We start from the raw sequence: 93,099 nt of genomic DNA, 5'->3' as shown, positions 1-93,099 counted from the left end.
GTCCGCTGGGAAGCACGCGACGACATGCACAACGCCTTCCTCCAACTCGCTCACTGCATGATCCTCGCCCGCAAGGTCCCAGCTTTCTGAAAGGACCCTTAAGGGCGGTGACAGCGGAAGCTGGAGCCCGCGCCCGGATGCCACCCGTCGTGCTCACGGCTTGACAAAGCCATTAGGAATCCACGGAATGGTGACCGTTGCATCGCTTCGGCCATGGCTCCGCTCGTGACCCGTCAGCAGCCTTGTCGGGGGGCATCCTGGCCGATCGCCCGGATCACGTCGGCAAGCCACACCAAGTGGTGACTCACAGCCTGGTCCTGGCGAGCAAGCAGATCCTCAAGATGCTGCCATGACTCCGAAAGCTGTCCGATCGTGAGGACCTGGGGCTCGCTGCAGACCTCGTAGAGCTCGTCGACCGGGACAGACCAGAAGAGGTCTTCCTTGAGCGTCACGGTGGGCCCGGCTGACGCTTCAATGTGCCGTAGCGCCACGTCCAAAACGCGACGGAGTTGATCGATCGGGATCTGCACGGGTTCGCTGGCCATGGGCACCATCTTTGCTCAGTCACGGCCCCGACCCATCGGACAGGCCCTGGGCCCGGCTCGCCGAACCCGGCGTCGCGGCCGTCCGCGTCCGCGCCCACCGCCCGGCGGCCGCCACCGTCACGCGTACCTCGCCGGGCCGCGGCAGGATGTGCCGCTGGCTGTGGCGGTCGGATGCGCCGGCAGCCGCCCACCGCTCAGTCACCGTGGTGTCCGTCCAGTTCCGGTCGGCGACGTGCTTGCTGCGGGCGAAACGGCCGAGGCCGCCGTCGGCACGACGAGGCGTCCGGACAGGGCGGCCGGCGCTGCCCCCCTGCGTTCGGTCGCTCGGCCTTCCTGTCCGCATGGTGCCGTGCCAGCTATACGAGAACAGCGTCCCGACGAGGCCACTCTCGGCTTCCTGCGATCCGCGTTTTCGCTGGAAGGGCGCGAACCGGCACTCGGTCATGACGCGGCCGTGGCGTGGGAGGCGGAGAACCGGACGGTCCTGCCGGAGCCGTACAGGACCTTCATCGCCGAGATCAGCGACGGGTCGAGCCTCGGCCCCCCTGGCGACGGCGGTCTCCAGCCGCTGGATCATCTGCCCTTCGCCTGGCCCGGCTTCGTCCCGCGGCAGCCAGCGGAGCCGTTCCCCGTACAGGAAGCCCGGTACTGGCAAGAGGATGAGGATGTCGACGACGAGGACCCGCGGATCGATACCGCGTTCAACCAGGGCTCTGTCGTGCTCGGGTCCGAGGAGCGGTTTATGCGTCTCGCCAGGCCGGGGTGGATTCGCCGGTTGCCCGCTTCGCGAGGTGGGAGATCGCGATGCGGATCATGCTTGCGGAGTGTCCGGGTTTGCTCTCGTAGTCGCGGGATGCGGCGGTGCATCTTGATCCCCGAAGCTGCGCTCTACCACCCAGCGCCGCGGGAGACGGGAGACGGGTGCGGCGTCCTGGGTGTCGGTGAGCTGCTCGCGCAGGGTGCTACGAGGCCATCTGGGACCCCGAGGCTCTCGCCCAGGCCTAGCGGTCCGCCCAGGATGACCCCGCCGACGTGCGGCAGGTCTTCACCGCCGTCGGCCGCCTCGCCGCCGAGCCGAGGCCCGAAGGCGCGTTCGGCAGCACCGACGTACTGCGCATCCACGTCGGCCGCTACCGGGCTGTACGAGATCAGTGACCGGCAGGTTCAAGCGCCCCTTCCTCGTTCTGCACGACTACGGCATGGGCGGTTCATGGTGGTGGGTCCGAGCGCGTTCCGAGCGGGAGGTCCTCGAAACGTTTGCCTGGGTTGAGGTGGTCACCGACCCGGACACTGTGGCCCGGTCTCAGGATGAGGGCTCGGAGCAAGTCGATATCGACGGTCCTCGAATGCCTCCAGGGCTGGATGATCTGCGCGCCGAGCGTGACGCCCAGCGTGAGTGTGAGGGCTTCGGTGCGCTCGCGGAAAGGGACGTCGTGTTCCTGCAGCGTCGCTGGGATGAGGAGGGCGATGAACCGGTCGTATACCTGATGGAAGTGGGGTCCGACGGGCGTCGGATTCGCCAAGTGGAGCTGGCCGAGGACGGAACCGCCGTACGCAGTGGCCCTGAGGACTGGCCGTTCAACCCGCCGGTCGTGGACCTCTTCGCCCCCCTGCTTTCGAGGCAAGAGATCAGCCGGAGCAGGTTCGAGGAACACTGGGCGACGGCTCGCCACGATGCTGGATCGTAGGGCAGATCCGATCGGCCCACCTGGTTCGGGAGCGTCGTCTTCGGTGGTGTCAGGATTCCCGTGAAGAGCCGGCTCATCTGAAGGAAAGTACGGCACTTCGTCCGCCCACCTCGTCGGCTCGCTTGGCCGACGCGCGCCGTACGTACGCCGTCGGCTGGGTCTCCACCAAGCTCCGCTGGCCGCTCACCGTCGACCGCGCCGAGCGGGATGCCCTGCGCCGGCTGACCACGGGATGCGGCCACACCCACGTCGGATACCAGCCGGTGTAAGGGCGGCACCGGGTGTCCCTGGCCGGTCCACCGTGCCGCCGCAGCCAGGAACCCCGTCCGGGTGCGTTCGGAGTCGCCGCCTACGGTTCTCGCGCGTTCTGCCGTACCGGGGGTGTGGTGGCCGGCCATCTCTGTCCACGCGCTGACCAGCAGCTCGGCGACGGCGTCCTCGCCCGGGCCCTGTCCGACGAGGGAGCGGACCAGGTGGGCGGGCGGGCCGCGCCGGGCTCCAGGCCTCCGTTCGTTCACCCGGGGCGGGCGGGGGCCGGCCGGGCTGCTGGTGCGGTGCGCCGGGCGGAGTCAGGGGGGTGCGAGGGTGTCGAGCCGGGCGGTCAGGTCGGGGTGGGCGGCGGCGAGGTGAGGGCGGGCGGCGGCCAGGGGGGCGATGAGGCCGGCGGGGTCGTCGTGGGCGAGGGCCGCGTGGAGCTGGCCGAGCGGGCGGCGGGCGGCGGGCGGAAGATCCGTGAGAGCGGTGATCTGCCCGGCGAGGCGGCGCAGGTCGGCTGCGTTGCGACGGGCCCAGGCGGCGGTGGTGCGGTCGGCGGCCCGGGCCTGGCGGGTGGCCTGGACGCGCTGCTCGCCGGTGGTCCCGGCGGGGCCGGGGCGGCCGCGCAGGTAGCGGCGCTCGGCGGCCTGGCGGCTGGCGACACCGAGAGGGTGGGCGAGGTCTGCCCAGCTAGCGCCCGCGTCCCGGGCCGTTTCGATCAGGCCGGTCTCCCATCCGGCGAGCTGCTCGCGGACCTGCCGCAGCAGTGACAAGGAGGCCAGGGCCTGTTCCGGGCCGGGAGCGTCGGCGGCGTCGGGGGGCTCGTGCTGGGCTTCGCGCAGGGCCTCGTCTATGGCGCTGAGGGCCGCCGCGGCGGCAAGGAACGAGGCCGGGCTGCGGGCGTCGGTGCTGGGCGAGGTCGACTGGTGGGCCGGGGTCACGGACACCTCCCTCGGGTCGTCATCAGGTGGACGACATCGTGATTGTCATCCATTGGATGACATGTTACAACGGTGCCAGTGAGGCGCATTGGCAGCAACTGCCTGAACCCGCTGGAGGTGTTTTCACGATGTTGATGCGCACCGATCCCTTTCGTGAGCTCGACCGGCTGACACAGCATCTGATGGGCCCGGGCACCTGGACGAGGCCGTCGACCATGCCGATGGACGCCTCCCGCGAGGGCGACGAGTACGTCGTGGCCTTCGACCTGCCCGGCGTCACCACGGACGCGATCGACATCGACGTCGAGCGGAACATCCTGACGGTCAGGGCCGAACGCCGGCCGGCGACGAAGGCCGACGACGTGCAGATGGAACTGTCCGAGCGGCCGCTGGGCGTCTTCTCCCGGCAGCTCGTGCTCGCCGACACCCTCGACACCGAGCACATCAAGGCCGACTACGACGCGGGCGTGCTCACCCTGCGCATCCCGATCGCCGAGCGCGCCAAGCCCCGCAAGATCTCGGTCAGCGCCGGGTCCGGCCGCGAGAAGATTTCCGGCTGACACCGGCCGGACCGGTGCGGAGGACGGGTGCCCGGTCTCCCCTCGCCCCGCCCTCCGCACCCCGTGGGCAGTCCGAATGACGAGAAGGGGGCCAGCCGAGATGACTCTGCGACGCGCAGCGTTCCTTGAGCACGTGCAAGAACGCGGTGAGTACGGCACTACGCAGGAAGCCGAGCGCGCGGCCCGTGTGGTGCTCGCCCTGCTGGGCGCGCATCTGGTCGGCGAGGTCCGTGCCCAACTCGCCGCACGCCTGCCGGAGGACTTCGCCCTGATCCTCCTCAATCCGCTCCAGAGCGCCGAACCGCTGTCCGCGGAGCGGTTCGTCCGGGCGACCGCTGCCTGGATCGAGGGCGCCACCGAGCAGACCGCGACCTGGGACGTCAGCGCCGTGCTGTCCACAGTCGCCGACACGGCCGGCGACGACCTGCTGGAACAGATCCTGCTTCAGCTCCCCGCCGGCTACGACCTCCTCTTCGGCCGTCCTCGGCCCATTTGACCCACCCCTCGGTGCCACACACCGGCACCACCCCTCCTGGCTCCACGAAAGGCATGCACCGCAGTGATCACCGACGTGCGCGTACCGCATGAGCACCAGCAGCCGCACGGGGCGGCGTACGAGCAGATGCTGGAGAAGGTCCGCTACGAAGGCGCCTACCCCACCCGCGAGAGAGCCGAGGAAGCTGTCCGCCTGGTCCTTGCGGGGCTGGGACGCCAGTTGACCGGCGACGAACGCGTCAGCCTGGCCGCCCGACTGCCCCTGGAGGCCGCACAAGTCCTGACAGCGCAGATCCCCGACACCCAGCCGCTGACCGGATGGGCCTTCGTCAAGGACCTCGCCGTCCGCTCCGGCGCCTCCCTGGCCACCACCCGCTGGGACACCGGATCCGTCTTCGCGGCCGTCGCCGCCCACGCCGGCCCCGACCTCATCACCCGCATCCTCCACCAGCTCCCCACCGGCTACGCGCTGCTGTTCGGCCGCGCCGAACTCACCCCGGCCGCGTAAACAGGCGCCCGCCCCGGGGCCGTCCACTGGAACACCCGCTGTCTCGCACCGCCCCCGGCCGCCCGGCGCCAGGAACTGCATCAGCCGCCCGCCGCCTGCAGGCCAGGGGCGGGAACAACACCTGGAACTTCGCCGCAAGTTGACCACGGGCCTCGTCAGAAATGCTCATACCGCACCAATGAGCCGAACCATGGGAAGCAACACCTTGATTCACTGCGAGCCCCAAGCCGTCGCCCGCCGGACTTGGTAGTTCCAGCGGGTGAGCGACCGCACGACGATCTCGGCGCCAATGGGGTTGGCGCTATGGACGAAGACCGTTCCGATTCGGAAAGGCCGCCCGTTGAAGGCGGCTCCTTCCATGAGCGTCACCACAGGCAGGATGCTGTCAGCGCCGCCGAGGTCATGGTCGAGCCAGAGTTCGTCGATGAAGCCGTCACGGTGCTCCAGCAGGAGCTGGATACCTTCGCCGCCGGTGCGGGCGATCCGTGTGGCCCAGGGCAGCGGCCGGAGATCGTCCATGTCGAGGATGACGGACCTCGGTACGGGCGGGACTTCTTTTACCTGACCATCATCGCAGTGCCTCCCGGCGCGGCGCGGCCGGCTTTCTCCGAGGAACTCGCGCACCGCGAGCAGCCGGCCTCGCCTTCCTGGTCCTTCCTGCCGATCGGCCGCCGACGAACGGTTGTGACGGAGGCCGCTTGTTTGCGAGTGGCTTTCGAGAGAGCGCTGGTCGGGGCCTGGGGAGAGCGCCGCATTTTGCGAGCTTGGTGTCCGATAGCTTGCGGCTACGGCACTGTCGGCATCACAGGGCGTGTTGGAGCGTGACCCAGAGCGCCAGAAACCCGCCACGGGATGATCTTGAAGGGGGGAGCGCATCGGGCCGGCCCGTCACCCGTTCGTTTCAGTGAGTGTTTTGAACGCTAGCGGTGGCACCTGGCCGGTTGGACGATCGGTGGTGTGGCGTCTGGGGGGGGTGAGCTGCCACCTCGGTCGACAGGACCGCGCCGCGCGGGCTTCCCAGGGGGTAGCACGGACAGTCAGCGGAACAGGCGGATGAACCCGCGCACCTGCTCGACCAGCGACTCAGGCTGCTCCAGTGCGGCGAAGTGGCCACCATGCGGCAGCTCCTCGAACCAGCGCAGGTCGGTGAATCGCAGCTCGGCCTCCCGCCTCGACGGGCGGGTTATGTCGCACGGGTAGACCGACAGCGCGGATGGCGCGGTCACCTTGTCCGGAAGTTGACGAAGCTCTCCCAGTACAGGCGCGCCGACGACGTGGCCGACGCGGTGAACCAATAGACCGAGATCTCGTCGAGGATCGTCTGCCGCGACAACGCGTCCTCGGGATGGCCGTCGTTGTCCGTCCACGCCCAGAACTTCTCGGCGATCCAGGCGGCCTGCCCCGCCGGGGAGTCGGTGAGGCCGTAGCCGAGCGTCTGCGGCCGGGTCGCCTGGATCGCCGAGCGGCGAGCTGGCGCAGCGCCGCCTGCTCGTCGGCGTCGGTCCGTGGCCGAGTGCGGCATGGCGTCGCGGGGCTCGTTGTACCGCGGAGCGTGGGTTGGGTCAGCGCCGGTGGCACACGGGGCCAGGCGTACGCCACCGGCGAACCCGGCCGGGATCAGGGAGTCCGGGGCCAGGCGTGGGTGCCGGTGGCGATGTTGCCCTTGCCGTCACCCTTGTAGAAGTTGAAGCGCTGCTGGTCGCTCCACAGCGAGCCGACATCGGTCTTGCCGTCGCCGTCGAAGTCACCGGCCAGCAGGACCTGGGTGCCGCCCCAGCCGTTGTCGTGCCACATCGACACACCCTCGCTCAGCCCGCCGCCGGCCTTGCTGTCGTAGCGGGTGTAGCGGTTCAGACCGCCGACGCTGGTGACGGCGACGATGTCGTCACGGCCGTCACCGTTGAAGTCACCGGTGGCGATCTTCTTCATCTGCTGCCAGGTGGCGTCGCGCCACATGTTGCGCTTGGTGCCGTTCAGCGCACCGCTGGGACCCGAGTCGTAGGCGTACAGGGCGCCCTTGGGGCCGCCGCCCCACACGGCGAGCAGACCGTCACGGCTGGATGTGCCGGACTTGAAGCGGACGAGCTGGACCATCTCGTTCCAGTTGAACTTCTCGTCCACCCACATCGGCTTGTTCTGCGCCAGGGTGCCCTTGGAGTCGCCCGTGTACAGGCGCAGGGAGCCGTTGCCCCACACGGCGGCGAGGTCGGCGTGCCCGTCGCCGTTGAAGTCACCACCGATGATCTTGATGATGCCCTTCCAGCCGCCGTCCAGAGTCCACAGCGGGCGGCCGTATTCGAAGGTGCCGTCGGTACGGCCGTAGAAGGCGTGCAGGTTGCCTTCCTTGGTCACGGCAGCGACATCGGTGCGGCCGTCGCCGTTGAAGTCGGCCGTCGTCATGACCGAGGAGACGCCCGGGACCAGGGTCGACAGGCGGATCTGCTGGATCCAGCCGGCGATGTCGTCGGTGCGGGTTGCGACGGCGTCGGTGCGGGTCTCGTCGTCGTGGCCGCAGCACCCGCCCTGCCCCGACTGGCTGCTGACGCCGACCAGTTCGTAGCGGTCGGCGATGTCGCGCCACACAGGGGCACCGGTGTCGCCTTCACAGACGGCGGCGCCGTTGTCCTTGCCCTTGAAGCCGACCGTGGTCTCCTTCGCCGCCCCCACGGAGAAGCGTCCGTAGTGCAGGCGGTCGGGAACCCATTCGTCCTTGGTCCGGCCATAGCCGCTGACGAAGACGTCCTCACCCGGCAGCGGGGCCTTGGCGGTGATCTCGGCGGGGATTATGCCGGTGACGGGCTTGGCGAGCTTGGCCATGACCAGGTCACGGTCATCGCGGGGCACCAGCCGCTCAATCTCTGTGACGAAGCCGTCCGTACGGGTCAGGTCCGTACGGCCCACCGTCACGGTGGTCTTCATCTTCGGGGACCCGGCGGGGACCTGCGGGCTCTGGGCGGGATTCTCGGCGAAGCAACTGGCGGTGGTGACCAGCCACTGTTCGTCGACGAGAGCGGCTGAGCAGTGGCGGGTGCCGCCGATGTCCAGCTTGGCGGTGAAGGGGTAGGAGCCGTCCTTGGTGCCGGTGCCGACCACAGCACCGGCCGGTGCGGCGGTCAGCAGGCCGCCGGCAGCGGTGAGGGTGAGGAGCCCTGCAGCAAGGGCTGCGTGCGGGCGTCTGGCAGGCATGGGAAGTTCCTGTCCAAGTTCTGGTGAGAGATACGGTGGATCTCGTAGCCGGGGAGCGGGCGCGGGCGGGCCGGTCAGCCGGTGACGCGGAGTTCTACCAGGACGGGCGGGGTGCCAGGCGGGGTGGCGCCCGCGCCGAAGCCGTGGATTGCGTTCTTGCCCACGTTCACCGACTCGGCTTTCTTGTCCGCGGTCAGGCTGGCCTGGATGGCGACATCCCCGGTCATGATGTTGTAGACCTTGGGGATCTCCAGCGTGAGGTAGCCGGTCTTCCCAGTCCCGGTCACCTTGAAGCAGTACCGGCCGCGAACGGGCTGTCCCGGGTAACTGATCGAGGTGGACACCTGAATGTCCTGGCCGTTGGGGTCCAGGCAGTTGGCCAGAAGAATGTGACCATCAGCCTTTCGCAGGGCGATGCCCTGCTCCTTGAGGATTTTTGCGACGTTGGAGTAGTCGAATGTCTCAACAATGTAGGAGAGAGTGCCATCTTCACCCGCCGCAGGTGCAGCTACCGCAGAGTCGGCCGACATGACGGTAAAGCACGTGAGGAACAAGGCGGCCCCGGCTGCACCGGCGGACAGCAGCTTCCTGGGCGCGTGACGTATCGCAGATGATTCCTTCCAGCATACAAAGTCCTGGCGGACAGCCAAGCGTAACAGCGAGAAAAGGGGGATCGCTGAGATTAGCACCTCATTCACCCTCGCTTGAACTTGCCTAAGTGTTCTCGCGCATACCTTCGTCCACTCCGGCCCGGGAGGGCGGCACCGAGGGGCACCGTAATCATTTCGCAACATGCTCTGGCGCAACCCTGCGGAGTGCGTGACACCTCCGTTACCTGTTTCGGTGGTTCCAGCATCGCGGTTCGCATTGTCATGCCCGGAGGCATGGTTATGATCACTGCCCTGAAGTGCAGTTGCTCGTGAAATGCGACGCAAGGAATCGACAAGTGAAGAAAAGCCTGCGCCGGTTGGCGCGGTCCAGAAAAAATGCAGACGCGGAACGCGACTGTTGTGCCTGTCGTTGCTACCCTCAACACTTATCGCGGGAATGCTCGGAGCGAGCCCTGCCGCTGCCGCCGAGGCGTCGCATGCCGCCCGGGCCCACGTGGTGGAGCTGTGGTCGACCGGTGGCCCGCACGTCAAGGTGACAGCAGAGACAGCCCTGCTGGGGACGGACGACGACATCCGGGAATTCCTCAACGACGAGTTCGCCTTCGCCGAACTGACTGACCTCAATGTCACTGCGACACACCTCTACCAGCAGGGCGGCGCGACGGTCCGCGCAGTCGCCTACACGGCCCTGAAACCCGGAACCAGCAAGGAAGACCTCGCCACATTCCTCAAGGATGGGTGGAAGGACCCGGCCGAGACGGACCTGCGCATCCGCGCCACGCAGATCACCACCACCGGCGGACCTGCGGTCGCTGAAGCCGGACAGGCCGCGCTGCGGGGTTCGATCGAGGGCGTCCGCGAGTTCCTGGAGCAGAAGCAGTTCCCGGCCAGAGAATCGGACGACCGGCTGCGTGTCACGCAGATCATGACGGCAGGCGGGCCGGCGACCAAGGAAGCCGCCGCGGCCGCCCTGCGAGGCTCGATCAAGGACGTGCGCGAATTGCTTGCCGTAGGCCAGAACATCGCGCGCAACCGCAACCACGAACGGGCAACCATGGCACATCTGGCCGAGCAGGCCAAGGAAGCCGGCAAGGTCGCCGAACAGCAGACCGCCGCGGCCAAGAAGGCCGGCGGGCAGGCGGAGAAGGCGGCTCAGCCGGCCAAGGAGCAGGCTGACGAGGCGCGCAAGGAGACCCAGGCGGCCGGCCAGGATGCCAAAAAGGCTGCGGACTGGGCAGGGCGTGCGGCGGACGCGGCACAGCAGGCCGCATCCGCCGCGCAGGAGGCCATCAGCGCGGCACAGGCCGCCAATTACGCGGCCCGCATGGCTGCGGACGCCGCCGCGAAGGCCGCATCCGCCGCCGCTGCTGCCGCAGCGGCAGCAGCGCGGGCCCGTGACGCCGCCGGCAACGCCGCGATCAACGCCGGCTCGGCCGCAGTGGCGCGACGGGCCGCCGAGGACGCCGACACCGCCGCATCCGCTGCGGAGAACTCCGAAGAAGCGGCCCGGCAGGTGGAGATAGCCGCGAAGGCGGTGGGGGCAGCCGCGGATGCGGCCTTCCGGGCCAGTGACAACGCCGCCGCTGCCGCCAGCGCGGCGGACGAGGCCGGCAGTTACGCCGGTACGGCCAATGTTCAGGCCGCCAGGGCGAAGCAATGGGCAGCGACCGCACGCGGCCACGCTGCGGCGTCGCGCCGTGCCGCCATCGCGGCACGCAACCTCGCTTACGAAGCCGCCAACGCCGCCGGACAGGCGCGCAAGCTGGCCAATTCGGCGGCCAAGCACGCCAGGAACGCCGCGGCCGCCGCCAGGAAGGCAGCAGAGCACGCCGGTGAGGCCGCCACGGCAGCCAAGGAAGCCGACGCACATGCCACGGCAGCCAAGGAAGCCGCGGACACTGCGACCGAGGCCGTCGCTCAGGCCAAGAAGGTGCACGAGGTCGCTGCCAAGCTCGAAGCCGAGGAACTGAAGGCCCGGACGGACACCGCGGTCCAAGAGGCCAGGGCCGAGAAGCAGAACGAGGCGTTAACGCAGAAGGAAGAGGCCCAGCGGGCCGAAGCCGCACGCAACGTCGAGGAAGAGGCCAAGCGTCTGCTCGCCGAAGCCAAGGGCCCCCAGGCCAAGACCGCGGAACTCGCGGCCAAAGGCCGTAAGGTCGCCGTCCTCACGCTGAAGACCCGCGGCCCATGGAGCCAGGCCGCCGCCAAAGCGGCGCTGACCGGCTCGGACGACGCCGTGGCCGAATACCTGCGCACCGGCTGGCAGCGGGCCGCCGAGCAGGACGAACGCGCGCGCGTGCAGAGTCTCGCGGTCAACAGCAACTACGAAGACGTCCGGAAGGCGGCGGGCGAAGCGCTCCAAGGGGACGCCAAGCAGATCAGCGAGTTCCTGCGCACCGGCGCGGACGAGGCGGCCCGGACCGGCTACAGCATCCGCGCTACCCAGCTCGCGACCAGCGGCGGGCCGCAGCTCCAGGCCGCGGCATACGGAGCGCTGAAGGACGGCTCGATCGGCAAGCTCCGCGCATTCCTGAGCGAAGGCCGGTACACCGCCCAGGAAATCGATGACAACATCGCCGCCACCAAGCTGACGGGCAGCGGCGGTGCCGAGACGAAGGCCGCTGCCAGGGTCGCTTTGGAGGGCTCCTCCGAAGCCCTGCACGTATTCGTCCGGGACGGGCAGTACTCCACGGCCCGCCGGGACCAGCTCACCGCTGCGCACAATGCCGTGATCGCGCAGCTTCTCGCCGAAGCCTCCATCGCTGCCGCCAACGCGCAGAAGAACGCGGCCGAGGCCGCCGTCATCGCGGCACATGCCAATAAGCGGGCGACTGAGGCCAAGGAGGCGGCGGACAACGCCAACGCCGCGCAGAAAAAGGCCCAGGAATACGCCGCGGAAGCTGACAAATGCGCCAAGGCGGCCGAGGAATCGGCAGCCGCCGCATACAAGTCGGCACGCCTGGCCGACGCCGCGGCCACCCAGGCCGAACAAGAGGCCACCAAGGCCGGGTACGAAGCGTCCCGGGCTTCCACATTCGCGCTGCGGGCCAACGCCGACGCCGACGCCGCCTACGCCGCAGCACGTCAAGCCCGTGCCTCGGCTGAAGCCACCGGGCAGGACGCCGTCGCGGCCGAGAAGGCCTACGGGAAGACTCTGGCGACCTACTACATCAAGGTCCGCGAGGAGGAGGAGCGCCGACGGCAGCAAGAGGAGGTGACCCGGCAAGCTGAATCGAGTATGTCAGACGTCACGCGTCTGCAGCTTCAGTCATGGCGGGAGATGCTGACCTTCGGCGCGGACAACGAGGGAGGATCCAAGGCGTCGAGCGCGATCCAGCTCGGCATCCAGTGGCTGGCCGGAACGGGCAACCGGGTGGACTTCTTCTTCGCCGGAGACGAGTTCACGGAGCAGCTCCGAAATGACCACTCGATGGACACTGTTCGCGATGAGATCCGCAAAAAGGTCCTTAAGGGAGACCCCAAACGGTACCACGGCGGATACGGTCTGGTGCGTCATGAAGGCTGGAGCCGGCTGGTCGACGATGCGACCGACCTGCTGACGTACGGGTTCACCGGCTTCGAGAAGGTTGCGCGCACCGGAGGAAAGTACGGCACTTCGTCCGCGACCTTCGTCGGCTCGTACGACTACCATTTCGACGTTCTCTCACGAGATGCGAAAACGGGTAAAACGAAATTGCGGGTTCGAATCGAGAATAAAACCGATATCAACTCCCTCCTGCATCCGCCCGGGTCGGCCAGGCCCTTCGTCGAGAAGTGGTTCGGAAGGCCACTGACGGGCTTCGCAGACGGGATTGGCGGGCCCCTTCGAACAAAGTATCAGGTAGTTAGCTGGGAAGAGGAAATGATCATCCGATGAAAAGGAAAGTGTCGCTGGTCATCGCGGCGTCCGTACTGGTACTCGCCGCCGGGGGTTTCCTGCTCTTCGTCGTCATCGATGCGATGAAGCCGGGCACGGCGGAACGCAGTGACGTCATCGGCTCCTGGACCGGCTCCCACGGAGCCCGGCTGACCCTGCGGGAGGACGGAACGGCAACCGGAGTGAAGGTACCCGCACGCTTCGCACCGGACGGAACCCCGAACGCCACAGTCGGCGGGAGCGGAACGTGGACCATGAAGAAGAAGATGTCTTCCGCTGCGGACCAAGAGATTGAGGTTGTGCTCAACACAGGCCCCGGCATTCAGGCGGGCGTTGATTTCAGCGTCAACGGCCAAGGAGCCGAGGACGGCCTCTACATTCCGGTGTCCGCAGAAACCGCGCAGCAGTTCCGCTTCAAGAGGGTTTCCTGATGCAGCCGTGAAACCCAGGTGCAGCTATCCTCCTCTGCCAACTGAGTCTCGGTGGCGAATGGACTGATCCGGTCACAACGCTGGCCCCGGTCGCTCATGACGAGCGACCGGGGCCAGTGCCGTATGTGATCTCCGGCAGGAGTTACGTCGGCTGCTCATGGGCCCTCTTGAGATGTCATGTGCTGCCGCAAGTCCGGGATCCGGTCGGCATCGGTGGCCGCGGCTGAGGAACCGAATGTTCAGCATGGCACCTGACTGCGCATCGAGAGAGGCTGTCCATTAACCGATCGATTGTTGGACAGCCCCGAACGGCCCCGGCGGCCGCACCTCGGCCCGACCCGGCGGTTGGCCAGCCATGGGCGCACGGAGAGCGACGCGCCACGTCGGATACCGAGGGCTTGCCCGACGCGCCCTCCGGCAGGCACGGAATTGCCGCACCAGAGGATCCCCTGCTCATACCCGAACGAATTACCAACCCGCCCCCGGACACCAACGGCTGACGGCACACTGGCCACCAACACATGCGTCGCGGTGTGCGACCGGGCCCCCACCGGACGGCGACGTTTCATGTGTAGGTCGGATATCGCCCTCAGAGGCCCGAGGGCACCACACGTACACGTCGGCACCGCGGACAGAGCACGGCACGCCAGGGCCCCCGCCGTGGCGTGCCCACACCCGGATATCCGACCTCCTGCACGCCTCGCTGCCCGAATTTCTCGGCGGCCTCGGCACCGCCCTCACCGTGGCCCCCAGCGCCTGGCCCCCCCCCCCCCGCCCTGCGCACCCGCCGGACCCGCCGGGGCGCCATCCCGGGGGATCCGGGAACGCGGGAGGCGACCAGGACCTGATGGGAGACGCGGGAGCGGCGCTGTCGCCGGTCGACGAGCAGGTCGGCGCACCGTTCGCAGGCAGCGCCAGCGGGCATCGGCGCATGGGCGCCGAAGGGGTTCGGTTGGCTGAGTCAGGGGCCACTGGTGCAGTCGTGTCGGGTGAACAGATCGTTGAGGTGAGCCAGTGGCGATGTCCGGGGCCAGGGAAGCTGCTCCTGGTGGCCGCTCCAGGTCGGATGCACCACGGCCCAGCGGAATGGTTGGCCGGTGAGGCTGAACAGGACGTCGTCGCAGGCTTCGCAGCGTGCCGCCGCGCGGGCCCGAGCGCCGTGCAGCGGGTGGTCCGGCGGCAGTTCGCGGTGCAGTTCCCGTTCCAGACCCTGGAGGTCACCGTCGGGCCCCCACCACGGGGCAGGGATCTGTCCAGGGTCGTTGGGTACGGGCGGCATCGCCCCATGATGGCGCGCACCTTGCAGTCTCTCGGCCCCGTCCCCCACTGCGTGCCGCGTGAATTGCACCTCATGCTCCGTCGTATCGTGCATCACGAAACGGCCAAGCCCTCCTGACGCCGCAGGCCGCGAAGGGAGCTCTCCGCGCGAGCGGAGGTGAGCCGGTCAGTGAGCCGCTCTCCAGGTCCGGCAGGGCGTGCTCTCAGCTCAGGCACCGCGGAGCAGGCTACGGGCCTTGAACCGATTCACGCCTCGAACTCGGTCAGATCGATGGTGTGAACGCGCAGCGGACGGCCGTGGACCGGATGTGCCGTCTCGCGTTCCAGCTCCATGCCGAGCTTGCGTATGACATTTTCGGAGGCGTCGTCACCCACCTGGTTGATGCTGATGACACGGTCGAGGCCACGGTCCTGGAGCGCGAACTCCAGCGTGGCGTGGGCGGCTTCGGATGCGTACCCCTGGCCCCAGAACTGCGGCCCGAGCCGCCAACTGATCGCCACGGCGGGCAGCACCTGCGGCAGGAAGTCGGGTACGGACAGACCCGTGCAGCCGGCCAGTTCGCCCGAGGCCAGCAGCTCAACGGCGAAGAGTCCAAAACCCTCCTCGTCCCACTCCTCCTCCCAGCGCTCGATGGCCTCAGCCGTGTGGTCCAGATCGCGCACCGAACCGTCGTCGATCCATCGCATGACCCGTGGGTCCGCGTTGATGTCCGCCATGGGCGCGAGGTCGTCGTCGTGCCACCGACGGAGCAGGAGGCGGGGGGTGCGGATCTCGGTCATGGCACCATCTTGCCGAAGGTCAGCGCCACACCGGTAATCGGCACTCCCCGTGCCGCCACCGGCCGCTTACCTCCGGCACCGCCACGACCGTCTCTCCCGTCCCGCCACGGACCAGGCTCCGAGGCACACTGCTCAGACCGGAGTCTGCGGGCAGCGGTGCTGGGCGGCATCCGTCGAGAGCCCGGGTCAGGCCAGAGCGGGCATGAATCCGCCGCGGGCCGTACTGGAGCCCAGCAGGTAGGCCCAGTCGAGGGTCTCGGGGAGGTCGTCGAGGGACAGCACGACCGCGCCACCGGCCCGCTCGGCGTCCGCGCACCAGGCGGCCATCTCACTCGGCTGGGCGGTTTCGCCACCCTCGTCGATCACCGGCGCGACCAGGGCGGGAATCATGAGCCCCGCCTCTCCGGGCCCGTCCACGACGCATATGGTGAGTTTGGGCACGATGCTCCAGGCGTCGCATTGAGGCACCACGCCGTCCGGCGCGGTCAGTACCGGCAGGATGTCGTGTACGGGGGTGCCGGACATCAGAAGTACGGGGGTGACACCCCGAATGAACAGGGTTTTCTCGGGTTCCAAAAGCACGGGGCCAGTCTTCCAGGCTGTCACGGTGGCCGGGACCGTGGGGCAGCCGAGTCGAGGCGAGTGGCCCGCTGCCGAGGTCTCGCACGATCGCGAGACGGCTGGTCTCTGTTCACGAGACGAGTCGGCACTTCGGCACTGTTCGGGAGGCACCAAGGCCGTTGGACCGGACGAGAATGTTCACGAGTTCCGGCTCTGGTTCGCATTCCGTGACGCGGGCACGTTGAGTGACAATTCGTAGTCGTACCGGTCTCTGGGAAGTCGCCCGAAAATGATCCGGGGCGATCTCGGATAGCTGACAGTTCGAGGCCGTGGAAGAAGTGGGCCTCCGGCTGGGGAGTTGTTGTTCCCGTCGATCGCGGACGTGGCGGTGGCGGCGGGGGCCGTGGAGAACGAGAAGGTGCGGGTGGGGGGCCACAGTACAGCGTCCGGTTCGGCGTGTCCGGACTGTCGGAAGCGGTCGGGTCGGTTTCATAGCTCCCACCTGCGGTTTCCGGCCGATGGTGTGCCCAGCGCTGGGCTGCGGGTGGTGCTGTGCCTGTGGGTCCGCCGGGTCGCCTGCGGGGTCGCTGCCTGTTCACGGCAGACGTTCGTTGAGCAGGTGCCGGGGTTGACCCGGCGGTACGGCAGGTGGACCGGGTGTCTGCGTTCGACGCTGGCGGCGGTCGGTCTCCCCCTTGCTGGTCGGGTGGGCGTCAGGATGGCTGGTGCCTTCGGGGTGACCGTCAGCCGCAGCATGGTGCTGCGACTGATCGAGGCGCTGCCCGAACCGGAACTACCGACCCCGCGGGTGGTCGGCGTCGATGCGTACGCCATGCTTAAGGGTTGCCACTACGGCACCGTGCTGGTCGACGTCGCGACGCGACGACCGGTCGACTTGCTGCCCGACAGGGAGGCATCGGGCCTGGCCGCCTGGCTGGCCGACAGGCCAGGGATCGAGGCCGTCTGCCAGGACCGAGCTCCGTTCTATGCCGAAGGCACCACCGCTGGGGCACCTCAAGCGGTGCAGGTCGCGGATCGCTGGCACCTCTGGCACCTCTGGCACAACCTCAGCGAAACCGCTGAACGGTGTGTCGCCGACCATCGTGGGTGCCTGCGTGGTGATGTGCCCGAGCCGCCCCGGCAGGTCATGGAAGGGGAAGAACCGGCTGACCCTACTGGCTCGCCGTGGCCGACGGGCCACCGGTGGGCCACCGGGGGCCGACAGAACCCGGACCAACCACGCCGCTGTGCACACTTGGCCGGTCGCCGGCCCCAGCCGCCGCGCGACCCAACGCCAGCTCGCATGGCCTACCGCACGGTCGAACCTCTTGCCGACGCCTCTGCCCCGAAGGACCTCTTCCACGGCCAACGGCAGGGCCGCCCCTCCGTTCTCGAACGAGTACAGGCCCTACCTGGACGACCGCTGGAACCAGGACTGCACCAACGCCTGGAAGGCACGGGAGGAGCTCGTGCCACTCGACTCCAACCGTAACTACCAGCGAGTTCGCGCCTATTTCCGCACCAAGCGCCTCTCGGCCGACCCGGTCACCGCACCCCCGCCCTCACCCCGCACGGTCGCCGGCTGGCTCCTTCGGCACCCCGATTCCCTCTCCGCGTGCGAACAGCTCCGGATGAAGGCTGCCTTGGTTCATCACTCCGAACCTGAGCCCTCTCCAGGCACGTGCGTCCGTTCCCTCAGATTCTCACCGAGCGACAGGGTCAACGGCCGCCTGAGTGGCTCGATGCCGTCCGTCAGAATGACCTGCCCGGTTTCCACACCCTCGCCGCGGGCATCGACCGCGACCGTGACGCCGTCGTCACCGACCTTATCCTGCCCTGGCGCTCCGGGGTCGTGGAAGGGCACGTCAATCGCATCAAGATGCTCAAGCGCCAGATGTTCGGCCGCGCTGGCTTCGACCGCCTCCGGAAGCGCGTTCTCTTGGCGTGATGCGCTCCGGAAGAATTTGCCAGGCGGGCTTGGCCGCCCGAGGTGATAATGACGCAGTGTTGATCGCGAATGCCGTCCTGGAAACCCCAGACACCGTTGACTTCTCTTTCTGGCCGGTGGCTGACCTGCCTTCGTACCAGTTCATGGCCCTGTCGAGCAGTATGTCCCCACGGGAAGTCGGCAGCGCGCTGGCCATGCTGGCTGACTACAACTCGCGGGCATGTGACGACGATCGTCCCTTGATGGACGCCGACGAGGCGATTCGCCGCCTGCTGGAGACAGACAAGGTCATCGCGCCAGGAGGTCTGCGCTTCCACGACACCCGTACCAACGTCACCGTCCGGCCAGGATGTTGTTGTGGCTTGGAGGACTGGCGCGAGTGGCTCGACGTCGCAGACGGAGAGACGCTGTGGCTCGGCCATGCCCCTTCACCAAGGCTGGAGCACGCCGACGAGGTCGTGCGGCTGTGGCCGGACAGCGCTCCTTCCGGGCGGCCCATCGAGATAGTGGCGGGGGAGCTACCGAGAATCCTGCGTACCGTGCAGGAGGGGCTGCAAGGTTTTCTCTCTCTCACCAAGGAGTGGGCCGCTCGCCGCGTTCCGACTCTCGCCGAGGACCTGGCAGTCAGGCTCGACGAGGACCTGGCCATCAGTGCCCCATTGCCGGGTACCAGTGGCCAACACACACCGTAACCGGTCATGGAATTCGAGCCAGAGCCCGAGTTCGACAGCGCCGGGTCTTCCAAGCAGGCCGATCGTGATCGCCGTCCGGGCGGCCGCCCACCGGCGCGCGACCTGGGAGCCTGAGAGCTGGGCTTGAAGCTGCCGCAGCGGAAGCCTCTACCGTCCTGAGAAGAGCCGGAGATTCCGGCCCGGTGAAGACGTGTGAGGGAGGCGGCTATGGCCTGGCCGATCGCGGAGGTTGCCCGGATGTCGGGTGTGACGGCCCGGACACTGCGGCACTACGACGAGATCGGCCTGCTGCCGCCGGCCTGGATCGGGGCCAACGGCCACCGCTACTACGAGGAGCGCCAACTGCTGCGGCTGCAGCAGGTTCTCCTACTGCGGGCGCTGGGCCTGGGCCTGTCTGAAATCGGCCGGATCCTGGCCGCGCAGGTCGACGAGCTGGAGGCCCTGCGAGGCCACCACCGTCGGCTGCTCGCCGAGCGCGACCGGCTCACCGCTCTCGCCGGAATCGTCGCCCGCACGGTCACCGAACTGGCACAGTCCAGGAAGGACGGCACAGACATGATCAGCATCAGCCGGCCGGAGAACCTGTTCGAGGGCCTCCGGCCCGCCCAGTGCATGAAGGTCCTGCGCGGCTTCCCGGAGCTGGTCGGGGCCGTCGAACGGCACACCTCGACGTGGAGCGAGGCCGAGAGTGAGGCCGACGAGCGCGAACGGACGGCGCAGATGATCCGGCTGGCCGAGCTGCTGGCCGCCGACCTGCCTCCTGACGCCGGTGCGGTGCAGGCCGAGACCGACGCCCAGTACCGGACGCTGGCCCGGATCCGGGCAGCCACCGCTGAGGAGTACCGCGCGATCGGACGTACCTGTGTGGAGAACGAGCACTGGCACGCGGTGTACGAGGCGATCGCGCCGGGCCTGGCCGCATACCAGCGGGCCGCCATCGAGGCGTACGCCGCGACTCGGCTGTGCTGAGCCGGGACCGGGCCGCCGCCACGGGGGTGCGGCGGCCCTTGCCGGGACGGGCCACTTGCTAGTTCCGCCGGCGTAAAGCCCGCAGGCTGAACCAGCTCTTCCTGTGCCAGCGCCAACTCCGCTGTCTCGCGGCGCATCGGCGGCGCTCACCGTGCCGGGCCGCCGTCACCACGGTGGAACCTGCGCCAGGACCTGTTGCGAAAGTGGCTGAGGCTGCGGCGGTGCCGTTCAGAGGCTTCGGATGGCTTCGGCGAGGTCAGATCCGTAAGAGGCCCAGCAGGTCACCGATCCGTCATTGTCCAGGTGCCCCATGAACCATTCGTCGCCGTCCTTCACGAGGCACAACTCGTGGAACGCAAGGACCACATCGGGCTGGAGCGTGGTGTAGTCACCCGGGTCGACGTTCTCGACGACCACGAGCCGATCGGGGGAGAGCAGGGTGGCGCTTGGGTCTCCGGAGAGAGTCCGCACGCGCTCGATCGTCCAGTCGGTGGGGAGGCTTGAGTTCACCGTCGCATGGTCTCAGCGCCGTGCCCTGACAGCCACTCGTTAAGGGCCGCGACCAGCACGGTCGCCTCGTAGCGGACTGCCAGCTTGGCGATCGGGTGGCGACGGCGCGATGGCGCTTGAGCCGGTTGATGCCGCACTCGACCGCGTGGCGATCGCGGTAGTCGGTCTTGTCGAACTTCGGTGGTCGGCCGCCACGTGATCCGCGGCCCAGCCGGTTGCGGACGCGGTCCGCTGGGGCCGGGGTCGTAGTCGATGCCGCGTCTGCGCAGGTAGGTGCGGTTCCTGCGGAAATCATATGCTTCGTCGGCACGGACCTTGCCCGGGCGCTTGTGCGGTCTGCCGACCCCGAGCCGGGTAACCCGGGTTGCTTCCAGGACCGGCTCGAACTGCGGGGAGCCCCTCCCCCGCTGGCCAGCCGTGATCACGACGGGCAGCGGCTTCTGTCCCTGCTCAATGGCGAGGTGAATCTCGCTTGTCAGGCCGCCACGGGAGCGTCCGAGGCCGTGGTCGGCCGGCTCGACGGCGATTCCGCCGAACGGCTCCTTGCCCGCGTCGCAGCCCGCGCCTGCCCACGGACCCGGCGCCAGACGGGCCCGGCGCGTGCGACATTCCCCGGGCGGGGGCCCGCACTCCGTCAGTGGATTCGGGCGACCCTCGTTCGCCCACGCTCGGCCCGTCGAGGGCCTGGCCACCGAGCAGGTCGGCTGCGGCGGGGCTCGGCCAGGGAGCTCCTGGGCCGCGATCTACAGGCCGATCTCGTCACGGAGCGCGTGGGGTGGCGGATCGGCCTGGACGTGCAGTGGAGGGCCCGCCCCAGGGCGAGCAGTGCCGGGGCCGTCCGGCCCCGCGCTCTGCCCGCCAGCCATGACGCGCTGGTTCGTTGCGGTCAGTTCTTGGCGGGAGCTTGCAGGCTCCACAGACGCCCGTCGGGGTCGCGGACGGTCATCTCCCGGGTCCCGAAGTGGGTGTCCTCGAACGGTGTGACCACCTCGACACCGGCTTCGGGGCTGAAGGTGTCAGCGTCCGGCACCTTCAGCACGATCTGCGTCTGGGGCTCCTGGTCCTTGGGGACCTCGGCGATGAAGACGTACGGCCCGTCGCCGTTGCGGAGCCGGCCGGAGCTGTGGTCGGTCGAGAACTCCAACTCGTAGCCCAGCGCCTGGAAGAACTTCGCAGTCTTGCCCCAGTTGTGCGTCGTCAGGAAGACGGCTTCGATGCCTTCTGTCGCCATGTCAGGTCCCCTTCTGCGTCGATTGTTGCGCGGATCCACGGCCGTCGAGGTAAGCACGCAGCGCTTCGGCGACCAGAGCCGACAGCGACATGTCCGCCTCGATGGCGCGGTACTTGACCTGCTTGATCAGCCCGACCGGCAGGTACACGTTGAACTGCTTGACTTCTTCATCGACCATAGACCGATGCTAGCATCCTAGCAAGCTAATCAGGAGTGGCATTGCCGTCACGGAACGGTCCGACGGCCGTCGGACCGAGCAGGTGGGACACCCAGGGATCACGGAGCACAGCGCGTACATCCCACTCCCCCGGCCAGACCAGCAGCCTCACCCTCACGCTGCACGAGGCCGCCGCCGCACGCCGCCGGGCTCGCCGGGAAGGACACAGAGCTCCATTTCACCGGCTGAAGAGCACCGTCGCGCCAGGCCGCCCAGGCCAGCGTGCGCCGTTGACCACTGACCGGACGACACACAGCCGCCCGAAAAGCCTGGGCAGGCAGAGCCGGACGACGGAGAAGGGGCGACGGGTGCCTTCCCGCCCCGCTGAAGAGCCAAGCCACCGCTCCCCCGTCGTGACCGGTGCGGCACGGACCGACAGCCCCGGCCACGACCACGGCACCCAACGGAACGGATCCACCCACGCGCGGCAGGCCTTCAACAAGGCGATGCGCCCTCAGCACGCGCCGAGGCGAAGAGTGCGATCAGTTCATAGATGATGTGCGCTGCCGCGATGGCGGTGATCTCGGCGTGGTCGTAGGCCGGGCTCACTTCCACCAGGTCTGCGGAGGTGAGGCGGAGGCCGCTGAGGCTGCGCAGGATGGTCAGGAGTTCGCGGGTGGTCAGGCCGCCGGCTTCGGGGGTTCCGGTGCCGGGGGCGTGGGCAGGGTCCAGGACGTCGATGTCGACCGAGACGTAGACGGGGCTGTCCGCCACCCGTTCTCGGACGATGTCGGCGATGGCGGCGGGGCCCAGTTCGGCGACGGTGACCGCGTCGATCTGCCGGAAGCCCAGGTCGCTGTCGCGGGTGAGGTCGTCCTTGGCGGGCATCGAGCCGCGCAGGCCGACGTGGATGGACCGGTCGGGCGCGAGGAGGTTTTCCTCCACGGCACGGCGGAAGGGGGTGCCGTGGTTGTAGCGGTTGTCCCGGTAGGTGCTCCAGGTGTCCAGGTGGGCGTCGAAATGGATGACGGCGACCTGGCCGACGTGGTGGCGGACGGCGCGCAGCATCGGAAGCGCGATGGTGTGGTCGCCGCCGATGGCCACGGCGTGGCGGCAGGTGCCGAGCAGGTGCGTGGCCCCGTCGGTGATCTCGGTGATGGCCTGGTCGATGTCGAAGGGGGTGCAGAGCAGGTCGCCGGCGTCGGTGACCTGCTGGGCGGCGAAGGGTTCGACGTCGAGTCCCGGGTGGTAGGGGCGCAGCAGGCGGGAGCCTTGGCGTACGGCTGCGGGGCCGAAGCGCGCGCCGGGGCGGTAGGTGGTGCCGCTGTCGAAGGGGATGCCGACGACCGCGATGTCGGTGTGTTCCACTTCGTCGCGGCGGGGCAGACGGGCGAAGGTCGCCGGTCCGGCGTAGCGGGGCGTGTGCAGGATGCCGGCGGGCCCGCGCGGAGGGGTGGCGTGCTGGTTCATCGGGCGGTCTCCTCGGTGGTGGGGGCGAAGTCGAGGACGTGCAGTCCGTTCACGGTGCGTCCGTGGTCGGTGACGTGGGTTTTCAGGGCGGCCTTTTCCTGGCAGGCGCGCAGGAAGGTCACGCATCCGTGCCAGTGGGGGCTGTCCGGGGTCACGGGGCGCGGGGTGCCCTCGGTGTCGAGGTAGCAGGGCGCCATGGCGACGCGGGGGGTGTCGCGGTCGGAAGTGGTTTCGATGACGGCGATTCCGGTGTGCCGGGTCAGGGGGTGGAAGGGCAGGGTGGGTGTCTGGGGGCGTGGGTAGATGCCGAATTCCCCGAAGCGGGCGCTGAGTTCCCGTGGCGACAGGCCTTCCATGTCGATGCCGTGCGCGGTCATTTCCGGCAGGAACCGGGGGTGGTCGAAGACGAGGTGGCCCAGTCCGTAGAAGACCGGTTTGCCGTCGATGAACTCCATGCCGCGCAGGAAGTGCTGGTGGTGTCCGAGTACGACGTCGGCGCCGGCCTCGATGAGCCGCCGTGCGCAGGTGCGTTCGTGGTCGGTGAGCGTCCAGGGCCGGGTGTGGTCGCCCCAGTGGACGCTGACGACGAGGTGATCGGTGTGTGTTCGGGCTGCCGAGAGAACGGTGTGGACCTGATGCCAGTCCTGGTCGTTGAGGACGGTCAGTGTCCGTGGTGTGAGTCCCGGGTTGTGGACGCCGGGGATGCGGGCGGCGTGGTACTCGTCGGCGCGCAGGGGTGCGACGCCCGGGACGTTGCGCCGGGCCTCGACGCCGATGCGGAAGACGGAGGTCAGGGCCAGCACCGTGGTGCGGTGTCCGGGGTGGTCGAAGACTGCCGGGGTGAGGGCTTCTTCGAGGGTCCGGCCTGCGCCCGCGGTGCGGATGGCGCGCTGGTGGAGGGCGGTGAGGGTGTCCCGCAGGCCCTGGTGTCCGGCGTCCATCGAGTGGTTGTTGGCCAGCGAGACGACGTCGAGGCCGTGCAGCCCGTCGGCGTTGGCGGTGGGCACGACCGTCGCGTGGGCCGAGCCGGGCGCCGGCTCCTGGGTGTCGGTCAGGACCCCTTCGAAGTTGGCGAAGGCGAGGTCCGCGCCGTTCAGGAGGGGGGCGACGGCGGCGAGGGCGGTGGCGGGCCGGGGCCGGTCGATGAGTACGTCGCCGGCGGCCGCGAGGGTGAAGGAGGTCATGGTGTGTCTCCCGGGTGGACGGGGTTTCGGCGGTGGTCGGCCCGCGGTGCGTGCGCGTCAGGTCGCCGCGGGAGGGTCGGCGCGGGCGCCCAGGGCGAGCAGTGCGGCCAGGAGGCAGGAGGCGGCACTGGCCAGCAGGGCGACGGTGACGCTCCAGTGGACGGCGATGGAGCCGATCAGCGGGCCGCCCAAGGGGGTGGTGCCGAGGAACGCGATGGTGTAGAGGGCCATGACGCGTCCCCGCATGCTGTCGTCGGTCGCGGTGTGCAAGGTCGCGGACGCCGTGGCCAGGAACAGCCCGCAGGCCGTGCCCATCACGGCGACGCCGATGAAGGTGAGCGTGAGCAGCGGGGAGAGGGCCACGAAGACGTAGGCGAGGCCGAGAGCGGCCGAGCACAGGCCGGCGGTCCGCGGTGTGGGGTGGTGGCGGCCGGCTGAGATCAGTGAGCCCAGGAGCATCCCCGCCCCCAGGCAGGACATCAGGGCACCGTACAGCGCCGCGCCGGCGTGCAGGGTCTCGGCGGCGAGCAGGGTCAGCAGGAGCTGGAAGTTGGTGCCGAGGATGCCGATGACGGCGACCATCAGCAGCACGGTGCACAGTGCGGGCCGGTGGCGCACGTACCGCAGGCCCGCGCCGACCTGTCCCCGTTGGCGGGGTTGTGCCGGTACGGCGCGCAGTTGCCCGCTGTCCATGGCCGTGAGGGTCAGCAGGACGATCAGGTAGGAGGCGGCGTTGAGCAGGAACGACGGGGCGATGCCCAGGGCGGCGATGAGCAGGCCGCCCAGGGCGGGGCCGACGGCACGGGCGCTGACGCCGACCGCGTTGTTGAGGGCGACGGCGTTGGCGACCCGTTCGATGCCGACCAGTTCGACGGTGAAGACCTGCCGTGCGGGGCCGTCGAAGGCGTTGACGCATCCCAGCAGCAGGGCGGCCGTCCACACCATCCAGATGCGTGCCGTGCCGGTGAGGGCGACGATTCCCACCGCGGCGGCGATCATCGCCGACAGGCTCTGGGTGACCAGCAGCAGACGGCGTTTGTTCCACCGGTCGACCAGCACTCCGGCGTAGGCCCCGAAGACGGCGATCGGCGCGAATTGCAGGGCGGTCGCGATGCCCAGCGCGAGTCCGCTGCCGCCCAGGCGGATGATCAGCCAGTTCTCGGCGATGAGCTGGAGCCAGGTGCCGGTGCTCGATATGCCCTGGCCGAGGAAGTACAGCCGGTAGTTGCGCTGTTCCAGCGAGGCGAAGGTGCGGCGGCGCAGGTGCCGTGCGGCCCGCCGCCACCTGCGGGTCAGGACGTCCATCACCGGCTCAGCGTTCCCTGAGGTGGTCGGCCACCATGCCCGCCACGGCCGCCCCGACTCCCTTCGGGCTCAGGTGCAGCCCGGCCGCGTCCAGGTCCCGCCACATCGAGATCACCGGGTTGACTTCCAGGACGACCGGGCCCTTCGGACCGTTCAGGAGGTCCACCGCGGCGTGGTGCAGTCCGAAGGCCCGGGTGGCGGCGGTTGTGACCTCGGCGAGAGCCGGGGTCAGGTCGGCGGCGGACACCTCGTAGCCGATGTGGCTGGCCTGCCCGTCGAGGTCGGTGAACAGGGTGGTGCGGGCGGTGCACGAGACGACCGCGCCGTTGATGACCAGCACGCGCAGTTCCTCGTCGTCGTGTGCGATATAGGGCTGGGCGCACAGCGTGCGGTGCTCGCGCAGAAGGTGCCAGAGCTGGATCTCCTGGTGCGGGCTGACGCCCGAGGGGGTGTCGGGGGCCTGGGGTTCGAGGAGGTGGGTCCGTACCAGTCCGACCTTCGAATGGGACAGGGCGGGTTTGAACACCACGTCGCGCCACCGGCGCAGACAGGCGCCGGCTTCCTCGACCGTACGGATGGCCCGGGTCGGTGGTACGGGGACTCCGGCGCGCGCCAGCAGGGCACAGGCCAGCAGTTTGTTGTGGGCCCGCTGGATCGCGTCCGGGGTGTTGAGGACGGTCGTGCCCGCCGCCTCCAGCATGCGCAGGCAGTCGAACACTTGATAGCAGTCCGCGGCCCGGGTGTAGGCGCGCGAGCGGACCAGGACCACCGCCGGGAGCGGCAGCGGCCGGCCCTCGTACCACAGGCCCAGGGGTTCGGCCGCGAACCCCAGGCGGCTCTCGTCGCACCAGTGGGCGGTGACGCGGTGGTCGGCGAGCCGGTCCAGCAGGTCCTGCTCCTCCAGCCCCACGGACACCGCGTCCAGGATCAGCACCTCCGCGCCGGTGGTCATCGGCGCCTCCCTTCCTCGGCGGCGCGGCAGGTGCACCGGGGGTGTACCGGCTCGGCGACGCGGTCGAGCGACAGGTCGCCGAAGTCCACGGTGATCCGGTGGCCGGCCGACGGCATCGGCGCGCCGAGCAGGCAGTGCAGCACCTCCAGGCCGATGAGACCGGAGATGATCTGGGCGCCCACCCCCAGGGCGGAGGTGGCACACATCAGGTCCTCGCGTTCCCGTTTCGCGACGACCTCGTATTCGGCGAGGGAGGTGGTCTCGAGCCAGCGCAGACGGCATTCCTCGCACGACGTACGGCCCGGGACGCGGCTCCACACCGCGCCGAAGCCACCGTTGACGGTGCCGGTGGTGTACGGCGTCCCGGACTGCTCGCAGGCCTGGCTGGTGTACCGGTCGACGGCGAGCCAGGGCCGGTCCGCACCGAGCACGACGATGCCGGGCTCGTACTCGTGCAGGAGCTGGGCGACGTGGTCACCGGACTCCAGGCGCAAGGAGCGGCACGTGTATTCCGGTTCGGGGTTGACCGCACGCAGTCGCTCCGCGGCGGCCGGTGCCTTCGGCTCCCCTATCGCCGCCGTGTCGTAGAGCACCTGGCGATTGAGGTTCTGGACCTCGACGTCGTCGAAGTCGACCAGGACCAGCGAGCCGACACCGAGCATGGCCAGCCCGAGCGCGCACCCCGATCCCAGGCCGCCCACGCCCAGGATGAGGACCCGCGACGCCGCGAGGCGTCGGTGGACCTCGTACTTGGAGCCGAGGTGGCGCACCTGGTCCGCGTAACAGGCGAGGTTGCGCGAGTAGCGGTCGAGCTGCTGTTCGGTGAGCGGAGGGTGCAGGGGCTCGTCCTCCAGCAGGCCGGCGGCTTCGACCTGCTCGTAGATCCGGCACAGCTCCTCCGTGGTCGCCTCCGGGTGCCTGCGGTGCGCTTCGGCGACGATGTCGGACCACTCCCGCCGGCCGTCCAGCAGTTCCAGCAGCCCGGCGGCCGCCTCGGTGGACGAAAGCTCCAGCGCGGTACGGCCGCGGGCACCGTTGCGCAGTACGAGGCGGCCGGTGGCGGGCACGACCAGGACCGTATCCAGCAGTTTGGGACGCCGCAGCGGCGTGCCGGCGGCCCGCGGTGCCCGACTCATCGGCCCGCCCCCGCCGGCTTGCCGTCCACCTGGACGACCGGGACGCAGGCGCCGCCGGTCCCCAGGTTGACGACCGGGTTGTCCGAGCAGCGGGAGAAGAAGCCCGCCAGCGAGCCGGCCAGCAGGTAGCACGACAGATCGACGTTGACGCGCTGCGTACCGCTGCCGTCGGCGGTGGGGATGTCCATGCGCGGCAAGGGCGTGTACTCCTGGAGCACGTACCGTTCGCCCTTCGCCGCCGCGCCCAGGCCCTCCTGCCATTGCCTCTCGTCGACGTGGGGGCCGATCAGTACGCCTTCGCCGCGGGTGAGGTTGGCGGGCTTGAGCACCAGGTGTTCGCGCCGTGCCGTGGCATGGGCGAAGAGGTCGATGTCCGTTCCGTCGGGTCCGGTCGTGCGGCCCTGCCGTACCAGGCGGGTCCAGGGCACGTGTTTCGCGATCACTGCCCGCTGGGCGGCGTCGAACAGCGAGGCGTACCGGGGATCGCTCAGCACCGCCAGTACGGCCTTGTCCTCCGTGATGGTCTGGGCGACCAGAGGGTTGACGAGCAGGGCCTGGTGCTCGCGGAACATGGCCAGGTACTCGGCCGCCGCCGGGTCACCCAGCAGCATCAAGGGGTCGAGCTTGTTGTAGAGGACCTGGTACGCGCGGCCGGCGCAGCGCACCGCGCCGCCGCCGTCACGCATGCTGCGGGCGTCGCACAGTTGGGCCTCCACCCCCAGCTCCTGGAAACTGCGCACGATCCATTCGACTTCGTAGGTGTAGACGCCGCGCATGTTGACCACGGCCGCGGCGTCGACGGTGAAGCCGGCCGTTCGCGCCGAGGACACCAGGGCCCGCGCGAAGGTGTACGGGTCGCGCAGCATCGGGTAGTCGACGAGCGTCTGATCTCCGAGGAGCCGGCGGGCCCAGTCGGTCTCCAGCCACTGCCGGGTGGCCATGGGGATCTGCACCACCCCGCCGGGGCATGCCGTGTTCGCCTCCATCACCTTGAAGGAGTCGCCGCCGTACCAGGCGCAGTCCAGACGGCACACCTCGATGCGCTGTGGGGTCGGCGGGTAGGCGAGGACGGCGGACTCGTGCTCGCGGTATTCACTGAACAGGGTTCGCAGTTCCTCGTGTTCGGCGTAGAGATCAACCACGTGTTCCAGCAGGGCGTACACGTCCCGCATACCGCGCTCCAGCGCGGCGAACTCCTCCCGCTCGATGATCAGCGGCCGTCCCGACATCCGGTACGGGCGGCCTTCCATGTGCAGGCCGCGCGCGTGATAGGCGGACGACAGTTCCTTCTGCTGGGCGGCGAATTTCGCCTGCGGCAGCAGGTGGCCGACCCGCTCCGCCGCCCATGCGTTCATCGTGCTGTTCAGTCCTGCCGACGGTGTGCGCCCCGTAGGGCGGCAACCGGTGGACCAGGCCATGTCGTTCTCCCGTCTTCGTCATGTCCCCACGGCGTCAGGTGCCAGGCGGCCGACCACGTGGCCCGCGCCGCCGACGGCTCCCGAGGCCGCCCGGCGCGTCCGCACGGCGAAATCGCGCAGCCGCTGTCGCGTGGTTGCCGCCCCGGCCCGGCGTGTCAGGGCCGGTGACTGTCGAACAAATCGGCGATATCGGTGTCTCCTCCGGCCACGGCCCGCGCGGGCGGCGTCCGCTGCGCCGCTTGTCACCTGAGCAGGTGTAGCGCCATCCGGTTGTTCGCCGTCGGGGCCATTGCCCTGAACAAACACATGCCGAACAATCGACGGCGGTGACAGGCGGGAAGAGGTGAGACATGCCGCGCCGGGAACGGCCTCTTCACGATGCGGACACGCCCCTGGTGCGCTTCGCCGCCGATCTGCGTCGCCTGCGCGAGAAGGCCGGGAGCCCGACCTACCGGCAGCTCGCCGCGCGAGCGCACTACTCCATCGCCACGCTCTCCGACGCGGCAGCGGGACGTCGGCTGCCCAGCCTCCCCGTGGCCTTGGCGTACGTCCGCGCCTGCGGCGGCGATGTCCGGCAGTGGGAGCGACGCTGGCACGCGCTCGCCGCCGAGCTGGCCACCGCCCAGGGCACGCCGCGCGCACCGCACCCCGTGGGCGGAAAACCCGACGCGACGCCGCCGTACACCGGGCTGGCGGCCTTCCGGGCCGAGGACGCCCCGCGGTTCTTCGGACGCGAACGCCTGGTCGACGAGGTCGACCGGCGCCTGCGACGGCTGCGCCTGCTGGCGCTGTTCGGCGCCTCCGGTGCGGGCAAGTCCTCACTGCTGCGCGCCGGGCTGCTCCCCCACCTGCGCGCCACCCGCGCCCAGGACACGGTCAAGGTGTTCACGCCCGGCCCCTGCCCGATGGAGGAATGCGCGGTGCAGTTCCTGCCCGGCTCCTCCCTCACCCTGGGTGCCGTACGCACGGATCTGACCGCCGACAGCCTCGGCCTGCACCGGTTGGTCCGCCGTACACTGGCCGACCGGCCGGACGACAGCGAGCTGTACCTGATCATCGATCAGTTCGAGGAATTGTTCACCGAGTGCCCGCAGGAGCACGAACGGTCCGCGTTCATCACGTCACTGATCACCGCGGCCCAGGCCCCCAACAGCCGCTGTCGCATCGTGCTCGGCGTCCGCGCCGACTTCTACGCCCACTGCACCCGCCACCCGCTGCTCGTCGAAGCCCTGCGGGACGCCCAGGTGCCGGTGGGCCCGATGGACACCGACGAACTGCGCCGGGCCATCGTCGAACCGGCACGCCGGGCCGGCCTGAGCGTGGAAGGCGCGCTGCAGGCCACGCTGATCGCCCATGCCCACGGACAGGTGGGAGTCCTGCCCCTGCTCTCCCACGCCCTGCTGGAGACCTGGCACCGGCGCCGGGGCAACACCCTGACCCTGGCCGGGTTCCAGGCCGCCGGCGGCTTCGAAGGCGCGCTCGCCCAGACCGCGGAGACGCTGTACGCCGCCCTCACCGACGAACAGCAGAGCCTCGCGCGCCAGATCTTCGTGCGCCTGACCGCGCTGGGCGACGGCACCGAGGACACCAAACGCCGCATTCCGCGCGGCGAACTGGACGACGACGAGGCGACCGCGACCGTCCTGGAACAGGCGACCCGGGCACGACTGCTGTCCATGGACCACGACCGGATCGAGATCGCACACGAGGCCCTGATCCGCAGTTGGCCCCGCTTGCGCGGCTGGCTGGCCCACAACCGCGACCGGCTACGGCTGCACCGCCAGCTCACCGAGGCCGCCCGTGAATGGGAATCGCTCGGCCGCGACCCCGGCGCCCTGTACCGCGGCGCGCGCCTGGCCATGGCACACGACCTCGCCGAAGACGCCGACGCGCTCACCCGGCTGGAACGGGACTTCCTGCGCTCCAGCCGGGCCGCGGAAACCGCCGACCTCACGGCGGCCCGTCGCCGCGCCCGCCGCATGCGCTACCTCGCCGTTCTACAGACGCTGCTGCTCATCGCCGCCGCGAGCACCGCGGGCTACGCCGTGCACGTCCAACACGTCATCACCGGGCAACGCAACGTCGCCCTGGCGCGCGAGGCCGCCCGCGAGGCGATCAAACTACGGCGTTCCGACCCCGCGCTGGCCGCGCAGCTCAGCCTGGCCGCCTACCGGCTCGCACCCCTCGCCACCACTCGCGACGGCCTGCTCGGCACCATGGCCGTCCCCCTGACCGGCCACACCCAGTCCGTCAGCACGGCGGCGTTCAGCCCGGACGGCCGCACCCTGGCCACCGGCAGCTTCGACCGGACCGTACGTTTGTGGGACCTCACCGATCCGCAACACCCCACCCGCCTGGCCACGCTGCGCAACCACACCGACTCCGTCGGCGCGGTCACCTTCAGTCCCGACGGCCGCACCCTGGTCACCGCCGGCCGCGACCGTACCCTTCGCCTGTGGGACGTGACCGATCCCCGCCGGCCGGTCCAGGACGCCGTTCTGAGCGGCCACACCGACGCCGTCTTCTCCGCGGTCTTCCGCCCCGACGGCCGCATCCTCGCCTCCGGCAGCTACGACCACACCATCCGGCTGTGGGACGTCGCCGACCGCGCCCGTCCCACCGCGCTGGCCACACTGCGCGGGCACACGCTCAACGTCAAACCGGTCGCATTCAGCCCGGACGGCCGCACCCTGGCCTCCGGCGGTGACGACCGCACCGTACGGCTGTGGAACCTCACCCACCCGCGGCACCCCACCCTGACGGCCACCCTGACCGGCCACCGCGACTTCGTCGACGCCGTCGCCTTCAGCCCCGACGGCCGCACCCTCGCCTCCGGCAGCGACGACCGCACCATACGCCTGTGGAACCTCGCCCCGCCGCGCCCGGCCGCCCTGCTGAGCGTCCTGCCCGGCCACGACGACGTCGTCACCTCCCTCGCCTTCAGCCACACGCACCGCACCCTGGCCACCAGCAGCAACGACCGCACCGCACGGCTGTGGGACATCACCGACCCGCGCCACCCCCGTCGGCAGACCGTCCTCACCGGCCACACCGGCGCCGTCAACACCGTACTCTTCACCCCCGGCCGCCCACTGCTCGTCACGGCCAGCGCCGACCACACCACCCAAGTCTGGGACACCAACCTCCGGCACGCCATACAACGGGCCTGCGCCACGGCACGCCCGGCGATATCCCAGGCTCAGTGGTCCCGGTACCTACCCGGGGTGGACTACCGGCCGCCTTGCGGCCGGGGTGACGACTGAGGCGTGTCCGGGGGCTTCGTCACTGCCCTCTCCGCGCTGCTCTCCGGTACTCCTGCACAGCGTCCGCTCTCCTGCATGAACTCCTGTGCCACTCCTCATCACACGACTGGCTCTCGCGGTCGGTGAACCCGTCCTCATGCGATCGATGCTGCCGCCGGGCCGGGACAGTTGCAGTTTCCTCACGGCGTCCACTCGTGCCGCCGGGCCGAAGGCCCGAACGACACCCGAGCGGGCTCCGGCGCCCTGGTATCGGACGGGGCGCACCTGTTCCGGGGCGCGCTACTCTGCCGTTAGTCAACTTCGACTGACCGAGGAGGCCGTATGGCCAACGAGGTGGCCATACCCCAACTGCCCTGCCGATCGATCGACGATGTGGCCACGTTTTACGAGGCGTTGGGGTTTTCCACGACATACCGGCAGACCCGCCCGAACCCGTATCTCGCGATGCGCCGCGAAGACCTTGAGATGCATTTCTTCGCCATCGAGGGCTTTGATCCCACCGACTCCTACGGCGCGTGCGCGCTCTACGTCCCCGACACCGGCGCCTTGCACCGCGCCTTCGCGGAGGGCCTGCGCGCGGCGTACGGCAAGGTGCCCGTTTCCGGGATACCGAGGATGACCGCGCCTCGCAAGCGCAAGAACGACGGCCGTCGGACGGGGTTCACCATGGTCGATCCGGGCGGCAACTGGATCAGAATCTTCACCGCCGAGGAGAAGCCTAAGCCGGCCGCCGCACCGCCGCCGACGAACAAGCTGGCCACAGCGCTGGAGAACGCTGTCGTCCTCGGTGACTCCAAGGGTGACACCGCCCAGGCCGTCAAGATCCTGGACGCGAACCTGGCCCGGGAACAGGAGAGCGCACACCCCGCGGACCTCGTCGAAGCCCTCGTGTACCGCGCGGAACTCGCCCTGCGCCAGGAGGACTCCGTACGAGCGCGGGCCCTGCTCGCCCGCGTACGCGCGATACCCCTTGAGGACAGCGAGTGCGAACGTCTCGCCGACTGCCTCGCCCTGGCGGAGGACATGGCGAAGGACCTTCCCGCCGACGCGCAAGACTGACACGTCGCGGTGCCGTCGGCACGACTTCTGTCAACGGTCGGCGGCACCGCATCCGGTCCTTCCCCCGCCACGTTGCCGACGTCCCGGTCACCATCTCGGCCACCGTTGCCCGCGCGACCCACGGCCACTCCACGGCTCCGAACACACCTTGCCCCGCGTTCTCTCCGCTCAGCCTCCTTGGGACGACCGGTCGAAGGGGATGACCGTCCGGTACTTGCCGCCGGCGGTCTGCTGGGGTGGCTCATCGGCGCGCTGGACCGTGACATGGTCGAGTTTGTTGTCGGCGAGGAGGCGGGTCAGCTCCTGGTGGGCGGTCCGCCACACGCGGGCCGGGTCGGCGCCGGCGGTCGGCAGCAGACGTACCCGCAGTGTTGCCGGGGCGGTCTGTTCGACCTGGAACAGCTCGACTCCCGGCGTGCGGTCGAAGAGGGTGCCGAAGGCGAGGGGGGCGAGTTGCACGGAGTCGCCGCGCCGGGTGGGGAAGGTGAGAATGTCGCCGGAGCGCCCCCGCACGCGAAGGGCGGGCAGGGGATTGCCGCACGGGCACGGGTCGGGCCGGAGCAGGACGCTGTCGCCGAGGTCGTAGCGCAGGAACGGCTGCACCCGGTTGGCGAGGTTGCTGACCAGTACGGTGTGCGAGAACTGCCCGGGCGGGGTGGGCCGATGATCGGCTTCGACCGGCTCGAGCACGGCCCAGTCACTGTTGACGTGGTACCAGCCGTCGGCGCAGCTATGGCTGAGGTAGGTGCACTCGGTCGCGCTGTACATCGCGCGGACCGTGGCGTGGAAGGCGCGCGCGATCCTGTCGGTGTCGTTCGTGGTCATCGTCTCGCCGGCCGGCTGGATCAGTGCCGGGTTGATGCGCAGGCGGCCGGCTTCCTGCTCGGCGGTGAGCAGCATGATCGTGCTGGCGTAGCCGATGACGAAGGAGGGGCGGTAGTCGTTGAGCTCGGCCACCAGCCGCGGCATCGGCGTGTGCACCGGGAACGCCCGGAGCAGCTTGCTGCGCCACCCACCCGCTCCCAGCGTGCGGGAGTACGCGGCGAAGCCGACGTAGTGCCCACCGGTGGCGACGAGTTGGGCGAAGCGTCCGCCTTGGGTGGCCGCCCGGAGGACGCCGGCGGGGCCCAGCCACGAGGCGAGTGCACGGGAGGTGAGTGCGGCACCCACGTCCATGTACCGGTCGTCGAGCACGAAGAGGCCACGTCGGCCGCTGGTGCCCGAGGTGGTGGCCACCATGTACTTGCCGAGGAACCGCTGTCCGATCCGCTCGGGGTCGTCGGTGAAGGCGCGCACCTTCTCGTACGTGACGGCTCGGTCGGTCGCCCAGTCGTCGAAGTTGCCCATCAGCGTCTTCTTGTCGGTGACCGGCAGTAACGCCGGGTCCTCCACCCGCTCGGGCAGGCCGCGGTAAAGATTGCGGTAGTACGGGGAGGTGGCCCGGGCATGGGCGACCAGGTCGGCCAAGCGGTCGCGCCGGCGCCGCGTGACCGCGGCCGCGTCCTCCTTCCGGGCCCTGCGGATGTCCCGTTTGAGCCACGCCATGGTCTCGGTCATCGTGCGGTACTCCTTCGGGGTACGGGGGCGGTCGGCAGCCCGACCTGCCGCAGGACGGCGAGAAAGTAGGCCTTGACCTCTTTCGCGCCGGTGGTGTCGGGGTACGCGGCGAGGTGTTGCAGAGCCGCGCCGCTGAGCATCTGCTGGAGGATTTCCGGGTCGCTGTCCGGGGGGAGTTGCCCGGCCGCGCGAGCCCGCTCCAGGGTGGTGCGTACCGCACGGCTGCGGTGGCCGCCGTGCGCCTTGTGGTAGGCGCGCAGCAGTTCGGGGAGGTCGTCGACCGTGGCGTAGAGGCGGCGGACCAGTCGGCGTGCGCGGGGCGTGCCGAGGTGGTCGGCCCAGGCCGTGACCATGCTGTCGATGTCCGGCCAGTCCATCGAGGCGGGCTCCACGTCCCGGTATTCCCACTCGACCGCCCGTACGAGCAGGTCGGTCAGGGTCGCGAAGCGTCGGTACACGGTGGCGCGGGTGACTCCGGCGCGGCGTGCCACCTGCTCGATACTGGCCCAGCCGGCGCCCCGTTCGATGAGCAGATCGAGCGCCGCCGCGAGGATTGCCTCGTCCGCCTCCCTGCTGCGCGGCCGGCCGGGAGCCCTCGCGGGCGGGGCCGGCGCGGCGAGGGAGTGCCCTTGGGGATCGTTGTCAGGGTTCACGAGTCAATACGATACAGCACTGTGCTGTATTGCATTGAGAGGGTGGGGGTTGCGCCCGCCTCGCCCACCATGCAGCGGACCGGCGCGGCCGCCTGCTCCAGCGGCGCCGAGGTCGGGTTGCCGTACTGCCCGGTCCGACCCGGTCCGGCCCGGCCCGGCCCGGCCAACGAGACGGTCCGCATCCGGGTCGTGCATCAGGTGGAAGGTGGTGGGTGCGGCGAGCACTGGGGCTCAGGGGGTGCCCAGCAGGTCGAGGGCGGCCCGTACGTGGGAGACGTCGCGCAGGACGCGTGCTCCGGCGCAGCGGAAGGGCCGCGCCACCGGGCGCCATGCGCGCACGGCGCTCCGCCCGGGAGCCGTGACGTGAAAGGCCGAGCGGCGCACCCCCAGGGCGCCGCTCGGCCGGTGCGGTGTGGTGCCGCTCAGCAGTGCCGCTTGGAGTCAGCCGCGAAGTCCTTGAACGCGGCCTTGGTCTTCGACCCGGCGATGCCGTCGATGCTGCCGGTGTAGCCGTGGTACCTCTTCAGGTTGCGTTGCAGGGCCTTGATGGTGTTCGAGCCGACGATGCCGTCGATGCTGCCCCGGTAACCCCAGTGCGTCTTCAGGAAGCGCTGCATGGCCTTCCAACTTCCGGTGCCCAGCTTTCCGTCCAGGGCGCCGTTGTAGCCGTAGTACTTCTTGATCCAGCACTGGACCCACCTGGCCTCGTTGGTCCGCAGGCCGAGGTTGTTCACCGCGAGTGGAGCGATGTTCCCGGCGCCGACCGTGCCGGTCGCGGCCTGCGCGGGCCGGGCGGGCTGTGCGGACGCGGACGTGGCGCCCGCCAGGCCGCCGGCGGCGATACCGGCAACTGCGGTGAGGGCGACAACCGCCCTCGTGACAACGCTTGGTCGCATGTTTCCCCCTGTGTCCGGGTCGTTGAGTCGATTCTGGGGCGCTTGGCGCGATCCGGGAAGAGCGTGCATCTGTGCGACACACGGGGTGGGGCGTCCCGGTGAACATCGCAGCAGCTCACCAGGTCACCGGGACCTCGGCCGGCATGATGGCCATGCGGTTCGGGTGCCAGGGGACGTCCGCCGGCGGTACGGCCAGACGGATGTCGGGCAGGCGGTCGAGCAGCACGCGGAAGGCGACCTCGGACTGGCGGCGGACCAGGTGGGCGCCGGGGCAGTGGTGGCGGCCGTAGCCGAAGCGCAGATGCGGGTTGGGGGTGCGGGCCGGGGTGAAGGACGTGGGGTCGGGGAAGGCGGTGGAGTCGTAGTTGACCGCGTCCAGGGAGAGCAGGATCATCTCGCCCTTCTTCACCCGGGCCGATCCGAGTTCCGCGTCCCTGGTGACGAAGCGGGGGATCGCGTTGCCCAGGACGACGCTGCACCGCAGCAGTTCTTCGACGCACTGCGGCATCGTCTCGGGCCGGGCGCGTACCGCGCTGATGGTCTGCGGCTGCTGGAGCAGGTTGAAGGCCGCGACGCCCAGGAAGCTCGCGAAGTCCTCGTAGCCGCTGACGAAGAGGACGGAGATGATGTTCGACAACTGCCGTTGGGTCAGCCCCTGGCCGGCGGTGGCGTTGAGGTCGGCGAGGCGGTCCGCCAGGCCGCGCGGCTCGCCGGGGCGGCGATCGGCCATGTGCGCGTCCATGTACGCGCGGATCTCCTCCCAATTGCGGGCGAGTTCCTCGGCGGTCGGGGTGACCATGGTCAGGTCCAGGTCGGCCCGTACGGCGAGCCAGCCGTGGTCGGCGAACGGCAGACCGAGCAGCCGGCACATGCACTGGGCGGCGACCCACTCCGCGAAATGGCGCTGGAGGTCGCCGGGACTGCCCTCGCCGACCATGGTGTCCAGGCCCTCGCCGGTCACGCCCGCGACCCAGTCGGCGGGCAGTTCGGGCTGGTCCCGGCCGAGAGACCGCAACACTTCGTCGCGCAGCCCGGCCCGGTGGAGGTGGTTCATGACGTCGAGCAGTTCGGGCGCCAGGATCGGGGCGTCCTGGGCGGGACTGTCCGCCGCGGCCAGCGCGGACCGGGCGAACGAGCGGTCCCGCAGCACGTGCCGGGCCAGCTCGTACCCGGTCACCAGCCAGGCCTCTTCCCCGGAGTTGGTACTGACCCGGGCCACGGGGCAGCGGCCGCGCAGCTCGTCGAGTTCGGGGGCGAGCCGGTCACCCCGCGTGCTGAAGGGGTAGTGCGGAAGGGGCTCGTCGTGCGGGTCGGGCTGATGGTGCGGGGCTGGTCCGGGCGCGGGCGCCTGCGGTGGCGTGGTCACGTGGGGGGCCTCCTTCTGGAGCGACTTTCCTGTGGGCACCGGTTCGGGTCGTGGGACGGGGCACCCGGCCGTCAGTGGGGGTCGGCGCCGCGAGGCCTCACCAGCGCACGGGAAGCCGGGCCGGAGCGCGCAGCGGGGTGGACTCGTCCCAGTCGATGCTCTCGGCCGGAACGGCCAGTTCGATGCCGGGCAGCCGTTCCAGCAGCACCTGGATGGCGATGGTGAGCTGCATACGGGTCAGGTGCCCGCCGGTGCACGCGTGCGGGCCGTGTCCGAAGGCGACGTGCGCGTTGGGCGTGCGGGTCAGGTCCAGGCGGTCGGGCTCGGCGAACGCCGCCGGGTCGCGGTTGGCGGACGCCGGTACGGGGACGACCGCGTCACCGGCGCGGATGTGCTGTCCGTGCAGGGTGAGGTCCTCGGTCGCCACGAGAATGTTGATGGCGTTCATCAGCGGGACGTAGCGCAGCAGTTCCTCCACCGCGGTGCCCGTCCGCTCGGGCGCCTCGCGCAGCGTCCGCAGTTGCTCGGGGTGGTTGAGCAGCGTGAGCAGGGCGTTGCCCGTGTGCTGGATGTTGGTCTTGTAGCCGGCCATGAGCATGGTGACGACGAAGCTGACCACGTCGTCCCGGGTGATCTCGCTGTCCGGCCGCCGGGCCCGGGCCAGCAGCAGCCCGATGTAGTCCGCGCCGTCGCCGTCCCGTTCCTTACGGCTGATCAGCTCGCCGGCGTAGTCCTGAAGGGCGTACAGGGCCGCAAGCACCTCCTGCATCGACAGCCCGGAGGCACCCAGGAGCGCGAGTGTGTGCGGCAGGTAGCTCTCACGGTCCTCGTACGGCAGGCCCACGGTCTCGCACAGCACCCGTAGGGGCAGCGGCTCGGCGTAGGAGGCGACGAGGTCCGCGGTGCCGCCGTCCGCCCCGGCCACCATCGCGTCGACGAGTTCCCCGGCCGTCGCGCGGATCCGGGGCTCCATGAACGCCAACTGCCGTCGGCCGAACATCGGCAGGACGGTACGCCGTACGCGTTCGTGGTGCGCGCCCGTCATCTCCAGGAAGGTCGGCAGGCACGGCGGCGGGGCCTCCTCCCCCTCGCGGGGCGGCCAGGCCGACAGCAGCGGCCGGACGAGCCGGGGATCGGCGAACGCGGCACGCACGTCCTCGTAACGGCTGAGGAGCCAGCCTGCCTCCCCGTTGGGAAGCTGGGCCTTGACGACGGGCGCTTCGGCCCGCAGACGGGCATAGGCGCACGGCGGCCCGGCGGTACCGGGTGCGACCTCCGGGACCGGGATGAGGGCTTCGGGGCCGAGGTCGCCGGGGACGGAGGCCGCCGGGACAAAGGCCTCGAAGACAGGCGCTTCGGAAGCTGGGGCTTCCGGAGCCGGAACCTTGGGGTCTGGGGCTTCGGGGACTGGGGCTTCGGGTTGGCTCGTGGGATGACTCATCGGCGGTGCTCCGATCCCGTCGTGGCGGTGCGCGATATGTCGGGGCCCGGGCCGTTGCGCGTCGCGGGCACGGATTCAGTCACGGGCTCGGACGCGGCTTCCGTCACGGGCTCGGACGCGGGCGCGGATCCCGGCGCCGGGCGCGTGAGGTAGCCGGAGACGAAGAAGTACTCCAGGTAGCGGTCCAGCAGAGCGGCGTCGACCGGTGGGCAGTGCAGTCCGCTGCCGGCCAGCGCCTCCTCCGCGTTGCGCCGCCCCAGTACGGGGAAGGTGCCCTTGAGGTACATCTCCTTGACGGACATGTCGGCGGTGCGGCTGCGGTCCACGCACAGGGACACGAACGGCGCCGTGGCGCTCGTCGGGTTCTCGGCGACGTGCCGGACCAGCTCGCCGACCCACGCGTCGTACGGCAGGATGCGCAGGTCGAAGCCCGCGGCACGCATCCGGTCCAGGACGTCGGACAGCATCGCCGGGCGCGGGTTGGTCAGGTGGTAGACCCGGCCGTCGGCCGGGCGGTGGGTGGCGATGTGGACCAAGGACTCGGCGAGGTGGTCGACGGGGACGAAGTCCATCGGCAGCTCGATGTCGGGGGCCAGTCCCGTGTCGGCGATCATCTTGAACAGCGAGCAGATGGCCGTCTCGGTGTTGCACGCGCCGTGCGTCCGGTCGCCCGTGACCTCGTACGGCCGGTACACGGCCACCGGCAGGCCCTGCTCGGCCGCCTGCCGCAGCACGCCTTCGGCGACCCACTTGCTCTCCGCGTACCCCATGGTCAGCCCGTCGGCGTGGTCCGGCGGCAGGTCCTCGTCCACCTCGCGTACCCCGGCGGTGCCGAAGCCGGCGACGACGGCGACGGTGGACACGAAGTGCACCGGCACCCGGCGGGGCGCGGCGATCCGGACGACCTCACGGGTTCCGCCGACGTTCGCCGGGCGCAACTGCTGGTAGGGGTAGAGGAAGTTGACCCGGGCGCCGTTGTGCACGACCAGGTCCAGGCAGCGGGCCAGGGCGTCGGCGTGGTCGGCGTCGAGCCCCAGCCGCGGCTGGGTCAGATCCCCGGGGAAGCACTCCACGCGCCGCCAGTCGGCCTCGTCGAGGTGCAGCCCGTAGCGGGTGAGCGCGGTACGGACCCGCTGCCGGGCGTGGGCGGGGCCGGTCGCCCGTACGGGGCAGTGGATCCGGGCGGCCGTCGTGTGCAGCAGACGGTGCAGCAGGAACGCGCCGACGAACCCGGAAGCACCCGTGAGCAGGATGTCCTGCGCGTCGTGCGGGCGCGGTGCCGGGCCTTCCGCGGGCGGGAGGGTGAAGCCGAGTTCCGTCTCCTCGGCGAAGTCGACGACGGGTTCGTTTCCGCCCGCCGGGCCGCCGGCACCGCGGGCTTCGCGTACGGCGGCGGTGAAGCTTTCGAGGGTGGGCGCGCCCAGCAGGGCCCTGATGAGGGCGGAGCCATGGGCGGCGTCGAGGCCGAGCGCGGCGAGGGTGCGGGTGACGGCCTCCGAGGCGAGCAGGGAGTCTCCGCCGAGGAGGAAGAAGTCGTCCTGGGGCGTGGGCCGGACGCGCAGGACTCGCTGCCACACCTCCGTGAGGAGACTGAGCAGGCCGTCGGAGACCTCGGGGCCGTACGGGTCCCGCGCGGGCGCGGTGGCATGTCCGGGGGTGGGCGATGGTACGGCCGGCTCCCCCGTGGCGGGCAGCGGGGCGGCGGACTTCAGCCGCGTACGGTCGATCTTGCCGCCGCTGGTCACCGGGAAGCGGTCCAGCGGCACCAGCGTGGGGACGGCCTGCGGAGGCAGCCACGTGGCGCAGTACGCGCGCAGGTCGGGCAGCGGCAGCGGACGGCCGGGGACGGTGGCCGTGACATAGGCGGTCAGGGAGTGCGCGTCGACTTCGACGGCCGCTTCGCCGACCTCGGGGTGGGCTCGTAATCGGGTCTCCACCTCGTCCAGCTCGACGCGGGCGCCGCGCAGCTTGACCTGGCGGTCGAGTCGCCCGCGGTATTCCAGCAGGCCGTCGGCGTGCCGTACGGCCCGGTCACCGGTCCGGTACAGCAGCCCGTGCGGCTCCACCGCGGGCAGCGCCACGAACCGTTCGGCGGTCAGCTCGGGGTCGCCGAGGTAGCCCAGCGCCAGCCCGTCCCCGCCGACGTACAGCTCCCCTTCCTCGCCGGGCCGTGCGCGCGAGCCGTCGGCCCGCAGCACGTGGCAGGTGGAAGCGCCGAAGGGGCGGCCCAGGGGGACGTGCGCGGCGTTGTCGGGGAGGGGGCTGAGCACGTGGGCGGCGGAGACGACGCCGTTCTCGGTCGGCCCGTAGAAGTTGACCACCGTGGTGCCGGGGCAGGCCGCGAGGACGGCGTTCGCGAGGTGCGGGTCCATCGCCTCCCCGCCGGCGGAGACGAAGCGCAGGGGAGCCAGTGCCTCGGGGCGCGTCCGGGCGACGAGGTGGAAGACGCTCGTCGTCAGGTACGCCACGGTGACGCCGCTCTCCTGGAACAGCCGCTCCAGGGCGGTGGGCGAGAGCAGTTCCTCCCGGTCGGCGATGACCAGGCAGGCGCCGGTCAGCAGCGCGCCCCAGATCTCGATCGTCGAGGCGTCGGAGGACAGGCCGTAGGCGTGCAGCACTCCGTCACCCGGCGCGGGCGGGGCCAGGCCGGGGTCGGACAGGACGAGGCGGACCACCCCGCGGTGGGACAGCGCGACCGGCTTGGGGCGGCCTGTCGTACCCGAGGTGAAGGCGACGTAGGCACAGTCGGTGGCGGAGCCGGTGGGGGCGGCTGCGGTGCGGGGAGAACCCGAACGGGTGGGGCTCGTACGGGCGGTGGCCGTGCGGTGGGCATCGGTGCCGGTAGCGGCGGGCTCGTCGAGGGAACCGACCTCGACCGACACGCGTAGACCGCGCACCCGGCGCGTGCTGCCCGGCAAGGTGACCGCGGCGCCGAGCCCCGCGTCCTCGGCCATGGCCCGCAGCCGGGCCGGCGGCAGGTCCTCGTCGAGCGGTACGTACGCGCAGCCGGCCTTGAGGATGCCCACCAGGGCCACCAGCGCCTCCAGCGAACGGCCGCCGCACACGCCGACCAGGTCACCGGGACGGACCCCATGGGCGGCCAGCCGTGCCGCCAACGCGTCGGCGTGGGCGTCGAGTTGCCCGTACGTCAGGACGCGCTCCCCGTGCCGGGCCGCCAAGGCGTGCGGCAGCTCCGCGGCCTGCGCCTCGAACAGCTCCGGGATGCGGCTGTCCCGGGGGTAGCCGGGCGCGGGCGCGCCGACGGCCTGGCCCCGCTCCTGGGACAACGGGCGTGCGGAAACGAACGTGTGGGTCATCAAGTCTCTCTCGCTCCAACGGCTTTCGTGTGGTACTGCGGTGCGCGGGCGGGCGCGCTCAGTTCGCACCGGCGCCCTCGCCGGCGCCCCCTTCGGCGAAGTCGGCCGCGAAGGCGGCGAAGTCGGCGCAGCGCCAGTGCTGTGGGCGCATCCGGAAGACGATGTCGTCATCGAGCTGATGGGAGGTCGCCGCCAGGTATCCGCGGGCCTCCTCGGCGTCGAGGTACCGATGGGCGAGGGCCTCACGCACAGCAGGGTCCAACGGGTCGTCGATCGCCGTGACGGGCCCCTCGACGCTGACGTACCGATAGGGCCGTCCCTCGTCCTGCACGCAGAGGCTGAACCGCCCGGCGGCGCGCAGGAGTCGGCCCTTGATGGACTCGCGCCCCGTCTCGACGACGACCTCGCCCCCGGGCTCGTAGCCGTACCAGACGGGCACGATCAGCGGGGCCCGGTCACCGTCTCTGGAGTCCGTCACGCCCAGGACCCCCACCCGCGGTTCGGCGAGGAAACGTTCACGGTCGGGACGCGACATGGTGGGCAGCATGGGCGGGCTCCTGTCTCGGAACTGTGGCTGAAGTGGTGGTGTTGCGGTGCGGTCACCGCGAGAACAATCTTGAGAGCGAGGAGATCACTCCCCTGCCGGATGACCGCCAAACACACCCTTTAGGCGGTTTTAAGCCCCTTCTGTAGGGCATGGCGGAAGCGCCCCGAAGCAGCACCTGCCCGGCGACGGGCCCGGTCGCGGCGCCGGCCCGGCACCCGGCCGCCACGGAGCGAGCGGCGGGAATTCGTCGCCCGTACGTACAGGGGGCCGCCCTGGCGGAGGAAGCCGAGGGCCGTCCACCGACCCGTTGACCCCTCACCTCGTGCAGTTATAGCCTATAACTACAGCACGAGCCTCTAACCACACTTCTCGTCACTCTCCAGCGCCCCCCGCCCGCCGCCTCTCCCCGTGGTGACGCCCACCCCCGACCGCGCCCCCCCACCCACCACGGCGCCGCCCCACTTCCGCTCGCCCGCCAACCGACCGAAGGAACACCATGTCCGGCATCCGCAGCACCGGCGTTCGCGCCGCCCTGTTCACCGTCCCGCTAGCCCTCGGCCTCCTCGGAACCGCTGTCGTACCGGCCGGGGCCACCTCGCACCCCGACAAGCCCCTCACCTGCCGTGGGAAGGGCGTCGCCCCCGACGCGCGCGTGCGCCACAGGACCGAGACCGTGATCAACGCACCCTTGCACACCATCTGGAAGCTGCAGACCGACGTGGAGCGCTGGCCCTCCTGGCAGACGCCCGTGAAGAGCGCCCATCGCCTCGACCACGGCCCGCTGCTCAAGGGGTCGGCCTTCCGGTGGACGACCCCGATACCCCCCAATCCCGCGACTCCCGCCACCAGCCTGGAGATCACCTCGACCGTCGAGCAACTCCGGCGCGACTCCTGCGTCCGCTGGACCGGTCCGGCGATCGCCGAAGGACTGCACATCGATGGTGTCCACGTCTGGAACTTCACCAAGGTGCGCGGCGGCGTCCGGGTGAGCACCGAGGAAACGCACACCGGCGCCCAGGTCGAGGCGGACGCCCCCACCGCGACCAGGATTCTCCGCGACGGCCTCGAAGGATGGCTGCGCGACCTGAAGACCGCCGCCGAAGCCCGCGCCCGCCACCGGGCTCACTGAACCACGTCATACGCCGGCGGGCCTCTCCCACGAGAGGCCCGCCCAGGTGCGGTGGCCGCCCGCCGGCGCCGGTCCGCCGGTCAGTCGACGTACGATTCGAGGGTGCCACGGCGTCGGATGTCGAGGGTCGCGCAGTGGAACGAGCCGCCGAACGGCGCGTAGTGCAGCAGGTCGCACGGGATGGGTTCGAAGCCCCACTTCTCGAGTGCGCGCAGCATGTCGGTGTGGTGCCGCTCCGCGATCACCCGCTTTTCGTCGATCATGAGGACGTTCATGCTGAGCCATTTGCCGCACAGCGAGGTGAGCTTGAGCAGGCGCCCGTCGACCGGGGTGGGCTCCGGGGCGACCAGGACGTCCCACGAGGACAGGACGTCGGGCAGGCGGTCGACGTCGATGTACTCGGGGTTGACCAGGACCTTGCCGGGCGCGAGCGGGACGAGCGTGGTGTCGATGTGCATCGGGGTGGGGCAGCGGCTCTCGATCTCGTGGATGCGGTAGCCGGGTCCCAGGTGGCGGCGCAGCCAGTCGATGCCCATCCGGTTGGTGACGTTGCTGCGCGTCACGAACAGGTCGCGTCCGGCGCGCACGAAATCCGCCGCGTCGAACACCGGCTCGAACTCGGTGAGGATGTAGCGCATGGGCTCGCCCGGTTCGGGGACCCGGAATTCCGCCTCGAACAGTTCGTCGGTGAGCTGCGGTTTCGGTGCCGCCGTCCAGCGTGCGCCACGCCGGAAGTAGTCCTTGAGGACCGTGCGGTAGGAGTGGGTCTCGAAGTACCGGCACGGCCAGGCCATCGGGGTCTCGATGATCTCGTCACCGATCACGAGCAGGCTGTCGCGCGGGCAGGTGTTGCAGAAGCCGCGTGACGACCAGTCGGGGGTGCCGAAGCGCTGCCTGTGGTCGGCCGTGTCCGGGCGTCTGACGGTGACGTCGAGGGACTCCAGGAGGGCGATGAACCCGTCGAGTTCCCGCTGGGCCCGTTCGACCAGAACCCGCGGGTACTTGAAGCCGGCCGCCAGCCCCTGCAGTCGCGCCGCCCACGGCGGAATGTTGCAGGTCACGACCGGGTGGTGGGAGGGGATCGTCGCGCCGTCGAGGCGTCCTACGATGATCTCTTCCAGCGGGTCCCACTCGTTGTGGGAATGGACCGGCGAAGCGGGAGTGTCCTCGGCGCCGGCCGGCGTGGCCGCTGGGGCCGTCATCTCGTGTGGTCCCCGGTCCGTGCGCGGGCGTCGGTGTCCGCCGTCGTCAGGATGCCGGGCCTGCGCACTGCCGCCATGCTCAACCGCCTTCGCTCGTGGACGTCAGGTACTCCTCAAGTGAACGTGTGGGACAGGTTCGCGTCAACGAGCGGGGCCGCCTGCCCGGCTCCCGGTACGACGCATGCGTCAGGCCGAGTGGCGGCCGTACACCTGCCACCCCGGCCGGCGAGGCGCCTGCGGGTGAGAGCCCGGGCGGGCTGGTACGAGCCGCCGGGGAGCGACGAGCCAGGCCGTCGCTCATCCGTTGGGCTTCGGGGCCGGAAGCTGGGCCCAGACCGTCTTGCCCGAGTGGTCCGGGTGGGTCCAGCCCCAGGACTCGCTGAGCCGGTCGATGATCCACAGGCCCCGTCCCCCCTCCGCGAGCGGGTCCTGGGCCGCGAGCGCGGGCACGGCACGGCTGGAGTCGGACACCGCGCACAGGACACCGGAATCCTGGTGTGCCAGGGCCAGCCAGGCCGCGCACACCACGTCCGGCCGCGGCTGCGCGCCGCCCGCGTCCCTCGGGGTGGCATGGCGCAGGGCGTTGCCGGCGAGTTCCGAGACCACCAGGACCGCGTCCGAGACGACCGACGCGTGGACACCCCACCCTTCGAGGGTGGCGGCGGTGAAGCGGCGGGCTTCCGCCACGGCGCTGTAGGCGCCGCTGAGCGCACACACGGCGAAGGCGTTGAGGCCGCCCGTCGGCCGGTCCTCACCCGCCTCCTCCTGGAGGACGTCGTGCACGGTCGGTGCCGGATGTGTAGTCATCACGATCTCCGCCATCGGGCATTTCGGGGGCTGGGCCGCGCAGTTCGAGAGGGCTAATATCCTCGTCGGGCGCCATCCGCTGCAAGTACATCTGCAATTGCATCGGCAAGAACAGCCGCGTAGGGCCCGTTTCACGCCACCGCGCGTACGGGCCCGTAACGGGCGGAGACAGTTCCTCCAGTAAGGAGAAAGTTGATGGAGTCATGGCCCAACGGCGTATGCGCCGACGCTGTCGAAGGTGCGGTGTGGCGCAAGAGCTCTCGCAGCAACCCGAATGGGAACTGCGTCGAACTGGCCGTTCTCGCCGACGGCGGGGTGGCGGTACGCAACTCCCGGCACCCGGGTGGACCCGCACTGGTCTACACCCGCGACGAGATCGCGGCCTTCGTCCAAGGAGCCAAGGACGGGGACTTCGACGACCTGGCCGGGCTCGGCTGACGCATATGTCGGCCGGATAATCACCGCCGCTGTACGAACAGTTGAGGCGGTGGGACACTGAGCTTTCATCCGACCGACAGGGGAGTCAGCATGGTCGCCGCGCAGCCGGGGCGCGTCCCGCCCCCGCGCCGTCACATCGAACACCCCAGAGGCGGCCCCACGGTCCTGCGGATCATCCTGGGCACGCAGTTGCGCCGGCTGCGGGAGGCGGCAGGCGTCACGCGCGAGGCGGCCGGGGACGCCATCCGGGGCTCGCACGCCAAGATCAGCCGTCTGGAACTGGGCCGCGTCGGCTGCAAGGAACGCGACGTGGCCGATCTGCTGACGCTCTACCGGGTCACGGACGAGCAGGAGCGCGCCGAGTTCCTGTCACTGGCCCGCGGGACCAGCACACCCGGATGGTGGCACCGGTACAACGACGTACTGCCCGGCTGGTTCGAGACCCTCATCGGTCTGGAGGAAGCCGCCTCCGTCATCCGTACCTACGAAGTGCAGTTCGTGCCCGGGCTGTTGCAGACGCCGGAGTACGCCCAGGCGGTGTGCCGGCTCGGCAACCCGCAGGCGTCCAGGAAGGAGATCGACCGCCGGGTGGAACTGCGTCTGCAACGGCAGGCGCTGCTCACCGCGCACGGCGCGCCCCGGCTGTGGGCGGTGCTCGACGAGGCGTCTCTGCGGCGGCCGATCGGCGGCCCCGGCATCATGGCGGGCCAGTTGCGGCACCTTCTGGACATGGCGCAACTGCCCAACGTCACCGTCCAGGCCGCCCCGTTCCACCTGGGCGGGCACGCGGCCGCGGGCGGGCCGATCACGATCCTGCGCTTCCTGGAGCCGGACCTGCCCGACATCGTCTATCTGGAGCAACTGACCAGCGCGCTCTACCTGGACAAGCGCGACGACGTCGACCACTACCTCGCCGTGATGGACCGGCTCAGCGCCCAGGCCGAGTCGCCTCGCGGGACCATGGCCATCCTGGAGGAGCTGATCAGGAGTACGGAGCAGGGCTGATCGTCGGGGCGTTCCGCAGCACGGCGCGCCGTACCACAGCCGGCCGCCCGGGACGCCCGGCCCGGGCGCCGGCACGCCATCGCTACCGCTTGCGGGCGACCCCGCCGTACTCGATCCACTCCAGGGTGAGCTGCCTGGGGCCGATGTCGGCGTCCGGCTTCCAGGTCGACACCTCCACCAGGCCCGGTTCGAGGATCTCCAGGCCGTCCAGGAACGCGGCGAGTTCGGCGGCCGTGCGGACCCGGCCCCACTGGCCCTGGGTGCTGACCCGCATGAACTCGGTGACGAAGTCGCGGGTGTCCTGGTCCTCGCTGACGAGCTGGCACACGACCAGGAAGCTGCCCGGGACCAGGCGTTCCGCGACCCGCCTGATCAGGCCGGCGGGGTCGTCGGCGTCCGGGATGCAGTGCAGGACGGACACGAACAGCGCGGCCACCGGCTGATCGAAGTCGATCAGCCGCTCGACCTCGGGATGGCTCATGATGCCCTCGGTGTCGCGCATGTCGGCCTGGATGACCGCGGTGTTCTCGTTCTCCTCCAGCAGCGCGCGGCCGTGGGCCAGCACGATGGGGTCGTTGTCGACGTAGACGACCCGTGATTCCGGGGCGACCCGCTGGGCGACCTGGTGGACGTTGTCCTGGGTGGGCAGGCCCGATCCGTGGTCGATGAACTGCCGTACGCCCTGCTCCTGGGCCAGCCAGTGGACCACCCGCCGCAGGAAGCGGCGGTTGTTGACGGCCAGGACCCGGGTGCTCGGCACGACCTTGTTCAGTTCCTCGCACGCCGCACGGTCCACGGCGTAGTTGTCCTTGCCGCCGAGGTAGTAGTCGTACATCCGCGCCACGCTCGGGACACTGACGTCGACGGTGCTGGACTGTGGTCGCGCGTCCTGGCTCATTCCCTGCTCTCCCGTCGCTCGGGCACCCCGGCGAGGGGCGCCACGACCGGCCGCCCCACGAGATGTGACCGCGCCGGTACGGCGACCAACATACCCAGCCAGGGGCGGGTGTTGCAGGTCTCCGTCCGGACTCCGTCACGTCCGGGGCGGGCCCGTCAGGGAAACGGCCGGGCCGGTGGCCAGGGCCGAACGGTCCCGACTTTTGCTTTTGGAGGAGGCGCGGGGCGTACGGATCCGGCCTGCCGGGCCCGGTCATGCTTCGGCCTGCCGGAACATGATCTCAGCCGGCGTTGCCGCCTGAGGTGCCCGACCGGTGGTGTGGCGTGACCGCCTGAGGCACCAACCTCCTGACCGATGGGCCCGGCACGGTGTCAGTTGCCGTCCGAGGCGCGCAGGTCCTTGAGTGCCGTCCTGTCGACCTTGCCGGTACGGGTCATGGGCAGCCGCGCGACGGTGGCCACGGACTCCGGGACCATGGAGTCCTGGCCCAGCTCGGCCCGTACATGGGCACGCAGGGCGGCGGGGTCGAGGGCGCGGCCCGGGTGCGGGACGACGGTCGCGTGCACCCGTTCGCCGTCGGCCCCGTCCGGGACGCCGATGACGGCGGCCGCGCGCACGGCCGGGTGGCTCAGCAGCGCCTCCTCCACCACCCGGGGATAGACGCGCGCTCCGGACGCGAGCATGATCACTTCGTTCTTCCTGGCCCGCAGGAAGAGAGCGCCGGACGCGTCCACGCTGCCGATGTCCCCGGTACGCAGCCAGCCGTCCCGGATCGCCTCCTCCGTGGCCGCCGGGTGGCCGAGGTAGCCGGCCATCACGCTCGGGCCCCGGACCCACACCTCCCCCGCCCGGCCCGCCGGAAGCCGCCGGCCTGCGTCGTCGCGTACCTCGACCCTCATGCCGGGCACCGGGCGGCCGGCACCGGCCAGGCTCTCCGGGCGGTCGGCGTGGTGGTCGCCGGGCTGGAGCAAGGTGACCACTCCGGCTTCCGTCAGGCCGTAGATGTGCTGCAACACCGGGCCGAGACGGTCGAGGGCCTGCCGCTGCCGCCGCAGTGGGGTGAGCGCGGCGCCGTAACCGAGGCAGCGCAGGGTGGAGTGGTCGGTCACGGACAGGGCGGGGTGGTCCAGCACCTGGTACATCAGGGGCGAGGTCAGCACCAGTGCGTTGATGCGCTCCGAGGCGATGGTCTCCAGGACCGCGCCGGGGTCGCATCCGTCATGGAGGACCAGGGTGCCTCCCGACAGGAGGGTGGGCAGCGCGAAGTGCCCGCTGACGTGGCTCAGGGGCGTGCACACCAGCCGCCGTTCGCCCGGAAGGGCCAGACCGTGGGCGCCCACGAGCGCGGCCAGCGCGTCGTACAGGCCATGCGTGTGCACGACACCTTTGGGCAGGCCCGTCGTGCCGCCCGTGCACAGCAAGGTCCGTACCCGCTCGGCGGGCGCCGCGGGCAGCGCCGGCTCCGCGGGCCGCGCGGCCGCCTCCGCCACCAGGTCGCGACAGGACGGCGCCGGGCCCAGGGACAGCAGTTCCCCGATGCCGGTCGTGGCGGCCAGCGCCCGGGCGGAGGCGGCGTGGGCGGGGGCGGAGACCAGCGCTCCCGTCCCACTGTGGCGCAGTAGTTCCTCCCGCTCGGCGTACGTCGAGCCCGGGGCCAGCAGGGCCACCTGATACCCGAGCAGGTGCGCGGCGAACTGTACGGCGATGACCTCCGGCCGGTTGTCCGCCAGTACGGCGACACCGTCCCGCGCGCCGGGCGAGGAGCGCAGCACGGCCGCGATGCCACGGACGGTCCGTGCCAACTGCCCGTACGTCCACCGCCGTGCGCCGTGGACCAGCGCCTCACGGCGCTCCCACGGGCCGTCGGCAGCACGCATCAGCTCCACGGCGTAGTGCGAGCCCATGCCACCCTCCTCATTGTCACCCGGGCCTGCCCGGCCTTCACTGTCCAGGGTGCAGGATGCCGGGAGGGGGTGCAGCGGCGTTCCTGGACGGCGAGCATCGGAAGCGGCGGCACCTGCCAGTCGACAGCGCGGGCGCGGAGATCCACCACAGGACGAGCCCGGCGGTCGTCGGCGCCTGACTGCCGATCGTCGCGGCGGTGGCCGGCGGGAGCGAGCGGGGGCGGCGCCGGCCAGCGCGTTTCCCGCACGGTGAGCCACATGGTCAGGTGTTCCGGTCCGACCCGGTCCGTTCCGGTCCGGTCCGTGCGTAGGAAATCTCGTCCCGACGGGGCGGGGTGGTGTCGGCGCGCGGGGGTATGCCAACGGCACGGTAAGCGCGTTGTGCCGTTGGGGCCGCGCGCTCCTGGGGTTCGAGGCGTACGGCTCCGCCCACGGAAGGTCTCCGTTCTGTTGACCCGACCTGCCCAGTACCACCTGCTCCTCCTGCCCGACGGTTCCTGGGACGCCGTGGAGTGCCTGGCCGCCATGATCCGCCGCCGCGCCACGGTGCCCACGGTGATCGTGGATGTGTCGGCGGTCCACCGGCTGACCATCGACGCCCTGGCCATCCTGGTCCGCAAGGCCATGCGGCTGCATTCGGTCGGTGGAGCACTGCTCCTGGCCGGCCCGCATCCCGCCGTGCGCAAGCTCATCCAGCGCACCGCGACCGGCTCCCTCCTGCCCGTCTTCGCGGGCAGTGCCGCCGCGATCCGTGCGCTGGCCCAGGACGGCCGTACCTGGCGCCGGACGGAGCTGGCTTCCGGACGGGGCACGCTCTTCCCCGAGCCGCCGGTCGGGCAGAGCTGAGGACACCCGGTGCCGGTCGTGTGAAGGGTGCGGTGATGCACGTTGCCCGGCGCTGCACACATTCGTTGATCCGGCGTGCAGATCTTCGTTACGGGCGGGGAAGCGGAGACGTCGCCGGGCCGGGATGCGGCGTTCTCGCCCGGCGGTTCCCGGCCGGGGCCGGGAACCGCCGTAGCGGCTGGTGGAGGAGGTGAGCTAGGACGTCAGGGGCGCGAGGTGCGGCTGCGTCGGATGAGCACCGCCCCGCCGAGCAGGAGCGCGGCGCTCGTGGCGGCCGCGGCACCGACGTGACCGCTTCCCGTCTGCGCGAGTGCCGACTGCTCGGTGCGCTGCGCGACCTGCCGCCCCTTGCCGCCGGCCGGTGTCACCGCGGACGACGACGGGCGGTGGTGCGCCGCGGACACGGTCCGGGAGTCCACCGCGCCGGCGACCTCGGCCGGAGGCCGCTGACCGGACGACCGGGGGTCGCTGGGCGACCGGTGACCGCCCGGCCCCGGAGCACCCGGAGTTTGGTGCGCGGGAGGCTGGTGCCCGGGGGGCTGGTGGTTGCCGGGCGGCTGGTGGCCGGGCGGCTTGTGCCCCGGGGGCTGGTGGCCGGGAGGCTGGTTGCTCGGGGGCTGGTGCCCAGGCGGCTGGTGGTTACCGGGAGGCTGGTGGCCCGGAGGCTTGTGGCCCGGAGGCTTGTGCCCAGGCGGCTGGTGATTGCCGGGCGGCTGGTGGCCCGGAGGCTTGTGGCCCGGAGGCTGGTGGCCCGGAGGCTGGTGGCCCGGAGGCTTGTGGCCCGGAGGCTTGTGCCCAGGCGGCTGGTGATTGCCGGGCGGCTGGTGGCCCGGAGGCTTGTGGCCGGGCGGGTGGTGGCCCGGAGGCTTGTGCCCTGGGGGCTTGTGCCCAGGCGGCTGATGGTTGCCGGGCGGCTTGTGCCCCGGCGGCTTGTGCCCCGGCGGCTTGTGCCCTGGGGGCTTGTGACCGGGTGGTTTGTGACCCGGCGGCTTGTGGCCGGTCGGGGGGCGGTGTCCGCCGGGGTTGGCGCAGTGGTTGCCGAAGACCGGGTTGAGCAGGCCGATGACGTTGACGGTGTTGCCGCAGACGTTGACCGGCAGGTGCACGGGGACCTGGAGCAGGTTGCCCGCGATCACGCCCGGCGACCCGACGGCGGCCCCTTGCGCACCGGCGTCGGCGTGGGCGGCAGTCGCCCCCATGCCGGCCAGCATCCCGGTCGCCGTAGCGGCGACCAGCACGCTTTGTTTCACGATGTGTTGCACGTGTGGTCCTTCATCTTTCCGAAGGTGACGAACCGGGAGCCCGGCGTTGACCGGACGCCCGCATCCCGAAAGGGATACCGCCCAGCCCCCGAGACCGGGTGGCGCCGCCGGAGCGGCGAACGCCCGGTCAGACCGGTCCCGTTGGTCAGTCGTGACGGAGACAGGCAGAGGTGCTGAGCGCGTCGTAACGGACCAAACGAGTGATCCGCCCGAAGGAAACGCACGCTTTTCCCCCGCGGCCTGGCCTGAACGGTTCTTCGGCCGGCCGCGGCCACCGTGCGAACCCCTTCACGCATGGACACGCGTTCGCAGTGGTCGGCAGCGCCCCGGCACGCCCGTACGGAACACCACACCCAGGACGATCGGGGCCAGCGACGCCGCAGGTCAGCGGCGCATTCGGGGTGGCGTGCCGGGGGCGCGCGAGGTCCGGGCGCACGCGGAGGCGTGCACCACGGGCATGACACGGGTGTGCAAATGTCCGTGTTCTGTAATGGACGGTCATCTCTTCAACCACTGTCTGCCGAGCGGGCGCACAGTGATGTCCGCCCGGCGCCAGTCCGGGCATCGAGGCACACCGGCCCCGCTGTCTGCGGGGCTGCCCGCAGGAGGTTCGTCATGTTCCGTTCCACTCGTACGGCCGCCGTCGCTCTCGGCTCGGCCGTCCTGGTCGCCACCGCGGCCCTGCCCGCCGGCGCCACCGCCGCGCACACGCTGCCGGCCAAGCACCGCTCCCCCGTCGTGATCGGCGCCGTGCAGGCCGACAGCCCCGGCCACGACGACGGCTCCAACCGGTCCCTGAACGCCGAGTGGGTCGCCGTCAAGAACACCGGACGCCACGCGGTCAACCTCGCCGGCTGGACCCTGACCAGCGAGCGCACCCACACGACCTACCGCTTCCGCCATCTGCGCCTCAACGGCCACCAGGAGGTGCGCGTGCGCACCGGCAAGGGCCGCGACACCTGGCGCGACGTCCACCAGGGCCGCCACCACTACGCCTGGGACAACCGCCGCGACACCGCCACCCTGCGCAACGACCGCCGGCACGAGATCGACATCAAGCGCTGGGGCCGCCGCTGACCCTCGTTCCGGGACCGCGGCGTGCGGCCCCGGACGCCCCAGGTGCGCCGCGGTCGGGGGGCCGCGGCGCACCGCCCGGTCCGCCCCGCCGCGCCCACGGGGCGTCGGCCGACGCCCCGTCCTCGCTCGTCAGGCGCCGCCGAGCGTCAGCCGGAGCGACTCCATGCCGATGTTCGCGCGTATCAGCCGCGCCCGGTGGGGGGTCCCCTCGGTGATGGTGTACTCGGGGATCCGGCGGTGCCACTCCTCAAGGAGGAGCTGCATTTCCAGGCGTGCGAGGTGGGCGCCGAGGCAGCGGTGGGCGCCGAGGCCGAAGCTGGTGTGCGCGTTGTCCGGGCGATGGAAGTCGATGGTCTCGGCGTGCGGGCAGCCGGCCTCGTCCCGGTTGGCCGTGGACAGATGGACGTTGACCCAGGTGCCGGCGGGCACGGGGCAGCCGGCGATCTCGACGTCCTCGGTGGTGACCCGCGGCAGGAACGGTGCCGGCGGGTCCAGCCGCAGCAGTTCCTCGACCGCCGCCGGTACGAGGGAGAGGTCGTCCGCGAGTTCCCGGCGCCGCTCGGGGTGGGTGGCCAGGCGCTCCATGCCGAGACTCAGCGCGTCGGTGACGGTCTCCAGGCCGGCCATGACGAACATCAGGCACAGCCCCAGGGCTTCGTCGTCGCTCAGGCGGTCCGCGCCGTCGATGGCGAGCAGTTCGCTCAGGATGTCGTCGCCGGGGTGGGCGCGACGGGTGTGGATCAGTTCGGCCAGGTAGCCGCCCATGGCCATGGTCCGTCCGATCCGGGCGGTCCGTTCCTCGTCGGTCAGGGGCAGTTCGCCGGAGGCGTCGGCGGTGAGTTCGATGGCGGCGTTCTTCCACTCCGTGAACCGGACGTGGTCCTCCAGGGGCAGCCCCAGCAGGGTCAGCAGTGCCTGGGCCGGGAAGGGCACGGCGACATCCGCCACGAAGTCGCAGGCGCCCCGGGCCTTGACGGCCTCCACGAGGGCGACGGCCCGGGCCCGCAGGGTCTCTTCCAGCGGCCGGATCCGGCGCGGGCTGAAGAAGGGCTGGAGGATGCGGCGGTAGCGGGTCTGCTCGGGCGGGTCGAAGGCCAGGGGGATGAGGGGGTAGCCGGTCTCCACGGTGTCGAAGGCCTTCTTGGCGGAGAACCGGTTGGGTTCCCTGAGCACCGCCTTGACGGCTGCGAGGCCGGTCACCGCGAGGCCGTCCGCCATGCGGACCGGCTCCTCCTGGGCGAGCAGGGTCCGCCAGGCGTCGTCGCGGCGTTCGGCCACGGGGAGGTCGCCGACCGTGCGTACGGTGTCGTGGTCAAGCCTGGTCATGGGTGCCGTTCCGTTCTGCGTCAGGGCTTTCGTCGTCCGTGGCGGCCGGGCCGGTGTCCGGCCGGGCCGGCGGTTTCTGTCGGGTGGGGACGGACGGGGGCCGCCGGCCGTGGCCCGCCCGCTCCCGTCCGTACCCGCGTCACGACCCGCGTCGCGGGGCGTCAGACCCGTATCGGCAGCCGTGCCGCTCCGCGCAGGCTGAGCAGGCCGTTCCACTCGACGTCGCCGTCCATGCTCAGCGCGGGGAAGCGCCGCACCAGTTCGCCGATGGCCACCCGGGCCTCGATGCGGGCCAGTGCCGCGCCGAGGCAGTGGTGGAGGCCGCCGCCGAAGGACAGGTGGCGGCGTGCGTTCTCGCGGTCGAGCCGCAGTTCCTCGGCGTCGGGGCCCCAGAACGTCTCGTCCCGATTGGCTCCGGCCAGGTTGGCGAGAATGAACGATCCTGCGGGGATCTCGTACCCGTCGACCCGGTACGGCTCCAGCGTCACGCGCCTGCTGTTGTGGACCGGGGCGTCGTAGCGCAGCAGTTCCTCGACCGCGTTGCCGATCAGCTCCGGTGTGGCGCGCAGCGCGTCGAGCTGGTCCGGGTTGCGCAGCAGGGCGAGCGTCCCGCCGGAGAGCAGGTTGACGGTCGTCTCGTGGCCCGCGACGTAGAGCATGGTCACCTGGGCGACCAGTTCGTCGTGGCTGAGCGCGTCCCCCTCGTCCTCCGCGGCGATCAGCGCGGTGAGCAGGTCGTCGGCCGGGCGGTCGCGCTTCCAGGCGACGGCGTCGCCGACCAGGTCGAACAGCTCCGCGTCGGCGGCCTCGACGGCCCGCATGACGTCGGGGTCGGTGGTGGGCTCGACCGAGCGCATCAGCATACCGGTGAGGTAGCGCATCCGCTGGTGGTCGGTCGGCGGCATCCCGAGCATCCGGGCGATCACGGTGAACGGCAGCGGGAAGGCGAGGGCTTCGACCAGGTCGGCGCCTCCGGCGTCGGCGATGCCGTCGAGCGCCTCGTCGACCAGGGCGCGGATCTGCGGCTCCATGGCGTCGATCGCGCGCGGGGTGAAGGCCATGGAGACCAGCTTGCGCAGCCGGGTGTGGTCCGGCGGGTCCCGGTCGAGCAGGGCCAGGCCTTTCAGGCGCGGTTCGTCGGTGACGCCGGCCTTCTCGTACGCCTCACGGAACGGGCCGGGGGCGACGTGGCGTTGCTCGACGGAGAGGCCGGAGCGCATCAGCGCGTGCACGTCCTCGTAGCGGGAGAGCATCCAGAAGCCGCCGGGGTGTTCGTGGACCGGCACCTGGGCGCGCAACCGCGCGTAGTGCGGGTACGGGTCGGCCATGAAGTCCGGGGTGAACGGGTTGAAGATCAACGGCTCGCTCTGCGGCACCGTGCTCAAGGTTTCTCCTGTTCCGAGCCGGGGCGTGCGGGCGCCGGCAGTCGCGGATGGGTGGTGCGGTGTGGTCCCCGGGCGGACCGCGCCGGGGACGCGGGGTGCGCCGGTCCGTGGCGGACGAGCGCACCGTCCGGGGCGGGGCGGCGATGGGGGTGTGTCCTCGGGCGTGGTGCCGGGTCCGTGTCCGACGCCGGGCGGCCGGGTCTCGGTGGAGAGGTTCCGGTCCCGGTGGCGATGCCGGTGAATGCGTCCTGAGAACGTTTCATACCGTACCCGCCGAAAGCCGTATATTCCAGGCCGATTGCAGACTGTGCAGCCGGGCCGCGAGGTGCTCCGCCGCACCCTCCATGAGGGTGTCGGCGATGGCTTCGACCGTACGGGCCCGCCACTGCCGCAGGGCGGTCCCGGCGACCGCCTGGTTGAACGCGCCCATCGACGGCCCGCAGTGCACCAGGTAGTCGACCCGGGAACGCTGCCCGCCGGTCGCCGCGAGACGGCGGCCGCGGGCGAAGTACTGCCGGAGCAGGGCGGCGGACTCCGCTTCCGGAGCACGGCCCGGCTGGGCCTCCGGCAGCGGCTCGCCGCCCAGGTAGCGGTCGCGCAGCCGCGCCCGGGCCCCGTCGTCGAGTTCGGTGAGCGAGGGGTGCCGGCGCGCCAGGTCGTGGAGCCGGGACGCCCGGGCGGGGAAGAAGAGTCCGCGCCGCAAGTAGCGTGCCCGCACGCCGGGTTCGGCCGGTTCGTCCCAGGGCGCGGTGGTCACGTCGTACTCGCGTGCCTCCTGGAGGAGGTCCTTCACCTCGTCGCTGGTGGCCGCCTCCACCGAGCACTGGTTGACCGAACCCGTCAGCACGAAGTCGGCCCCCATGAGGAACGCCGTCGCGGCCGCTTCCGGGGTGCCGATGCCGCCGGCGCAGCCGACGTGCACCCGGTGGCCGGGCCGGGCCGCCTCGTCCCGCAGTCGGAGCACGGCCGGGAGCAGGGTCAGCAGATCGGGCGCGCCGGTGAGCCAGCCGCCGTCCGCCTCGGCGCACACGTCGTCCGCCATGGGGCGGCCCGCCGCGGCACCGGCCTCCTCTTCGGTCACCGCGCCGGCCGCGAGCAGCCGGGCGACCAGCGGCGCGGGCGGCGGCGCGAGGAACGCGGCGGCGATGTCGGTACGGGACACCTTCGCCAGGATCCGCCCGCCCTTGAGCCGGTAGCGGACCAGCGACTCGGTGATCAGGGGGAAGCCCGACGCCTCGACCAGGCCGACGCCGTGCCGCAGCAGGGAGTCGACCAGCGCGGCCTCCTGTTCCGGCGCGCCGTGCCGGTAGAGGTAGTTGACGCCGAAGCTGCCGCCGGGGCCCAGTTCGCCGACGGTGTCCCGCAGGTGCCGGTCCGTCTCCTCGGCGCTGAGGCCGCCGATGCCGAGGAAGCCGAGCAGGCCCGCCTTGGCCGAGGCGCGAACCAGCTCCGGGCCGGAAACTCCGCCGTACATCGAGCCGACCACGTAGGCCCGTCGCAGCCCGTACCGTTCGCGGAACGTGCGGGCGCCGAGGGCGTCGGCGTCGAGCGGGGGACGGCCGGGGCGCGGCGCCGCGCCGTCCGCGAGCAGACCGGTGGGGGGCGTGGCCCCCGGCACGGCCGCTTGAGGTGGCCCCGGTACGGCCGCGGGGCGCGGGGCCGGTACGGGAGCGGCAGGCCCCGGCGGCGGGAGCGGTCCGGCAGCCGCCCTGATGCGGGTGACCAGCTTGGTGAGCACCTGGCCCGGGCCGAGTTCGACGAACGTGAAGTCACCGTGGCCCATCAGTCGGCGCACGGTCTCCGTCCAGCGGACCGGCGAGGCGATCTGCGCCGCGAGGCGTTCCTTGAGGTCGTCGGGCGTGTACGGCAGGGCGTCGACGTTCGCCAGGACCGGTATCGCCGGCGGGCGCAGGGTGAAGCCGTCGAGGAAGCGGGCGAACCGCCCGGCCGCGCCGCGCATGTAGCGGGAGTGCAGCGGCGCGCTGACATACAGCCGGACGGCCCGGGCGCCTGCGGCCCCGAAGGCGGCGCAGGCCGCGTCGATGCGGTCGCTCGGCCCGGAGATGACGAACTGGTCGGGGGCGTTGTGATTGGCCAGATCCAGGCCACCCAGGGCGGGTTCCGCGAGCATCCGGGTGACGGTCTCCTCGTCGGTGCCGATCACGGCGGCCATCGCGCCGTCGTCGGCCGCGGCCATCAGGGCGCCGCGCTCACGCACCAGCCGCAGTCCGGTCCCGAAGTCGAAGACGCCGGCCGCGAAGAGCGCCGCGTACTCGCCGAGGCTGTGCCCGACCAGGTAGTCCGGTGGTATCGGGTCCCGGTCCGCGCGTTCGAGGTAGGACAGGGCGCCGACCACGTACAGCGCGGGCTGGGTGAACTCCGTACGGCCGAGGCGGCGCTCCGGGTCGGCCAGGCACAGTTCCGCGACGGAGTAACCGAGCACCCGGTCCGCGAGCGCCGTCTCCTCGGGGAACCGTTCGAACAGTCCGGCCCCCATCCCCCGCCGCTGCGCCCCCTGGCCGGGGAAGCCGTAGACCTTCATGCCGTGTGCCTTCCTCGATGTCCGCGCTTCTGTGGGAACGTTCGGGTCCGGTGGAGTCCTCGGGGGTGCCGGGAGCCGTGGGGTCTCCGCCGTCCTTCGTGCCGTCGGGGCGGCGCGGACCCGTACCGCTTCGAACAGGGCGATGTCGTCGGAGAACGGGCTGAGCAGCGGCAGCGACCGCGCACGCGATCCCTCCGGGAGGCCGGCGCGCACGAAGTTGTGCAGCGTGCCCGAGGGGCCGAGGTCGAGGAAGAGGAAGTCGCCGCGCTTCCGCAGCGCCGTCAGGGTTCCCTCGAAATCGATCGGCCGGCGTGCGACGGCACGGAAGTGGTCCGCGGTAGGCCGCTCCACGGGGCGGCCGTCCACGCAGGACAGCCAGGGGATGCGCGGCGGGGTGAGCGCCACGTCCGCGAAGTCCGCCCGGCAGGCGTCGAGCACCTCGTCCATCAGGTGGGAGTGGTAGCCGTACTCGACCGGTACCCGCAGGTGCAGGATGCCGGCGGCGCGCAGCCCCGCCTCGGCCCGGGTCAGTGCCGCCTCCGCACCGGCGACGACGAAACTGCCCGGGTAGTTGCGGGCCGCGATCTCGCACCCGCGCAGCGCGGGCACCGTCTCCAGCACCTCCGGGCCCGCGAAGACGGCGAGCATCCCGCCGCGCGGCGTGGCCCGCAGCGCGTCCGCCTGCCGGACCAGCAGTCGCAGGCAGTCGTACGCGTCCAGACTGCCCGCGACGACGGCCGCCGCGTACTCGCCGAGGCTGGCGCCCAGCAGGTGGACGGGCTCGATCCCGGCCGACCGCAGCGTCTCCGCCAGGGCCAGTTCGATCATGACGATGCCCGGGTGGGTGATCCGGGTGTCGAGGAACGGATGGTTCTTCCGCTTGCCCGGGTCGAAGATCCGCCCCAGCACCGACTCGCCCAGCTCCTCGGCGACCACGGTGTCGTAGCGGCGCAGCGCCGCGCGGAACACCTCGTTGCCGTCGTACAGCTCCCGGCCCATCTGGTGGTACTGCGAGCCCTGCCCGGAGAACATGAACACCACGGGCAGCGGCCCGCCGGCGGACGCCGTGCCGCTCACCGGTAGGTGTCCCAGAACAGGCCGCCGGCCGCCGGGGCGGCGGAGGCAGCGGGCGCGGCGCTCCTGATGACGACCCGTCGGTTCAGTACGGGCTCCGGCAGCGGCTGCCGGGCGGGGCGGTCGCCGTCCGGCGCGGGGACGAGCAGCAGGTGCGCGTTGGTGCCGCCGTCCGCGAAGCAACTGACCGCGGCCGCGGCGGCGCCGTCCGGCCAGGGCCGGGTCTGCCGCGGGAAGTACAGCGGAGAGGCGGCCAGGTCGAAGTGTTCCAGCGGCTCCTGCCCGGAGCCGAACGGCACCTGTTCCTCGTGGTGCAGCATCAGGACGACCTTGATGAACGCGGCGATGCCCTCCGCGACCAGCGGGTGGCCGATGTTGGGCTTGACCGAGCCGAGGGCCACCGGCTGCGCCGAGCCGGTCCGGTAGACCGCCTCCACCGCCTTGAGTTCGAGCAGGTCGGTGACGGTCGTGCCGGAGCCGTTGGCCTCCACCCAGCCGACGTCCCGCGGGGCGAGGCCGCTGCGCTCCAGTGCGGTGGCCATCACCTCCTTCTGCGCCTGGAGGTTGGGCGTGGCCGGGCCGGCGGTCCGGCCGTCGTTGTTGACGGCGATGCCCTTGAGGACCGCGAGCACCCGGTCCCCGTCCGCCTGCGCCCTGGCCAGCGGCTTGAGGACGACCGCGCCGACACCTTCGCCGAGGATCAGCCCGGCCGCCCGCCGGTCGAAGAGGTGGAACGCCGGCCCCGGGTTGAGCAGTCCGCGCTGCCCGAAGACCTGGTAGGGCCGGTCGTCGGCGAGCAGGCTCACCCCCGCGACCACGGCCGACTCGATGTCGCCCGCGCGCAGGGCCTGTGCGGCCGCGTCCATCGCCACCAGGGCGGACGAGCAGGCGGTGTCCACGACCAGGCTGGGGCCGCGGAAGTCGAAGAACTGCGACACGTTGGCGGAGAGGTAGTTCTGGCCGGTGGCGACCACCGGGTTCTTCGCCCGTGTCAGCCGCGCCGCGTCGGGGAGGTGGGTCGCCCGGCCCCCGACGTACACGCCGATCCGCCGGCCCTTGAGGTCGACGGGCCGGTAGCCGGCGTGGTGCACGGCCCGGTGCACCTCCTCGATCAGCAGCAGCGCCTGCGGGTCCATGGCCGCGACGTCGGACTCGGACAGCAGGAACGCCTCCGGGTCGAAGCGCAGCTCGTCGGCGAGCAGCCCGGCGTGGTGGCCGACCGGCCGGCCGAAACGCCCCTCCGGGACGGGCCGCAGCGCCGAACGGCCCTGCCGCAACAGGTTCCAGTACGCGTCGGCGGATCCGGCGTCGGCGAAGCGGCAGGAGAGGCCGACGACGGCGAGGTCCGCGCCGACGCGCGGCGAGGGGTCGCCGGGCGGAACCGTACGGGACGGGGTCACACCGGACGGAGCCGTAGCGGGCGGGGGCGCGACGGGCGAAGCCGCGCCGATCGGGGTCGCGGCGGACGGAGACGCGGCGGACGGGGTCGCGGAAGCCGGGATCGCGCCGGACGGGGCCGCGTCGACCGGGCCCGTAGCGACCGGACCCGTAGCAGCCGGGTCCGTGGCGTGCCGATCCATGGCAGCCGGGCCCGTGCCGAAAGCCGCGACGAGTTCCTCCGGATGTTCCGCGGCGAGGTACGCGGCGAAGCCGTCGGCGGACGGGTGTTCCAGCAGTGCCGACGGGTCGACCGACACGTCGAGCCGCTTGGCGGCCCCCTGGGCGAGCTGGGAGACCAGGATCGAGTCGATGCCGTAGTCGTGCACCGGTACGTCGCCCGTCAGCCGGGCCCGGTCGAAGTGCAGTTCCTCCGCGAGCCGGTCGAGCAGCCACGAAGCCGCCGCCTCGGCCGCGGCCCGGACCGCTCCGGTCGTCTCCGCGGGTGCGGCGGGCGGATGAGACGCGGGCGGCGCGACGGTCGGCAGGGGCGCGGGCGCCGTCGGGCGCTCCGCGGCCGGTTCCAGGCGGCGGTCCGTCAGCCGCTCGGGGCGCCAGTCGGCGCCGGGCCGTACCACCGCGGGCAGGACCACCCGCGCGCCGCTCGCCAGGGCCCGGTCCAGCAGGGCGAGGCCCTGCTCGTCCGTCAGGGCGGCCAGCCCGGAGGCCCGGTAGGCGGCGCTGCGCGCCTCCCCCATGCCGGTGTCCTTCCAGCTCGGCCACTCCACGCTGAGCAGCGGCAGCCCGTACGGACGGGCCTCGGCGACCGCGTCCAGGTAGGCGTTGGCCATGGCGTAGTCGCTCTGTCCGACCGCCAGCGCGGGCACGGCGGCGGCGACCGAGGAGTAGAGCACGAACAGGCTCAGCGGCTCGTCGCGGAAGCACTCGACGAGGGTGTCCAGGCCGAAGATCTTCGGGTCGGTCACCCGCTCGACGCCGGTCCGTGGCTTCCGTACGAAGGCGGGGTTCTCGGTGTCGGTGAAGCCCGCGCTGTGGATCACGCCGCCGACCGGGCCGAGCCGGAGCCGGACGTCCGCCAGGGCCTTGGCCGTGGCTTCCCGGTCGTCCAGCGGTACGGCGAGCACCTCCAGCTCCACGCCCCGGTCCGCCAGGTCGGCGAACGGGCGCAGCTTGCGCCCCAGCGGGCCGTCGGCGGCGATGTGCGTGGCCCATTCCGCGCGGGGCGGCAGGTCCGCACGTCCGGTGAGGACGAGCTTGCGTACGCCGTACCGGGCGACGAAGTGCTGGGCGGTGAGCAGGCCGATTCCCCGGGTGCCCCCGGTCACCCAGAGGACGTGGCCGTCCGGGAAGCGCGGCGCGCGCCGGGGCGCGGCGGGCAGTTCGCGCAGTTCCGCACGGTGTCGTACGCCGTCTTGGTAGGCGATCTCGGACGGGCCGTCACCGCTGCCCAGTTCGTCGGCCACCCACCGGCAGAGCTGCTCGTCGGAGGACGGCCCGGTGCGCAGGTGGCGGGAGCGTACGTGCCGGTACTCGCTCTGCAGCATCCGGTACAGACCGCTCCGCGCCGCGCCGCCGGGTACGACGTCCGGGCCGCGGGAGACCAGCAGGGCGCTCAGGTCGCGCCGTCCCTGACCGACCAGGTGCTGAAGCCAGCGCAGCCAGGTGTGCAGGGCGGAGCGGTCGACGGGCGCCGACGGGGCGGCACAGCCCGCCAGGTCGACCACGGCGTCGAAGCGGTCCCAGCGGGTGGCGGGGTCGTCGAGGTCGGCGGCGAGCCGTTCGGTGGTGAGGATCTCGGCGCCCGGCAGTACGGCGGCGAGGCGGGCGGCCAGCTCCCCGGTCTCCGGGGCGGACAGGACGGCGGTCCGGCCGGGCCCGGCGGTACGTCCCGAGGTGTCGGCGGGTGCGGGGGTCCACTGCCGGGTCAGCAGCAGGCCTTCCGAGGCCGGGAGCGTTTCCAGGGCGGCCAGTTCGGCGTCGGCCGCCGCCAGCCACACCCGTTCGCCGCCGAAGGGGTAGCCGGGCAAGGACACCCGTGCGGGCCGGTCTCCCGGGTGCAGGGCGGCCCAGTCGACCGGCCGGCCTGCCGTCCAGGCGGCCGCGTACGCCGCCGGATCGGCCGGCGGGGCGTCGCCCGCGGCCGGGGTACGGGGGTCGACCACTCCCGTCCAGCCGTCGGCGGTGCTGCCGTCCGCCACGAACGCGTCCAGGAGGGCGGCCAGTTGCGGCAGGCTCTCGAAGCGGACCGCGAGGCGGTGTGCCATGGCCTCGCGCCCGGTCTGCAGCGTCCAGGCGACCTCCCGCGGTGTCGCCCCGGCGCCCTCGGCCCGCAGGTGTGCCGCGAGGCGGCGGGCCTGCTCGGTCAGCCGGTCGGCCTCACGGGCGGAGAGCACGGCCAGGTGCGGGCCGGCCGGGCCGGCCGGCGCCTGCGGCCGGGCCGGGTGTTCCTGGAGGATGACGTGGGCGTTGGTGCCGCCGGCGCCGAAGGAGCTGACGCCCGCGGTCCTGGGCCGCTCCGTGCCGTCCGCGAGCACCCGGCGCGGCCAGGGCGCCGTCTCCCGCTGGACGCGGAACGGCGTCGCCGCGAAGTCGATGTTCGGGTTGGGCGGTTCGGCGTGCAGCGTGGGGGCCAGTTCACCGTGGCGCATCTGGAGCAGCACCTTGGTGATCGCCGCGATGCCGGCCGCCGACTCGGCGTGGCCGATGGCGGACTTGACCGAGCCGATCGGCAGCCGCTCGGGCAGGTCGCCCTGGAAGGCCCGCAGCAGGCCGGCGATCTCCACCGGGTCGCCGAGGGCGGTGCCGGTGCCGTGCGCCTCCACGTAGTCCAGGTCCGCCGGGCGCATCCCGGCGCGGTCCAGCGCGGTCCGTACGAGGTCGCCCTGCGCCTTGGGGTTGGGCACGTTGAAGCCGCGGCCGGCCCCGCCGTGGTTGACCGCGGACGCCTTGACCACCGCCAGGACGCGGTCGCCGTCGGCCAGCGCCGCGTCCAGGCGCTTGAGGAGCACCGCGCCGGAGCCCTCGGCCGGTACGTACCCGGTGCCGTCCGCGCCGAAGCTGCGGCAGCGGCCGTCCTCGGCGAGGAAGTTGCGCCACGCCAGTTGCAGGTACTTCGCCGGGTGGCTGGTGATGTTCACACCGCCGGCCACCGCGACATCGCAGTCACCGTTGCGGATGGCCAGGCACGCCTGGTGGACGGTGACCAGCGCGGAGGAGCACATGGTGTCCACCGCGACGCTGGGTCCGGAGAAGTCGAAGAAGTACGAGACCCGGTTGGCCACCGAGGCGAAGGACGAGTGCGGAGGCAGGCCCTCGCCGCGCAGCGCTGCCTGCACCCCGTACAACTGGTACTGGCCGTACATCATGCCCACGAACACACCGGTGCGCGAGCCGCGCAGTTGCTCGCGGGTGTAACCCGCGTCCTCCAGCAGGTGCCAGGTGGTCTCCAGGAACACCCGCTCCTGGGGGTCGGTGTGCTCGGCCTCGATCTGCGACATCCGGAAGAACAGCGGGTCGAAGCGGCCGGCGTCGCGCAGGAAGCCGCCCCACTTGCCGTACGTCCGGCCGGTGGCCGACTTGTCCGCGTCGTAGAAGCGGGCGTGGTTCCACCGGTCGGCCGGTATCTCCTCGACGCAGTCGCGGCCGGCCCGCAGATTGCGCCAGAACTCGTCCACGTCGTCGGCCTGCGGGTAGCGCCCCGCCACGCCGATGATCGCGATGTCGTCGCCGTCGCCGTCGCCGGCGGCGGCGGCGGCGGCGGACGCGACGGCCGCAGCGGATGCGACGGCCGGGCCGGGGAGGGCGGTCGCGGCAGCGGCCTCCTCCGTACCAGCCGCTTCGGAGGGGCCGGTTCCGTCCTCGGCGCCGGCCGCGGCGAACGCGTCGGGGTATGTGCCGGCCAGGTGCTCCGCCAGTTCGCGGACCGTCACGTACTCGAACAGGAGGGTCTTCGACAGCGGGCCGCAGTGCTCCTCGAACCGGCGGGTCGCGCTCAGTGTGATCAGCGAGTCCACGCCGTAGTGGTCGAAGGGCTCCGTGGCGGCGAGTTCCGCTTCGGGGAGCTTCAGTTCCTCCGCCATGATGCGGCGCACCAGGTCCTCGGCCCGGGCGAGTACGTCCGTCCGGTCCCGCGGTTCGGTGGCACGGGCCTGGGCGGTTCGCGGCGCGGCGGTTCGCGGCGCGGCAGTCTGCGGGGCGGCAGTCTGCGGGGCGGTCGGCGCCGCGTTGAGCGCGGCCAGGAGCCGGGCCGGGTCGCCCGGTGCGAGCAGCAGGCGCGGCGCGGTACCGGACAGGGCGCGTTCCAGCGCGTCCAGCGCCGGTGCGGTGCGCAGCGGACGCATGCCGAGTTCCCTGGCCATGGCCTCCTCGCCCGCGGCGTCGGTACGCATCCCGCCGTCGGCCCAGACCGGCCAGGCGGCGGCGAGCGTACGGCCCCGCCGCCTGCCCTCGCGGCGCCTGCGCTCCCGCTGTTCGGCGAAGTGGTCCAGGAACCCGTTGGCGAAGGCGTAGTCGGTCTGGCCGGCGTTGCCGAACGCCGCCGCCGCGGAGGACAGGGTGACGAAGTAGTCCAGCGGGTCGTCGCGGGTCGCGTCGTCGAGCAGCACCGTGCCGTGGACCTTGGCGGCGAGCACCGCCTCCGCGTCGGCCCGGTCCTTGCCCAGCAGCAGCCCGTCCCTGAGCACCCCGGCGGCGTGCAGGACGCCGCTGAGCGGTCCATGGGTCCGGCGGGCAGCGTCGATCAGCGTGCGTACGCCTGCGGGGTCGGCGACGTCGGCCCGTACCACGTGGGCGCCGATGGCCTCGATCCGCGCGCGGGCTTCGGGGCCCGGGGCGCTCCGGGCGGCGAGCACGATCCCGCCGCCCGGGTCGCCCGCGGCGCGCCGTACGGCCGCGATGTGCTCGGCGAGCAGCAGCCCCAGCGCGCCCGTGCCGCCGGTGATCACGTGGGCTCCGGAACCGGTGAACGCGGACTCGGCGCGGGCCGGCAGGGCCACCTGGCGCCAGGCACGGCGGGTGCGGCCCGCCGCGTCGACGCGGGCCTCGGGGTCGCCCGCCGAGCCGAGTTCGCGGACCACCGCGTCGCCCAGCGGTCCGTCCGCGACGGCCAGCACGCCGAAGTCGACCGCCGGGTGCTCCTTGCGCACCGAGCGCGCGAACGCGGCCATGGCCGGGAGGGCCGGCGAGGCGGCCGGGTCGCGGTGCACGAAGAGGTAGCGCAGCGCACCGCGCCGCTCCCGCTGCCAGGCCTGGAGGAACGCCATGGCGGTGTGGAAGCCGTGCTCCACCGCGCTGCCGGGGTCGGTGTCCTCGCCGGCCAGGTGCACCACGTGCACCTGCCCCGGCTGTCCGGCGCGGGCCGCCGCGGCCGCGTCGAATCCGGCGCCGGGCGCGATCCGCCGGGTGGCCGCGCCCGCGGCCGTCAGAGCAGCGGCCACCTGGTCCCCGGGAGAACCGGCGGCCAGCAGCAGAACGGTTCCGGCCACCTGCCGGCGGTCCCGCGGCGCGGGCTCCATGACCGGCTCGAACGCGGTGACCGCGTCCCTGGCGGGCACCGCCCGGAGCGTGAACTCCTCGATGGTGGCGACCACTTCGCCGGACCGGTCCAGGAGGGTCACGTCGAAGCGGAGCGTGCCGGCCGCGGCCGGGCGCGCGGCGGGCACGGCGTAGGCGTACATCTCCTCGGGCAGGTCGGCGTGGAGCCGGACCGAGCCCAGCGAGAACGGCAGGTACGACAGGGGGGCCGCCACGTCGCCGGCGCCGGGCGCGAGCCTGCCGGCCGTCTGCAGGGCCGCGTCGAGCAGCGCCGGGTGGAACACGTACGGGTCCGCGGGCCCGGTGTGCGCCGTGGGGAGCCGCAGTGCCGCCAGTGCCTCGCCCTCCCCCACGGCGAGTTCTTCGATCACCTGGAATCCGGGGCCGTAGTCGAAGCCCAGCCGGGAGAAGACGGCGTAGCAGTCCGGTCCGCCGTGGACGGTGGCGCAGCGGGCGCGGACGCCCGCCACGTCGACGCGCGCGGGGCGGCCTGCGGGCCCGCCGGGCAGCAGGGTGCCGTGGGCGTGCACCGTGGAGTCGGCGCCGTCGGTCCGTATCTCGAAGGACGTGCCGGAGCGGCCGCCGGTGAGCTGGATCACGAGCCGGTGCTCACCGCCGGCGGGGACCCGGACGGGGGCGGCCCACACGAGGCCGTCGACGCCGCGGACCGGCGTGCCGGTCGCCAGCTCACCGGCCAGCCGGGCCATCTCCAGATACGCCACGCCGGCCAGCACCGGTTCGCCGCCGACGACGTGGTCGCGGAGGAAGAACTCCTGCCCCGTCAGCGTCTTGGTGAACACCGGTCCGCCGGAGGTGGAGACGTCGGTGTCGAGCAGGGTCGGGTGCAGCCGTGCGGTGGCACGCCCGGGTGCGGCGGCCGGGCCGGTGTCCGGGGTGAACCAGTGCCGGGTGCGGGCGAACGGGTAGGTGGGCAGGGGCACCCGGCGGCGGGCCGCGCCCTGGTGCAGGGCCGCCCAGTCGGCCTCGGCGCCCGCCAGCCAGTCGTCCGCGACGGCGGTCAGGTCCCGGGTGGCGGTGGCCGGGCGGGGCGTGCGGCGCCGGTCGGCCTGTCCGGTGCGTACCGCGGACGAGCGGCCGGCGAGGTGCTCGGCCAGTTCGGCGCGGAGTGCGGCGGTGCCGTCGGCGACCACGGCGAGCCGGTGGGTCATCGCCTCACGGCCCACCTGAAGGGTGTACGCGAGGTCGCCCGGCGCCACGTCGTGGTCCGCCAGGTGGCCGGCGAGCCGTTCGGTGGCCTGCCGCAGCGCCTCGGGCGTGCGGGCGGAGAGCACGTACAACTGCTCCGCCGCCGGCTCCTCGCGGGTGTCCCGCATGGTGGGTTCCCCCAGGACGATGTGCGCGTTGGCCCCGCCGAAGCCGAAGGAGCTGACACCGCCGCGGCGCGGCAGTACGTTCCCGTCGGCGTCGCGCGGCCGTGGCCAGGGGCGGGCGGTCGAGGCGACCTCGAACGGGCCGCCGTCGAGTTCCAGGTGGGGGTTCTGCCGCTGGACGTGCAGGCTGGCCGGGATGGTGCCGTGCCGCAGCGCGAGCACGACCTTGAGCAGTCCGGCGATGCCCGCGGCGGCCTCCAGGTGGCCGATGTTGGTCTTGACCGAGCCGATGGCGCAGACGGGTGCCGCGGCGGGCCCGCGCCCGTCGCGCAGCCTGCGGAAGGCGGTGCTCAGCCCGGTGGTCTCGATCGGGTCGCCCAGGGCGGTGCCGGTGCCGTGTGCCTCGATGTAGCCGACGGTCTCCGGCGCCACGCCGGCCGCGCGGTACGCCTCGACCAGCAGGTCGGCCTGGGCGTCCGGGCCGGGCGCGGTGAGCGAGGTGGTGCGGCCGCCGTGGGCGGCGATGGCTGCCTTGATCACCGCGTGCACGGTGTCGCCGTCGTGCCGTGCCCGCTCGTCCGGCTTGAGGAGCACCACGCCGACGCCCTCGCCCCGTACGTAGCCGTCCGCCCGGCTGTCGAAGGTCTTGCAGCGGCCGTCCGGGCTGAGCATCGCGCCCTGGCTCAGGGCCTCGTGGACGGCCGGGGAGAGGACGAGGTTGACGCCGCCCGCGATCGCCAGGTCGCAGGTGCCGTCGCGGAGCGCGGCGCAGGCCTGGTGGACGGCGGTGAGCGAGCCGGAGCAGGCGGTGTCGACGGCCATGCTGGGGCCGCGCAGATCCAGCAGGTACGAGACCCGGTTCGGGATGACCGACAGGGCCGCGCCGGTGGCGGTGTGCCCCTGGGGCGCGCATCCGGCGGCGCGCTGGAGTTCCAGGTACTCGGCGTTGGCGACGCCGACGTAGACGCCGACGCGCTTTCCGGCCAGGTCGGACGGGCGGTAGCCGGCGTCCTCGACGGCCGACCAGACCACTTCCAGCATCAGCCGCTGCTGCGGGTCCATCAGTTCCGCCTCGCGCGGGGAGATCCCGAAGAAGGCGGCGTCGAAGCGGTCCACGTCGGGCACGAAGCCGCCCCAGCGGGTCTCCGGCCGGTCCCGCCAGTCCCAGCGCTCGGCGGGAACCTCCCCGATCAGGTCGTCCCCGGCGGCCAGGTGTGCCCAGAACTCCGCCAGGTCGGCGGAGCCCGGCAGGCGCGCGGCCATGCCGATGACCGCGATGCCGTCGCCGTGCGGTGCCTCGGCGGGTGCCGCGGCGGGCCGCGGTACGGCGGCGGGTGCCTCGGCGCGGGCGCCGAACCGTGCGGTCAGGTCGGCGGAGTGGTGTGCCCACAGGTGTCCGGCCAGTGCGGACAGTGTGCCGTGGCGGTAGAACAGCGTCGGGTAGACCGTGATGCCGTATGCCGTGCGCAGCTCGGCGCTCAGCGCGGTGAAGCGCACCGAGTTCATGCCTGCCTCGCCGAGCGGGGTGTGCGCGCCGATGTCCTCGGCGGGCACTCCGGTCAGGCGGCTCACCATGCCGGCCAGGTCGGCCATCAGCGCGTCGGTGTCCCCCGCGGGGTCCTCGGCGGTCTCCGGCCGCCCGGCGTCCGGGACGCCGAAGCGGGCCCGCAGTTCGGCGGGCGGCAGGGTGGCCAGTGTCGTGCGGTCGACCTTCTCGTTGAGGGTGCGCGGGAAGCCGGTCACCCGGATCAGCGCGTCCGGAATCATGTGGTCCGGGAGCCAGGCCGCCAGGTGCTCCCTGCTCGGGTGGGCCGCGCCGTCGTCGAGTACGTAACAGGCCAGCAGCGAGCGGTCGCCGCCGCCCTGGCCGCGGGCCACCACCACGGCGTCGCGGACGCCCGGCAGCCGCCGCAGGGCCGTCTCGATCTCCGCCGGCTCCACCCGGTGGCCGCGCACCTTCACCTGGGAGTCGAGCCGCCCCAGGTAGCTGATCCTCCCGTCGGGCAGCCGGCGCACCAGGTCGCCCGTGCGGTACATCCGCGCGTCGGGCGCGGTCGCGAACGGGTCGGGCAGGAAGCGCTCGGCGGTCAGCTCGGGGCGCCCCAGGTAGCCGTCGGCCACTCCGTCGCCGCCGATGTACAGCTCACCGGCCGCGCCGGTCGGCATCGGCCGGCGGGCGCTGTCGAGCACGTACAGACGGGTGTTGGCGATGGGCGAGCCGATGGTCACCGGCTCGCCCCGGCGCAGCCGGGCGGCCGCCGACCAGATGGTGGTCTCGGTCGGGCCGTAGAGGTTCCACACCTCGCGGTTGCCGGCGAGCAGGGCCTCGGCCGTGTCACCGGACAGTGCTTCGCCGCCGCACAGCACGGTGAGCGAGGGATTTCCCCGCCACCCGGCGGCCAGCAGCATGGCCCAGGTGGCGGGGGTGGCCTGGATGACCGTGGCCGCGCTGCCCTCGACCGCCTCCCGCAGCCGCAGTCCGTCCTGGGCGACCTCGGTCGGCAGCACCTCCACCGTGCCGCCGGTGATCAGCGGCAGGTACAGCTCCAGGCCCGAGATGTCGAAGCAGACCGTGGTCAGCGCGAGCAGGGTGTCCCGCGGCCCGAAGCCGGGCTCGCGCGCCATCGACCACAGGAAGTTGGTCAGCGCCCGGTGCGGGACCTGTACGCCCTTGGGGCGGCCGGTCGATCCGGAGGTGTAGAGGATGTACGCGGCGTCCGACGGGCCGGCGGGGCCGGGCGAGGGGGCCGCGGGCGGCTCCTGGTCCGCGTCGACGAGCAGCCGGGGCACCGTCCCGTTCCACGGGGCCTCGACGGTGCTGTGGGTGATCATCAGGTGCAGTCCGGCGTCGTCGGCCATGTAGGCGAGCCGCTGCCCCGGGTACGCGGGGTCGAGCGGGACGTAGGTACCGCCGGCGGCCTGCACGGCGAGCAGGGCCACCGGCAGGCCGGCGTCACGCGGCAGCAGGACGCCGACGGTGCGGCCCCGGCCGACGCCGGCGGCGGTGAGGCGGGACGCGAGGGCCGCCACCTGGTCGCGGAGCCCGCGGTAGGTCAGCTCGGTGCCGCCGTACCGGACCGCCACGGCTTCCGGGCGGGCCTCGGCCTGACGGCGCACCAGGTCCCAGACGAGGGTGTCCGCCGGGATGTCGACGGCGGCGGGCGGCGCGAGCAGCGCGCGCTCGCCCGCGGTCAGCAGCTCCAGGTCACCGACCGTGGTCGCGGGCGCGCCGACGGCGGAGGTCAGCAGGGTGACGAAGTGCTCTCCGAAGCGCTCCACCGTGGCGGGGTCGAACAGGTCCGGGTTGTACTTGAGCGTGTACCGGCAGCCTTCGGGGTGGTCGACGAGATCGAGGGTGAGGTCGAACTCGCCCTCCTGGTGCACGCCGTCCACCCGGCCCCGCACCACGCCGTCGTCCCGCAGGTCGCGGGCCCAGTTGTGGAAGTAGAAGGCCACGTCGAAGAGGGCGTCCGGGGCGCCCGGGTCCGCCCGCCGCAGGTCCTCGGCGAGGGTGAGCAGCGGATAGGCACTGTGCTCCAGGGCCCCCAGGACCGTGCGGTGGACGCGGCGGGCCAGGTCGCGGAAGGGCTCCTCGCCGTCGACCCGTTCGGCCAGCACGACCATGTTCATGAAGTAGCCGAGCACGTCGTCGTATCCGTCGGCCGGGCGGCCCGCCGTGGGGGTGCCGACGGTGAGGTCGGCCTGGTCGCCGTAGCGGTACAGCAGCGCGAAGTAGCCCGCCAGCAGGACGCTGGACAGGGACGTCCGCGCCTCGGCCGCGAGGGCGCGGGCCCGGTCCGTCACCGCCGCCGGAACGCGTCCCTGGACGCTCGCGCCGCGGAACGTGGGCACCGGCGGCCGCGAGCGGTCCAGTGGCAGCGGCGTACCGGTCCGCCGGCCCCGCAGGCGTTCGAGCCAGTAGGTGCGCAGGCGTTCCGCCTCCGGCCCGGCGAGCAGTTCGCGCTGCCAGGTGACGAAGTCGGCGAACCGGCGGTCGGGCCGGCCGGCCGGCAGCGGGCGGCCGGCCCGCAGTGCGCGGTGTCCGCGCTCGACCTCGGCCAGCAGCACCGGGATGGACAACCCGTCGAGCACCAGGTGGTGCACCGTCAGGCACAGCGCCTGCCGGCCATCGCCGAGAGTGTAGAGCGTCGCGCGCAGCAGTGGCCCGTCGGCCAGGTCGAACGGCTGCCGCAGGTCGGCGGCTATCCGGTCCCGGAGGTCGCGGTCCGTCACGGAGGTGAGGAAGACCTGCTGGAACGGGAGTTCCGGTTCGGCCGCGATGTGGACGTACGGGCCGTCGCCGTCCGTACGGGCCGTGGCGCGCAGTTCCTCGTGCCGGTCGAGCAGGTCCTGCAGGACCACGCGCAGGGTGAGCACGTCGACGCCGGCGTCGAGCCAGAAGGCGAGCGGCAGGTTGTAGGCGTGGTTCCCCGGCGCGATCTGCTCGATCACCCAGAGGGCCCGCTGGCCTTCCGACAGGGGGTGGGTGGTCAGGCCGGCGTCACCGCGGGGGCGGAGGACGGTCCGCGCCTCCGGTGGGGCGGTGGGCACGGCCGGGGTGGCCGGCGAGGGCGCGGGCGGGGCCGCCGGGGCTGCTGGAGCCGTGGGCGCGGGGGCCTCGGGGGCCTCGTCTCCGGCGGCCGGTGCCGTGGCGGTGGCGGGCACGCGGGCGGCCGGAACCGTGGTGACGGGCCCCTCGACGGCCGGAGCCGTGATGTCCGGCGCTTCGGCAGCCGCGGCCGTGGTGTCCGCCGCCTCGGCCGCGGAGTCCGTCGTGGCGGCGGTCACCGCCTGGGCGAGCCAGCCGGACGCCAGGTGCGCGGTCAGCTCCCGCAGGGTCGGGAGCCGGAAGAACTCGTCGAGCGGCACGGTGACGCCGAATGCCTCGTCCACGACGGACACGATCTTCATCCCGCTGAGCGAGTCGAACCCGTAGTCCATCAGCGGGCGGTCGGGATCGATCCGCTCGTCCAGCTTCAGGACCCGTTCCAGCAGTTCCCGCAGCCGCTCGCCGACCACTGCTTCCGGATCGGGACGCGTCACGGCCGTCACCGCCTCTCCCCCGTCGTGCCGCCCCACGGCGGCCGTCACTGTCGCCGGGACGTGCGCCGGCTCGGGCACGTCCGCCGCCCCCGCCCGTACGGCGCCTTCGCGCCGCGCGACCAGTACGTGCTGTCCCAGCTCGGCGTCCTCGGAGCCGAGCGCCTCGATGTCCGTCCAGCCCTCTTCCCGGAGCAGCCGGGTCCAGCCGGCCGGCGGGGCCAGTGGCGAGCCGGGGATGCGCAGTTCGCCGTCCTCGAAGGCCCACCAGCCCTCCATCACCCCGCCGCCGAGCGTCAGATACGGCCGGAGGGCGGTCAGTTCGTTGAGGATCAGCATGCCGCCGGGCCGCAGCACGGCCTTGATCCTGCGCAGTGTGGCCCGCAGGTCCTTGGTGGCGTGTACGACGTTGGTGGCCAGGACCAGGTCGGCCGAGCCGGGCGGGAAGTCCTGGGCGGCGAAGTCGCGTTCCAGGTTGAGCAGCGCGAACCGGACGAACGGGTACCGCGCGGCGAACCGGTCCCGGCCGTGTTCGAGAAAGCGCGGCGAGATGTCGGTGAAGGTGTAGCCGACGCGGCCGGGCCGGCCGGCCGGCAGCGGGAGCACCCGTTCGCTCGTGGCTCCGGTCCCGGCGCCCAGCTCCACCACCTGGAGCGTCTCGTCCCCGGGGAGCAGCGGGAGCCGGGCGTCCAGGAAGTCGCGGGCCGTGTCGGCCACCAGGCGGTTGAAGTGGTCGGTGAGCGGGTTGCCCCGGTAGAGGTTCTGCACCAGCTTCATCGAGCCGTCGGGGAACATGATCTCGGTGCCGACCAGCTCGCCGCGCAGGAGCCGTGGGTACCCGTGCAGGAACGCGCGGTTGAGGGTGGCCGTGGGCGCGATGTCCGGGTGCGCGGCCGCGACGCGGTCGAACTCGGCCTCCCACCCGTCCGCGGCCCGGACGGCCCCTTCCCCGGTGACTGCGGCGGTGGTGGTGAAGCGGTCGCCGTCGCGGGTGAGGAACCCGGCTTCGGTCAGCAGGCCGAGCACCGCTTCGTGCAGGCGCCGGAACTTGTCCCGGATGCCGAGCCGGCCGCGCAGTTCCTCCGCGTGGTGGCGCTCGCCCGGACTCCGGAAGACGCCCATCCGCCGGTACACGCCGAGCAGTCCGGACACCGAGGCCGCGTCCAGCGCCGCGTACCCGGTGAGCACCCGGGTGACGGCGGGGTCGGTGCCCGGCGCGGTGTGCGGGTGTCCGCTCGCGTCGGCGGCCGCGTCCGTACGGCCGTCGCCGGGCGCCGGGGCCTGGGCGCCGGTCCCGGCGGCGGGCGGCCGTGGGATCCAGTGGCGCTTGCGGGCGAACGGGTAGCCGGGCAGTTCGATCCTGCGGGCGGCCCCGGGGGTGATCCGCGACCAGTCGACCTCGGCGCCGGTCACCCAACGCTCGGCCACCGCCGCCAGGTCACGCCGCGTGAGTGCCTCGTCCAGGGCGGCGGCCTCGTCGGGGGAGGGCCGTACCGCGGTGCGGGCGGCCCGGCCGGTGCGGACGCGGTCGTCCTCGCCGCCCGCCGCGTACGTCTCCAGCAGGGCGACGGCCTCGGCCACCGAGCCGACGGGCAGGGCCAGGCGGAACTCGTGTGCCGTACGGCCGGACTGGAGGGTGTGCGCGACATCGGCGAGCCGCGGGTACCGGCCGCCGTCCTCCGCGCGGGTACCGGCGGGCCGGAGACCGGCCACCGCCTGCGCCACCGCGCCGATGGTCTCGGCCGCCTTGGCCGCCTGCGGCAGCCGGGTGCCCAGCTCCGATGCCAGCAACGCGTGGAAGCGGGCGCGCTCGGTCATGCCGAAGCCGCAGTCGACCAGGTCGGTTCCGAGGTCGAGCGTCTCGGGCGGTACGCCGGCCAGTCCGGCGGCCAGCCGCAGGCAGCGGCGTCGGGCGTCCGCCAGCGCGTCGTCGGCGGTCGCGGTGTCCCGTGGGGCACCGCGGCGCAGGAACGCCGCGAGGTCCGTGGCGTAGGCCCGCAGCCGGTCCGCGCTCTTGGCGGAGAGCACCAGCACCTGCGCCCCGTCGGGCCCGTCCGGTTGCGGCGCGTCGGCCGGCAGGTGCTCCTCCATGACCACGCAGGCGTTGGCGCCGCCCGCGCCGAACGAGCTGACGACGGCCCGCCGCGGCAGTTCCCCGGGGGTGCCGTCCGTGCCGGGCCGCGTCTTCCGTGCCCAGGGCTGGAGGGTCTGCTGCACCTCGAAGGGCGTCACCGTGAAGTCGATCTCCGGGTTGGGGCGTTCCGAGTGCAGGGACGGCGCCAGCATCCCGTGCCGGAACTGGAGCAGCACCTTGGTCAGGCCGGCGATGCCGGCCGCCGACTCCAGGTGGCCGATGTTCGTCTTCACCGAGCCGACCGCGACGGCCGGCCGTTCCGTGCGGCGTGCCGGGTCGACGGGCCCGCCGAACGCCTCGGTCAGCCCGGCGATCTCAATCGGGTCGCCGAGCAGGGTGCCGGTGCCGTGCGCCTCCACGTAGCCGACGGTGTCCGCGCCGACTCCGGCGCGGTGCAGGGCCGCGCGGATCACGGCGCCCTGGGCGGCCGCGCTCGGCACGGTGTAACCGCCGCTGTTGCCACCGGAGTTGACGGCCGATCCGCGGACCACGCCGAGCACGCGGTCACCGTCCGCGACCGCCGCCGCCAGGGGCTTGAGCAGGACGGCGCCGACGCCCTCGCCGTCGACGAAGCCGTCCGCGTCCGCGCCGAACGCCTTGAGCCGGTCGTCGCGGGCGAGCATCCCGGCCCGGGCCAGCCCGCGCAGGTGCTTCGGGTGCAGGATGAGGTTGACCCCGCCCGCCAGCGCGGCGGCGCACTCGCCCGACCTGATGCTCTGGCAGGCCAGGTGCAGGGCGGTCAGCGAAGCCGAGCACGCGGTGTCCACCGCCATGCTGGGGCCGGTGAAGTCGAAGGTGTAGGACACCCGGTTGGCGACGGACCAGTGGCGGGAGTGGGCGTCGGTCGGCACGCCGAGCGCGTTCGCCTCGCCGCCCATCCATTCGTAGTCGCTGCCCATCACGCCGGCGAACACGCCGACCGGGCCCTGGGCGGCGAGCACGGCCGCCGGGTATCCGGCGTCGTCCAGGGCCGCCGCCGCGGTCTGGAGGAACAGGCGTTCCTGGGGGTCCATCGCTTCGGCCTCCGCGGGCGAGATGTGGAAGAACAGCGGGTCGAACGCGTCGACGTCGTCGAGGAAGCCGGCCCACTTGCTGTAGGAGCCGCGCTGTCCGGCCGGGTCGTGGTGCGCGTCCGCGTCCCAGCGGTCGGCGGGCACCTCCCGTATGCAGTGCCGGCCCGCGGCCAGGTGGTCCCACAGCTCGCCGACCGTGCGGGCCAGCGGGTAGCGTCCGGCGACCCCGATGACGGCGATGCGGTCGTCGGCGCTCTCCTCGGCCGGTGCCGCGCCCGCGGCAGCGATGGGCGCGGGGGCGTCGGCGAACAGCTTGCCGACGAGGAAGTCCGCCACGGCTCGTGGTGTGCGCCGGTCGAAGACCAGGGTCGCGGGGAGCCGCAGCTTGGTGCGTGCGCTGAGTTTGTTGCGCAGTTCCACGGCGGTCAGCGAGGTGAAGCCCAGGCGCAGGAACTCGGCGTCGGGGTCGATGTCGGCGGCCGAGTCGTGCTTGAGCGCCGCCGCGGCCTCCCGCAGCACCAGTTCCCTGACGACACGCTCGCGCTCCGCCGTGGGAACGGCGCGCCAGCCGGCGCTCTCACGGGCGGCGGGCCCGCCGTCGGCGGGGCCACCGGCGGCGCGCGCGGCCGGCCGGGGCCGCGCCGGGGCGGGTGTGCGGAACAGCGCCGGCGGTCCGCCCGTCGCAGGGTCCGTCACCGTACGGTCGAGCCGGGCCGCGACCAGGTGGGCCCGGTCCGTGACGACGGCGGCGTCGAGGAGTGCCAGGCCCTCCTCGGTGGCCAGGGGGAGCACCCCGGCGTCGGTCAGCCGTGCCAGGTCGGCCGTGTCGAGCTGTTCCGTCAGGGCGCTGGGCTGCGCCCACAGGCCCCAGCCCAGCGACAGGGCGGGCAGGCCCAGACCGCGCCGGTGGTGTGCCAGGGCGTCGAGGAAGGCGTTGGCGGCGGCGTAGTTGCCCTGGCCGGCGGTGCCCAGAGTGGCGGCGACGGAGGAGAACAGGACGAAGGCGGACAGGCCGCGGTCGCGGGTCAGTTCGTGCAGATGCCAGGCGCCGTCGGCCTTGGCGGCCAGCACCGAGCGCAGCCGCTCGGGTGTCAGGGAGCCGATCACGCCGTCGTCCAGCGCGCCGGCCGCGTGGACGACGGCGCGCAGCGGACGGTCCCGCGGGACGGTCGCCAGCAGGCCGGCGAGGGCCGTGCGGTCGCTGACGTCGCACACCGCGGAGGTCGCCGTCGCGCCCAGCGCGGTCAGTTCGTCGGCGAGCTCCGGCGCCCCTCGGCGGCTCGCCAGCAGCAGATGGCGGACGCCGTGCGCGGTCACCAGGTGCCGGGCCACGAGCCGGCCCAGGGTGCCGGACGCCCCGGTGACCAGGACCGTGCCGTCGGTGGGGAAGGCGGGCCGCGCGGGGGTGCCGGGCGCGTTCGCGCGGACCAGCCTCGGTACGCGGATCCGGCCGTCCCGGATCAGGGCCTGGGGTTCGCCGGCGGCCATCAGCTCCGGCAGCAGCCGGGGCAGGCCGTCCATGTCGTCGGTGTCGACGAGCACGATGCGGTCCGGGTTCTCCGTCTGCGCGGCCCGAACCAGGCCCCACGCCGCGGCAGCGGCGGGGTCCGGTCCGGCGTCGGTGCCGTCGGGGGACGGTACGGCGCGGTGGGTCGCGACCACGAGGCGCGCGTCCCCGGCCGCCGCGTCGGTGAGCCAGGTCTGCAGGCCGGCGAGGACCGCGGAGGTCACCGTCCGGACGCGGCCGGGCAGGTCGCCCTCGGCGGGCGGGCAGCGCAGCGTCGTCACGTCCGCGACAGTGGCCGCCTGTCCGGGGGCGGCCGGTGCGGGGATCCAGTCCAGCTCGTACAGCGCGGCGTCCCCCGGTCCCCCGGCGAGTGCCGTGCCGAGCGGCCGCAGCGTCAAGGAGCCCGCGGACAGCAGACCGTGGCCGGTGCCGTCGGCGATGTGCAGGGCCGTCGAGCCGTCCGTCAGCGGGGTCAGGCGCGCCCGCAGGCCGGTCGCCTCCGCCGCGGCGTCCGCGTCCAGCCACCGTACGTCGCTCCAGGAGAACGGCAGCGCGGGCCCTTGTGTCACGTCCAGCGCGTGCAGGGCGGCGTCGAGCAGCGCGGGGCGGACCGGTTCGGGCAGGGACACCTCGGCGAACAGTTCGCCGTCGTGCCGCCACAGCGCGCGCAGGCCCCGGAAGGCCGGGCCGTACTCCAGTCCCCGGTCGCTCCGGTCGGCGTACCAGGAGGTGAGGTCCACCGCTTCGGCGCCCGGGGGCGGCCACGCGGCGAGGTCCGGCAGGGCCGGGCCCTCGTCCGGCGCCGCGTCCGCCGTGGCGAGTGTGCCGGTGGCGTGCAGCCGCCAGCCGTCCTGCGGGAGGCGGGCGTACAGCCGCAGGGGCCGGTGGCCGCCGTCGGCGGAGTCCAGCAGCAGTTGGATCTCGGTTTCGCCGTCTTCGGGCACCACCACGGGTGCCTGGAGGGTGAGTTCGTCCACCGGGTGGCCGGTGTGCAGCGCCATGTCCAGCAGGGCGGTGCCGGGTACGACGACGCGGCCCCGGACCCGGTGGTCGGCCAGCCACGGGTGCGACCGCAGCGACAGCCGTCCGGTCAGGACCGTCTGCCCGGCGTCCGCCAGGTCGACGGGGGCGGACAGCAGTGGGCGCGGCTCCCGCAACCAGTACGGTTTCGGCTGGAAGGCGTACGTGGGCAGTGCCACGGTGCGGGCGCCGGTGTCCGCGAAGAACGGCTGCCAGTCGACCGGCACGCCCCGGGCGTACAGCTCGGCCACCGACAGCAGGAACCGGCGGGGCGCGTCCTCGCCCCGGCGCAGCGACCCGACGGCGGTCACGGCGCGGTCGCCGTCCTGCGCGATCTCCTCGATGCCGGCCGTCAGCACGGGGTGCGCGCTGCACTCGACGAAGATCCGGTGCCCTTGGTCCAGGAGGGCGCCGACGGCCGTCTCGAAGCGGACGGTGTTGCGGAGGTTGCGGTACCAGTAGTCGGCGTCGAGTTCCGCGGTGTCCAGGACGTCGCCGGTCAGGGTCGAGTGGAAGGGCAGCGGCGCGGACCGGGGGGCGATACCGGCCAGGTCCGTACGGATACGGTCGCGGATGCGCTCGACGTGCGCCGAGTGCGAGGCGTAGTCCACCGGGATGCGGCGGGCCCGTACGTCCTCGGCCGCGCAGTGCGCCAGCAGCTCGTCCAGCGCCTCGGTGCCGCCGGAGACCACCGTCATACGGGGGCCGTTGAGGGCGGCCACGGAGATCCGGCCGTCCCGGGCACCGAGCAGGGTGCGGGTTTCCTCCGCCGGCAGGGCCACGGCCACCATGCCGCCTTCACCGGCGATCTCCAGCAGCGCACGGGAGCGCAGCGCGACCACGCGGGCGCCGTCCTCCAGGGAGAGGCCGCCGGCCACGCAGGCGGCGGCGATCTCGCCTTGAGAGTGCCCCACGACGGCGGACGGCACCAGTCCGGCGGACCGCCAGACCTCGGCCAGGGACACCATGACCGCCCACAGCACGGGCTGCACGACGTCCACCCGGGACAGTGCCGCCTCGTCGTCGATGACGTCCCACAGCGACCAGTCGACCAGGCCGCTCAGCGCCCGCCCGCACTCGTCCATCCGCGCGGCGAACACCGGGGAGGAGGCCCGCAGCCCCTTGGCCATGCCGACCCACTGCGAGCCCTGTCCGGGAAACACCCACACGGCCCCGGATTCGGGTGCGGTGGAGCCTTCCACCACCAGCGGTGACGACTCCCCCGCCGCCAGGGCGGACAAGCCGGCCAGCAGCTCGGCGCGGTCCTGGGCGACGACCACCGCACGGTGTTCGAACGCCGACCGGGTGGTCACCGTGGCGAACCCGATGTCGAGCGGGCGCGCGCCGGCGTCGGACCGTACGTGGTCCAGCAGCCGCGCCGCTTGGGCGCGCAGTGCCGCTTCGGTCACACCCGACACGACGACCGGTGCCGGGTGCTCCGCGGGCGGCGCGTCCCCGGGGGTGTCCGTGGCCTCGGCGGGTGCCTGCTCGATGATCACATGCGCGTTGGTGCCGCTGGCCCCGAACGAGGAGACGCCGGCCCGGCGCGCCCGGCCGGTCTCCGGCCACGCACGCTGCTCGGTCAGCAGCTCGACCGCCCCCGACGACCAGTCCACATGCCGCGATGGGACATCCACATGCAGCGTCCTCGGCAGCACACCGTGCCGCAACGCCTGCACCATCTTGATGATGCCGCCGACGCCGGCGGCCGCCTGCGCATGGCCGATGTTCGACTTCAATGACCCGAGCCACAGCGGCTCCGTACGGTCCTGCCCGTACGTCGCCAGCAGCGCCTGCGCCTCGATCGGGTCACCCAGCGTCGTACCCGTGCCGTGCGCCTCGACCGCGTCCACGTCCGCCGCCGACAGCCCCGCGCTCGCCAGCGCGTCGCGGATGACCCGCTGCTGGGCGGGGCCGTTGGGAGCCGTCAGCCCGCTGGAGGCGCCGTCCTGGTTGACGGCCGAGCCGCGCACCACGGCCAGCACGCGGTGGCCGTTGCGCCGCGCGTCCGAGAGCCGTTCCAGGACCAGTACGCCCACGCCCTCGGACCAGCCCGTGCCGTCCGCCGCGTCCGAGAACGCCTTGCACCGGCCGTCCGGCGACACGGCGCGCTGGCGGGAGAACTCCACGAACGTCGTCGGTGTGGACATCACCGCCACGCCGCCCGCGAGGGCGAGCGAGCACTCCCCCGACCGCAGCGACTGCGCCGCCAGGTGCAACGCCACCAACGACGACGAACACGCCGTGTCCACCGTCACCGCCGGCCCCTCGAACCCCAACGTGTACGCCACCCGGCCGGACGCCACACTCGGCAGGCTGCCGGTCAGCAGTTGCCCCTCCAAGCCGCTCGCGGCGCCGGCGAGCCGGGACGCGTAGTCGCTGTACATCACGCCCGCGAACACGCCGGTGCGGCTGCCGCGCAGCGATGCGGGGGCGATGCCCGCGCGCTCCAGCGCCTCCCAGGAGGACTGGAGCAGCAGTCGCTGCTGTGGGTCGGTGGCCAGGGCCTCCCGTGGCGACATCCCGAAGAACCCGGCGTCGAACTCCGCGGCGTCGTGGAGGAAACCGCCGTGCCGGGTGTAGCTCGTGCCGGGCCGGTCCGGGTCGGGGTCGTACAGCCCGTCGAGGTCCCAGCCGCGGTTCGCGGGGAAGGCGGACACCGCGTCCACACCGTCGACGGCGAGCTGGTGCAGTTCCTCGGGCGACGTCACACCGCCGGGGAACCGGCACGCCATGCCCACGATCGCGACCGGGTCCTGGCCCGCCGACTCCAGCCGTGCCAGCTTCCCACGGGTGTGCCGCAGCTCGGTGGTGACCCGCTTCAGGTAGGCGAGCAGCTTCTCGTCGCTCATGTTCTCAGGGCCTTCCCAGCTCATTGTCGATCAAGGAAAAGAGTTCGTCCGCGTCGGCCGCGGCGATCTCCTGGTCGTGCACCGGCTCCGGCGTGTCCTCGGCGGTCACCGTGGCCAGCAGCTCCCACAGCCGGGCGGTGACGGCCGAGCGCAGCGCGTCGTCGCCGACGGCGGCCAGCCGCGCCTCCAGCAGGTCCAGGCCGGCGAGGACCGAGGGCGTGCCGGGGTCCGGCGGCGCGGCCGGGGCCGGTGGTGCGTCGGGGGCCTGTGGTGGGGCCGCGGGCTGGTTCGGGGGCTGTTTCGGGGTGAGCCGTTCCAGCAGGTGCCGCGCCAGTGCGGCCGGGCTCGGGTGGTCGAAGGTGACCGTGGCGGCCAGCGTGAGACCGGTCAGGGCGCCGATCCGGTTGCGCAGTTCCAGGGCCGTCAGCGAGTCGAAGCCCAGCTCGGTGAAGCCCCGGTCGAAGGGCACGTCGCCCGTCCCCGGCCGGCCCAGCGCGGTCGCGATCTCCGTCTGCACCATGCGCCGCACCGCCGGCTCCCGGTCGTGGCCGGGCAAGGTGAGCAGCCGGTCGCGGAAGGTCCGCGTCGGCCCGCCGGTTCCGGCGCCCGCCGTGTCGGTGGCGCGGACGGGCCGATGGCCGGGCCCGGATGCGGGCCGGGGCCGCCCGCGGAGCATCGTGGGCAGTTCGGCTTCCCGCGCTCCGGAGCGGTCGAACCGGGCGGGTACCAGGTGCGCCCGGTCCGCGCCGAGCACGAGGTCGAACAGGGCCAGCCCGTCGTCCGTGGGCAGGGGCCGCAGCCCCATCCGGAGCATCCGCCGCAGGTCGGCGTCGCCGAGCCGGCCGGTCATGCCGGTGCGCTGTTCCCACAGGCCCCACCCCAGGGAGAGGGCGGGCAGGCCCAGGCCGCGCCGGTGGTGGGCCAGCGCGTCGAGGAAGGCGTTCGCCGCCGCGTAGTTGGCCTGTCCGGCCAGGCCGATCGTGGCCGAGACCGAGGAGAACAGCACGAACGCCGACAGGCCGAGGTCGCGGGTCAGCTCGTGCAGGTGCCAGGCCGCGTCCGCCTTCGTGGCGAGGACCGCGGTGAGCTGATCCGGCGTCAGCGACAGCGCCGCACTGTCGTCCATGACCCCGGCCGCGTGCACGACGGCCCGCAGCGGCGCCGCCGCCGGGATGGCCGCGACGGCCTCCGCCAGCGCGGCCCGGTCGGTGACGTCGCAGGCGGCCGCCCGGACGGTGGCGCCCGCCGCGGTCAGCTCCGCGACCAGGTCGGCCGCGCCGTCGGCAGCCGGGCCGCCGCGGCTGAGGAGCAGCAGGTGGCGCACGCCGTGCGCGGTCACCAGGTGCCGGGCCACGGTGGCGCCGAGTCCACCGGTCCCGCCGGTGATCAGGACGGTTCCGCCGGTGCCGAGAGGCAGGTGGCCGGGGTCGGGTACGGGGACGGAGCCGCGCGCCAGCCGGGGCGCGAGGACCCGGCCGGAGGCCAGGGCGAGCTGCGGTTCGCCCGTCGCCAGGGCCCGGTCCAGCGCATCGGCCGCCGGTCCGCCGGTGCCGTCGGAGTCCAGCAGGACGATCCGGCCGGGGTGTTCCGTCTGCGCCGCCCGCAGCAGTCCCCATACGGTGGCGGCGGCGAGGTCGATACGGGTGTCCGGCTCCACGGCCACGCCCCGCCGCGTACGGACCACCAGCCGCGATGTGCCGTCTTCGTGGTCCCGCAGCCACTTCTGGACGTCGCGCAGGACGGACTGCGCGGTGGCGTGAACGGCGTCCGGCAGGTCCGTCCCGTGTGTCGTCGCCTCGTCCGCCGTCACCTCCAGCACGTCCGTCGTGGTGTCCGTGGCCACCGGACCGCCGGACGCGGCGGCCTCCCGCCACTCGACCTGGAACAGGCCGGGGTCGAAGCGCCGGGCGTCCAGCGGCCGCAGGGCGAGGGATGCGACCGTCAGCACCTCGATCCCGCTGCCGTCGGTGACGGCCAGCGACGCCCGGTGCTCACCGGCCGGGCTGATCCGCACCCGGAGCCGGGACGCGCCCACGGCCGTCAGCCGCACGCCGGACCACGAGAACGGCACGAGCGGGCCGGGGCCCGCCTCCAGCACCAGGGGGTGCAGTGCCGCGTCGAGCAGCGCGGGGTGTACGTGGAAGGGGCCCGCCTCGTCCCGCAGCGCCATCTCCGCGAGGAGGTCGGCACCGTGCCGCCAGACCGCCTGGAGGTTGCGGAACGCCGGGCCGTATTCCAGGCCGCGTTCGGCGAGCCGGTCGTACCAGTCCGAGAGGTCCATCGGGGTGGCCCCGGGCGGGGGCCACGCGGTCAGTGTGGCGCCCGGTGCGCCGCCGGTGTCCGTACCGACGCGGCCGGTGGCGTGCAACTGCCATTCCCCGTCGCCGTCACCGCGGACGCGGCCGTGGATCCGGACCGCGCGCAGGCCCGTCTCGTCGGGTGCCGCCGCGCGGAGCTGCACCTCGGCCTCGCCCCGCTCCGGGATGACCAGCGGCGTGTGCAGGGTCAGCTCCGCCACCAGGCCGCCGACGCACAGGGCCATCTCCAGCAGCGCCGTTCCGGGCACCACGATCCGGCCCCGTACGCGGTGGTCGGCCAGCCAGGGGCGGGTCCGGAGCGACAGGTGTTCCGTGCGGAGGGTGCCGTCGCCGTCGGCGAGTTCCACGGCACGTCCCAGCAGCGGCTGGTCGGCCTTGGCGTCGAGCCAGTACCGCCGGCGCCGGAAGGCGTAGGTCGGCAGGTCGATGCGGGATGCTCCGGCGCCGGCGAACGCCCGGCTCCAGTCCACCGCCGTACCGCGCGTCCACACCTCCGCCACGGACGTCAGGAACCGGTCCAGTCCGCCTTCGCCGCGCCGCAGCGTCCCCGAGACGACGGCCGGGGCCGGCGTCCGGGCGTGGCCGTCCAGGACTTCCTGGACGGCGGTGACGAGCACCGGGTGGGAGCCGACTTCGATGAAGGTGCGGTGGCCTTGTCCGGCCAGTGCCTCCACGGCCGACCGGAAGTGCACGGTCTGCCGCAGGTTGCGGTACCAGTAGCCCGCGTCCACCAGCCCCTCGCCCAGCCAGTCCCGGTCGACGGTCGAGTAGAACGGCACCTGTGCGGGGCGGGGGTCCAGGTCCGCCAGCACCCGGGCGAGTTCGTCCTCGATCAGCTCGACGTGGGAGGTGTGCGAGGCGTAGTCCACCGGGACCTTGCGGGCCCGGCCGCCCTCCGCCTCGCAGGCGGCCAGCAGTTCGTCCAGTGCCTGCGGGTCACCGGCGACCACCGTGGCCGACGGGCCGTTCAGCGCCGCGATCTCCAGGCGGTCCGCCCACGGCTCGATCCGGGACCGCACCTGCGCCGGGGGCAGCGCCAGTGACACCATCCCGCCGAGGCCGGCCAGCCCCTCGGCGATCGCCTGTGACCGCAGGGCGACCACCCGTGCCGCGTCCCGCAGGGACAGCGCGCCGGCCACGCACGCCGCCGCGATCTCGCCCTGGGAGTGCCCCACCACCGCCGCCGGCTCGACACCGTACGAGCGCCACAGGGCCGCGAGCGAGACCATCACCGCCCAGGACGCCGGCTGCACCACGTCCACCCGTTCGAGCGTCGGCTCGCCGGGGTGCTGCCGCAGTACGCCTTCGAGGTCCCAGTCCACGAACTCGGCCAGTGCCGCGGCACAGGCGCGGAGCCGTTCCGCGAACGCCGGTGCCTGGTCCAGCAGTCCGGCCGCCATCCCGGCCCACTGGGAGCCCTGGCCGGGGAAGACGAAGACCACCCGGTCACCGGGGTGGCGGGCCGCTCCGGTGACCGCGTGCGGAACGTGCTCGTCCCGCGCCACCGCGTCCAGTCCGGCCAGGAGGGTCCCCCGGTCGGCGGCCACGACGACGGCACGGTGCTCGAACTCCGTACGGGACGCCGCCAGTGACCACCCGACGTCCACCGGGCGCAGCTCCGTGTCGGACGCCACCCGTTCCCGCAGCCGGTCGGCCTGGGCGCGCAGCGCGGCTTCGGACGCGCCCGACACCACCACCGGCAGGGGGTGTTCCGGCGCCGCGGTGCGCTCCGGTGCGGCGGTGGTGGCCGTGGGCGCCTGCTCGATGATGACGTGTGCGTTGGTGCCGCTGATGCCGAACGACGAGACGCCGGCCCGGCGCGCCCGCCCGGTCTCCGGCCACGCACGCTGCTCGGTCAGCAGCTCGACCGCCCCCGACGACCAGTCCACATGCCGCGACGGGACATCCACATGCAGCGTCTGCGGCAGCACACCGTGCCGCAAGGCCAACACCGTCTTGATCACGCCTGCGACGCCCGCGGCTGCCTGTGTGTGGCCGATGTTCGACTTCAGCGATCCCAGCCACAGCGGCTCCGTACGGTCCTGCCCGTACGTCGCCAGCAGCGCCTGCGCCTCGATCGGGTCACCGAGTGTCGTGCCGGTGCCGTGCGCCTCGACCGCGTCCACGTCCGCCGCCGACAGCCCCGCGCTCGCCAGCGCGTCGCGGATGACCCGCTGCTGGGCGGGGCCGTTGGGGGCACTGAGGCCGTTGGACGCGCCGTCCTGGTTGACGGCCGAGCCGCGCACCACGGCCAGCACGCGGTGGCCGTTGCGCCGCGCGTCCGAGAGCCGTTCCAGGACCAGTACGCCCACGCCCTCGGACCAGCCCGTGCCGTCCGCCGCGTCCGAGAACGCCTTGCACCGGCCGTCCGGCGACAGCCCGCCCTGCCGTGAGAACTCCACGAACATGCCGGGTGTGGACATCACCGCCGCGCCTCCGGCGAGGGCGAGCGAGCACTCCCCCGACCGCAAGGACTGCGCCGCCAGGTGCAACGCCACCAACGACGACGAACACGCCGTGTCCACCGTCACCGCCGGCCCCTCGAACCCGAACGTGTACGCCACCCGGCCGGACGCCACACTCGGGGCCCCGCCGGTCAGCGCGTGTCCGCCGAAGCTCTCCGACGTCTCGTGCAGCCGGGGCACGTAGTCCTGGTTCATGACGCCCATGAACACCGCCGTACGGCTCCCGCGCAGCGTCGCGGGGGCGACCGTGGCGTGTTCCAACGCCTCCCACGACGCCTCCAGCAGCAGCCGCTGCTGCGGATCCATCGCCCGCGCCTCCCGCGGGCTGATCCGGAAGAAGTCGGCGTCGAACTCCGCCGCGTCCGGGAGGAAGCCGCCCGTCCGCACGCCACCCGTGCTCGCCTCGTCGAGGCTCCAGCCGCGGTCCTCCGGGAACGCCGACATCGCGTCCGTCCCCTCGGACACCAGCCGCCACAGGTCGTCCGGCGACGCCACACCGCCCGGCAGCCGGCAGCTCATGCCCACGATCGCGACCGGGTCGTCGTCCGGGGCCGCGGCGTCGGCACCGCGGTCCGGCGCGTCCCCCGCCAGTCCGGCGCGGAGGTGGCGCGCGACCGCGCCGGGCGTGGGATGGTCGAACACCAGGGTCGTGGGCAGCCGCAGGCCGGTCGCGCGGCTCAGCCGGTTGCTGAGTTCCACCGCCGTGACCGAGTCGAACCCCAGCTCCTTGAACGTCAGGTCGGGCCCGATGTCCGCCGTGTCGCCGTGCCCGAGGACGGCCGCCGTCTGCGCGCCGACCAGCTCCCGCAGTTCCCGTTCCCCCGGGCCGGCCGGGGTCGCGGCGGGCTCGGCCTCCGGTGCCGCCACCGGCTGCGAGAGGGGCGGGGCGGCACTGTCGCCGGTGATCCAGTAGGGCTGCCGCTGGAAGGCGTACGGGGGCAGTTCCACCGTACGGGCGCCGGTGCCCTCGAACATCGGCCGCCAGTCCAGCGCGACGCCCTGGACGTGCAGTTCGGCCATGGACAGCAGCAGCCGCCGGGCGCCTCCCGCACCACGGCGCAGCGTGCCCTGCACGAGCGCGCCGGACACGCGGTCCACGGTGTCCTGGACCGCCATGGTCAGCACCGGGTGCGGGCTGGCCTCGACGAACACGCCGTGCCCGTCCTCGGCGAGGGCCCGGACGGCGTCCTCCAGACGTACCGTCTCCCGAAGGTTGCGGTACCAGTACTCGGCATCCAGGCGGTCCGCGTCCAGGCGGCCGCCGGTGACGGTGGAGTAGAACGCGACGCCGCTGTCCCGGGCCGTGACGTGCCGGGCCGCTTGCAGGACCGCGTCACGGATCTCCTCCACCTGGGCCGAGTGCGAGGCGTAGTCGATCGGGACGATCCGGGCGCGCACGCCCTTGGCCTTGTACTCGGCCACCATGGCGTGCACGACGTCGACGGGGCCGGAGACGACGACCGCGTCCGGGCCGTTCAGCGCGCCGATCGTCACCCGTTCCAGGTCGACGTCGGCCGCGGGCACGGCCAGCAGGGCCATCGCCCCGCGTCCGGACAGCCGGGCGACGATGGCCTTGCCGCGCTCGGCCATCAGCCGTACGGCGTCCTCCAGGGAGACGATCCCCGCCGCGCAGGCCGCGGTGATCTCTCCCTGTGAGTGGCCCACCACGGCGGACGGCGCGAGGCCGACCGACCGCCAGACCTCGGCCAGCGACACCTGCACCGCGAACAGCGCGGGCTGCATGACGTCCATGCGCAGCAGGGCGGCCTCGTCGGCGAGCACGTCGCGCAGCGACCAGTCGACCAGTCCGTCCAGCAGCCGCGCGCAGGTGTCCATCCGGGCGGCGAACACCGGTGAGGTCTCCCACAGCTCCAGCGCCATCCCGGCCCACTGCGGCCCCTGACCGGGGAACATCCAGACCACACCCGCCGCCGTCCCCGAGGGGGCGGCCACGCCCTCCACCACGTTCGGGGAGGGACCGCCCGCGGCCAACGCTGCCAGTCCGTCGAGCAGTTCGGCGCGGTCGGCGGCGACGACGATCGCGCGGTGCTTCAGTGCCGTACGGGTGGTGGCCGTCGAGTGGCCGATGTCCGCCGGCGTCAGCTCTGCGTCGGACGTCACCCACTCCAGCAGCCGTGCCGCCTGGGCGCGCAGCGCCTGCGCGGTGCTGCCCGACACCGGGACGGGCACCGGGAGCGGGGCCGCGGCCCGGGGGCTCACCTCAAGTCTCCCGACGGCGCTCGGCCCGTCGGTGGCCGGGGCCGTGCCGGGAGCCGCCGCGACCACCAGGTGGCAGTTGGTGCCGCCCACGCCGAACGAGCTGACCCCGGCGAGGCGGGGGCCCGGCGGCCATGGGCCGGTGGTGTTGTTCACCCTCAGCCGCAGCCGTTCCATCGGGATCGCCGGGTGCGGCTCGGTGTGGTGCAGGCTCGCCGGAAGGGCCCCGTGGCGCAGCGACAGCGCCACCTTGATCAGCCCGACGACCCCGGCGGCGCCGTCCAGGTGTCCGATGTTGGTCTTCACGGAGCCGACGAGCAACGGCCGCCCCGGGTCCCGGCCCTGGCCGAGCACCGTCCCGAGGGCCTCCGCCTCGACGGGGTCCCCCGCCTTCGTACCGGTGCCGTGTGCTTCGACGTACCGCACGTGCGCCGGGTCCGTCCCCGCGCGGGCGTAGGCCTCGCGCAGCAGGTCACGCTGGGCGTCGCCGTCCGGCACGGTGAGCGCCGGGCCGCCCCCGTCGTTGTTCACGGCGCCGCCGAGCAGCACGCAGTGGATCCGGTCGCCGTCCGCGAGGGCGTCCGCCAGGCGCTTGAGGACGACCATGCCGCCGCCCTCGCCCCGCACGGTGCCGTTGGCGCGCGCGTCGAAGGCGCGGCAGCGGCCGTCCGGGGACAGGGCGCCGGAACGGGCGAAGGCGAGGGTGCTGTCCGGCGTCAGGTTCAGGTGGACGCCGCCGGCCAGGGCCAGTTCGGTGGTGTGCGCCAGCAGGCTCTCGCAGGCCAGGTGCACGGCGACCAGGGACGAGGACTGCGCCGCGTCGACCGTGAGGCTGGGGCCGCGCAGGCCGAGGTGGTAGGAGAGCCGGTTGGCGATGACGCCCCGGCTCAGCCCGGCCAGCGAGTGGTGCGACACGGCGCCGGGGCCGTGCCGGTGGACGAGTGTGGCGTAGTCGTCGCCGGTGGCGCCGAGCAGCACCGCGGCGGAGCCGCCGCGCAGGGTCCGCGGCACGATGCCGGCGTGTTCCAGTGCCGTCCAGGCGAGTTCGAGCGCCAGCCGCTGCCGCGGGTCCATGGCCGCCGCTTCGCGCGGTGAGACGCCGAAGAAGCCGGCGTCGAAGCCGTCGACCTGGTCCAGGAAGCCGCCGCGCCGCTGTCCCGGGCCGTCCAGGGTCCCGTCGGCGCCGGCGAGGTCCCAGCGTCCGTCCGGTACGTCGGTGATCGCGTCCACGCCGTCGCGCAGCAGGCGCCAGAAGGCGGCGAGGTCCGCGGCGCCCGGGACCCGGCAGGACATGCCGACGACGGCGACCGCGCGCTCGGTCGGGTACTTCGGGGTCACGTCTGGTTCCTCCGCCGGGAGTGCCCGCTGGGGGCGGTTCGTCATCTGGCTGCATCCGTTCGCGTCCGGCCCGATCCGGCCCGCAGGCGGGTCAGGTCCGCTTCGGGGTGGGCCACGATCTCCCGCAGCAGCCGCTGGTAGGCACGCGCCATGCTCTCGGCCGTCCGCCGGGTGAACAGGTCGGTGCTGTACTCCAGGGAGCACCGCAGGCCGGTCGCCGTCTCCTGGGCGGTCAGAGCGAGGTCGTACTTCGCCGTGCGGGAGCCGGGTACGGGGTCCAGCGGGACGACGGTGAGCGCCGCGGGCTCGCTGTCGCCGGCCGGGAGCGGGGCCGGGAGCAGGTTGAACATCACCTGGAACAGCGGGGAGCGGTCCGGGCCGGGCTCCGGCACCAGGGCCCGGACCAGGTCGGCGAACGGCAGGTCCTTGTGTTCGTGTGCTTCGGCGACGGCCTGCCTGGCCTGGGCCAGCAGGTCGGTGAACGGGCGCTCCGGTGCGATGCCGAGCCGCAGCACGACCATGTTGACGAAGTAGCCGACGAGTTGTTCCAGTTCGGCCGTGGGCCGGTTGGCGACGGGGGTTCCGATCGCCAGTTCCCGGTCCTCGCAGTGGTCGCCCAGCAGCACGGCGTACGCGGACAGCAGGGTCATGTACAGCGAGGTGCCGCGCTCCTGACTGAGCCGCTGGAGCCGGGTGCGCAGGTCGAGCGGGACGTCGAAGTCCACCGTGGCGCCCTGGAAGGACTTCACGGGGCACCGCCGGTAGTCGGTGCGCAGCGACAGGCAGGCCGGCAGGCCCTCCAGACGGCGGCGCCAGTACGTCTCCTGCCGGGTGAGTTCCTTGGTGTCGACCGTGCGGCTCTGCCGGCGGGCGAAGTCGGCGTACTGGAGCGGCAGGGGTGGCAGGGCCGGTTCGCGGCCCTGGCTCAGCGCGCCGTACAGCGCGAGCAGTTCCGTGAGCAGGGTCCGTACCGACCAGCCGTCGAAGACGCCCCAGGGCCGGGTGAGGACGAGGACGTGCCCGTCGTCCGGCAGGGTCAGGACGTGGGCCCGGAGAACGTACGGGTCGTCGGGGGAGAAGGGTCGCAGCCGTTCGGCCCGGAGCCATTCGGTGACCGCGCTGTCGTCGTCGGCGGCGACGACGCGCACGGCGAAGCCGGCGCTGTCGTGCATCTGTTGGGTGACGGTCCCGTCGGCGCGGACGTAGCTGGTCCGCAGCACCGCGTGGCGGGCGATGAGGGCTTCGACGGCCCGCACGTAGGCGTCGCGGTCCAGCCGGCCCACGACCCGGAAGGCGAGCTGCACGTTGTCGTACGACGTGCCCAGGTGTGCGGGCCGGTCGAGGAACCACAGGTCCCGCTGCTGCAGGGCGAGCGGAGCGGGCCCGTCGTCCCCGGTGGTGGCGGGCCGGGCCGGTTCGGGTCCGGGAGCGGCCGGCTCCCGGTCCAGGGACTCGGCCAGCTTCGCCACGGTGGCGCCGGTGAGGATCTGCTGGAGCGGCAGTTCCACGCCGGTCTCCTCCTTCACGCGCAGGTTGAGGCGGACGGCCAGCAGGGAGTCCCCGCCCAGGGAGAAGAAGTTGTCCTCGATCCCGACGCGGCCGAGACCGAGCACGTCCTCCAGTACCCGGCAGAGTGTGCGCTGCGCCTCGGTCGTGGGCGCGACGTAGACCTCCTTGGCCACGGCGTCCTCGTCCGGTGCGGGCAGCGCGCGCTTGTCGACCTTGCCGTTGACCGTGACGGGCAGTTCTTCGAGGAGCACGAACACACCGGGGACCATGTAGTCCGGCAGTTCCGCGGACAGCCGTTCCTTCAGCGTCCGTGCCATGGCCGGGCCCAGGTCGCCGATCCGCGGCACGTTGGCGAGGTGGGCGGCGCGGTAGGCGGCACGCGCCCGTACGGGAGGCAGTATTTCCTTGCCGAAGACCAGGTCCAGCGTGTCGGGCCGGTCCTGCGACCAGGTGGGCGCCACCCGGTAGCCGAGCGTTTCGGCGTGGCGCAGGACGGCTTCCAGCTCCCGCACGTCCTCGGCGGCCCGCGCGGTCAGCCGGGCGCCGCCCACCAGGGGCTCGATCTCCTGGGAGGGCGACCAGCGCGTCAGCCCTTCGGCGAGCCGTACGTCGTCGGCGACGCGGGGGTTGGCCAGACCGCTGACGCCGAACCGGGCGGGAGTGCCGTTGTCGAGGAGCGTGCGCAACTGCGCCGCGGTGGGGATGTCCAGCCACGGGAAGGGCTCGGCGGGAGCCGTGGCGCCCTTGGTCAGGACGATGTCGTAGCGGTAGGCGAGCATCTCGTTGTCGCCCGTCCCGCGCTTGGCCAGCACATCGACGGCGCCCAGTTCGGGGAAGCGCTCGGTCAGACCCACGCAGTACGTCGGGCTGAGCAGCAGCTCGTTCTCCTGCCGCCGGTGCCACCGCAGTTGGGCGGCCATGGCTCCGGCGGTGGTGCGGCCACCGGTACGGCCGCGCTCGACCGCGCCGAGGTGGGCCGTGTACAGGTCCAGGTTCCTGAGGTCGCCGATGAGGATGCGGCCGCCGTCCTCGACGTGGGGCAGCAGTTGCGCGATGACGTCTTCCAGGTACTGCCGGTTCGGGAAGTACTGCGCGACCGAGTTGACGACCACGGTGTCGAAGGTGACGCCGGATTCCTCCGCCAGGCGCCGTACGGACAGGGCGTCCCCCTGCTCCAGGGTGACGTGTGACCAGCCTCGGCGTGCCACGCCCCGCCGGACGTCGCCGAGCGCCGACGCCGAGAGGTCGAGGGCGTGGACCGACGCGCAGTCCTGGGCGTAGCGGAAGAGCAGCAGTCCGGTGCCGCAGCCGATCTCCAGGAGCCGCTGGGGCCGCAGCTCCTCGATGCGCCGGACCGTCCCCTCGACCCATTCGCGCATCTCACGCTCCGCGATGGGCTCGCCGGTGTAGCTGCTGTCCCAGCCGGCCAGGTTCAGGTCGTCCGCGGTGTCCGCCCCGAGGGACCCGGTGTACTGGTCCTCGAACACACGCTGCCACTGGTCGAGGAGCCCGGCGTTCTGCTCCCGGGCGGCGTCGTCGAGCCACCGCGCCGTCGGGGACACGTAGGCGACCAGCGCGCGGCTGCCGCCGGATTCCCGGGGGACGACGACGCTGTGCGACACGGCTTCGTGCCGCGCGAGGGCGGACTCGATCTCGCCGAGTTCGATGCGGAAGCCACGGATCTTGACCTGATCGTCGTTGCGGCCCTGATACTCCAGCGACCCGTCCGGCAACTGCCGCACC

Annotated in this window: 53 protein-coding genes and 5 pseudogenes; 20 read left to right on the top strand and 38 right to left on the bottom strand. The window is 72.4% G+C overall.

All coding sequences use genetic code 11. From position 1 onward, the window contains the following. A pseudogene (locus tag ACH4EB_RS33355) lies at positions 1 to 90 on the top strand (IS5/IS1182 family transposase); the annotation flags it as partial. Positions 91 to 233: 143 nt separating this feature from the next. On the opposite strand, the gene ACH4EB_RS33350 reads toward ACH4EB_RS33355, so the two are convergent. Together ACH4EB_RS33350 and ACH4EB_RS33345 are read right to left on the bottom strand one after the other, a co-directional pair. Beyond that, entirely contained in the window at positions 234 to 545 is a 312-nt protein-coding gene (locus ACH4EB_RS33350) for a hypothetical protein (RefSeq protein WP_398351984.1), read from the bottom strand. A 740-nt stretch (positions 546 to 1,285) separates the two neighbouring features. Further along, positions 1,286 to 1,461 (bottom strand): annotated as a pseudogene (locus ACH4EB_RS33345) (IS5/IS1182 family transposase); the annotation flags it as partial. Positions 1,462 to 1,577: 116 nt separating this feature from the next. Between ACH4EB_RS33345 and ACH4EB_RS33340 the strand changes: the two are divergent. From ACH4EB_RS33340 to ACH4EB_RS33330, 3 genes are all read left to right on the top strand, one after another. Beyond that, positions 1,578 to 1,700 carry a hypothetical protein gene (locus ACH4EB_RS33340; RefSeq protein ID WP_398351983.1) on the top strand — a complete coding sequence of 41 codons (123 nt, stop codon included), beginning with the start codon at positions 1,578 to 1,580 and terminating at the stop codon, positions 1,698 to 1,700. Next, positions 1,697 to 2,233: a hypothetical protein gene (locus ACH4EB_RS33335; RefSeq protein WP_398351982.1), complete on the top strand. Its 537-nt coding sequence runs from the start codon at positions 1,697 to 1,699 to the stop codon at positions 2,231 to 2,233. Before ACH4EB_RS33340 ends, ACH4EB_RS33335 begins: the two co-directional genes overlap by 4 nt. A 122-nt stretch (positions 2,234 to 2,355) precedes the next feature. Further along, the gene (locus ACH4EB_RS33330; protein ID WP_398351981.1) at positions 2,356 to 2,502 is read left to right on the top strand and encodes a hypothetical protein; all 147 of its coding nucleotides are present in this window, start codon (positions 2,356 to 2,358) and stop codon (positions 2,500 to 2,502) included. A gap of 300 nt (positions 2,503 to 2,802) precedes the next feature. On the opposite strand, the gene ACH4EB_RS33325 is transcribed toward ACH4EB_RS33330, so the two are convergent. Then, on the bottom strand, positions 2,803 to 3,429 hold the full coding sequence (locus tag ACH4EB_RS33325; RefSeq protein WP_398351980.1) for a type III effector protein: 627 nt from the start codon (positions 3,427 to 3,429) through the stop codon (positions 2,803 to 2,805). 128 nt (positions 3,430 to 3,557) lie between these two features. Between ACH4EB_RS33325 and ACH4EB_RS33320 the strand changes: the two genes are divergently transcribed. The 3 genes from ACH4EB_RS33320 (at position 3,558) to ACH4EB_RS33310 (ending at position 4,992) form a co-directional block, all read left to right on the top strand. After that, the gene (locus ACH4EB_RS33320) at positions 3,558 to 3,989 is read left to right on the top strand and encodes an Hsp20/alpha crystallin family protein (protein ID WP_398351989.1); all 432 of its coding nucleotides are present in this window, start codon (positions 3,558 to 3,560) and stop codon (positions 3,987 to 3,989) included. 100 nt (positions 3,990 to 4,089) lie between these two features. Further along, positions 4,090 to 4,485 (top strand): DUF2267 domain-containing protein, encoded by a 396-nt coding sequence (locus ACH4EB_RS33315; protein ID WP_398351978.1) that lies wholly within the window; start codon positions 4,090 to 4,092, stop codon positions 4,483 to 4,485. A 63-nt stretch (positions 4,486 to 4,548) separates the two neighbouring features. Next, entirely contained in the window at positions 4,549 to 4,992 is a 444-nt protein-coding gene (locus tag ACH4EB_RS33310) for a DUF2267 domain-containing protein (protein ID WP_398351976.1), read from the top strand. A gap of 210 nt (positions 4,993 to 5,202) precedes the next feature. Here the strand turns inward: ACH4EB_RS33310 and ACH4EB_RS33305 are convergent, their stop codons facing one another. The 4 genes and pseudogenes from ACH4EB_RS33305 to ACH4EB_RS33290 all read right to left on the bottom strand — a co-directional run bounded on the left by ACH4EB_RS33305 (position 5,203) and on the right by ACH4EB_RS33290 (position 8,708). After that, positions 5,203 to 5,511 carry a cyclic-phosphate processing receiver domain-containing protein gene (locus tag ACH4EB_RS33305; protein WP_398351975.1) on the bottom strand — a complete coding sequence of 103 codons (309 nt, stop codon included), beginning with the start codon at positions 5,509 to 5,511 and terminating at the stop codon, positions 5,203 to 5,205. Between the two features lie 518 nt (positions 5,512 to 6,029). Then, a pseudogene (locus ACH4EB_RS33300) lies at positions 6,030 to 6,454 on the bottom strand (epoxide hydrolase); the annotation flags it as partial. Positions 6,455 to 6,609: 155 nt separating this feature from the next. Continuing rightward, positions 6,610 to 8,178, bottom strand: coding sequence for an FG-GAP-like repeat-containing protein (locus ACH4EB_RS33295; RefSeq protein WP_398351974.1), 1,569 nt, complete (start codon positions 8,176 to 8,178; stop codon positions 6,610 to 6,612). 74 nt (positions 8,179 to 8,252) lie between these two features. Next, positions 8,253 to 8,708: a hypothetical protein gene (locus ACH4EB_RS33290; protein ID WP_398351972.1), complete on the bottom strand. Its 456-nt coding sequence runs from the start codon at positions 8,706 to 8,708 to the stop codon at positions 8,253 to 8,255. Positions 8,709 to 9,102: 394 nt separating this feature from the next. Here ACH4EB_RS33290 and ACH4EB_RS33285 point away from each other — a divergent pair, with 394 nt between their 5' ends. Continuing rightward, positions 9,103 to 12,666: a chemotaxis protein gene (locus ACH4EB_RS33285; protein ID WP_398351970.1), complete on the top strand. Its 3,564-nt coding sequence runs from the start codon at positions 9,103 to 9,105 to the stop codon at positions 12,664 to 12,666. A gap of 8 nt (positions 12,667 to 12,674) precedes the next feature. Further along, positions 12,675 to 13,097 carry a hypothetical protein gene (locus ACH4EB_RS33280; RefSeq protein ID WP_398351969.1) on the top strand — a complete coding sequence of 141 codons (423 nt, stop codon included), beginning with the start codon at positions 12,675 to 12,677 and terminating at the stop codon, positions 13,095 to 13,097. Positions 13,098 to 14,058: 961 nt separating this feature from the next. On the opposite strand, the gene ACH4EB_RS33275 is transcribed toward ACH4EB_RS33280, so the two are convergent. The 3 genes from ACH4EB_RS33275 to ACH4EB_RS33265 all read right to left on the bottom strand — a co-directional run bounded on the left by ACH4EB_RS33275 (position 14,059) and on the right by ACH4EB_RS33265 (position 15,737). Beyond that, positions 14,059 to 14,376 (bottom strand): hypothetical protein, encoded by a 318-nt coding sequence (locus tag ACH4EB_RS33275; RefSeq protein ID WP_398351968.1) that lies wholly within the window; start codon positions 14,374 to 14,376, stop codon positions 14,059 to 14,061. A 245-nt stretch (positions 14,377 to 14,621) separates the two neighbouring features. Next, positions 14,622 to 15,155, bottom strand: coding sequence for a GNAT family N-acetyltransferase (locus ACH4EB_RS33270; protein ID WP_398351966.1), 534 nt, complete (start codon positions 15,153 to 15,155; stop codon positions 14,622 to 14,624). 186 nt (positions 15,156 to 15,341) lie between these two features. After that, a complete protein-coding gene (locus ACH4EB_RS33265) occupies positions 15,342 to 15,737 on the bottom strand; it encodes a hypothetical protein (RefSeq protein WP_398351964.1) in 396 nt (131 codons plus the stop codon). Between the two features lie 361 nt (positions 15,738 to 16,098). Between ACH4EB_RS33265 and ACH4EB_RS33260 the strand changes: the two genes are divergently transcribed. The 4 genes from ACH4EB_RS33260 to ACH4EB_RS33245 all read left to right on the top strand — a co-directional run bounded on the left by ACH4EB_RS33260 (position 16,099) and on the right by ACH4EB_RS33245 (position 19,325). After that, complete coding sequence (locus ACH4EB_RS33260) at positions 16,099 to 17,208, top strand: ISL3 family transposase (RefSeq protein WP_398351988.1); 1,110 nt, start codon at positions 16,099 to 16,101, stop codon at positions 17,206 to 17,208. Between the two features lie 189 nt (positions 17,209 to 17,397). Next, entirely contained in the window at positions 17,398 to 17,664 is a 267-nt protein-coding gene (locus tag ACH4EB_RS33255; RefSeq protein WP_398351962.1) for a transposase, read from the top strand. 56 nt (positions 17,665 to 17,720) lie between these two features. Further along, positions 17,721 to 18,356: a hypothetical protein gene (locus ACH4EB_RS33250; RefSeq protein ID WP_398351960.1), complete on the top strand. Its 636-nt coding sequence runs from the start codon at positions 17,721 to 17,723 to the stop codon at positions 18,354 to 18,356. Positions 18,357 to 18,563: 207 nt separating this feature from the next. Further along, positions 18,564 to 19,325: a MerR family transcriptional regulator gene (locus ACH4EB_RS33245; RefSeq protein WP_398351959.1), complete on the top strand. Its 762-nt coding sequence runs from the start codon at positions 18,564 to 18,566 to the stop codon at positions 19,323 to 19,325. Between the two features lie 228 nt (positions 19,326 to 19,553). Here ACH4EB_RS33245 and ACH4EB_RS33240 read toward each other — a convergent pair whose 3' ends face one another. From ACH4EB_RS33240 to ACH4EB_RS33200, 9 genes are all read right to left on the bottom strand, one after another. Continuing rightward, positions 19,554 to 19,835: a hypothetical protein gene (locus tag ACH4EB_RS33240; protein WP_398351958.1), complete on the bottom strand. Its 282-nt coding sequence runs from the start codon at positions 19,833 to 19,835 to the stop codon at positions 19,554 to 19,556. 886 nt (positions 19,836 to 20,721) lie between these two features. Continuing rightward, a complete protein-coding gene (locus ACH4EB_RS33235; protein WP_398351956.1) occupies positions 20,722 to 21,066 on the bottom strand; it encodes a VOC family protein in 345 nt (114 codons plus the stop codon). A gap of 1 nt (position 21,067) precedes the next feature. Continuing rightward, positions 21,068 to 21,244: a CopG family transcriptional regulator gene (locus tag ACH4EB_RS33230; protein WP_398351954.1), complete on the bottom strand. Its 177-nt coding sequence runs from the start codon at positions 21,242 to 21,244 to the stop codon at positions 21,068 to 21,070. Positions 21,245 to 21,718: 474 nt separating this feature from the next. Next, complete coding sequence (gene speB / locus ACH4EB_RS33225) at positions 21,719 to 22,693, bottom strand: agmatinase (protein ID WP_398351953.1); 975 nt, start codon at positions 22,691 to 22,693, stop codon at positions 21,719 to 21,721. Then, positions 22,690 to 23,877: a CapA family protein gene (locus tag ACH4EB_RS33220; protein WP_398351952.1), complete on the bottom strand. Its 1,188-nt coding sequence runs from the start codon at positions 23,875 to 23,877 to the stop codon at positions 22,690 to 22,692. Before ACH4EB_RS33220 ends, speB begins: the two co-directional genes overlap by 4 nt. A 57-nt stretch (positions 23,878 to 23,934) precedes the next feature. Further along, complete coding sequence (locus tag ACH4EB_RS33215; RefSeq protein WP_398351950.1) at positions 23,935 to 25,182, bottom strand: MFS transporter; 1,248 nt, start codon at positions 25,180 to 25,182, stop codon at positions 23,935 to 23,937. 7 nt (positions 25,183 to 25,189) lie between these two features. Continuing rightward, positions 25,190 to 26,134, bottom strand: coding sequence for a RimK family alpha-L-glutamate ligase (locus tag ACH4EB_RS33210; protein ID WP_398351949.1), 945 nt, complete (start codon positions 26,132 to 26,134; stop codon positions 25,190 to 25,192). After that, positions 26,131 to 27,270 (bottom strand): HesA/MoeB/ThiF family protein, encoded by a 1,140-nt coding sequence (locus ACH4EB_RS33205; RefSeq protein WP_398351947.1) that lies wholly within the window; start codon positions 27,268 to 27,270, stop codon positions 26,131 to 26,133. The genes ACH4EB_RS33210 and ACH4EB_RS33205 overlap by 4 nt, the downstream gene beginning before the upstream one ends. After that, on the bottom strand, positions 27,267 to 28,625 hold the full coding sequence (locus ACH4EB_RS33200; RefSeq protein WP_398351946.1) for a hypothetical protein: 1,359 nt from the start codon (positions 28,623 to 28,625) through the stop codon (positions 27,267 to 27,269). The genes ACH4EB_RS33205 and ACH4EB_RS33200 overlap by 4 nt, the downstream gene beginning before the upstream one ends. 413 nt (positions 28,626 to 29,038) lie before the next feature. Here ACH4EB_RS33200 and ACH4EB_RS33195 point away from each other — a divergent pair, with 413 nt between their 5' ends. Together ACH4EB_RS33195 and ACH4EB_RS33190 are read left to right on the top strand one after the other, a co-directional pair. After that, complete coding sequence (locus ACH4EB_RS33195; protein WP_398351944.1) at positions 29,039 to 31,951, top strand: hypothetical protein; 2,913 nt, start codon at positions 29,039 to 29,041, stop codon at positions 31,949 to 31,951. Positions 31,952 to 32,272: 321 nt separating this feature from the next. Continuing rightward, on the top strand, positions 32,273 to 33,010 hold the full coding sequence (locus ACH4EB_RS33190; RefSeq protein WP_398351942.1) for a bleomycin resistance protein: 738 nt from the start codon (positions 32,273 to 32,275) through the stop codon (positions 33,008 to 33,010). Between the two features lie 168 nt (positions 33,011 to 33,178). On the opposite strand, the gene ACH4EB_RS33185 is transcribed toward ACH4EB_RS33190, so the two are convergent. From ACH4EB_RS33185 to ACH4EB_RS33155, 7 genes are all read right to left on the bottom strand, one after another. Beyond that, complete coding sequence (locus ACH4EB_RS33185) at positions 33,179 to 34,567, bottom strand: phenylacetate--CoA ligase family protein (RefSeq protein ID WP_398351941.1); 1,389 nt, start codon at positions 34,565 to 34,567, stop codon at positions 33,179 to 33,181. Next, complete coding sequence (locus ACH4EB_RS33180; RefSeq protein ID WP_398351940.1) at positions 34,564 to 35,220, bottom strand: TetR/AcrR family transcriptional regulator; 657 nt, start codon at positions 35,218 to 35,220, stop codon at positions 34,564 to 34,566. The genes ACH4EB_RS33185 and ACH4EB_RS33180 overlap by 4 nt, the downstream gene beginning before the upstream one ends. A 422-nt stretch (positions 35,221 to 35,642) precedes the next feature. Then, positions 35,643 to 36,116, bottom strand: coding sequence for a peptidoglycan-binding domain-containing protein (locus ACH4EB_RS33175; RefSeq protein ID WP_398351938.1), 474 nt, complete (start codon positions 36,114 to 36,116; stop codon positions 35,643 to 35,645). A gap of 115 nt (positions 36,117 to 36,231) precedes the next feature. Then, the gene (locus ACH4EB_RS33170) at positions 36,232 to 37,482 is read right to left on the bottom strand and encodes a cytochrome P450 (protein WP_398351937.1); all 1,251 of its coding nucleotides are present in this window, start codon (positions 37,480 to 37,482) and stop codon (positions 36,232 to 36,234) included. 97 nt (positions 37,483 to 37,579) lie between these two features. Continuing rightward, positions 37,580 to 38,923 (bottom strand): cytochrome P450, encoded by a 1,344-nt coding sequence (locus ACH4EB_RS33165; RefSeq protein ID WP_398351936.1) that lies wholly within the window; start codon positions 38,921 to 38,923, stop codon positions 37,580 to 37,582. Further along, on the bottom strand, positions 38,920 to 42,240 hold the full coding sequence (locus ACH4EB_RS33160; protein ID WP_398351935.1) for an amino acid adenylation domain-containing protein: 3,321 nt from the start codon (positions 42,238 to 42,240) through the stop codon (positions 38,920 to 38,922). The genes ACH4EB_RS33165 and ACH4EB_RS33160 overlap by 4 nt, the downstream gene beginning before the upstream one ends. Positions 42,241 to 42,298: 58 nt before the next feature. After that, entirely contained in the window at positions 42,299 to 42,787 is a 489-nt protein-coding gene (locus ACH4EB_RS33155; protein ID WP_398351934.1) for a pyridoxamine 5'-phosphate oxidase family protein, read from the bottom strand. A gap of 496 nt (positions 42,788 to 43,283) precedes the next feature. Here ACH4EB_RS33155 and ACH4EB_RS33150 point away from each other — a divergent pair, with 496 nt between their 5' ends. Next, positions 43,284 to 43,916, top strand: coding sequence for an SRPBCC family protein (locus ACH4EB_RS33150; RefSeq protein ID WP_398351933.1), 633 nt, complete (start codon positions 43,284 to 43,286; stop codon positions 43,914 to 43,916). Between the two features lie 80 nt (positions 43,917 to 43,996). Here the strand turns inward: ACH4EB_RS33150 and ACH4EB_RS33145 are convergent, their stop codons facing one another. Together ACH4EB_RS33145 and ACH4EB_RS33140 are read right to left on the bottom strand one after the other, a co-directional pair. Further along, a complete protein-coding gene (locus tag ACH4EB_RS33145; RefSeq protein ID WP_398351932.1) occupies positions 43,997 to 45,118 on the bottom strand; it encodes an amidinotransferase in 1,122 nt (373 codons plus the stop codon). 297 nt (positions 45,119 to 45,415) lie between these two features. Then, positions 45,416 to 45,925, bottom strand: a complete 510-nt coding sequence (locus tag ACH4EB_RS33140; protein WP_398351930.1) for an ATP-binding protein — start codon at positions 45,923 to 45,925, stop codon at positions 45,416 to 45,418. A gap of 195 nt (positions 45,926 to 46,120) precedes the next feature. Between ACH4EB_RS33140 and ACH4EB_RS33135 the strand changes: the two genes are divergently transcribed. Together ACH4EB_RS33135 and ACH4EB_RS33130 are read left to right on the top strand one after the other, a co-directional pair. Further along, positions 46,121 to 46,363, top strand: coding sequence for a DUF397 domain-containing protein (locus tag ACH4EB_RS33135; RefSeq protein WP_398351928.1), 243 nt, complete (start codon positions 46,121 to 46,123; stop codon positions 46,361 to 46,363). Between the two features lie 90 nt (positions 46,364 to 46,453). After that, on the top strand, positions 46,454 to 47,368 hold the full coding sequence (locus ACH4EB_RS33130; protein WP_398351927.1) for a helix-turn-helix domain-containing protein: 915 nt from the start codon (positions 46,454 to 46,456) through the stop codon (positions 47,366 to 47,368). Positions 47,369 to 47,450: 82 nt separating this feature from the next. Here the strand turns inward: ACH4EB_RS33130 and ACH4EB_RS33125 are convergent, their stop codons facing one another. Next, positions 47,451 to 48,266, bottom strand: coding sequence for an SAM-dependent methyltransferase (locus ACH4EB_RS33125; protein ID WP_398351925.1), 816 nt, complete (start codon positions 48,264 to 48,266; stop codon positions 47,451 to 47,453). 371 nt (positions 48,267 to 48,637) lie between these two features. Then, a complete protein-coding gene (locus tag ACH4EB_RS33120) occupies positions 48,638 to 50,170 on the bottom strand; it encodes a class I adenylate-forming enzyme family protein (protein WP_398351923.1) in 1,533 nt (510 codons plus the stop codon). Between the two features lie 450 nt (positions 50,171 to 50,620). On the opposite strand from ACH4EB_RS33120, the gene ACH4EB_RS33115 reads away from it, so the two are divergent. Then, positions 50,621 to 51,016 (top strand): STAS domain-containing protein, encoded by a 396-nt coding sequence (locus tag ACH4EB_RS33115; protein WP_398351922.1) that lies wholly within the window; start codon positions 50,621 to 50,623, stop codon positions 51,014 to 51,016. Positions 51,017 to 51,219: 203 nt separating this feature from the next. Here the strand turns inward: ACH4EB_RS33115 and ACH4EB_RS33110 are convergent, their stop codons facing one another. Continuing rightward, entirely contained in the window at positions 51,220 to 51,435 is a 216-nt protein-coding gene (locus tag ACH4EB_RS33110) for an LPXTG cell wall anchor domain-containing protein (protein WP_398351990.1), read from the bottom strand. Positions 51,436 to 52,050: 615 nt separating this feature from the next. Further along, positions 52,051 to 52,215, bottom strand: a pseudogene (locus ACH4EB_RS33105) (chaplin); the annotation flags it as partial. Between the two features lie 678 nt (positions 52,216 to 52,893). Between ACH4EB_RS33105 and ACH4EB_RS33100 the strand changes: the two are divergent. Next, positions 52,894 to 53,355 (top strand): lamin tail domain-containing protein, encoded by a 462-nt coding sequence (locus ACH4EB_RS33100; protein ID WP_398351921.1) that lies wholly within the window; start codon positions 52,894 to 52,896, stop codon positions 53,353 to 53,355. A gap of 129 nt (positions 53,356 to 53,484) precedes the next feature. Here the strand turns inward: ACH4EB_RS33100 and ACH4EB_RS33095 are convergent, their stop codons facing one another. The 6 genes and pseudogenes from ACH4EB_RS33095 to ACH4EB_RS33070 all read right to left on the bottom strand — a co-directional run. Beyond that, positions 53,485 to 54,681 carry a cytochrome P450 gene (locus tag ACH4EB_RS33095; RefSeq protein WP_398351920.1) on the bottom strand — a complete coding sequence of 399 codons (1,197 nt, stop codon included), beginning with the start codon at positions 54,679 to 54,681 and terminating at the stop codon, positions 53,485 to 53,487. A gap of 161 nt (positions 54,682 to 54,842) precedes the next feature. Then, positions 54,843 to 56,057 carry a cytochrome P450 gene (locus tag ACH4EB_RS33090; protein ID WP_398351987.1) on the bottom strand — a complete coding sequence of 405 codons (1,215 nt, stop codon included), beginning with the start codon at positions 56,055 to 56,057 and terminating at the stop codon, positions 54,843 to 54,845. A 268-nt stretch (positions 56,058 to 56,325) separates the two neighbouring features. Then, positions 56,326 to 59,640 carry an ACP S-malonyltransferase gene (gene fabD, locus ACH4EB_RS33085; RefSeq protein ID WP_398351985.1) on the bottom strand — a complete coding sequence of 1,105 codons (3,315 nt, stop codon included), beginning with the start codon at positions 59,638 to 59,640 and terminating at the stop codon, positions 56,326 to 56,328. Positions 59,641 to 59,681: 41 nt separating this feature from the next. Beyond that, positions 59,682 to 81,497, bottom strand: a pseudogene (locus tag ACH4EB_RS33080) (amino acid adenylation domain-containing protein); the annotation flags it as partial. Between the two features lie 16 nt (positions 81,498 to 81,513). Continuing rightward, positions 81,514 to 89,847, bottom strand: a complete 8,334-nt coding sequence (locus ACH4EB_RS33075) for an SDR family NAD(P)-dependent oxidoreductase (protein ID WP_398351919.1) — start codon at positions 89,845 to 89,847, stop codon at positions 81,514 to 81,516. 41 nt (positions 89,848 to 89,888) lie between these two features. Continuing rightward, the coding region (locus ACH4EB_RS33070) for a condensation domain-containing protein (RefSeq protein ID WP_398351917.1) at positions 89,889 to 93,099 on the bottom strand (3,211 nt) is incomplete at its 5' end.

The organism is Streptomyces sp. NPDC018045 (assembly GCF_044327445.1).
Classification (GTDB): Bacteria; Actinomycetota; Actinomycetes; order Streptomycetales; family Streptomycetaceae; genus Streptomyces.
The sequence above is the reverse complement of the archived record's forward strand: the minus strand, read 5'-3'. Positions and strand labels throughout refer to the sequence as shown.

Excerpts from the sequence above, each read along its gene's own strand:
- ACH4EB_RS33350 (WP_398351984.1), bottom strand. The coding sequence starts at position 545 with ATGGCCAGCGAACCCGTGCAGATCCCGATCGATCAACTCCGTCGCGTT.
- ACH4EB_RS33320 (WP_398351989.1), top strand. The coding sequence starts at position 3,558 with ATGTTGATGCGCACCGATCCCTTTCGTGAGCTCGACCGGCTGACACAG.
- ACH4EB_RS33315 (WP_398351978.1), top strand. The coding sequence starts at position 4,090 with ATGACTCTGCGACGCGCAGCGTTCCTTGAGCACGTGCAAGAACGCGGT.
- ACH4EB_RS33305 (WP_398351975.1), bottom strand. The coding sequence starts at position 5,511 with ATGGACGATCTCCGGCCGCTGCCCTGGGCCACACGGATCGCCCGCACC.
- ACH4EB_RS33295 (WP_398351974.1), bottom strand. The coding sequence starts at position 8,178 with ATGCCTGCCAGACGCCCGCACGCAGCCCTTGCTGCAGGGCTCCTCACC.
- ACH4EB_RS33290 (WP_398351972.1), bottom strand. The coding sequence starts at position 8,708 with ATGTCGGCCGACTCTGCGGTAGCTGCACCTGCGGCGGGTGAAGATGGC.
- ACH4EB_RS33285 (WP_398351970.1), top strand. The coding sequence starts at position 9,103 with ATGCGACGCAAGGAATCGACAAGTGAAGAAAAGCCTGCGCCGGTTGGC.
- ACH4EB_RS33275 (WP_398351968.1), bottom strand. The coding sequence starts at position 14,376 with ATGCCGCCCGTACCCAACGACCCTGGACAGATCCCTGCCCCGTGGTGG.
- ACH4EB_RS33270 (WP_398351966.1), bottom strand. The coding sequence starts at position 15,155 with ATGACCGAGATCCGCACCCCCCGCCTCCTGCTCCGTCGGTGGCACGAC.
- ACH4EB_RS33245 (WP_398351959.1), top strand. The coding sequence starts at position 18,564 with ATGGCCTGGCCGATCGCGGAGGTTGCCCGGATGTCGGGTGTGACGGCC.
- ACH4EB_RS33235 (WP_398351956.1), bottom strand. The coding sequence starts at position 21,066 with ATGGCGACAGAAGGCATCGAAGCCGTCTTCCTGACGACGCACAACTGG.
- ACH4EB_RS33230 (WP_398351954.1), bottom strand. The coding sequence starts at position 21,244 with ATGGTCGATGAAGAAGTCAAGCAGTTCAACGTGTACCTGCCGGTCGGG.
- speB (WP_398351953.1), bottom strand. The coding sequence starts at position 22,693 with ATGAACCAGCACGCCACCCCTCCGCGCGGGCCCGCCGGCATCCTGCAC.
- ACH4EB_RS33220 (WP_398351952.1), bottom strand. The coding sequence starts at position 23,877 with ATGACCTCCTTCACCCTCGCGGCCGCCGGCGACGTACTCATCGACCGG.
- ACH4EB_RS33215 (WP_398351950.1), bottom strand. The coding sequence starts at position 25,182 with ATGGACGTCCTGACCCGCAGGTGGCGGCGGGCCGCACGGCACCTGCGC.
- ACH4EB_RS33210 (WP_398351949.1), bottom strand. The coding sequence starts at position 26,134 with ATGACCACCGGCGCGGAGGTGCTGATCCTGGACGCGGTGTCCGTGGGG.
- ACH4EB_RS33205 (WP_398351947.1), bottom strand. The coding sequence starts at position 27,270 with ATGAGTCGGGCACCGCGGGCCGCCGGCACGCCGCTGCGGCGTCCCAAA.
- ACH4EB_RS33200 (WP_398351946.1), bottom strand. The coding sequence starts at position 28,625 with ATGAACGCATGGGCGGCGGAGCGGGTCGGCCACCTGCTGCCGCAGGCG.
- ACH4EB_RS33195 (WP_398351944.1), top strand. The coding sequence starts at position 29,039 with ATGCCGCGCCGGGAACGGCCTCTTCACGATGCGGACACGCCCCTGGTG.
- ACH4EB_RS33190 (WP_398351942.1), top strand. The coding sequence starts at position 32,273 with ATGGCCAACGAGGTGGCCATACCCCAACTGCCCTGCCGATCGATCGAC.
- ACH4EB_RS33185 (WP_398351941.1), bottom strand. The coding sequence starts at position 34,567 with ATGACCGAGACCATGGCGTGGCTCAAACGGGACATCCGCAGGGCCCGG.
- ACH4EB_RS33175 (WP_398351938.1), bottom strand. The coding sequence starts at position 36,116 with ATGCGACCAAGCGTTGTCACGAGGGCGGTTGTCGCCCTCACCGCAGTT.
- ACH4EB_RS33165 (WP_398351936.1), bottom strand. The coding sequence starts at position 38,923 with ATGAGTCATCCCACGAGCCAACCCGAAGCCCCAGTCCCCGAAGCCCCA.
- ACH4EB_RS33160 (WP_398351935.1), bottom strand. The coding sequence starts at position 42,240 with ATGACCCACACGTTCGTTTCCGCACGCCCGTTGTCCCAGGAGCGGGGC.
- ACH4EB_RS33155 (WP_398351934.1), bottom strand. The coding sequence starts at position 42,787 with ATGCTGCCCACCATGTCGCGTCCCGACCGTGAACGTTTCCTCGCCGAA.
- ACH4EB_RS33150 (WP_398351933.1), top strand. The coding sequence starts at position 43,284 with ATGTCCGGCATCCGCAGCACCGGCGTTCGCGCCGCCCTGTTCACCGTC.
- ACH4EB_RS33145 (WP_398351932.1), bottom strand. The coding sequence starts at position 45,118 with ATGACGGCCCCAGCGGCCACGCCGGCCGGCGCCGAGGACACTCCCGCT.
- ACH4EB_RS33140 (WP_398351930.1), bottom strand. The coding sequence starts at position 45,925 with ATGACTACACATCCGGCACCGACCGTGCACGACGTCCTCCAGGAGGAG.
- ACH4EB_RS33135 (WP_398351928.1), top strand. The coding sequence starts at position 46,121 with ATGGAGTCATGGCCCAACGGCGTATGCGCCGACGCTGTCGAAGGTGCG.
- ACH4EB_RS33130 (WP_398351927.1), top strand. The coding sequence starts at position 46,454 with ATGGTCGCCGCGCAGCCGGGGCGCGTCCCGCCCCCGCGCCGTCACATC.
- ACH4EB_RS33125 (WP_398351925.1), bottom strand. The coding sequence starts at position 48,266 with ATGAGCCAGGACGCGCGACCACAGTCCAGCACCGTCGACGTCAGTGTC.
- ACH4EB_RS33120 (WP_398351923.1), bottom strand. The coding sequence starts at position 50,170 with ATGGGCTCGCACTACGCCGTGGAGCTGATGCGTGCTGCCGACGGCCCG.
- ACH4EB_RS33100 (WP_398351921.1), top strand. The coding sequence starts at position 52,894 with ATGTTCCGTTCCACTCGTACGGCCGCCGTCGCTCTCGGCTCGGCCGTC.
- ACH4EB_RS33095 (WP_398351920.1), bottom strand. The coding sequence starts at position 54,681 with ATGACCAGGCTTGACCACGACACCGTACGCACGGTCGGCGACCTCCCC.
- fabD (WP_398351985.1), bottom strand. The coding sequence starts at position 59,640 with ATGTTCTCCGGGCAGGGCTCGCAGTACCACCAGATGGGCCGGGAGCTG.